Origin of the sequence: Pseudomonas citronellolis (genome assembly GCF_900112375.1) — a bacterium.
In the GTDB taxonomy this organism is placed as follows: Bacteria; Pseudomonadota; Gammaproteobacteria; order Pseudomonadales; family Pseudomonadaceae; genus Pseudomonas; species Pseudomonas citronellolis.
This window is the reverse complement of record NZ_FOLS01000031.1, coordinates 1-97,201: the sequence shown is the minus strand read 5'-3', so window position 1 is coordinate 97,201 and position 97,201 is coordinate 1. Positions and strand designations below refer to the sequence as shown.

The 97,201-nt window shown below is 68.6% G+C and carries 88 protein-coding genes and 1 pseudogene; 46 read left to right on the top strand and 43 right to left on the bottom strand.

Annotated features, from left to right (window positions below):
* The 5 genes from BM060_RS25310 to BM060_RS25290 all read left to right on the top strand — a co-directional run.
* Positions 1-3,160, top strand: a 3,160-nt coding sequence (locus tag BM060_RS25310; protein ID WP_256257869.1) for a hybrid sensor histidine kinase/response regulator, incomplete at its 5' end; no start/stop codon positions are given.
* On the top strand, positions 3,153-4,190 hold the full coding sequence (locus BM060_RS25305; RefSeq protein WP_074984252.1) for a chemotaxis protein CheB: 1,038 nt from the start codon (positions 3,153-3,155) through the stop codon (positions 4,188-4,190). The genes BM060_RS25310 and BM060_RS25305, both read left to right, overlap by 8 nt.
* Entirely contained in the window at positions 4,187-4,699 is a 513-nt protein-coding gene (locus BM060_RS25300; RefSeq protein ID WP_245322975.1) for a chemotaxis protein CheW, read from the top strand. The genes BM060_RS25305 and BM060_RS25300 overlap by 4 nt, the downstream gene beginning before the upstream one ends.
* A gap of 9 nt (positions 4,700-4,708) precedes the next feature.
* Positions 4,709-5,500 carry an AraC family transcriptional regulator gene (locus tag BM060_RS25295; RefSeq protein ID WP_074984246.1) on the top strand — a complete coding sequence of 264 codons (792 nt, stop codon included), beginning with the start codon at positions 4,709-4,711 and terminating at the stop codon, positions 5,498-5,500.
* Positions 5,501-5,579: 79 nt separating this feature from the next.
* Complete coding sequence (locus tag BM060_RS25290; protein WP_043269477.1) at positions 5,580-6,191, top strand: LysE family translocator; 612 nt, start codon at positions 5,580-5,582, stop codon at positions 6,189-6,191.
* A 286-nt stretch (positions 6,192-6,477) separates the two neighbouring features.
* Here BM060_RS25290 and BM060_RS25285 read toward each other — a convergent pair whose 3' ends face one another.
* Together BM060_RS25285 and BM060_RS25280 are read right to left on the bottom strand one after the other, a co-directional pair.
* Positions 6,478-7,197, bottom strand: coding sequence for a 16S rRNA (uracil(1498)-N(3))-methyltransferase (locus BM060_RS25285; protein WP_074984243.1), 720 nt, complete (start codon positions 7,195-7,197; stop codon positions 6,478-6,480).
* Positions 7,198-7,307: 110 nt separating this feature from the next.
* Positions 7,308-8,711 carry an adenosylmethionine--8-amino-7-oxononanoate transaminase gene (locus BM060_RS25280; protein WP_074984240.1) on the bottom strand — a complete coding sequence of 468 codons (1,404 nt, stop codon included), beginning with the start codon at positions 8,709-8,711 and terminating at the stop codon, positions 7,308-7,310.
* 154 nt (positions 8,712-8,865) lie between these two features.
* Between BM060_RS25280 and BM060_RS25275 the strand changes: the two genes are divergently transcribed.
* The 3 genes from BM060_RS25275 to BM060_RS25265 all read left to right on the top strand — a co-directional run bounded on the left by BM060_RS25275 (position 8,866) and on the right by BM060_RS25265 (position 11,746).
* Complete coding sequence (locus tag BM060_RS25275; RefSeq protein WP_074984238.1) at positions 8,866-10,350, top strand: flavin monoamine oxidase family protein; 1,485 nt, start codon at positions 8,866-8,868, stop codon at positions 10,348-10,350.
* 237 nt (positions 10,351-10,587) lie between these two features.
* On the top strand, positions 10,588-11,142 hold the full coding sequence (locus tag BM060_RS25270; protein ID WP_009615275.1) for a cytochrome b: 555 nt from the start codon (positions 10,588-10,590) through the stop codon (positions 11,140-11,142).
* 28 nt (positions 11,143-11,170) lie between these two features.
* Positions 11,171-11,746, top strand: coding sequence for a YceI family protein (locus BM060_RS25265; protein WP_074984255.1), 576 nt, complete (start codon positions 11,171-11,173; stop codon positions 11,744-11,746).
* A gap of 42 nt (positions 11,747-11,788) precedes the next feature.
* Here BM060_RS25265 and BM060_RS25260 read toward each other — a convergent pair whose 3' ends face one another.
* Positions 11,789-12,235, bottom strand: coding sequence for a MarR family transcriptional regulator (locus BM060_RS25260; RefSeq protein ID WP_074984235.1), 447 nt, complete (start codon positions 12,233-12,235; stop codon positions 11,789-11,791).
* Positions 12,236-12,500: 265 nt separating this feature from the next.
* Here BM060_RS25260 and mexA point away from each other — a divergent pair, with 265 nt between their 5' ends.
* The 3 genes from mexA to BM060_RS25245 are packed head-to-tail and all read left to right on the top strand — an operon-like array spanning position 12,501 to position 18,258.
* On the top strand, positions 12,501-13,649 hold the full coding sequence (mexA, locus tag BM060_RS25255) for a multidrug efflux RND transporter periplasmic adaptor subunit MexA (RefSeq protein ID WP_074984233.1): 1,149 nt from the start codon (positions 12,501-12,503) through the stop codon (positions 13,647-13,649).
* Positions 13,650-13,664: 15 nt separating this feature from the next.
* Positions 13,665-16,808, top strand: coding sequence for an efflux RND transporter permease subunit (locus tag BM060_RS25250; RefSeq protein WP_074984230.1), 3,144 nt, complete (start codon positions 13,665-13,667; stop codon positions 16,806-16,808).
* Between the two features lies 1 nt (position 16,809).
* On the top strand, positions 16,810-18,258 hold the full coding sequence (locus BM060_RS25245; protein WP_074984228.1) for an AdeC/AdeK/OprM family multidrug efflux complex outer membrane factor: 1,449 nt from the start codon (positions 16,810-16,812) through the stop codon (positions 18,256-18,258).
* A 540-nt stretch (positions 18,259-18,798) separates the two neighbouring features.
* On the opposite strand, the gene BM060_RS25240 is transcribed toward BM060_RS25245, so the two are convergent.
* The 13 genes and pseudogenes from BM060_RS25240 to ubiE form a co-directional block, all read right to left on the bottom strand.
* Entirely contained in the window at positions 18,799-19,227 is a 429-nt protein-coding gene (locus BM060_RS25240; RefSeq protein ID WP_074984225.1) for a UPF0158 family protein, read from the bottom strand.
* 68 nt (positions 19,228-19,295) lie between these two features.
* Positions 19,296-20,870, bottom strand: coding sequence for a methyl-accepting chemotaxis protein (locus BM060_RS25235; protein WP_074984222.1), 1,575 nt, complete (start codon positions 20,868-20,870; stop codon positions 19,296-19,298).
* Positions 20,871-21,089: 219 nt separating this feature from the next.
* A complete protein-coding gene (locus tag BM060_RS33775) occupies positions 21,090-21,953 on the bottom strand; it encodes a methyl-accepting chemotaxis protein (RefSeq protein WP_371857773.1) in 864 nt (287 codons plus the stop codon).
* A pseudogene (locus BM060_RS33770) lies at positions 21,945-22,841 on the bottom strand (methyl-accepting chemotaxis protein); the annotation flags it as partial. The gene BM060_RS33775 and the pseudogene BM060_RS33770, both read right to left, overlap by 9 nt.
* 320 nt (positions 22,842-23,161) lie before the next feature.
* Positions 23,162-23,869 (bottom strand): 16S rRNA (uracil(1498)-N(3))-methyltransferase, encoded by a 708-nt coding sequence (locus BM060_RS25225; RefSeq protein ID WP_074984218.1) that lies wholly within the window; start codon positions 23,867-23,869, stop codon positions 23,162-23,164.
* Positions 23,866-24,666 (bottom strand): twin-arginine translocase subunit TatC, encoded by an 801-nt coding sequence (tatC, locus tag BM060_RS25220; RefSeq protein WP_074984215.1) that lies wholly within the window; start codon positions 24,664-24,666, stop codon positions 23,866-23,868. The genes BM060_RS25225 and tatC overlap by 4 nt, the downstream gene beginning before the upstream one ends.
* Positions 24,663-25,118 (bottom strand): Sec-independent protein translocase protein TatB, encoded by a 456-nt coding sequence (tatB, locus tag BM060_RS25215; RefSeq protein ID WP_043269458.1) that lies wholly within the window; start codon positions 25,116-25,118, stop codon positions 24,663-24,665. The genes tatC and tatB overlap by 4 nt, the downstream gene beginning before the upstream one ends.
* A 13-nt stretch (positions 25,119-25,131) precedes the next feature.
* The gene (locus BM060_RS25210; RefSeq protein ID WP_043319122.1) at positions 25,132-25,377 is read right to left on the bottom strand and encodes a twin-arginine translocase TatA/TatE family subunit; all 246 of its coding nucleotides are present in this window, start codon (positions 25,375-25,377) and stop codon (positions 25,132-25,134) included.
* Positions 25,378-25,402: 25 nt separating this feature from the next.
* Complete coding sequence (locus BM060_RS25205; protein WP_009615404.1) at positions 25,403-25,741, bottom strand: phosphoribosyl-ATP diphosphatase; 339 nt, start codon at positions 25,739-25,741, stop codon at positions 25,403-25,405.
* The gene (hisI, locus tag BM060_RS25200) at positions 25,734-26,138 is read right to left on the bottom strand and encodes a phosphoribosyl-AMP cyclohydrolase (protein WP_009615405.1); all 405 of its coding nucleotides are present in this window, start codon (positions 26,136-26,138) and stop codon (positions 25,734-25,736) included. The genes BM060_RS25205 and hisI overlap by 8 nt, the downstream gene beginning before the upstream one ends.
* A gap of 82 nt (positions 26,139-26,220) precedes the next feature.
* Positions 26,221-27,819, bottom strand: coding sequence for a ubiquinone biosynthesis regulatory protein kinase UbiB (gene ubiB, locus BM060_RS25195; RefSeq protein WP_074984212.1), 1,599 nt, complete (start codon positions 27,817-27,819; stop codon positions 26,221-26,223).
* A complete protein-coding gene (locus tag BM060_RS25190; protein ID WP_074984209.1) occupies positions 27,816-28,439 on the bottom strand; it encodes a ubiquinone biosynthesis accessory factor UbiJ in 624 nt (207 codons plus the stop codon). The genes ubiB and BM060_RS25190 overlap by 4 nt, the downstream gene beginning before the upstream one ends.
* Before the next feature lies 1 nt (position 28,440).
* Entirely contained in the window at positions 28,441-29,223 is a 783-nt protein-coding gene (gene ubiE / locus BM060_RS25185; protein WP_043269451.1) for a bifunctional demethylmenaquinone methyltransferase/2-methoxy-6-polyprenyl-1,4-benzoquinol methylase UbiE, read from the bottom strand.
* Positions 29,224-29,353: 130 nt separating this feature from the next.
* Here ubiE and BM060_RS25180 point away from each other — a divergent pair, with 130 nt between their 5' ends.
* The 3 genes from BM060_RS25180 (at position 29,354) to BM060_RS25170 (ending at position 31,258) form a co-directional block, all read left to right on the top strand.
* Entirely contained in the window at positions 29,354-29,629 is a 276-nt protein-coding gene (locus tag BM060_RS25180; protein WP_074984207.1) for a polyhydroxyalkanoic acid system family protein, read from the top strand.
* 299 nt (positions 29,630-29,928) lie between these two features.
* Positions 29,929-30,351, top strand: a complete 423-nt coding sequence (locus tag BM060_RS25175; RefSeq protein ID WP_074984204.1) for a phasin family protein — start codon at positions 29,929-29,931, stop codon at positions 30,349-30,351.
* 10 nt (positions 30,352-30,361) lie between these two features.
* A complete protein-coding gene (locus BM060_RS25170; RefSeq protein WP_074984201.1) occupies positions 30,362-31,258 on the top strand; it encodes a phasin family protein in 897 nt (298 codons plus the stop codon).
* A 61-nt stretch (positions 31,259-31,319) separates the two neighbouring features.
* On the opposite strand, the gene BM060_RS25165 is transcribed toward BM060_RS25170, so the two are convergent.
* The 10 genes from BM060_RS25165 to BM060_RS25120 all read right to left on the bottom strand — a co-directional run bounded on the left by BM060_RS25165 (position 31,320) and on the right by BM060_RS25120 (position 44,748).
* Positions 31,320-31,934 carry a TetR/AcrR family transcriptional regulator gene (locus BM060_RS25165; protein WP_074984199.1) on the bottom strand — a complete coding sequence of 205 codons (615 nt, stop codon included), beginning with the start codon at positions 31,932-31,934 and terminating at the stop codon, positions 31,320-31,322.
* Between the two features lie 356 nt (positions 31,935-32,290).
* Positions 32,291-33,973 (bottom strand): class II poly(R)-hydroxyalkanoic acid synthase, encoded by a 1,683-nt coding sequence (phaC, locus tag BM060_RS25160; RefSeq protein ID WP_074984197.1) that lies wholly within the window; start codon positions 33,971-33,973, stop codon positions 32,291-32,293.
* 178 nt (positions 33,974-34,151) lie between these two features.
* Complete coding sequence (phaZ, locus tag BM060_RS25155; RefSeq protein ID WP_245322974.1) at positions 34,152-35,162, bottom strand: poly(3-hydroxyalkanoate) depolymerase; 1,011 nt, start codon at positions 35,160-35,162, stop codon at positions 34,152-34,154.
* Complete coding sequence (phaC, locus tag BM060_RS25150) at positions 35,159-36,838, bottom strand: class II poly(R)-hydroxyalkanoic acid synthase (protein ID WP_074984194.1); 1,680 nt, start codon at positions 36,836-36,838, stop codon at positions 35,159-35,161. Before phaC (BM060_RS25150) ends, phaZ begins: the two co-directional genes overlap by 4 nt.
* Before the next feature lie 396 nt (positions 36,839-37,234).
* The gene (locus BM060_RS25145) at positions 37,235-37,606 is read right to left on the bottom strand and encodes a gamma-butyrobetaine hydroxylase family protein (protein ID WP_074984191.1); all 372 of its coding nucleotides are present in this window, start codon (positions 37,604-37,606) and stop codon (positions 37,235-37,237) included.
* Positions 37,607-37,727: 121 nt separating this feature from the next.
* Positions 37,728-39,068 carry an ATP-dependent protease ATPase subunit HslU gene (gene hslU / locus BM060_RS25140; RefSeq protein ID WP_043269440.1) on the bottom strand — a complete coding sequence of 447 codons (1,341 nt, stop codon included), beginning with the start codon at positions 39,066-39,068 and terminating at the stop codon, positions 37,728-37,730.
* A gap of 29 nt (positions 39,069-39,097) precedes the next feature.
* A complete protein-coding gene (gene hslV, locus BM060_RS25135; RefSeq protein WP_024128800.1) occupies positions 39,098-39,634 on the bottom strand; it encodes an ATP-dependent protease subunit HslV in 537 nt (178 codons plus the stop codon).
* Positions 39,635-39,789: 155 nt separating this feature from the next.
* Entirely contained in the window at positions 39,790-40,578 is a 789-nt protein-coding gene (locus BM060_RS25130) for an SPOR domain-containing protein (protein ID WP_074984189.1), read from the bottom strand.
* A gap of 6 nt (positions 40,579-40,584) precedes the next feature.
* Entirely contained in the window at positions 40,585-42,324 is a 1,740-nt protein-coding gene (argS, locus tag BM060_RS25125; protein ID WP_074984186.1) for an arginine--tRNA ligase, read from the bottom strand.
* A gap of 204 nt (positions 42,325-42,528) precedes the next feature.
* Positions 42,529-44,748 (bottom strand): primosomal protein N', encoded by a 2,220-nt coding sequence (locus BM060_RS25120; protein WP_074984183.1) that lies wholly within the window; start codon positions 44,746-44,748, stop codon positions 42,529-42,531.
* Positions 44,749-44,967: 219 nt separating this feature from the next.
* On the opposite strand from BM060_RS25120, the gene rpmE reads away from it, so the two are divergent.
* The 8 genes from rpmE (at position 44,968) to BM060_RS25080 (ending at position 53,228) form a co-directional block, all read left to right on the top strand.
* Positions 44,968-45,183 carry a 50S ribosomal protein L31 gene (gene rpmE, locus BM060_RS25115; protein WP_009615432.1) on the top strand — a complete coding sequence of 72 codons (216 nt, stop codon included), beginning with the start codon at positions 44,968-44,970 and terminating at the stop codon, positions 45,181-45,183.
* A gap of 23 nt (positions 45,184-45,206) precedes the next feature.
* Positions 45,207-46,013: a thermonuclease family protein gene (locus BM060_RS25110; RefSeq protein ID WP_074984180.1), complete on the top strand. Its 807-nt coding sequence runs from the start codon at positions 45,207-45,209 to the stop codon at positions 46,011-46,013.
* Positions 46,010-47,461, top strand: a complete 1,452-nt coding sequence (locus tag BM060_RS25105) for a M48 family metalloprotease (protein WP_074984178.1) — start codon at positions 46,010-46,012, stop codon at positions 47,459-47,461. The genes BM060_RS25110 and BM060_RS25105 overlap by 4 nt, the downstream gene beginning before the upstream one ends.
* A 104-nt stretch (positions 47,462-47,565) precedes the next feature.
* A complete protein-coding gene (locus BM060_RS25100) occupies positions 47,566-48,834 on the top strand; it encodes a malic enzyme-like NAD(P)-binding protein (protein ID WP_074984176.1) in 1,269 nt (422 codons plus the stop codon).
* A 638-nt stretch (positions 48,835-49,472) separates the two neighbouring features.
* On the top strand, positions 49,473-50,819 hold the full coding sequence (locus BM060_RS25095; protein ID WP_074984173.1) for an NfeD family protein: 1,347 nt from the start codon (positions 49,473-49,475) through the stop codon (positions 50,817-50,819).
* Positions 50,816-51,583 (top strand): slipin family protein, encoded by a 768-nt coding sequence (locus tag BM060_RS25090; RefSeq protein ID WP_116425498.1) that lies wholly within the window; start codon positions 50,816-50,818, stop codon positions 51,581-51,583. The genes BM060_RS25095 and BM060_RS25090 overlap by 4 nt, the downstream gene beginning before the upstream one ends.
* A 93-nt stretch (positions 51,584-51,676) precedes the next feature.
* Entirely contained in the window at positions 51,677-52,450 is a 774-nt protein-coding gene (locus tag BM060_RS25085; protein WP_074984169.1) for a phosphatase PAP2 family protein, read from the top strand.
* A 49-nt stretch (positions 52,451-52,499) separates the two neighbouring features.
* A complete protein-coding gene (locus BM060_RS25080) occupies positions 52,500-53,228 on the top strand; it encodes a substrate-binding periplasmic protein (RefSeq protein WP_074984166.1) in 729 nt (242 codons plus the stop codon).
* 7 nt (positions 53,229-53,235) lie between these two features.
* Here BM060_RS25080 and yccS read toward each other — a convergent pair whose 3' ends face one another.
* Positions 53,236-55,431, bottom strand: coding sequence for a YccS family putative transporter (yccS, locus tag BM060_RS25075; RefSeq protein ID WP_074984164.1), 2,196 nt, complete (start codon positions 55,429-55,431; stop codon positions 53,236-53,238).
* A gap of 382 nt (positions 55,432-55,813) precedes the next feature.
* On the bottom strand, positions 55,814-57,190 hold the full coding sequence (dbpA, locus tag BM060_RS25070; RefSeq protein WP_074984162.1) for an ATP-dependent RNA helicase DbpA: 1,377 nt from the start codon (positions 57,188-57,190) through the stop codon (positions 55,814-55,816).
* A 335-nt stretch (positions 57,191-57,525) separates the two neighbouring features.
* Between dbpA and BM060_RS25065 the strand changes: the two genes are divergently transcribed.
* A complete protein-coding gene (locus tag BM060_RS25065) occupies positions 57,526-57,738 on the top strand; it encodes a cold-shock protein (RefSeq protein WP_009615451.1) in 213 nt (70 codons plus the stop codon).
* A gap of 110 nt (positions 57,739-57,848) precedes the next feature.
* On the top strand, positions 57,849-58,343 hold the full coding sequence (rloA3, locus tag BM060_RS25060; RefSeq protein ID WP_061560539.1) for a retropepsin-like aspartic peptidase RloA3: 495 nt from the start codon (positions 57,849-57,851) through the stop codon (positions 58,341-58,343).
* Position 58,344: 1 nt separating this feature from the next.
* Here rloA3 and mdtD read toward each other — a convergent pair whose 3' ends face one another.
* A complete protein-coding gene (gene mdtD, locus BM060_RS25055; protein ID WP_074984159.1) occupies positions 58,345-59,778 on the bottom strand; it encodes a multidrug transporter subunit MdtD in 1,434 nt (477 codons plus the stop codon).
* Positions 59,779-60,041: 263 nt separating this feature from the next.
* Here mdtD and BM060_RS25050 point away from each other — a divergent pair, with 263 nt between their 5' ends.
* Positions 60,042-60,587 (top strand): DUF2780 domain-containing protein, encoded by a 546-nt coding sequence (locus tag BM060_RS25050; RefSeq protein ID WP_074984156.1) that lies wholly within the window; start codon positions 60,042-60,044, stop codon positions 60,585-60,587.
* A 380-nt stretch (positions 60,588-60,967) separates the two neighbouring features.
* Positions 60,968-61,510, top strand: coding sequence for a DUF2780 domain-containing protein (locus BM060_RS25045; protein WP_074984153.1), 543 nt, complete (start codon positions 60,968-60,970; stop codon positions 61,508-61,510).
* A gap of 1 nt (position 61,511) precedes the next feature.
* Here BM060_RS25045 and yihG read toward each other — a convergent pair whose 3' ends face one another.
* Positions 61,512-62,399, bottom strand: coding sequence for a 1-acylglycerol-3-phosphate O-acyltransferase, YihG family (gene yihG / locus BM060_RS25040; protein WP_074984150.1), 888 nt, complete (start codon positions 62,397-62,399; stop codon positions 61,512-61,514).
* 130 nt (positions 62,400-62,529) lie between these two features.
* Here yihG and BM060_RS25035 point away from each other — a divergent pair, with 130 nt between their 5' ends.
* The 6 genes from BM060_RS25035 to BM060_RS25010 all read left to right on the top strand — a co-directional run bounded on the left by BM060_RS25035 (position 62,530) and on the right by BM060_RS25010 (position 68,544).
* The gene (locus BM060_RS25035) at positions 62,530-63,774 is read left to right on the top strand and encodes an HD-GYP domain-containing protein (protein ID WP_074984148.1); all 1,245 of its coding nucleotides are present in this window, start codon (positions 62,530-62,532) and stop codon (positions 63,772-63,774) included.
* Positions 63,775-63,850: 76 nt separating this feature from the next.
* Positions 63,851-64,390, top strand: a complete 540-nt coding sequence (gene rloA2, locus BM060_RS25030) for a retropepsin-like aspartic peptidase RloA2 (RefSeq protein ID WP_074984146.1) — start codon at positions 63,851-63,853, stop codon at positions 64,388-64,390.
* 55 nt (positions 64,391-64,445) lie between these two features.
* On the top strand, positions 64,446-65,129 hold the full coding sequence (creB, locus tag BM060_RS25025; RefSeq protein WP_074984144.1) for a two-component system response regulator CreB: 684 nt from the start codon (positions 64,446-64,448) through the stop codon (positions 65,127-65,129).
* Positions 65,129-66,562 (top strand): two-component system sensor histidine kinase CreC, encoded by a 1,434-nt coding sequence (gene creC, locus BM060_RS25020; RefSeq protein ID WP_074984141.1) that lies wholly within the window; start codon positions 65,129-65,131, stop codon positions 66,560-66,562. The genes creB and creC overlap by 1 nt, the downstream gene beginning before the upstream one ends.
* A 291-nt stretch (positions 66,563-66,853) precedes the next feature.
* On the top strand, positions 66,854-68,230 hold the full coding sequence (gene creD / locus BM060_RS25015) for a cell envelope integrity protein CreD (RefSeq protein WP_074984139.1): 1,377 nt from the start codon (positions 66,854-66,856) through the stop codon (positions 68,228-68,230).
* 11 nt (positions 68,231-68,241) lie between these two features.
* Positions 68,242-68,544 carry a hypothetical protein gene (locus tag BM060_RS25010; protein ID WP_009615462.1) on the top strand — a complete coding sequence of 101 codons (303 nt, stop codon included), beginning with the start codon at positions 68,242-68,244 and terminating at the stop codon, positions 68,542-68,544.
* A 296-nt stretch (positions 68,545-68,840) separates the two neighbouring features.
* On the opposite strand, the gene BM060_RS25005 is transcribed toward BM060_RS25010, so the two are convergent.
* The 6 genes from BM060_RS25005 to BM060_RS24980 all read right to left on the bottom strand — a co-directional run bounded on the left by BM060_RS25005 (position 68,841) and on the right by BM060_RS24980 (position 77,003).
* Positions 68,841-69,464, bottom strand: a complete 624-nt coding sequence (locus BM060_RS25005; RefSeq protein ID WP_074984136.1) for a glutathione S-transferase — start codon at positions 69,462-69,464, stop codon at positions 68,841-68,843.
* Positions 69,465-69,476: 12 nt separating this feature from the next.
* Complete coding sequence (locus tag BM060_RS25000) at positions 69,477-70,433, bottom strand: Vgb family protein (protein WP_074984134.1); 957 nt, start codon at positions 70,431-70,433, stop codon at positions 69,477-69,479.
* 114 nt (positions 70,434-70,547) lie between these two features.
* Positions 70,548-72,956 (bottom strand): TonB-dependent siderophore receptor, encoded by a 2,409-nt coding sequence (locus tag BM060_RS24995; protein ID WP_074984131.1) that lies wholly within the window; start codon positions 72,954-72,956, stop codon positions 70,548-70,550.
* A gap of 222 nt (positions 72,957-73,178) precedes the next feature.
* On the bottom strand, positions 73,179-74,138 hold the full coding sequence (locus BM060_RS24990) for a FecR family protein (RefSeq protein ID WP_074984129.1): 960 nt from the start codon (positions 74,136-74,138) through the stop codon (positions 73,179-73,181).
* Positions 74,135-74,653 carry an RNA polymerase sigma factor gene (locus tag BM060_RS24985; RefSeq protein WP_009615470.1) on the bottom strand — a complete coding sequence of 173 codons (519 nt, stop codon included), beginning with the start codon at positions 74,651-74,653 and terminating at the stop codon, positions 74,135-74,137. The genes BM060_RS24990 and BM060_RS24985 overlap by 4 nt, the downstream gene beginning before the upstream one ends.
* Positions 74,654-74,825: 172 nt before the next feature.
* Entirely contained in the window at positions 74,826-77,003 is a 2,178-nt protein-coding gene (locus tag BM060_RS24980; RefSeq protein ID WP_074984127.1) for a malate synthase G, read from the bottom strand.
* A gap of 292 nt (positions 77,004-77,295) precedes the next feature.
* Between BM060_RS24980 and BM060_RS24975 the strand changes: the two genes are divergently transcribed.
* Positions 77,296-77,754 carry a GNAT family N-acetyltransferase gene (locus BM060_RS24975; protein ID WP_074984124.1) on the top strand — a complete coding sequence of 153 codons (459 nt, stop codon included), beginning with the start codon at positions 77,296-77,298 and terminating at the stop codon, positions 77,752-77,754.
* A gap of 22 nt (positions 77,755-77,776) precedes the next feature.
* Positions 77,777-78,295: a glycine cleavage system transcriptional repressor gene (locus BM060_RS24970; protein WP_043319174.1), complete on the top strand. Its 519-nt coding sequence runs from the start codon at positions 77,777-77,779 to the stop codon at positions 78,293-78,295.
* Between the two features lie 627 nt (positions 78,296-78,922).
* Here the strand turns inward: BM060_RS24970 and rarD are convergent.
* The 7 genes from rarD to BM060_RS24935 form a co-directional block, all read right to left on the bottom strand.
* Positions 78,923-79,807 (bottom strand): EamA family transporter RarD, encoded by an 885-nt coding sequence (gene rarD, locus BM060_RS24965; RefSeq protein WP_074984122.1) that lies wholly within the window; start codon positions 79,805-79,807, stop codon positions 78,923-78,925.
* Between the two features lie 472 nt (positions 79,808-80,279).
* A complete protein-coding gene (locus BM060_RS24960; protein ID WP_074984119.1) occupies positions 80,280-81,254 on the bottom strand; it encodes a serine/threonine protein kinase in 975 nt (324 codons plus the stop codon).
* Positions 81,255-81,479: 225 nt separating this feature from the next.
* Positions 81,480-81,926 carry a substrate-binding domain-containing protein gene (locus BM060_RS24955; RefSeq protein WP_074984117.1) on the bottom strand — a complete coding sequence of 149 codons (447 nt, stop codon included), beginning with the start codon at positions 81,924-81,926 and terminating at the stop codon, positions 81,480-81,482.
* 79 nt (positions 81,927-82,005) lie between these two features.
* Positions 82,006-82,773: a TOBE domain-containing protein gene (locus BM060_RS24950; protein ID WP_074984114.1), complete on the bottom strand. Its 768-nt coding sequence runs from the start codon at positions 82,771-82,773 to the stop codon at positions 82,006-82,008.
* 88 nt (positions 82,774-82,861) lie between these two features.
* Positions 82,862-83,560, bottom strand: a complete 699-nt coding sequence (locus BM060_RS24945) for a ComF family protein (RefSeq protein ID WP_074984111.1) — start codon at positions 83,558-83,560, stop codon at positions 82,862-82,864.
* 52 nt (positions 83,561-83,612) lie between these two features.
* Positions 83,613-83,906, bottom strand: a complete 294-nt coding sequence (locus BM060_RS24940) for a hypothetical protein (protein ID WP_009615487.1) — start codon at positions 83,904-83,906, stop codon at positions 83,613-83,615.
* 56 nt (positions 83,907-83,962) lie between these two features.
* Positions 83,963-84,880, bottom strand: coding sequence for a LysR family transcriptional regulator (locus tag BM060_RS24935; RefSeq protein WP_074984109.1), 918 nt, complete (start codon positions 84,878-84,880; stop codon positions 83,963-83,965).
* 131 nt (positions 84,881-85,011) lie between these two features.
* Between BM060_RS24935 and BM060_RS24930 the strand changes: the two genes are divergently transcribed.
* The 12 genes from BM060_RS24930 (at position 85,012) to BM060_RS24875 (ending at position 96,608) form a co-directional block, all read left to right on the top strand.
* A complete protein-coding gene (locus tag BM060_RS24930) occupies positions 85,012-85,770 on the top strand; it encodes a 5-oxoprolinase subunit PxpA (RefSeq protein ID WP_074984107.1) in 759 nt (252 codons plus the stop codon).
* A gap of 57 nt (positions 85,771-85,827) precedes the next feature.
* A complete protein-coding gene (locus tag BM060_RS24925; RefSeq protein ID WP_074984105.1) occupies positions 85,828-86,076 on the top strand; it encodes an acetyl-CoA carboxylase in 249 nt (82 codons plus the stop codon).
* A gap of 10 nt (positions 86,077-86,086) precedes the next feature.
* Complete coding sequence (locus BM060_RS24920) at positions 86,087-87,451, top strand: acetyl-CoA carboxylase biotin carboxylase subunit (RefSeq protein WP_074984102.1); 1,365 nt, start codon at positions 86,087-86,089, stop codon at positions 87,449-87,451.
* 1 nt (position 87,452) lies between these two features.
* Positions 87,453-88,331: a 5-oxoprolinase subunit B family protein gene (locus BM060_RS24915; protein WP_074984100.1), complete on the top strand. Its 879-nt coding sequence runs from the start codon at positions 87,453-87,455 to the stop codon at positions 88,329-88,331.
* Complete coding sequence (locus BM060_RS24910; protein ID WP_074984097.1) at positions 88,321-89,298, top strand: 5-oxoprolinase subunit C family protein; 978 nt, start codon at positions 88,321-88,323, stop codon at positions 89,296-89,298. Before BM060_RS24915 ends, BM060_RS24910 begins: the two co-directional genes overlap by 11 nt.
* Positions 89,299-89,500: 202 nt before the next feature.
* Complete coding sequence (gene bioB / locus BM060_RS24905) at positions 89,501-90,556, top strand: biotin synthase BioB (RefSeq protein ID WP_074984094.1); 1,056 nt, start codon at positions 89,501-89,503, stop codon at positions 90,554-90,556.
* Between the two features lie 87 nt (positions 90,557-90,643).
* Positions 90,644-91,849, top strand: coding sequence for an 8-amino-7-oxononanoate synthase (gene bioF / locus BM060_RS24900; RefSeq protein WP_074984092.1), 1,206 nt, complete (start codon positions 90,644-90,646; stop codon positions 91,847-91,849).
* Complete coding sequence (locus tag BM060_RS24895; protein ID WP_074984089.1) at positions 91,842-92,567, top strand: alpha/beta fold hydrolase; 726 nt, start codon at positions 91,842-91,844, stop codon at positions 92,565-92,567. Before bioF ends, BM060_RS24895 begins: the two co-directional genes overlap by 8 nt.
* Positions 92,560-93,366, top strand: a complete 807-nt coding sequence (bioC, locus tag BM060_RS24890; RefSeq protein ID WP_074984086.1) for a malonyl-ACP O-methyltransferase BioC — start codon at positions 92,560-92,562, stop codon at positions 93,364-93,366. The genes BM060_RS24895 and bioC overlap by 8 nt, the downstream gene beginning before the upstream one ends.
* Positions 93,367-93,514: 148 nt before the next feature.
* A complete protein-coding gene (bioD, locus tag BM060_RS24885; protein WP_074984085.1) occupies positions 93,515-94,204 on the top strand; it encodes a dethiobiotin synthase in 690 nt (229 codons plus the stop codon).
* A gap of 66 nt (positions 94,205-94,270) precedes the next feature.
* The gene (locus tag BM060_RS24880) at positions 94,271-94,498 is read left to right on the top strand and encodes a hypothetical protein (protein ID WP_009615495.1); all 228 of its coding nucleotides are present in this window, start codon (positions 94,271-94,273) and stop codon (positions 94,496-94,498) included.
* A gap of 304 nt (positions 94,499-94,802) precedes the next feature.
* The gene (locus BM060_RS24875; RefSeq protein WP_074984082.1) at positions 94,803-96,608 is read left to right on the top strand and encodes a phenylacyl-CoA dehydrogenase; all 1,806 of its coding nucleotides are present in this window, start codon (positions 94,803-94,805) and stop codon (positions 96,606-96,608) included.
* Positions 96,609-97,201 lie beyond the last annotated feature (593 nt).

Genomic DNA, 97,201 nt, shown 5'->3' with positions numbered 1-97,201 from the left:
AGCCGAAGCCGAAGCCGAAGCCGAAGCCGAAGCCGAAGCCGAAGCCGAAGCCGAAGCCGAAGCCGAAGCCGAAGCCGAAGCCGAAGCCGAAGCCGCGCCGCTGCCGGACGAGCCGCCGCTGCCGATCGTCGACGAGAGCGAGGCCGAATCCGAGCCTGAGCCCGAGCCGGAGAGCGAAAGCACGGCACCCGAGGCGGTCGATCCGGTGTTGGAAGAGATCGACCTCGCCACCTTCCTCCATGAGGCGGAAAGCGACCCGAGCGCCCAGGCCCTGGAGCAGACCGACGACGTCGAGCCCGCGCCTGCGCCGGCGTTCGAGCCATTGGAAGTGCACGACCAGGAACTGGTGGACATCTTCCTCGAAGAAGGCTTCGACATCCTGGAAAGCGCAGCCGGTGCGCTGCAGCGCTGGATGGGCAACGTCGACAACGGCGTCGAGCTCGAAGCCCTGCAGCGTGACCTGCATACCCTCAAGGGCGGCGCGCGCATGGCCGAGATCCGCCCCATCGGCGACCTCGCCCACGAGCTGGAATACCTCTACGAAGGCCTCTGCGGCGGGCGCCTGCGCGCCAGCGACGGGCTCTTCGCCCTGCTCCAGCGCTGCCACGACCGCCTGGCGGAAATGCTCGAGGCGGTGCAGGGCCGGCAGCCGGTTCCCGAGGGCGAGTCGCTGATCGCGGCGATCCGCGACTTCCGCGCCAACCCCGACGAACAGCTGAGCATGCCCAGCAGCGTCAGCCTGCAGCCGCTGGTGCCGTCGCTGCTGGCCGGCGACGAGCCGGCGGCGGACATCATCGACATCTTCCTGGAAGAGGCCGACGACCTGCTCGAAGGCATGGAGCACGCCCTGGGCCGCTGGGACGCCGATGGCGACCACGGCGCCCTCGACGAGCTGCTGCGCATCCTCCACACCCTCAAGGGCGGTGCGCGGCTGGCCGGGCAGAACGCCCTCGGCGACCTCGCCCACGACCTCGAGGAACACCTCACCGAAGCCCAGCGCCAGGGCGCGCCCTGGCCGGACAGCCTGCTGCTCGACGTGCAGTCCGGCTTCGACGGCCTGCAGAACGAAGTGGACCACCTGCGCCAGCAGGTCGGCGAGGCCGATGCCGCCGCCGAAAGCGCCGCGGCCGTCACGCCGCCGCCCGCCAGCGAGCCGGAGCCGGTCGAGCCGCTGCCGGTCCTGGCCGCCGGCGCCATCATGGCCGTCGCCGAGCCGCAGCGCAGCGAAGCGCCCAAGGTGCTGCCCTTCGTCCAGCGCGCCCAGGAGGCCGCACAGCAGGCCGCCGCGCGGCGCGCCCCGCAGGAACTGGTGAAGGTCCCGGCGCCGCTGCTGGAGAACCTGGTCAACCTGGCCGGTGAAACCTCCATCTTCCGGGGCCGCGTCGAGCAGCAGGTGAGCGACGTCGGCTCCACCCTGACGGAGATGGACGCCACCATCGAGCGGGTGCGCGACCAGTTGCGCCGCCTCGACACCGAGACCCAGGCGCAGATCCTCTCGCGCCACCAGGCCGATGCGGAGCGGGCCGGCTACGAAGACTTCGACCCGCTGGAGATGGACCGCTACTCGCAGCTGCAGCAGCTGTCCCGCGCGCTGTTCGAGTCCGCCTCCGACCTGTTCGACCTCAAGGAAACCCTGGCCGCGAAGAACCGCGACGCCGAGACCCTGTTGCTGCAGCAGGCGCGCGTCAACACCGAGCTGCAGGAAGGCCTGATGCGCACCCGCATGGTGCCCTTCGACCGCCTGGTGCCGCGCCTGCGGCGCATCGTCCGGCAGGTCGCCGGCGAGCTGGGCAAGCAGGTGGAGTTCATCGTCGGCAACGCCGAAGGGGAAATGGACCGTACCGTGCTGGAGCGCATAGTCGCGCCCCTGGAGCACATGCTGCGCAACGCCGTCGACCACGGCATCGAATCCGCCGATGCGCGCCGCGCTGCCGGCAAGCCGGAGGCCGGCAGCATCCGCCTGGAACTGGGCCGCGAGGGCGGCGACATCCTCCTCAGCCTGGCCGACGACGGCGGCGGCATCCGCCTCGACGCGGTGCGCCGCAAGGCTGTCGAACGCGGCCTGATGGCGGCCGACGCCGAGCTTTCCGACCACGAGGTGCTGCAGTTCATCCTCGAGGCCGGCTTCAGCACCGCCGAGAAGCTCACGCAGATTTCCGGGCGCGGCGTCGGCCTGGATGTGGTCAACGCCGAGGTCAAGCAGCTCGGCGGTTCCATGAGCATCCAGTCGGAGCCGGGCAAGGGTACGCGCTTCGCCATCCGCCTGCCCTTCACCGTGTCGGTGAACCGCGCGCTCATGGTGCTTTCCGGCGAGGACCTGTACGCCGTGCCGCTGAACACCATCGAGGGCATCGTCCGCGTTTCGCCCTACGAGCTGGAGGCCCTCTACGAGGAGGGCGGCAGGCAGGGCCATGCGCCGCACTTCGAATACGCCGGGCAGGACTACGAGCTGAAATACCTGGGCGACCTGCTGAACAACGGCCAGCAGCCCAAGCTGGTGGGCCAGTCGCTGCCGCTGCCGGTGATCCTGGTGCGCTCCGCGGAACACGCGGTGGCGGTGCAGGTGGATGCCCTGGCCGGCTCCCGCGAGATCGTGGTGAAGAGCCTGGGCGCGCAGTTCGCCGGGGTCAGCGGCATCTCCGGGGCGACCATCCTCGGCGACGGCCGCGTGGTGGTGATCCTCGACCTGCTGGCGACCATCCGCGCCCGCCTGGCCAGCCTCGCCCTGCACGCCCAGCCGCGCCGCGCGCTGCCCAATGCGCCGCAGGCGGACAGCGAACAGCAGCGCCCGACCCTGGTCATGGTGGTGGACGACTCGGTCACCGTGCGCAAGGTCACCAGCCGCCTGCTGGAGCGCAACGGCATGAACGTGCTGACCGCCAAGGACGGGGTGGATGCCATCGCCCAACTGCAGGAACACAAGCCCGACATCATGCTGCTGGACATCGAGATGCCGCGCATGGACGGCTTCGAGGTGGCCACCCTGGTGCGCCACGACGAACGCCTGAAGGACCTGCCGATCATCATGATCACCTCGCGCACCGGCGAGAAGCACCGCGAGCGGGCCCTGGCCATCGGCGTCAACCGCTACCTGGGCAAGCCCTATCAGGAGTCCGAGCTGCTCGACAGCATCCAGGCGCTGGTGACCGTCCATGCCTGAGCAGAGCGGCGCAAGGATCGCGATCATCGCCGACACCTCGCTGCAGCGCCACGTGCTGCAGCAGGCCCTGGTCGGGCATGGCTACCAGGTGGTGCTCAACGCCGACCCCGGGCGCCTGGACGAGGCCCAGCTGGCCGCCTGCGCGACCGACCTGTGGCTGGTCGACCTGGCCCAGCAGGAAGACACGCCGCTGCTCGACAACCTGCTGGAGCAGGCCCAGGTGCCGGTGCTGTTCGGCGAGGGCCATGCCCCCGAGCGGCTTTCCGAGCACTATCCGCGCTGGGAGCGGCGCCTGGTGGGCAAGCTGCGGCGCCTGGTGGGCGACCCCAGCGCCAGTGTCGGCCAGAGCCTGGAGGCTCTGCTGAGCGAGGCCCAGCGACCGAACCGCATCGCCTTGCCCGACGGCCTGGCGGCCTCGCCGCTGCAGGTGGGCGAGCCGGCGCGCCAGGTCTGGCTGCTGGCTGCGTCCCTGGGCGGCCCGGCGGCGGTCAAGGCGTTCCTCGATGCGCTGCCGGGCGGCCTGCCGCTGGCCTTCCTCTATGCCCAGCACATCGCCCCGTCGTTCGAGCAGAGCCTGCCGCAGGCGGTGGGACGGCATAGCCAGTGGCGCGTCAACCTCGCCCGCGACGCCGACTGGCTGCGCTGCGGCGAAGTGGTGGTGGTGCCGGTGCAGCACGAGCTGGGCTTCGCCGAGGATGGCCGCATGCGCCTGGGCCAGCGGGCCTGGCCGGAACCCTACAGCCCGTCCATCGACCAGATGATGCTCAACCTCGCCCAGCAGTTCGGCAGCCGCTGCGGGGTGATAGTCTTCAGCGGCATGTGCAGCGACGGCAGCGCCGCGGCCGCCTATGTGCGCCGCCAGGGCGCCGAGATCTGGACGCAGCGCGCGGACGGCTGCGCCTGCTCGAGCATGCCCGACAGCCTGCGCGAGGGCGGCTACAGTACCTTCTCGGCCGACCCGCGCGAACTCGCCGCGGCGCTGGTCGAACACCTGGCTGCGCAGTGTGCGGCCACTGGAGTGGAGTCATGAGTGATCTTTCCCTGCCGCAGGAAGCCCCTGTGAACGGCACCCCGGCCAATCTCGGCGACGACGAGGCACCCGCCAGCCTGACCGGGCTGCTGGTGCCCCTGGCCGACCGTACCCTGCTGCTGCCCAACGTGGCCGTGGCCGAACTGATCGCCTACCGCGCGCCCCAGGCGCAGCCGGGCCTGCCGGCCTGGTACCTGGGCCAGGTGGCCTGGCGCGACCTGCGCCTGCCGCTGCTGTCCTTCGAGGCGGCCTCCGGCGGTGCGCCCCAGGTCGGCCCGGGGGCGCGGGTCATCGTCCTCAACGCCCTGGGCGGGCGGCCCCACGTGAAGTTCCTGGCGCTGCTGGCCCAGGGCATTCCGCGTTCGCTGAAGGTCAGCCCCGAGCTGCCCCGCGCCGAGGCCGAACTGGCGCCGCTGGAACTGGCGGCGGTGAGCGTCGGCGACGACCTGGTGCGCATCCCCGACCTGGTGGCGCTGGAGCAGAAGCTCGCCGACGCCGGGCTGATCTGAGCCCCGGCCATGGCGCTGCGTCACGCCTGGCTGGGCGATGGCTGCGAAGTGGCCAGCGCGGCGCTGAGCGGGCATCGTTTCGACAAGCACAGCCATGACGAATTCGTCATCAGCGCCAACCTCTGCGGCAGCGAGGACATCTGGCTGGACGGCCGCAGCTTCCAGGCCAGCGCCGGCGACATCACCCTCTACAACCCGGGGCAGATCCAGGGTGGCGGCGCCGCCGACGGCCAGCCCTGGCGCTTCGTCAGCCTCTACCTGGCGGAAAGCGTGCTGGCCGCGAGCCTGGGCCTGCAGCGCCTGGCCTTCGAGCGGCCGCTGCTGGAGCATCCGCAGCTGGCGGGGGAGCTGGCCCGTGCGGTGGAACTGGCCCTTTCCGGCGACACCTTCCTTCGCGAACGTGGCGAGGAGTGCCTGACCCTGGCGCTGGCCGAACTGGCGCGCCACGCGGGTACCCGGCCGCCGCAGACGGCGGCCTTGGGCCGGCGCCCGGTGGAGTGCCTGCAGGAACTGCTCGCCGCCAACCTCGCCGAACCGCTGAGCCTGGAGGCCATGGCGCAGCAGGTGCAGGTCTCCAGGTTCCACCTGCTGCGGGCCTTCAAGCAGCACACCGGGATGAGCCCGCGGCAGTGGGCCATGCAACTGCGCACCCGGCGGGCCCTGGCGCTGCTGCGGGCGGGCGTCGCCGTGGGCGATGCCGCCCATGCCCTGGGCTTCGCCGACCAGAGCCACCTGACCCGCCACTTCCGCAGCGCCTACGGCATCAGTCCCGGCCGCTACCAGCGCACGCTGCGCGGCTGAAGCGGCGCAATCCGGTTCAAGTTTTTCCGCCATCGTCTGGGGAGAATGGGCGCATTCCTGCTTTCCGGAGTCCCGCCCCATGCTCGCCATCTTCCTTGCCGCCCTGCTGTTCGGCTTCGCCTTCAATATCTCGCCGGGGGCGGTGTTCAGCGAAACCCTGCGCCGTGGCCTGACCGGCGGCTTCCGCCCGGCGCTGCTGGTGCAGTTGGGTTCGTTGATCGGCGATGCGGTCTGGGCCTTGCTCGGGCTGACCGGCCTGGCCCTGCTGCTGGCCCATGAACAAGTGCGCGTGCCGCTGACCCTGGCCTGCGCCGGCTACCTGGCCTGGCTCGGCATCCAGGGCCTGCGCGACGCCTGGCGCCCGCCACTGGACGACCTGGAGGCGGCCACCAGCGCCGGCAACGCCTTCGCCTCCGGGGCGGCCATCTCGCTGTCTAACCCGAAGAACGTGGTCTACTGGGGCGCGCTGGGCAGCGCCCTGGCCGGCATCGTCGAAGGCGCCCCGAGCCAGGCGCAGTCGCTGGTGTTCTTCGCCGGTTTCATGCTCTCGTCGCTGATCTGGTGCTTCCTCTGCGCCGGCCTGGTGGACTGGCTGCGGCGCAACACCTCGCTGTTCTGGCACCGCGTCAGCTACGCCGGCTGCGGCCTGCTGCTGCTCGGCCTGGCCGGCCTGGCTCTGCGCGGGCTTTGAGGGCGCGCGTCTGGCGCGCCAATCGCTACGGCGATGGGTATCGCTTCGCTCAACCCATCCTACGGGGCTTCGAACCCACCTGTAGGAGCGGATTCATCCGCGATCCGGCCGACGGCCGGTTCCGGGATATCGCGGACGGAGTCCGCTCCTACGCTGCGCCAACCGCGGCGTTCCCCTGTAGGAGCGCGCCCTGCGCGCGAACCGCGGGCATGGCCCGCCACGATGGGGCCGGGGAGGCACGGTCGCAGGACCTTGTCCGCGATAGCCGAGGGTTCCGGCGGCTACCTCAGAAATCGCCCCACAGCTGCTGCGCCACGCTCAGCGCCACCACCGGAGCGGTCTCGGTGCGCAGCACCCGCGGGCCCAGGCGGGCGGCGTGGAAGCCGGCGGCCTTGGCCTGTTCCACCTCGGCGTCGCTCAGGCCGCCTTCCGGGCCGATGAGGAAGGCCAGGCTGCCCGGGCGGGCGTGGCTGGCCAGGGGCTCGGCCACCGGGTGCAGCACCAGCTTGAGGTCCGCCTCGGTGGCCTGCAGCCATTCTGCGAGGCTGACGGGGGCGTCTATCTGCGGCAGCACCGAGCGGCCGCATTGCTCACAGGCGCTGATGGCGATCTGGCGCCAGTGGGCGGTGCGCTTGTCGGCGCGTTCGTCCTTCAGGCGCACTTCGCAGCGTTCGCTGACGATCGGGGTGATCCGCGCGGCGCCCAGTTCGGTGGCCTTCTGGATCGCCCAGTCCATGCGCTCGCCGCGCGACAGGCCCTGGCCCAGGTGCAGGCGCAGCGGCGACTCGGCCAGGCCGGCGAAGCTTTCGCGCAGCTCCACGCGCACGTTCTTCTTGCCCACCTCTACCAGCTCGCCGAGGAACTCCTGGCCGGAGCCGTCGAACAACTGCACGGCATCGCCGGCGGCATGCCGCAGCACGCGGCCGATGTAGTGGGCCTGGGCCTCGGGCAACTCGTGCTGGCCGAGGGAGAGGGGGGCGTCGATGAAGAAGCGGGAAAGGCGCATAGGAAACAAAGCCGCTGAAGGCTGGAGGCTGAACGAAGAGCGGCATGGTGCAGCCCGCTTTGCATTTCGTCCAGCCTTCGGCCTCCAGCGCTCTTCTCGGCTCTCAGCCGCTAGCCCGGATCCCGGTGATCCGGATACAACCCGCTGACCGCCACGCTCACCGAGTCCCGGCAGGCAATGTCGATGCCTTCGCTGGCCACCTCGGCGAGGAAGTCGATTTCCTCCGGGGTGATCACGTAGGGCGGCAGGAAGTACACCACGTTGCCCAGCGGGCGCAGCATGGCGCCGCGTTCCAGGGCGTGCTGGTAGACCTTCAGGCCGCGGCGCTCCTGCCAGGGGTAGGCCGCGCGGCTGGTCTTGTCCTGGACCATCTCGATGGCCAGGGCCATGCCGGTCTGGCGGACTTCGGCCACGTGGGGATGGTCGGCCAGGTGCGCGGTAGCCGAGGCCATGCGCGCGGCCAGGGCCTTGTTGGCCTCGATCACGTTGTCCTGCTCGAAGATGTCGAGGGTCGCCAGGGCCGCGGTGCAGGCCAGCGGGTTGCCGGTGTAGGTGTGCGAATGCAGGAAGGCGCGCAGGGTGGCGTAGTCGTCGTAGAAGGCCTGGTAGACGGTGTCGGTGGTCAGCACCGCGGCCATCGGCAGGTAGCCGCCGGTCAGGGCCTTGGACAGCACCAGGAAGTCCGGGGTGATGCCGGCCTGCTCGCAGGCGAACATCGTGCCGGTGCGGCCGAAGCCGACGGCGATCTCGTCGTGGATCAGGTGCACGCCGTAGCGGTCGCAGGCCTCGCGCAGCAGCTTCAGGTACACCGGGTGGTACATGCGCATGCCGCCGGCGCCCTGGATCAGCGGCTCGACGATGACCGCGGCGACTTCCCGGTGATGCTGCTCCAGGGTCCGTTCCATGTGCTCGAACATGGCCCGTGAATGGGCTTCCCAACTCTCGCCCTCGGCGCGCAGGTAGCAGTCCGGGCTGGGCACCTTGAGGGTGTCGAGCAGCAGCGACTTGTAGGTCTCGGTGAACAGCGCCACGTCGCCCACCGACATCGCCGCCACGGTCTCGCCGTGGTAGCTGTTGGTCAGGGTGACGAAACGCTTCTTCGCCGGCTGGCCGCAGTTCTGCCAGTAGTGGTAGCTCATCTTCAGCGCCACCTCGATGCCGGAGGAGCCGTTGTCGGCGTAGAACACCCGCGACAGGCCCTCGGGCGTGAGGCGCACCAGGCGTTCGGACAGCTCGACCACCGGCGCATGGGTGAAGCCGGCGAGGATCACGTGCTCCAGCTGGTCGACCTGGTCCTTGATGCGCTGGTTGATGCGCGGGTTGGCGTGGCCGAAGACGTTCACCCACCAGGAGCTGACCGCGTCCAGGTAGCGCTTGCCCTCGAAGTCCTCCAGCCACACGCCCTTGCCGCGGCGGATGGGGATGACCGGCAGGCGCTCGTGGTCTTTCATCTGGGTGCAGGGGTGCCAGAGCACCTCCAGGTCGCGCTGCATCCACTCGGCGTTCAGGCCCATGGAAGGTCTCCTCTTGAAGTCGTCGGGCAAGCCTATGCAATGGGACATGGACGGACAAGGCGCGCGCCGCGACACACGGCAGAGGGTGGCATCTGGCCGGCCACTGGGCGCTGGCGTATGCTGCGCGCCTTCGCACCATGTTGGGGGATGCACGATGAAGATTCGATGGCTGCGCGCGGCCTCGCTGCTGGCGCTGGCGGCGTTCAGCGCGTTCGCGCTGGGCAAGGACAAACAGCCGACCGCGATCGTGGTCGGCGGCGGGCTGGCCGGCCTCAGCGCCGCCTATGAACTGCAGCAGTCGGGCTGGCAGGTCACCCTGCTGGAGGCCAAGCCGCAGATCGGCGGGCGCTCGGGCCTGGCCACCAGCGAATGGCTGGGCAACGCCAAGGCCCAGCCGACCCTCAACGGCTACCTGGACACCCTCAAGCTGAAAGCGGTGCCGGCGCCGGAATTCGTGCGTACCCCCAGCTACCTGATCGACGGCGTCTACTACAGCTCCGCCGACCTGAAGCAGAAGATGCCCGCCGTGGCCGCCGACCTGGAGCGCTTCGAGAAGTCGCTGAACGATCTCTCGGCGTCCATCGACGACCCGCTCGACCCGCTGGCCAACAAGACCCTGTTCGCCCTCGACCAGCTCAACGTCGCCCGCTGGCTGGACAAGCTGAATCTGTCGCCGACCGCGCGCCTGCTGGTCAACCAGCGCATCCGCTCGCACTATGACGAGCCCTCGCGCCTGTCGCTGCTGTACCTCGCCCAGCAGGGCCGGGTGTACCGCAACGTCGACGACCGCGACCTGCGCGCCGCGCGACTGCCGGGCGGCAGCCAGGTGCTGGCCCAGGCCTTCGTCAAGCAGTTGAAGACCATCAAGACCAACGCCCGCGTCAGCGCCATCGTGCAGGACAAGGACGGCGTCACCGTCAAGGCCGGCACCACCGGCTACAGCGCCGACTACGTGGTGCTCGCCGTGCCGCTGCGCGCCCTGGCCCAGATCCAACTGACCCCGGGGCTCAACGCCAGGCAGCAGGAAGCGCTGAAGAACACCAACTACGGCTGGCGCGACCAGATCCTGCTGAAGTTCAAGCGCCCGGTGTGGGACGACAAGTCGCGCCTGTCCGGCGAGATCTACAGCGACCAGGGCCTGGGCATGATCTGGGTCGAGCCCGCGCTCAAGGGTGGCGCCAACGTGCTGATCAACCTCTCCGGCGACAACGCCCGCGTGCTGCAGGCCTTCGGCGACCGGCAGATGGTCGACCAGGTGCTGATCCGCATGAACAAGTACTACCCGAAGATGCGCGGCGCCTATTCCGGCTATGAAATGCGCCGCTACAGCACCGACGTCAGCACCGGCGGCTCCTACCTGGCCTACGGCCCGGGGCAGATCAGCCGCTTCTGGCGCGCCTGGGAACAGCCGCTGCCGCGCGTCGCCTTCGCCGGCGAGCACACCGACGCGCTCTACCCGGGCACCATCGAGGGCGCCCTGCGCAGCGGCAAGCGCGCCGCCGCGCAACTGCGCGACCTGGCCGACGGCAAGAGCGTCAGCATCCCCGCGCCGGCCAAGGCCAGCGAAGCGCCGGCGGCGCCGGCCGCGGGCGAGGGCAAGAAGAAGGGTGCGTTCTCCTGGTTCACCGACATGTTCTGAGCCGCGGTTCCCGCCACTGCCTGTGAAAAAGGGGCGCCTTCCAGCGCCCCTTTTTCTTTGGCGGTGAATAATTCCCGCGCCCGGGGTGTTATCTCGAAAGAGGCACAGAAGGCTCTGGAATGGTCGTTAGCCAGCGAAGCTATCTTGTGAATCGATGTTTCAAAGCAGTAATTTCCACTTTTATCCGATCGTTTTGCCGCTAGTCTTGATGCTCCGGCTTTATCAGGAAACCTTTCGATGCAATGGCGTAATTCGCCCTCCCGTTACGGTCTGGTCAGTCTCTTCTTGCACTGGGGCAGCGCCCTGGTGGTCTTCGGCCTGTTCGGCCTGGGCCTGTGGATGCGCGAGCTGGACTACTACGACACCTGGTATCACCGCGCCCCGGAAATCCACAAGAGCATCGGCATCCTGCTGGCCATCGCCCTGATCGTGCGCATCGCCTGGCGCTTCCTCAGCCCGCCGCCGCCGGCCCCGGCCAACCATGGCGCGCTGACGCGCAAGGCCAGCAAGCTCGGCCACCTGGCGCTGTACGGGCTGCTGATCGCGGTGATCGTCGCCGGTTACCTGATTTCCACCGCCGAGGGCAAACCCATCAGCGTGTTCGGCTGGTTCGACGTGCCGGCGACCTTGAGCGGGCTGCCCGAGCAGGCCGACACCGCCGGCGCCATCCACCTGTACCTGGCCTGGGCCCTGGTGGTCTTCGCCGTACTGCACGCCCTGGCGGCGCTCAAACACCATTTCCTCGACCGCGATGCGACCCTCACGCGCATGCTCGGCCGTTCCACGGATTGACCCCACCTAGCACCCTATGGAGATCACCATGCTGAAGAAGACCTTCGCCGCCCTGGCCCTGGGTACCGCCCTGTTCAGCGCCGGCCAGGCCATGGCCGCCGACTACAAGATCGACAAGGAAGGCCAGCACGCCTTCATCGAGTTCCGCATCAAGCACCTGGGCTACAGCTGGCTGTACGGCCGCTTCGACGACTTCGACGGCGCCTTCACCTTCGACGAGAAGAACCCGGCCGCCGACAAGGTCAAGGTCACCATCAACACCAACAGCGTGAACACCAACCACGCCGAACGTGACAAGCACCTGCGCAGCGGCGACTTCCTCAACGTCTCGAAGAACCCCACCGCGACCTTCGAGTCCACCGGCGTCAAGGCCGACGGCAAGAACGCCGAGATCACCGGCAACCTGACCCTCAACGGCGTGACCAAGCCGGTCACCCTCAAGGCCGAGCTGATCGGCCAGGGCGACGACCCGTGGGGCGGCTACCGCGCCGGCTTCCTCGGCACCACCACCCTGAAGCTGAAGGACTTCAACATCCAGCGCGACCTCGGCCCGGCTTCCCAGGAAGTCGAGCTGACGCTGTCGGTGGAGGGTGTGCGTCAATAAGACGCGGTTGCAGCGAAACGCCGGCGCAAGCCGGCGTTTTCGTTACTGCGGCAGCTCTTCCTGGGCGTCCAGGCAGCGTTGCAGCAGGTGCGCCATACAGCGCTGCTCCTCGGCATCCAGCGGTGCAAAGAGCCTGTCATGGGTGCATGCGAGAATCGCCTGGGCCTGTGCGTGGACGACCTTGCCGGCCTCGGTGAGGAACAGCTGGAAGCTGCGCTGGTCCCCCGGGTTGCGCTCGCGGCGGACCAGGCCGCGGCTCTCCATCTCGCGGACCTTGCGGGTGATCAGCGCCTTGTCGCGGCACATCTGCCGGCCGACGTCCTGCAGGTTGATGAGGCCCTCGGCCTCGGCGATCAGCTCCAGCAGGCGGATGTCCGGCGGCGCCAGGTCGATGCCCTGGGCGAGCAGGCCCATCTGCAGCTGGTTGCGCAGATGCTCGAAGAGCGCCATCAGGTTCTGTGGCAGGTCGGGATTCACGGGACGGGTCATGGCCTGGACGGGGTAAACGGAATGTAAAGCCGATTGATCGGCCGATTCATTTTCCTTATTTTAGTTGACGCTATCAACTTTATGACAAGCCGCTCACGCCGAACGGGAATCGTCTGAAGCACCCGCCATGGGCTAAAACGTTTCAGTTGGTTACCGACAAGGCTTTCGGTCGTTTACAAACAAACCTGAATGTAAGTATTTTGCCAGCCTTTCCGGCCCGGCTGCCGCCGTGGTGCCGGATGCTTTCGCTTACGAGGACAACGATATGCAACGAACGCCAGCCAAGCGCGCCCTGGTTCCGGCCCTGCTCGTCGCCATGGCTACCCTTGCCGGTTGCGGCAAGAACGAGGCCCCGCAGCAGGCGCAGACCCCCGAGGTCGGTGTGGTGACCCTGCAGGCCCAGACGGTGCCGCTGAGCACCGAGCTGCCCGGCCGCACCACGGCGTTCCGGGTGGCCGAAGTGCGGCCGCAGGTCAACGGCATCATTCTCAAGCGCCTGTTCAAGGAAGGCAGCGACGTCAAGGAAGGCCAGCAGCTGTACCAGATCGACCCGGCCACCTACGAAGCCACCTACCAGAGCGCCAAGGCCAACCTGATGTCCACCCAGCAGCAGGCCGAGCGCTACAAGCTGCTGGTGGCCGACGAGGCGGTGAGCAAGCAGCAGTACGCCGATGCCCAGGCCGCCGCGCTGCAGGCCAAGGCCTCCGTCGACCAGGCGCAGATCAACCTGCGCTACACCAAGGTGCTGTCGCCCATCTCCGGGCGCATCGGCCGTTCGGCGGTGACCGAGGGCGCGCTGGTGACCAACGGCCAGGCCACCGCCATGGCCACCGTGCAGCAGCTCGACCCCATCTACGTCGACGTCACCCAGCCCTCCACCTCGCTGCTGCGCCTGCGCCGCGAGCTGGCCGCCGGCAACCTGCAGAAGGCCGGCGACAACGCGGCCAAGGTCAAGCTGTTCCTCGAGGACGGTTCGGCCTATCCGCTGGAAGGCAAGCTGGAGTTCTCCGAGGTCTCGGTGGACCAGGGCACCGGCTCGGTGACCGTCCGTGCGGTGTTCCCCAACCCCAAGCATGAATTGCTGCCGGGCATGTTCGTGCATGCCGTGCTGCAGGAAGGGGTGAAGGACAAGGCCATCCTCGCGCCCCAGCAGGGCGTGACCCGCGACCTGCGTGGCCAGCCCACCGCCCTGGTGCTGGGCGCCGACGACAAGGTCGAGCTGCGCAACATCAAGACCGACCGCACCGTGGGGGCCTACTGGCTGGTCACCGAGGGCCTGAAGCCCGGCGACCGCCTGATCACCGAAGGCCTGCAGTACGTCCAGCCCGGCGCCAAGGCCAAGGCCGTGCCGGCGAAGAACGTCGCCCCCGCGCCTGAGGCCGGCAAGCCCGCCGCCTCGGACAGCCAGGGTTAACCAAGGGGTTTCGCAATGTCGAAGTTTTTCATTGACCGGCCTATCTTCGCCTGGGTTATAGCCCTGGTGATCATGCTGGCGGGCGGGTTGTCGATCCTCTCGCTGCCGGTGAACCAGTACCCGGCCATCGCCCCGCCGGCGATCGCCATCCAGGTCAGCTACCCGGGCGCTTCCGCGGAAACCGTGCAGGATACGGTGGTCCAGGTGATCGAGCAGCAGATGAACGGTCTCGACCATCTGCGCTACATCTCCTCGGAGAGCAACTCCGACGGCAGCATGACCATCACCGTGACCTTCGATCAGGGCACCAGCCCGGACATCGCCCAGGTCCAGGTGCAGAACAAGCTGCAGCTGGCCACGCCGCTGTTGCCGCAGGAAGTGCAGCAGCAGGGCATCCGCGTGACCAAGGCGGTGAAGAACTTCCTGATGGTCGTCGGCATCGTCTCCGAAGACGGCAGCATGACCAAGGAAGACCTGTCGAACTACATCGTCTCCAACATCCAGGACCCGCTGTCGCGGACCGCGGGCGTGGGCGACTTCCAGGTGTTCGGTTCGCAGTACGCCATGCGCATCTGGCTGGACCCGGCCAAGCTCAACAGCTACCAGCTGACGCCCAACGACATCGTCACCGCGGTGCAGGCGCAGAACGTGCAGATCTCCTCCGGCCAGCTGGGCGGCCTGCCCGCCTTGCCGGGGCAGCAGCTCAACGCGACCATCATCGGCAAGACGCGCCTGCAGACCGCCGAGCAGTTCGGCGACATCCTGCTCAAGGTCAACACCGACGGCTCCCAGGTGCGCCTGAAGGACGTCGCCCGGGTGGCGCTCGGCGGCCAGGACTACAGCATCAACGCGCAGTTCAACGGCAAGCCGGCCTCGGGTATCGCCATCAAGCTGGCCACCGGCGCCAACGCGCTGGACACCGCCAAGGCGATCCGCGCCACCATCGGCCGCCTGCAGGAGTTCATGCCCGAGGGCATGAAGGTGGTCTACCCGTACGACACCACCCCGGTGGTCTCCGCTTCCATCCATGAAGTGGTCAAGACCCTCGGCGAGGCGATCCTCCTCGTGTTCCTGGTGATGTACCTGTTCCTGCAGAACTTCCGTGCCACCCTGATCCCGACCATCGCCGTGCCGGTGGTGCTGCTGGGCACCTTCGGCGTGCTGGCGGCGTTCGGCTTCTCGATCAACACCCTGACCATGTTCGGCATGGTGCTGGCCATCGGCCTCCTGGTGGACGACGCCATCGTGGTGGTGGAGAACGTCGAGCGGGTGATGGCCGATGAAGGCCTGCCGCCCAAGGAAGCGGCGCGCAAGTCCATGGGCCAGATCCAGGGCGCGCTGGTGGGCATCGCCATGGTGCTCTCGGCGGTGTTCCTGCCGATGGCCTTCTTCGGCGGCTCCACCGGGGTGATCTACCGGCAGTTCTCCATCACCATCGTCTCGGCCATGGCCCTGTCGGTGCTGGTGGCGCTGATCCTCACCCCGGCGCTGTGCGCCACCATGCTCAAGCCCATCGAGAAGGGCGACCACGGCGAGCACAAGCGCGGCTTCTTCGGCTGGTTCAACCGCAAGTTCATCGACACCACCCACGGCTACGAGCGTGGCGTGACCTCGATCCTCAAGCACCGCTCGCCGTACCTGCTGCTGTACGTGGTCATCGTCATCGGCATGGCCTGGCTGTTCACCCGCATCCCCACCTCCTTCCTCCCCGACGAGGACCAGGGCGTGCTCTTCGCCCAGGTGCAGACGCCGCCGGGTTCCACCGCCGAGCGCACGCAGAAGGTGGTCGACCACATGCGCGAGTACCTGCTGGACAAGGAAGGCCAGGCGGTCAGCTCGGTGTTCACCGTGACCGGCTTCAACTTCGCCGGCCGCGGCCAGAGCTCGGGCATGGCCTTCATCATGATGAAGCCCTGGGAAGAGCGCCCCGGCTCGGAGAACAGCGTGTTCGCCGTGGCCGAGCGTGCCCAGCACTACTTCTTCAGTATCAAGGATGCGATGGTCTTCGCCTTCGCCCCGCCGGCGGTGCTGGAGCTGGGCAACGCCACCGGTTTCGACATCTACCTGCAGGACCAGGCGGGCGTCGGCCACGAGGCGCTGATGCAGGCGCGCAACCAGTTCCTCCAGCTCGCCGCGCAGAACCTCGTGCTGCAGCGCGTGCGCCCCAACGGCCTGAACGACGAGCCGCAGTACCAACTGCTGATCGACGACGAGAAGGCCAGTGCGCTGGGCGTTTCGCTGGCGGACATCAACAACACCATCTCCATCGCCTGGGGTTCGAAGTACATCAACGACTTCATCGACCGCGGTCGGGTGAAGAAGGTGTACGCCCAGGGCGAGCCCGGTGCGCGCATGAGCCCGGAAGACCTGGCCAAGTGGTACGTGCGCAACAGCAGCGGCGAGATGGTGCCCTTCACCGCCTTCGCCACCGGCAAGTGGGCCTACGGCTCGCCGAAGCTGGCGCGCTACAACGGCGTGCCGGCCATGGAAATCCTCGGTGAGCCGGCCCCGGGCCGCAGTACCGGCGAGGCCATGGCGGCGGTGGAAGAGATCGTCCAGCAACTGCCCAAGGGCGTCGGCTACTCCTGGACCGGCCTGTCCTACGAGGAACGCCTGGCCGGCTCGCAGACCACCTCGCTGTTCGTGCTCTCGGCCATCGTGGTGTTCCTCTGCCTGGCGGCGCTGTACGAGAGCTGGTCGATCCCGTTCTCGGTGATGCTGGTGGTGCCCCTGGGGATCATCGGTGCGCTGCTGGCCACCTCGATGCGCGGGCTGTCCAACGACGTGTTCTTCAAGGTCGGCCTGCTCACCACCATCGGCCTGTCGGCGAAGAACGCCATCCTCATCGTGGAGTTCGCCAAGGAACTGCACGAGCGCGAGGGCAAGCACATCGTCGACGCGGCCATCGAGGCCTGCCGCATGCGTCTGCGCCCGATCGTCATGACCTCGCTGGCGTTCATCCTCGGCGTGGTGCCGCTGGCGATTTCCAGCGGCGCCGGCTCCGGCAGCCAGCACGCCATTGGTACCGGCGTGATCGGCGGCATGGTCACCGCGACCGTGCTGGCGATCTTCTGGGTGCCGTTGTTCTACGTGGTGGTCAGCACCCTGTTCAAGGACAAGGCGTCCAAGGAACAGGCGTCCACCGAGAAGGGGCATTGATATGAGAAAGTCCTTACTCAGCCTGGCCCTGGCGACCGCCGCGCTGTCCGGCTGTTCGCTGATCCCGGACTACCAGCGCCCCGAGGCGCCGGTAGCCCAGGCCTACCCCCAGGGCCCGGCCTATGCCGGCGCCCAGGGCGGCGGCGCGACCGCCGCCGCGGACCTCGACTGGCAGCGCTTCTTCAGCGACCCGCAGTTGCGCCGCCTGGTCGAAGTGGCCCTGGACAACAACCGCGACCTGCGCGTCGCCGCGCTGAACGTCGAGGCCTACCAGGCGCAGTACCGCATCCAGCGTGCCGAGCTGTTCCCAGCGGTGAGCGCCGACGTGAGCGGTTCGCGCCAGCGCCTGCCGGAGCGGGTGTCGACCACCGGCAACGACATGATCAGCAGCCAGTACGGCGCCACCCTGGGCGTCACCGCCTGGGAAGTGGACCTGTTCGGCCGCCTGCGCAGCCTGCGCGATGAGGCCCTCGAGCAATACCTGGCGACCGAAGAGGCGCGCCGCAGCACCCAGACCGCGCTGGTGGCCAACGTCGCCAACGCCTACCTGACGCTGCGCGCCGACCAGGCCCAGCTGCAGTTGACCCGCGACACCCTGGCCACCTACCAGAAGACCTACGACCTGACCAAGCGCAGCAACGAGGTCGGCGTCGCCTCGGCCCTGGACCTGCGCCAGGCGCAGACCTCGGTGGAAAGCGCGCGGGCGACCCTGGCGCAGTACACCCGCCTGGTGGCCCAGGACCAGAACGCCCTGACCCTGCTGCTGGGTTCCGGCGTGCCGGCCGACCTGCCGCAAGGCATGGACCTGGAGCAGCAGGTGCTGGCCCAGGTGCCGGCGGGCCTGCCCTCGGACCTGCTGCAGCGGCGCCCGGACGTGCTGGAAGCCGAGCACCAGCTCAAGGCGGCCAACGCCAACATAGGCGCGGCGCGCGCGGCCTTCTTCCCGAGCATCAGCCTGACCGCCAACGCCGGCAGCCTGAGCCCGGACCTGTCCGGCCTGTTCGACGCGGGTTCCGGCACCTGGCTGTTCAAGCCGTCCATCAGCCTGCCGATCTTCAACGCCGGCAGCCTGAAGGCCAGCCTGGACCTGGCCAAGGTGCAGAAGAACATCTACGTCGCGCAGTACGAGAAGGCCATCCAGACCGCCTTCTCGGAAGTCGCCGACGGCCTGGCCGCACGGGGCACCTACGGCGAGCAGCTGACCGCCCAGCGCGCCCTGGTCAAGGCCAGCGAGGACTACTACCGCCTGGCCGAGAAGCGCTACCGCACCGGCGTGGACAACTACCTGACCCTGCTCGACGCCCAGCGCTCGCTGTTCAGCGCCCAGCAGCAACTGATCACCGACCGCCTGAACCAGCTCACCAGCGAGGTGAACCTGTACAAGGCGCTCGGCGGCGGCTGGCAGGAAAGCACCGCGCAGAAGCAGTCGCAGCCACAGCCCAAGGGCTGAGGCCCTGGCCCACGGAAACGCCGCCCCTCGGGGCGGCGTTTTCGTTTGTGGAGTCCGGCGATTTTCGTAGGAGCGGATTTATCCGCGATTTTCGTGCATGGGATCGGCCCATCGCGGACGGAGTCCGCTCCTACAGGGGGTGGCACGGGTGGGGTCGCGTAGGAGCGGATCTCATCCGCGAATCACGCCGGGACGTCCGGCTATCGCGGACAAGGTCCGCTCCTACGATCGTGCCTCCCGGGAATTGTAGGAGCGGGCCCTGCCCGCGAATCGCGCGCAGGGCGCGCTCCTACAGGGGAATGGCGTGGGTAGGGTTGCGTAGGAGCGGATCTCATCCGCGAATCGCGCCGGGACGTCCGGCCATCGCGGACAAGGTCCGCTCCTACGGGGGAATGGCACGGGTGGGGTTGCGTCGACATCGTAGGATGGGTTGAGCGGAGCGATACCCATCGCCATGGTCCGATGGGTATCGCAAGCTCAACCCATCCTACGAAGAGCGTCCCTGCACGGTTGGCGTACAACCGCGAACGGTTGTACGCCCTACAACGCGGCGCCTTGCCCGGCCGGGCGGATGTCGTGGTCGGCCAGCCAGTCCAGGGCGCATTCGCGCAGGCGTTCAGACTGGTAGTCGTACCAGGCCTGGAGCAGGTCCGGGTAGCCCATGAGCACGTGGCGGAAGGCCTTGAACGGCTTGCGGCCTTCCAGGGCCGAGGCCATGGCGGCATAGGCGTGGGGTTCGCCGACCTCGCGGAGGAAGTCGCGCATCAGTTCCAGGGATTCGCGGCTGCTCAGCGGCTCGATCGGCAGCAGGCGCTCCGGGTCCTGCTCCAGCAGGAGCAGCAGGTCCGGGTCGGGGGAGTCGCTCAGCAGCGGCACCACCTGGCCGCTGCCCAGGTCCAGGTAGTGCTCTATGTCGCTGGTGTCGAGGGCGACGGCGAGTTCGTCGAGGTCGATGGTCAGCGGGCGCATGGTCACTCTCCGGTTGGGCGAGAGCCCAGCCTATCCCATGCGCGGCCTTCCTGTCCGCTGCAATCCTGTTACAGGCGGAAGCGCCCGACCTGGCCCTGCAGGTCGCTGCCCAGGCGCGCCAGTTCGTTGCTCGAGGCGGCGGTCTGCTGGCTGGCGGCGGCCGATTGCTCGGCGATGTCGCGGACCTGGCCGACGCTGCGGCTGATCTCGGCGGCGACGCTGCTCTGCTGTTCGGCGGCGGAGGCGATCTGCAGGTTCATGTCCTGGATCTGTGCCACGCTGCGGGCGATGGCGGCCAGCGCGTCGCCGGCGCGGCGCGTCAGCTCGACCGAGTCGCCGGTCAGCTCGCGGCTGTCGTCCATGCATTGCGCGGCGTCCTCGGCGCCGCGCTGCAGGGCGGCGATCAGCGCCTCGATCTCGGCGGTGGACTGCTGGGTGCGCTGGGCCAGCGCGCGCACTTCGTCGGCGACCACCGCGAAGCCGCGCCCGGCCTCGCCGGCGCGGGCCGCTTCGATGGCGGCGTTGAGGGCCAGCAGGTTGGTCTGCTCAGCCACCGACTTGATCACGTCGAGCACGCTGCCGATCTTCCCGCTGTCGCCGCGCAGGCGCGCCATGGCCTGGGTGGAGCGTTCCACCTCGGCGGCCAGCTGGTCGATGCGGGCGATGGCCTGGCCGACCACCTGCTCGCCGTCGCGGGCCTGGGCGTCGGCCTGGCGGGCGGTGCCGGAGGCCTGCTCGGCGTTGCGCGCCACTTCCTGCACGGTGGCGGCCATTTCCTCGATGGCGCTGGCCACCTGCTCGGTTTCCAGGCGCTGGCTGTCGACGCCGGCGCGGGTCTGCTCGGTGACCGCCGACAGCTCGTCGGCGGCGGTGGCCAACTGACCGACGCTGCCGCCGATGTGGCCGATCAGCTCGCCCAGGCTGTCGCGCATGCGCAGCATGGTGCGTTGCAGCTGGCCCAGCTCGTCGCGGCGCTGCAGGTGCAGGTCGCCGCCCAGGTCGCGGGACAGATCGCCCTGGGCGATGTGTTCGGCCAATTCGAGGGATTCGTGCAGCGGGCGGACGATCTGGCGGTTGATCGCCCACACCGAGAGGGCGCCGAAGAGCAGCGCGAACAGGGCGGTCAGCGCCTGGTGCCATTGCGCCTGGCTGGCCGCCGCGTCGCGCTGCTGCAGCCCTTCTTCGAACAGGGCGCCGCTGGCGCGGAACAGGGCTTCGGCACGGCTGTCGAGGCCGGAGTTGGCCTGGCTGCGCTGTTGTGCGTCGGCGCGCAGCAGGTCGTCGGCGGCCTGGGCGTAGTCGGCAAGGGCCTGGCGCAAGGCGTCGAGACGGGGCCCGGCGAAGCCGTCGCGGGCCAGGCGTTCGCTGCCGGCCTGCAGCTCGCCCAGTACCGAACGCAGGCGCTGGGCCTGCTCCGCGCTGCCTTCGAGCTGGTAGCGCAGGCGCGCCAGTTCCGCCTGGCGGGCGCCGCCGTCGAGCTGGCCGATGTGCGTCAGGCGTTCGCTGTAGGCGCCCTGTTCGTTCAGGCCCTGGATGCCGACGAGCAACACCAGCAGGGTCAGCAGCAGGCAGATGCCGAAGCCCACGGTGAGCTTGAGGCTGACGTTCATGCGGCCGAGCTGAAGGACCAGCCAATCGTACATGTCGAATACTCCAGGCAGACGAGGCCGCGGGACGGGCCCGAAGCCGGAAATGCAGGCTGTTTTGTCGTTCTTCTTGTCGTGCAGGCGAGGGACTTTTTCGGGACGCATCTGTGTGCGTCAAAGCTTATCGGCGATTTTGTCTGAAACTTCAGTGCCAAATTCGTAATTTTTCGTACGTCGGCAAAGGCCCGCCAGGACGGCGGGCCGGAGGGGGAGGGCTCAGAGGCGGAAACGGCCGACCAGGCCCTGCAGCTCGGTGCCCAGGCGCGCCAGCTCGACGCTGGAGGCGGCGGTTTCCTCGCTGGCGGCGGCGGTCTGCTCGGAGATGTCGCGCACGCTGAGCACGCTGCGGTTGATCTCCTCGGCCACCGCGCTCTGTTGCTCGGCGGCGGCGGCGATCTGCTGGTTCATCGACTGGATGCCGGAGACGGTGCGGGTGATGGCCTCCAGCCGCTCGCCGGCGCGGCGCGCCAGTTCCAGGGTGTTGTCGGTGAGTTCGCGGCTGCTCTCCATGCGCTGCACGGCCTGCTGGGTGCCGCTGTGCAGGCCGGCGATCAGTTCCTCGATCTCCTCGGTGGACTGCTGGGTGCGCCGGGCCAGGGCGCGCACCTCGTCGGCGACCACGGCGAAGCCGCGCCCGGCGTCGCCGGCGCGGGCCGCTTCGATGGCGGCGTTGAGGGCCAGCAGGTTGGTCTGCTCGGCCACCGCCTTGATCACGTCGAGCACGCTGCCGATCTTCTCGCTCTCGCGCTTGAGTTGCTGCACCGCCTCGTTGGAGCGGCCGACCTCGCCGGCCAGGCGGTCCATCTGCCCGACCGCCTCGCTGACCGCCTGGGCGCCGGCGCCGGCCTCGCGGTCCGCGGCGCTGGCGGCTTCCGAGGCTTCCTCGGCGTTGCGCGCCACTTCCAGCACGGTGGTGGCCATCTCGGTCATGGCCGTGGCCACCTGGTCGGTCTCGCTCTTCTGGTTGTTCACCCCGGCGCTGGTCTGCTCGGTGACCGCCGAGAGTTCCTCCGCGGCGCTGGCGATCTGGGTGACGCCGTCGTGGATGCGGCCGATCAGCTCGCGCAGCGACTGGCTCATGCGCTGCATGCTGGCCTGCAACTGACCCAGCTCGTCGCGGCGCTCGACGCGCAGTTCCTGGCTGAGGTCGCCGTCGGCGATGCGCGCGGCGGCGGCCAGCGACTGGCGCAGCGGCAGGACGATCTGCCGGGTGATCAGCCAGGCCGCCAGCACGCCCAGCACCAGGACCAGCAGCGAGGCCAGGGCCAGCAGTTGCCTGGCCTGGCTGGCGTCTTCATCGCGCTTGGCCGTCTGGCCGTCGCTCAGTTCGGCGCTGAGTTTCTCGATCAGCAGGCCGCTGTCGCGCATCTGGTTGCGCGCCTGCTGGCTGTTGTTGACTTCGTTGCGGTAGCGGTCCAGCGCCTTGCGGTAGTCGCGCAGGGCGTTCACCACGGCCTGGTAGTTGGCCTGCTGCTCCGGCACGGCGGCCTGGGCGTGCTGTTCCACGGTGGCGGTGACCTGCTCCAGGGCGCTGATCGCGCCCTGTTCGAGGCTGGGGTCTTCGTTGGCGGTGTAGCTGAGCACCTGGAAGCGGGCGTCCATCAGCTGGCGGCCCAGCTCGGAGACGTCGGCGATGGCCTTGAGGGAGTCGACGCTGCCGCTCTCCACCAGGTGCTGCTCCACCAGTTCCAGCCCCTGGGTGACCACCGAAGCCTTGCGGATCAGTGTCTTGCGCGCGCTGTCGCGGCTGTCGAAGGACTTGTGCAGGCCTTTGAACAGGGTGCGGTACTGGCTGGTGAGCTGGCGTTGCCGCTCGACCTTCTCCAGGTCCGAGGAGGCGACGAGCAACTGGCCGACGCGCTGTTGCTGCTGGTCCAGCTCGTTGATGCTCTGTTCCACCAGCTTGGCGTCTTCCGCGGTGCGGCTGGACTGGTATTTCAGGCGGGTGGTGCGCAGGTCCTTGGTCATGGCGAGCAGCTTGGAGATTTCGCCGATCTTGTCGCCCCGGGATATCAGGCTGTTCAGGTTGAGCGCGCCGGTCAGCGCGATGAGCAGGGTGAGCAGCAGCACCAGGCCGAAGCCGATGGCGAGTTTCCAGTTGACCGTGAGATTGCTGAACCAGCGGGACATGAACGCGGCGCTCCAGGGGACGATGGGGCTGCGGCTGCCGCGGGGGCGGCCGCCGATTGACCAATGCCTGTCATATCGGCGAGGCGACACGAATCTGAAATTTCTTTAGTAAATTTCTGACCGAAGAGCCCCGTTGGGGACTGCCGCGGCGCCGCGGGTCAGAACAGTCGGGCCAGCAGGGCGGTGACCGCGGTTTCCACGCGCAGGATGCGCTCGCCCAGTTGCACCGGGGCCAGCCCGGCCTCGCGCAGTTTCTCGACCTCGTAGGGAATCCAGCCGCCCTCGGGGCCGATGGCCAGTGTCACGGCCTGCTCGACCGCGCGCGGGCAGTCCGGCCAGGGCCCGGGGTGGCCGATCAGCCCCAGGCTGCCGGCGGCCAGAGCCGGTAGGCGGTCTTCGACGAAGGGCTTGAAGCGCTTTTCGATGGTCACTTCCGGCAGCACGGTGTCGCGGGCCTGCTCCAGGCCCAGGACCAGCTGTTCGCGGATGGCCGCGGGTTCCAGGAAGGGCGTCTGCCAGAAGCTCTTCTCCACCCGGTAGCTGTTCAGCAGCACCAGGCGCGGCACGCCCATGGCGGCCACGGTCTGCAGCACGCGGCGGAGCATCTTCGGCCGCGGCAGGGCCAGCAGCAGGGTCAGCGGCAGCTTGGCCGGCGGCGCCTGGGTGAAGCTCACCTGCAGCTCCGCCTCGTCGCGGGAAAGGCTCAGCAGGCGGCCTTCGCCCATCAGCCCGCCCAGGCGGCCGACGCGCAGGCTGTCGCCGCTTTCGGCGCGGTGCACTTCGTGCAGGTGGGTGAGGCGGCGGTCGCGCAGCAATACGCGGTCCGCCGCGACGAAGTCGGCGTCGTCGAGCAGCAGCAGGTTCACGGGCGCGTCGCTGGCGGCTGGTCGCCTTTCTCTTCGGGTTGCGCATCCTCGTCGCGGTTGCGCTTGCGGATCAATCGACTGAACAGCACCCCGGCCTCGAACAGCATCCACATGGGCACGGCCAGCAGCGTCTGCGACATCGGGTCCGGCGGGGTGAGGACCATGCCGACCACGAAGCAGCCGATGATGACGTAGGGGCGGATCTTCTTCAGGTAGGCCACGTCGACCACCCCGATCCACACCAGCAGCACCGTAGCCACGGGGATTTCGAAGGCCACGCCGAAGGCGAACAGCAGGGTGAGGAAGTCCAGGTAGCTGTTGATGTCGGTCATCGGCGTCACCCCTTCCGGGGCCTGGCCGAGGAAGAAGTGGAACATCAACGGGAACACCAGGAAGTAGGCGAAGGCCATGCCGGTGTAGAACAGCACCACGCTGGAGGCCAGCAGCGGCAGGGCCACGCGCTTCTCGTGCTTGTACAGGCCGGGGGCGATGAAGCCCCAGATCTGCGCCAGGATCACCGGCATGGCCAGCAGCACGGCGACGATCATGGTCAGCTTCAGCGGCGCGAGGAACGCCGACGCCGGGTCGATGGCGATCATGGTCGCGCCTTCCGGGAGGAAGCGGCGCAGCGGCGCGGAGGCCAGGGCGTAGATCTTCTGCGAGAAGTACAGCAGGCCGATGAAGATCACGAAGATCGCCACCACGCAACGCAGCAGGCGCGTGCGCAGCTCGGTCAGGTGCGAGACCAGCGGCATTTCCTGGTCGTTTTCGGGCTGTTCGGGTTTTTCGTCGCTCATGGGGTACGCGGCGTCTCGGACGGAGGGGCGGCGGCCGGCGCGGCCGGGGCCTCGGGCGCTGCTGGCGCGGCGGGTGCCTCGGGTGCGGCCGGGATACCGACGCCGGGCATGTTGGCCAGGCGGCTGTTCGGTGCGATGGTCGGCGGCGCAGGCGGCGCCGTGGGCTCGGCCTGCGCGGCGCTATCGGCCGGCGGCTGCTGGCCGGTGAGCGGCGCCATCAGCTTCTGCGCTTCACGCTCCATCTGCAGGATGTGCTCGTTGTGCAGCTGCCGGCGGATCTCGTCGGCGCCCAACTCGCGCTCCACTTCCTGCTTGATGGCGTTGAAGCTGCGTTTCAGCCGGCCGATCCACAGGCCCGCGGTGCGCGCGGCGCCGGGCAGGCGCTCGGGGCCGAGCACCAGCAGGGCGACCAGGCCCACCAGCAGCAGTTCGCTGAAGCTGATTCCGAACATGGCGTTCTTCCCATCAGTCCTTGCGCTGCGGCTCTTCGACCTTCTGCGCCTGGGCGTCGATGGTGTGCGGCTGGTTCAGCGGCGGGTTGGCCGGCGGCTGCTGCTGGGGCTTCTCCTCCTCTTCGGTGTTCATCGCCTTGCGGAAGCCCTTGACCGCCTCGCCGACGTCCGAGCCCAGGGTCTTCAGGCGCTTGGTGCCGAACACCAGCACCACCACGATCAGGATGACGACCCAGTGTTTCCAGTCAAAGATGCCCATCTTGTTCTCCTCGAAGTAATCGGGTTCAGGCCGACGGCTGGCGCGCGGCTTTCTCGTCGTGGCCGGAGAGGCCGAAACGGCGCTCCAGTTCGTCCAGCACCGCCTGGGGATGCTGGCCGAGGGCGGCGAGCATGACCAGGGAATGGAACCAGAGGTCGGCGGTTTCGTAGATCAGGTCCGTGCAGTCGCCGCTCTGCGCGGCGTCCTTGGCGGCGAGGATGGTTTCCACCGATTCCTCTCCGACCTTTTCCAGGATCTTGTTCAGTCCCTTGTGGTACAGGCTGGCCACGTAGGAGCTTTCGGGGGCGGCGTTCTTGCGCCCCTCCAGCACCTCGGCCAGGCGCGCGAGGGTGTTGTCACTCATGGCTGTGCCCCGGCTTGTCGTAGATGGCGTGCGGGTCCTTGAGCACCGCGTCGACGACCTTCCAGCCGCCGTCCTGGTAGACCCGGTAGAAGCAGCTTTCGCGTCCGGTGTGGCAGGCGATGCCGCCGACCTGCTCGACCATCAGGATGACGACGTCGGCGTCGCAGTCCAGGCGCAGTTCGTGCAGCTTCTGCACGTGGCCGGATTCCTCGCCCTTGCGCCAGAGCTTGCCGCGCGAGCGCGACCAGTAGATGGCGCGGCCCTCGGCGGCGGTCAGGGCCAGGGATTCGCGGTTCATCCAGGCCATCATCAGCACGCGGCCCGTCTTGTGGTCCTGGGCGATCGCCGGCACCAGGCCGTCGGCGTTCCAGTGAATTTCGTCCAGCCAGTCTTTCATCTTCGCTTCCGTACAGCGGGCGTTCTCACGCCCCGCGGCAGTTTCATCAACGACCAAGTGTGCCAGCAGTGGCGACGACTGGCTATCGGCGCAGAATCAGATACAGACCACCGGCCAGCATGGCCCAGGCCGGCCAGGCCTCGATACTGTGGGTGGCCAGGCCGATCTGGGTGGCGCCGGCCACCAGCACTGCGCCGATCAGTCGCGGCACCCAGGCGCCGGCCAGGGGCTGGGCGCCGGTCGCTTGCGGCTCCTGGGGCTGCGCCAGGCGCTCCAGGGTGTCGCGGGTCATCTGCGCCAGGTGCGGCAGCTGCTCGACGTGCTGCTGGGCGTTGCGCAGCAGCTGGGCTGGGCTCATGCGCTCGCGCATCCAGCGTTCCAGGTAGGGCTGGGCGGTGCTCCACAGGTCCAGCTCGGGGTAGAGCTGGCGGCCCAGGCCCTCGATGTTCAGCAGGGTCTTCTGCAGCAGCACCAGTTGCGGCTGCACTTCCATGTTGAAGCGCCGCGCGGTCTGGAACAGGCGCAGCAGCACCTGGCCGAAGGAGATGTCCTTGAGCGGCTTCTCGAAGATCGGCTCGCACACCGTGCGGATCGCCGCCTCGAAGTCGTTGACGCGGGTTTCCGCCGGCACCCAGCCGGAGTCGATGTGCAACTGGGCGACCTTGCGGTAGTCGCGCTTGAAGAAGGCGATCAGGTTGCGCGCCAGGTAGTCCTGGTCCTCGTCGGTGAGGCTGCCGACGATACCGCAGTCCACCGCGATGTACTGCGGGCTCCAGGGCGTGCGGGTGCTGACGAAGATGTTGCCCGGGTGCATGTCGGCGTGGAAGAAGCTGTCGCGGAACACCTGGGTGAAGAAGATTTCCACGCCACGCTCGGCCAGGGCCTTGAAGTCGGTACGCTGGTCGCGCAGGGTGCCCAGGTCGGTGACCGGGATGCCGTAGATGCGCTCCATCACCAGCACCTTGGGCCGGCACCAGTCCCAGTACACCTGGGGCACGTAGAGCAGCGGCGAACCGTCGAAGTTGCGCCGCAGCTGGCTGGAGTTGGCCGCCTCGCGCAGCAGGTCGAGTTCGTCGTAGATGGTCTTCTCGTAGTCGCTGACCACCTCCACCGGGTGCAGGCGGCGGGCGTCGGCGGAGACGCGCTCGGCCAGGCGGGCGAGGATGAACAGCCAGGACATGTCGGCGCGGATCACGGGCTTGAGGCCCGGGCGGATCACCTTGACCACCACTTCCTCGCCGCTTTTCAGCTGTGCGGCATGCACCTGGGCCACCGAGGCCGAGGCCAGCGGCTCGCGCTCGAAGCGGGCGAAGACCTGCTCGACCTTCGCCCCCAGCTGCTCCTCGATCAGCGCCACCGAGGCTTCCGGCGGGAACGGCGGGACCTTGTCCTGCAGGCGCGCCAGCTCATTGGCGATGTCGTCGGGCAGCAGGTCGCGGCGGGTGGAGAGGATCTGCCCGAACTTGATGAAGATCGGCCCCAGGCCTTCCAGGGCCAGGCGGATGCGCTCGCCGCGGCTCAGCTCCAGCTTGCGCCGCGGCAGCCAGCGCCAGGGCAGCAGGCCGCCGAGCAGGCGCAGGTACCAGGGCAGCATCGGCAGTTCGAGAATGAGATCGTCGAGGCGGTAGCGGATCACCACGCTCTGGATGCGCAGCAGGCGGCGGAAGGCGAGCAGCTTCATGCGTCGGGTTTCAGCTTCTTGGACAGGCGCGCCAGGCGCGCGTCGAGGCGATCGAGGGCGATCTTCAACTGGTCGAGTTCGGCGAAGCGCGCTTCGGCCTCGTTGCGCCCGACCAGGGTGCGGCTTTCCTCGGCGAGGTAGTCGGCCAGGCTCAGGCGCAGGCTTTCCAGGCTGTCGCCGGCCCAGCGCGCGCCGCCGCGCAGGCGGCTGCCGAGCAGTTGCGCGGGCAGCGGGCCGAGCCAGCGCTGCACTTCGTATTCCCAGTCCAGCTCCAGGCTCTGGAGGATGTCGGCCAGCTCCAGGAGCAGGGCGCTATCGCCGCCCATTTCCACTTCCGGGCTGTGCAGCACGCTGGTCTTGTCGGCGGCCAGGGCCAGCTGCAGCAGGCGCCCGGCCGGGGCGCGCAGGGTGCAGTCGACCGCGGTCTCGTGGTGCGCGGCCAGGTGCAGGCCATCGGCGTCGGGGAGGATGAACAGGCGCAGCGGCGGCGCCTGGCAGTCCACTTCCAGGACCCGCCCGGCGAGCCGGGCGAGACGCTGCAGGGCCACGCCGTCCAGGCGCAGCACGCGGTTCACGCCGGCTTCGGCGCTGGCCAGCAGCGCCTGGGTCAGGAGCGCCATTTCAGGGCTTGATGCCGCGGTGCAGGGCGACCACGCCGCCGGTCATGTTGTGGTAGGTGACGCGGTCGAAACCGGCCTCGACCATCATCGACTTCAGGGTTTCCTGGTCCGGGTGCATGCGGATCGACTCGGCCAGGTAGCGGTAGCTCTCGGCGTCGTTGGTGACCAGCTTGCCCATCAGCGGCAGCAGGGTGAAGGAGTAGGCGTCGTAGGCCTTGGACAGCAGGCTGCTGGTGGGCTTGGAGAATTCCAGCACCAGCAGGCGCCCGCCCGGCTTGAGCACCCGCAGCATGGAGCGGATGGCCGCGTCCTTGTGGGTGACGTTGCGCAGGCCGAAGGCGATGCTCACGCAGTCGAAGTGGTTGTCCGGGAAGGGCAGCTTCTCGGCATCGGCCTGGACGAAGCTGACGTTGCCGGCCACGCCGCTGTCCAGCAGCTTGTCGCGGCCGACCTTGAGCATGGAGGCGTTGATGTCCGCCAGCACCACCTCGCCGGTGGGGCCGACCAGGCGCGAGAACTGGCGGGTCAGGTCGCCGGTGCCGCCGGCGATGTCGAGCACGCGGTTGCCGGCGCGCACGCCGGACAGCTCGATGGTGAAGCGCTTCCACAGGCGGTGGATGCCACCGGACATCAGGTCGTTCATCAGGTCGTACTTGGCGGCGACCGAATGGAACACCTCGGCGACCTTCTCGGCCTTCTCGCTCTCGCGCACGGTCTTGTAGCCGAAGTGCGTGGTGGGGTCGGCGGGGCCCTGGTCCCCGGCGGGTTTGCGCGGCTCGCTCATGGCGTTTCTACCCTGGAAGTCAGTGGCGGGCATTCTAACAGGATGTGGGAAAAACGCCGCCCCGGGGCGCGGGGTGCGGCGAAACGTCGTGCGGCGTATCATCCACCGGTCTGTCATTCCGGAGTCGCCCATGTCCCGCATCCACGTCGAACGTCCCCATTGCCTCGGCCGCGAAGCCGCCCGCGAGAAGGCCCAGAAGCTGGCCGAGAAGCTCGCCCGCGAGCATGGCGTGAGCTACGAGTGGCAGGGTGACGTGCTGGCCTTCAAGCGCAGCGGCGTGGACGGACGCATCGAGGTGGGCGAGGACCGCGTGGCGGTGGAGGTCAAGCTGGGCCTGCTGCTGTCGGCCATGGGCGGGATGCTCAAGGGCGAGATCGAGCGCGCGCTGGACAAGGCGCTGGCCTGACCGGGCCGCACCCGCACTTTGTAGGAGCGAGCTTGCTCGCGAACCCTCGCCCGCGCCGAAAATCGCAGACGTCACTCCCGCGAACGCGGGAGCCCAGAGCCTCTGGTTCCCCGCGTTCGCGGGGATGACGGGTTTGAAATGGGAACCGAAGGGTTCGCGAGCAAGCTCGCTCCTACGAAAAGCGGTTCGGCAGGTCTACCGGCTGGTATGTGTTTTCTAATTTTCCCCGATACCTTGCACTCAAGCTCGCAACGCTGCGGGCCTCTACGGACCCCCGAGAACAGTGTGAGGAAACCATCATGGCCAAGGTCGCCAGCAAGAAGAAAGTCGAGAAAGCCGTCAGCGAGTCGTCCCTGATCACCGACGTCAAGCACTACGCCCGCCAGATCTGGCTGGCCGGCCTGGGCGCCTATGCGCGCGTCGGCGCCGAAGGCACCGAGTACTTCAAGTCGCTGGTGAAGGAAGGCGAAGGCCTGGAAACCAAGGGCCGCCAGCTGGTGACCGAGCAGGTCGAATCGGCCAACGACAGCGTCAAGAGCAGCGTCTCGCTGGTGAAGGACAAGTTCGAGGTGCAGCTGGACAAGGTCGAGAAGGCTTTCGACAGCCGCGTGGCCTCCGCGCTGAACCGCATGGGCATTCCGTCGCGGCAGGATGTCGAGGCGCTCTCTGCTAAGCTTGATGAGCTGAGCGCGGTGCTCGAGCGTGTCGCGAAAACTCATTGAGGAGAGCGGGATGGCTGGCAAGAAAACTACCGATAAAAAAGAGTCCAGTTGGGTCGGCGAGATCGAGAAATACTCGCGGCAAATCTGGTTGGCTGGTCTGGGGGCCTACTCGAAGGTCAGCAAGGACGGCAGCAAGCTGTTCGAGACCCTGGTCAAGGATGGCGAAAAGGCCGAGAAGCAGGCCCGGACCGAAGTCGATAAATCCGTCGGCGCGGTGAAGTCCACCGCCCGTTCGGCGCGTTCCAAGGTCGACGAGGTGAAGGACCGCGCCCTGGGCAAGTGGGGTGAGCTGGAAGAGGCGTTCGACAAGCGCCTGAACAGCGCCATCTCGCGCCTGGGCGTGCCGAGCCGCAACGAGGTGAAGGACCTGCATGCGAAGGTCGAGACCCTGACCAAGCAGATCGAGAAACTCACCGGCGTCAGCGTCAAGTCGGTGGCCAAGCCCGCCGCCAAGGCCGCTGCGAAACCTGCGGCCAAGGCTGCAGCGAAGCCCGCCGCCAAGCCGGCCGCCAAGACCGCGGCGGCCAAGCCCGTTGCCAAGGCTGCTGCGAAACCGGCTGCGAAGCCGGCGGCCAAACCGGCTGCGGCCAAGGCAGCGGCGAAGCCTGCAGCCAAGCCGGCCGCCAAGCCTGCTGCTGCGAAGGCCGCGGCGAAACCGGCTGCGAAGCCGGCCGCCAAACCGGCTGCCACCAAGCCTGCGGCGAAACCGGCTGCTGCGAAACCGGCTGCCAAGCCGGCTGCGGCGAAGAAGCCGGCGGTGAAGAAGCCCGCAGCGCCCAAGGCGGCCAAGCCTGCTGCAGCGGCCACGCCGGCCGCGGCTCCGGCTCCGGCGGCCACCCCGGCGCCGGCTGCGGCAGCTCCGGTCGCTCCGGTAGCGGCTCCGGCCACGCCGCCGACCCAGGCCTGACGCGTTACCCGTGGTACCCGACGCCCGGCCTCGTGCCGGGCGTCTTCATTTCGGCTGCGCCTCAGGCGTTCAGGTAGCGCTGCGCCAGGCGCTCGGCTGTGAGCCGCGAGTCGCCGCGCAGGTGCGGCGCCACCAGCATCATCACCTGGTAGACCACCAGGCGTATCTCGCCTTCGCGGCCGAGGATGCGCTGGTAGTCCAGGGAGAACAGCAGGGTCAGGGTGATCTGCTCCACCAGTTGGCCGAGGGCGTCGGTGTCGCTGGTCAGCTCGCCGTCGGCCTTGAGCCGGGCGAGCAGGGCGGCCAGGGTGCGCTTGAGCGCGTTGAGCCAGCTGCGCATGCCGCGGGCCAGCTTGGGCAGGCGCCCGGCCAGGTTGGAGAGGTCCTGGAAGAGGAAGCGGTAGTGCGCCAGGCGCTCGACGATCAGGTGCAGGAACAGCCAGTAGTCCTCGGCCCCCAGGCGCGCGTCGGCGGGCGGGTCGAGCAGCGGCTGCAGCTCTTCCTCGAAGCGGGCGAACAGGGCCAGCACCAGCGGCTCCTTGCCGTGGAAGTGGTAATACAGGTTGCCGGGGCTGATGCCCAGCTCGGTGGCGATCTCCAGGGTGGAGACGTTGGGTTCGCCCTGCTCGTTGAACAACAGCAGGGCGCATTCGAGGATGCGGTCGCGGGTTTTCATCCGTGTGCTGGTTCTGGCCTCGGGAGGTTCGACGATAGCCGGGGCGGGGCGCGCCGGCCAGTCCCTCGAAAGCGTGAGGGGGTGGGTTTTTCGTGGGAGATCCGGCTATCGCGGACAGAGTCCGCTCCTATCGTACGGGCGGGTACGGCTTCTCGTAGGAGCGAGCTTGCTCGCGAACACACTCCGCTGCGGGGCTCGTTCGCGAGCAAGCTCGCTCCTACGAAGAGCATCCCGGCTGCACCGAAGTGCCTTTCGTAGGATGGGTTGAGCTTGCGAAACCCATGCGGTCACGGCGATGGGTATCGCTTCGCTCCACCCATCCTACGGGGTGTCGTATCAGGACGCACAACGGCTGTTCACCGCTCGTGCACGTAAGTCCCCGGCGCCGCTTCCATCGGCGGGTGCTCGGCGTTGCCCAGTTCGAAGCTCACCGGCCGGCGTTCGCCCGAGCGTTCCTGGATCCACGCCAGCCACACCGGCCACCAGCTGCCTTCCTGGCGCTGGGTGTCGTAGTACCAGGCGCGCGGGTCGGAGGCGAGCTTGCCGTTCTCGAAGTAGCAGGCCTTGGGGTTGCCCGGCGGGTTGAGGATGCTCTGGATGTGCCCGCTGTTGGACAGCATGAAGCGGCTGTCGCCACCCAGCAGCAGGGCCGAGCGGTAGACCGCGTCCCAGGGGGTGATGTGGTCGGTGATGCCGGCGACGTGGAAGTTGTCCACCGCCACCTTCTTCAGGTCGATGGGCGTGCCGCAGATTTCCATGGCGCCGGGGCGGGCCAGCGGGTTGTGCTTGAAGAAGTCGAGGAAATCGCCGTGCAGCGCCGCCGGCAGGCGGGTGTTGTCGTTGTTCCAGTAGAGGATGTCGAAGGCCGGCGGCAGCTTGCCCAGCAGGTAGTTGTTGACCCAGTAGTTCCACACCAGGTCGTTGGGGCGCATCCAGGCGAACACCTTGGCCATGTCCTTGCCCTCCAGCACGCCGTGCTGGTAGGAGCGGCGCTTGGTGCTTTCCAGCGTCTGCTCGTCGGCGAACAGCGCCGCCGGAGTCTCCACCTGGCTGTCCAGCAGGCTCACCAGGTAGGTGGCGCTGCTGATTTTGCGCAGTTGCCGGCGCGCCTGCAGGTGGCCCTGCAGCGCGGCGATGGTCAGGCCGCCGGAGCAGGCGCCCATCAGGTTGACGCTGCGGCTGCCGCTGATCGAGCGGACCACCTCGATGGCTTCGTCCAGGGCCTTCACGTAGGTCGACAGGCCCCACTCGCGGTGGCGCGCATCGGGGTTGCGCCAGCTGACCATGAACAGCTGCAGGTTGTTCTTCAGGGCGTACTGGACGAAGCTCTTTTCCGGGCTCAGGTCGAAGATGTAGTACTTGTTGATCTGCGGCGGGACGATCAGCAGCGGCTTGGCGTGCAGGTGCTCGCCCAGGGGCTTGTACTGGATGAGTTCGAGCATCTCGCTGCGGAACACCACGGCGCCCGGGGTGGTGGCCAGGTTGCGGCCGACCTCGAAGGCGTGCTTGTTGACCTGGCTGGGCATGCCGCCGTTGTGCAGCAGGTCGTCGAGCAGGTGGCGGCCGCCCTTGAGCAGGCTCTGCCCGCCGGTGTTGAACAGCTCCTTCACCGCCAGCGGGTTGATCAGGCTGTTGGTCGGCGCCATGGCGTCGGCGAACAGCGACAGCAGGAAGCGCGCGCGGGCGCGGTCGTCACCGTCCAGGTCGCTCTCGTCGATCCACGCCAGCAGTTGCTGCTGCCAGGCCAGGTAGGCCTGCAGGGTGCGCCGGTAGAAGGGGTTGAGGCGCCAGGACGGGTCCTGGAAGCGGGCGTCCTGGGGGTTGGGCTGCAACGGCGAGTCACCCAGCAGCACGTGGCCCATCTGCTTGCCGAAGGCCGCCAGGTGGCGGGCGCTGTGCAGCGGCCGGCGCACGCCCTGGACGGCGAGCTGGCGCAGGGTGGACAGCATGTCCTTGCCGCGCAGGCCGACCATGGCGCTCTGGGCGTTCATGAAGTCGGCGGGGGCCGGCAGCCTGCCGGTGCTGGAGTTCTCTCGCATGTGCAGCTCTCCCTGGGAAAAGAACCGTCGTCAGTCGGGCGCAGCAAGGCCCGTACCAGAATCGGCGCAGGTGCATTCCTGACGCACGCAAGGGCTGAAGCATAGGCACGAATCGGCGCGCCTGCCGGTCACCGACGATGAACGTGCACTGTTACGAGGCGATGATCGAGGCCGGGGGTCAGCCGGCCTTGGGGGCGAACGGGCGCGGGTGCATGACCGCGCGCTGCCGTTCCTCGGCGAGGAACTTCATGATGATCGGCGCCACCGTCTCGGCGCGGGTCACCAGGAACAGGTGGCCGTCGTCGATCACGTGCAGCTCCGCGTTGGGGATGCGCCAGGCCAGCAGGCGCATGTTCACCAGCGGGATGATCGGGTCGTCGTCGCCGGCCAGCACCAGGGTCGGCTGCTGGATGCGGTGCAGCCAGTGGATGCTGGTCCAGCCCAGGCCGGCGAACAGCTGCCAGTAGTAGCCCAGCTTGCCCGAGGAGCGCACCTTGGCGGCGAAGGCCATGGCTAGCCGGGGATCGCGGCGGAAGGCCCCGCCGTAGATGTCCGGGGCGATGTGCGCGCCATAGGACGGCTGGATGTAGCGCCGCGGGCTGGCCATGCGCCAGAGCACCTTGGGCTTGCCCGGGACCATCACCGCCCCGGCGGCGGTGGCCGCCAGGATCAGCTTCTTGCAGCGCTCGGGGTAGTCGTGGGCGAACTGCTGGGCCAGGGCCCCGCCCCAGGACACGCCGATGGCGGTGACCTGCCCGTAGTCGAGGTAATCGAGCATGCGCGCGGCCAGCTTGGCCAGGCCGGGGAAGCGGTAGGGCGTGCTCGGCGTGGACGAGCCGCCGACGCCGGGCACGTCGAAGGCGATCACCTCCAGGTCCGGGTCCAGCGCGGCGACGAAGGGGAACACCAGCTCCAGGTTGGCGCCGATGCCGTTGAAGATCAGCAGCGGCGTCATGTGCCCCTTGCCCGGGCGCACGGCGGTGCGGATGGTCTGCCCGTCGAGGTCGATGGTGCGGAACACGAAGGGCTGCGGAGCGAGCACGCGCGCCCGCGTCTCGGCCGGCTGCTGCGGCTCGGCCGCCTTGGCGGCGGGGCGCGCCTTGCGCTGGCGCGTGGCCTGCGGCGCCGGCTCGGGCTGGGCCGGCGCGTCCTGCTGCTCGGTGGCGTCGGGTAGGTTTTCTGTCTTCATCGTTCGTGTACGTAGGTGCCGGGGGATGCTTCGCCAGCCGGGTGGGCCTTGTTGCCCAGGGCGGTCGGCGCCTTTTTCAGCTTGCCCGCGCGCTCGGCCAGCCACTGTTGCCAGTGCAGCCACCAGGAGTCGGCGTGCTTGCTCGAGTTTTCCTGCCAGGTCTTCGGATCGACGGACAGGTCCGGGCCGGTCATGAAGCGGGCCTTGGGGTTGCCTGGCGGGTTGAGGATGCTCTGGATGTGCCCGCTGTTGGAAAGGATGAACTCGCACTTGCCGCCGAGCAGGCGCGCCGAGCGGTAGCAGGCTTCCCAGGGGGTGATGTGGTCGCTGAGGCCGGCCACGCAGTAGAAGTCGCAGGTGACCTGCCTGAGGTCGATGGGCGTGCCGCCCACTTCCAGGGCGCCGGGGCGCGTCAGCGGGTTGCTCTTGAACATCTCCACCAGCTCGCCGTGCAGCGCGGCCGGCAGGCGCGTGGTGTCGTTGTTCCAGAACAGGATGTCGAAGGCCGGCGGCTCGTTGCCCAGCAGGTAGTTGTTGACCCAGTAGTTCCAGATCAGGTCGTTGGGGCGCATCCAGGCGAACACCTTGGCCATGTCCTTGCCCTCCAGCACGCCGGACTGGTAGGAGCGGCGCTTGGCGGCCTCGAGGGTCTTCTCGTCGGCGAACAGGGCGACGGTGGTGTCCAGCTCGAAGTCCAGCACGCTGACCATCTGGGTGAAGGCGTGCACCTTCTCCTCGCCCAGGGCCGCGTAGTGGCCGAGCAGGGTGACGGTGGTGATGCCGCCGGAGCAGGCGCCGAGCATGTTCAGGTCCTTGCTGCCGGTGATGGCCAGGACCACGTCGATGGCTTCCTTGAGCGCCTCGATGTAGGTGGTCAGGCCCCATTCGCGCTGGGCCTTGGTCGGGTTGCGCCAGCTGACGATGAAGGTCTGCACCTGGTTGCGCAGGCTGAAGCGCGCCAGGCTCTTCTCCGGCGACAGGTCGAAGACGTAGAACTTGTTGATCTGCGGCGGCACCACCAGCAGCGGGCGTTCATGCACGCTCTCGGTGATCGGCCGGTACTGGATCAGCTCCAGCACGTCGTTGCGGAACACCACCGCGCCCTCGGTCAGGGCCAGGTTCTTGCCCACCTCGAAGGCGTCCATGTTGACCTGGCTGGGCATGCCGCCGTTGTTCACCAGGTCCTTGGCCAGGTGGCTCAGGCCGTCGAGCAGGCTCTTGCCGCCGGTCTCGAAGAAGCGTTTGACCGCGGCCGGGTTGCTCAGGGTGTTGGTCGGCGCCATGGCTTCGGTCATGAGGTTGATGACGAACTGGCCGCGGTTGATGTCCTGGGGCGACAGGTCGCTGTTGCCGATCCACTGATGCAGCTCCTTGCGCCAGGCCAGGTAGGTCTGCAGGTAGCGGCGGTACAGCGGGTTCTGGCTCCAGGCCGGGTCGTTGAAGCGGCGGTCGTCGTCGGCCGGGCGCAGCTCCGAGGTACCGAGCAGGACATTCTTCAGCTCCAGGCCGAAATGGCCGACGTGCTTGACGCTGTGGAAGGGCTGCCGGAGAGCCTGCAGCAGCACCATGCGGGCAGTGGACAACAAATCCTTGCCGCGAATGCCTATCACCGGGTTGAGGTTCAGGGTGTTTTCCGCGGCTTGCTGGGGCAGATCGTTGTTCTTCTTTTCGGTCATCGGCGACGCTCCATTGTCCTGAGACGAATACTGGCGGGGCTGCACCTAGGTGACGGGCCAAGTACTGCTCGGGTTAGCGGAACGTGGAGCAGGCTCCACGCATGTCAACACTTGGCGGCATCGCTGGGGTCCTGGGCCCGCGTCTGCAACGGCGTTGCACTGACTTGGTTACCCGAGATTCCCCCGCCGCGCAAGCTGGTGCAGCGTGGTTCCCTGCGCCCGAGTATGTCGCGAAAGATTAGAAAACGCGCCCTAGAGCGCTCGCTCGTCCGCAGCTCGAATACAGGAAACACGCGGTTTCCAGTGTGCAGGGCGAATGTTGCAAATGACGTGCCCTGATCGGGGGCAGGAGGATGGCGAGGCGCCGGCGCCGGGTAAACCGGCGCAAAGGTGGGTTCAGAGCATCAGCCGGACCACCGACTCGTCGGGGTCGCGGGACTTGCCGGCGGCGGCCAGCTCGGCGAGGTATTCGGCCCACAGCTGGTCCTTGCGGGTGCACAACTGGTAGAGGTAGTCCCAGCTGTACAGGCCGCTGTCGTGGCCGTCGTCGAAGGTCAGCTTGAGCGCGTACTGCCCGGCCGGCTCCAGGCCGACCAGGGCGACGTTCAGCTTGCCGACCTGCAGCACCGGGTTGCCATGGCCCTGCACCTCGGCCGAGGGCGAATGCACGCGCAGAAACTCGGCGGAGAGGTCGTAGGACTGCTCGCCGTACTTCAGCGTGAGGGTGCGCGAGGCCTTGTGCAGCTGGATGGCAGAGGGAATGTGCATGGGGGCTCCCGCATAGAGGCTTGGAGGCTGGAGGCTGGAGGCTAGGAGCGTACGGCACCGTCGCCGGGACAAAGCTTTTCGCTCTTGCCTATAGCCTTCAGCCTATAGCCTCTAGCGGCTGTTAGAGAATATACCGCGACAGGTCCTCGTCCTGGGCCAGCTCGCCCAGGTGGCCGTTGACGTAGGCGGCGTCGATCACGATCGGCTTGTCGCTGTGCTCGCTGGCCAGGTCCGCGGCGTCGAAGGAGACTTCCTCCAGCAGGCGTTCCAGCAGCGTGTGCAGGCGGCGGGCGCCGATGTTCTCGGTCTTCTCGTTGACCTGCCAGGCGATCTCCGCCAGGCGCTGGATGCCGTCGTCGGCGAAGGCGATGTCCAGGCCCTCGGTCTTGAGCAGCGCGGTGTACTGCTCGGTGAGCGAGGCGTGCGGCTCGCGCAGGATGCGCTTGAAGTCGTCCGGGCTCAGGGCCTTGAGCTCGACGCGGATCGGCAGGCGGCCCTGCAGCTCCGGCACCAGGTCGCTGGGCTTGGACAGGTGGAAGGCGCCCGAGGCGATGAACAGGATGTGGTCGGTCTTGACCATGCCCAGCTTGGTGTTGACGGTGCAGCCCTCGATCAGCGGCAGCAGGTCGCGCTGTACGCCCTCGCGGGAGACGTCGGCGCCGCCGACGTTGCCGCGCTTGGCGATCTTGTCGATCTCGTCGATGAAGACGATGCCGTTCTGCTCCACGGCTTCCAGGGCGCGGGCCTTTAGGTCCTCTTCGTTGACCAGGCGCTGGGCCTCCTCGTCGCGGATCAGCTTCATGGCCTCGGCGACCTTCAGCTTGCGCGTCTTGCGCTTGCCCTTGCCCATGTTGGAGAACAGGTTCTGCAACTGGTTGGTCATCTCCTCCATGCCGGGCGGCGCCATGATTTCCACGCCGGCCGGGACGTCGGCCACCTCGATGTCGATCTCCTTGTCGTCCAGCTGGCCCTCGCGCAGGCGCTTGCGGAACAGCTGGCGGGTGTTGGAGTCCTCACGGGCCGGCTCGTCGCCGAAGCCGCCGGTGCGCGCCGGCGGCAGCAGGGCGTCGAGGATGCGTTCCTCGGCGGCGTCCTCGGCGCGGTACTTGACCTTCTGCACTTCCTGCTCGCGGAGCATCTTGATCGCGGCGTCGGCCAGGTCGCGGATGATCGACTCGACGTCACGGCCGACGTAGCCCACCTCGGTGAACTTGGTCGCTTCCACCTTGATGAACGGGGCGTTGGCCAGCTTGGCCAGGCGCCGGGCGATCTCGGTCTTGCCGACGCCGGTGGGGCCGATCATCAGGATGTTCTTCGGCGTCACCTCGGCGCGCAGCTCGGCCGGCAGCTGCATGCGCCGCCAGCGGTTGCGCAGGGCGATGGCCACGGCGCGCTTGGCGTCGTCCTGGCCGATGATGTGGCGGTTGAGTTCGTGGACGATCTCGCGGGGAGTCATGGACATTTGTTCGGCTACTCCGGAGCGACAGGGCCTCAGACGGCGCTGTCGAGCTCCTCGATGGTGAGGTTCTGGTTGGTGAACACGCAAATGGAGCCGGCGATGTTCAGCGCCGTTTCGGCGATCTCGCGGGCGGACATGGCGTCATCGGCCTTCTGCAGCAGGGCCATGGCCGCGGCCTGGGCGAAGCCGCCGCCGGAGCCCATGGCGATCAGGCCGTGTTCGGGTTCGACCACGTCGCCGTTGCCGGTGATGATCAGCGAGGCGTCCTTGTTGGCCACCGCCAGCATGGCTTCCAGGCGGCTCAGGGAGCGGTCGGTGCGCCAGTCCTTGGCCAGCTCGACGGCGGCGCGGACCAGGTGCCCCTGGTGCTTTTCAAGCTGCTGTTCGAAGCGCTCGAAGAGGGTGAAGGCGTCGGCGGTGGCGCCGGCGAAACCGGCCAGCACCTGACCGTGGTAGAGGCGGCGGACCTTCTTCGCGTTGCCTTTCATGACGGTGTTGCCAAGGGAAACCTGGCCGTCGCCGCCCATGACGACTTTGCCGTTGCGGCGGACAGAAACGATAGTGGTCAAGGGGGAGTTCTCCACACAGCGGGGCATTGGTGCCCGAATGCGGAGTCATATGGGGATGAAGGACGCGGCCTTCAAGGCAGGGCGACGGACGTGCCTTGAAGGCGGCGTCCGACGGACGCCGCGCGAACCCGCCCAAGGCGGGCCCGCGCGGGGCTTCAGCGGGTCTGGCGCTGCTGTAACAGCAGGTTGCTGAAGCCGTTGGCCGACAGTTGTTTCTGCGCCGCGGAAACCTGCGAGCGGTCGCTGAACGGGCCGACCATCACCCGGTACCAGGTCTCGTCGCGCACCGCGCCGGATTCCACCCGCGCGCTCTGGCCGAGGAGGATCACCTGGGCGCGCACACGGTCGGCGTCGGCCTGCTTGCGGAACGAACCGGCCTGCAGGAAGAACTGGGTGGCGGCCACCGCCGGCGGGGCGATCGGCTTGCTCGCCGGGGCCGTGGCCGGCGGCGTGGCCTTGGCCTGGGCGGCCGGCTGCTGCGCCGTTGCCGGTTGCGGCGGCGTGGCCGGCTTGACCACCGCCGGCGGCGGCGGGGTCTGGCCGTTGAGCGCGGCCTGGGCGCGGGCGGCGTCGATCTTCGCCGCTTCCTCCGGGGTGCTGACCACCGTCGGCGTCTGCGGCTTCTCCGGCACGGCTTCCGGCGGCACCACCACTTCCGAGCCCGGCAGCAGGGTGTAGAAGTCGTACTTGGGCTTCACTGCGATGGCCGCCGGCGGCTGCGCCGGCGTGGCCGGCTTGGCGCCCTGGGCGATGCCCGGCTTCTGCTGCTCGGGCTTCTCCCGGCGCACGTCGTTGCGGCCCGGTTCCAGCTTCGTCAGGAACATGATGAAGCCGCCGATGGCAAGGCCTGCGACCAGCCACACCCAGCCGGGGACCGAGGTCTTCTTGGCCGGGGCCTGGTAGCGGCTGGCGCCGCGCTTGGGAGCGGGTTTCTTCTTGGCCATGGAGGGTTACATGCGTTCCAGGGTTTCCAGGCCCAGCAGTTCCAGGCCCTGCTTGAGGGTGCGGCCCGTCAGTGCGGCCAGTTTCAGGCGGCTTTCCTGCTGCTCCGGGGTCTGCGCGGCGAGGATCGGGCAGTGCTCGTAGAAGCTGGAGAACAGCCCGGCCAGTTCGTACAGGTAGGCGCAGAGGATGTGCGGCACGCCCTTGAGCGCGACATTGTTGAGCAGGTCGCCGAACTGCGCCAGCTGGGCGGCCAGGGCCTGCTCCTGCGGGGCTTCCAGGACGATCTTGCCGCCGACCTCGTCATAGCCCTTGCCCAGCTTGCGGAAGATGCTGGCCACGCGGGTGTAGGCGTAGAGCAGGTAGGGCGCGGTGTTGCCCTCGAAGCTGAGCATCTGCTCGAAGTTGAAGCTGTAGTCGCTGGTGCGGTGCTTCGACAGGTCGGCGTACTTCACCGCGCCGATGCCCACGGCATGGGCGATGTGGCGCAGTTCGTCCTCGCCCAGCTCGGGGTTCTTGGCCTTCACCAGGGTGTAGGCGCGTTCCTCGGCCTCGTCGAGCAGGTCGATCAGCTTCACGGTGCCGCCGTCGCGGGTCTTGAACGGCTTGCCGTCGGCGCCGTTCATGGTGCCGAAGCCCATGTGCTCCAGGTCCATGCCGGCCGGGACGAAGCCGGCGCGGCGCGCCACCTCGAACACCTGCTGGAAGTGCAGGGCCTGGCGCTGGTCGACGAAGTACAGCACGCGGTCGCAGTGCAGCACCTTGTTGCGGTAGCGCATCGCCGCCAGGTCGGTGGTGGCGTACAGGTAGCCGCCGCCGGCCTTCTGCACGATCACCGGCAGCGGGTTGCCCTCGGCGTTCTTGAACTCGTCGAGGAACACGCACAGGGCGCCGTCGTCCTCTGTCAGCAGGCCCTTGGCCTTGAGTTCGTCGACCACGTTGGCGAGGTCGTCGTTGTAGGCGCTCTCGCCCTTGACGTCGGCCATGGTCAGCTTCACGCCCAGCTGGTCGTAGACTTTCTGGCAGTGCGACAGGGAGATTTCGTTGAAGCGCGTCCACAGGCGCAGGCACTCGGCGTCGCCGGCCTGCAGCTTGACCACCAGCTCGCGGGCGCGGTCGGCGAACTCGGCGGACTCGTCGAAGCGCTTCTTGGCGGCGCGGTAGAAGACTTCCAGGTCGTGCAGCTCGGCCTGGGCGTCCACCGGCTGCTCTTCCAGGTAGGCCAGCAGCATGCCGAACTGGGTGCCCCAGTCGCCCACGTGGTTCTGGCGGATCACGGTGTCGCCGAGGAACTCCAGCACCCGGGCCACGGCGTCGCCGATGATGGTCGAGCGAAGGTGGCCGACGTGCATCTCCTTGGCCAGGTTCGGCGAGGACAGGTCCACGGCCACGCGCTGCGCCGGGCTGGCCTTGCGCACGCCCAGGTGGTCGTCGCCCAGGGCGGCGTCGAGGCTGGCGGCCAGCCAGGCCTGGTCCTGGAAGAAGTTGAGGAAGCCGGGGCCGGCGATCTCCACCTTGGCCACCTGCGGGTTGGCCGGCAGCGCGGCGACCAGCTTGGTGGCCAGGTCGCGCGGCTTCATGCCGGCGGGCTTGGCCAGCATCATGGCGATGTTGCTGGCGTAGTCGCCGTGGCTGCGGTCCTTGGTGGTCTCGACCTGGATGTCCGGGCTCAGCCCGGCCGGCAGGGTACCGTCCTCGACGAGGCTGGCGAGGGCGTGCTGGATCAGCTGGCGGATGGTGTCTTTCATGGCGTTTCTCCGTGCTCGCGCGCGACTCGGGGCGCTCGACCGCATATCTGGCTCAGAACCGCGCATTATCGGCGCCCGGAGGGCGCAGCGGCAAGTTTAAAGCTGCAAGCTACAAGCAAAAGCCCGATCGAGCCTTGACTTGCCCCAGGCACATCGCGGCTTTTGCTTTTTGCAGCCTGTCGCTTGCAGCTTGCAGCCGCTCTTCTAGAACAGATCGATCGGATCGACGTCCAGCGACCAGCGCACCTGGCGCCCGCCGGGCATGCTTTCGAGGATCGGCAGCCAGCACGACAGCAGGCGGTGCAGCGGCACGCGGGCGCTGCTCATCAGCAGCAGCTGGGCGCGGAAGCGGCCGGCGCGGCGTTCCATGGGCGCCGGCACCGGGCCGAGCAGCTCGACGTCGCTGCCCAGTTGCGCCTGCAGGCGCTCGGCTTCGGCGCAGGCTTCTTCGAGGAAGCCTTCGGCCTGGCCCGGCTTGTGCGCCTCGGCGCGCAGCAGGGCCAGGTGGCAGAACGGCGGCAGGCCGGCGGCGCGGCGCTCGGCCAGGGCCTGGTCGGCGAAGGCGAAGTAGCCCTGCTCGGTGAGTTGCACCAGCAGCGGGTGGTCGGCCAGGTGCGTCTGGATCAGCACCCGGCCGGGCTCCTCGGCGCGCCCGGCGCGGCCGGCGACCTGGACGATCTGCTGGGCCATGCGTTCGCTGGCGCGGAAGTCGGCGGAGAACAGCCCGCCGTCGGCGTCGAGGATGGCCACCAGGGTGACGCGCGGGAAGTGGTGACCCTTGGCGAGCATCTGGGTGCCGACCAGGATGCACGGCTCGCCCTTGTTGATGGTGGCGAACAGGTCGCGCATGGCGTGCTTGCGCGAGGTGCTGTCGCGGTCGATGCGCAGCACCGGGTAGTCGGGGAAGAGGATGCGCAGGCGCTCCTCGGCGCGTTCGGTGCCGGCGCCGACCGGGCGCAGGTCCAGTTGGCCGCACTTGGGGCACTGGCGCGGTGGGCGCTCGCGGTGGTCGCAGTGATGGCAGCGCAGCTCGCCGGAGCCCTGGTGCAGCGTCATGCGCGCATCGCAGCGCGGGCACTGGCTGATCCAGCCGCAGTCGTGGCACAGCAGGGTCGGGGCGAAGCCGCGGCGGTTCAGGTACACCAGCACTTGCTGGCCGGCGCCGAGGGTTTCGCCGATGGCGCGCTGCAGCGGCATCGACAGGCCGGCGTCCAGCGGCAGGCTCTTCACGTCCAGGCGCTGGAACTTCGGCGCCTGGGCGCCGCCGGCGCGCTGCGTCAGGCGCAGCAGGCCATAGCGGCCGCTGGCGGCGTTGTGCAGGCTTTCCAGCGAGGGCGTGGCCGAGCCGAGCAGGATCGGCACCTTCTCCAGGCGCGCGCGCACCAGGGCCAGGTCGCGGGCGTGGTAGCGCAGGCCTTCCTGCTGTTTATAGGAGGCGTCGTGCTCCTCGTCGATGATGATCAGCCCGGGGTTCTTCAGCGGGGTGAACAGCGCCGAGCGGGTGCCGATGACGATGTCGGCCTCGCCGTCGCGGGCGGCCAGCCAGGCGTCCAGGCGCTCGCGGTCGGTCAGCGCCGAGTGCAGCAGGGCGATGCGCGCGTTGAAGCGGCGCTCGAAGCGGCTCAGCGTCTGCGGGCCGAGGTTGATCTCCGGGATCAGCACCAGCGCCTGCTTGCCGGCCTCCAGCACCTGGTGGATCAGCTGCAGGTAGACCTCGGTCTTGCCGCTGCCGGTGACGCCGGCCAGCAGGTAGCTGTGGAAGGCGCCGAAGCCAGCGCGCACCGCTTCGCAGGCGGCGCGCTGCTCAGCGTTGAGCGGCAGCTCGGCCTGGGCCAGCCAGCCGCCGTGGTGTTCCGCCGGCACGTGGCGGCGGCTCTCCAGCGTGGCCAGGCCCTTTTCCACCAGCAGGTCGAGGCTGTCCTTGTTGATGTCCAGCTGGCTCAGCAGCTCGTGGAGCACGCCGTGGGGGTGCTGCTGCAGCGTCTGCAGGGCCTGGCGCTGGCGCGGCGCACGGGCCAGGCGCGGGTCGTCCAGGCGCGCGCCGGGGACGGCCAGCCAGAAGCGCTGCACCCGCGCCTCGGCCGGCTCGCCCTGGCGCAGCAGGTTGGGCAGCGCCCAGGACAGGGTGTCGCCGAGGCTGTGCTGGTAGTACTGCGCGGTCCAGCGGCACAGCTCCAGCAGGTGCGCCGGCATCGGCGGCTCGCGGTCGAGCACGGCCAGCGCCGGGCGCAGCTTGTCCTCGGGCACTTCCGAGGTGTCCGCCAGCTCCACCAGCACGCCGACGATCTCGCGGCGGCCGAAGGGCACGCGCAGGCGCACGCCGGGCTGCAGGCGGCTGGGGTCGAGCCCGCGCGGCGGCAGGTAGTCGAACAGGCGGCGCAGCGGCGAGGGCAGGGCGAGGCGCAGGATGCTGGGTCGGGGCACGCTGTGGGCTTTCCGGGGCGTCGTGAGGCGGCGATCTTAGCACGGGCCGCGGCGACGGTCGGTCGGCGCCCCGACTTGCGCTGGCGGAAGTCTCTGGTATGATCCACGCCCTTAATTTGCGTGCGGTGCCCGGTAAAGATCCCGCCCGCGGTCCTCGAAGGCCGTGGCTCGGCTTCTGCCAGAGACTGGGTGGCGGCACACCAACCAGAGGAAGACATCATGAAACCGGAAATCCATCCCGCGTACGAAGAAATCGAAGCCACCTGCAGCTGCGGCAACGTGATCAAGACCCGTTCGACCCTGTGCAAAGGCATCCACCTGGACGTCTGCTCCGAGTGCCACCCGTTCTACACCGGCAAGCAGAAAGTCGTGGACACCGGCGGCCGTATCGATCGCTTCAACCAGCGTTTCGCCATGTTCGGCGGCAAGAAGTAAGAGCGATTTCCGGAAAAGCCCTGATGGCCTTTCCCGATCTGCTGAAAAAGGCGCCCCTGCGGGGCGCCTTTTTTGTGCTCGCGATTTGCCTGGGCGCACCGGCCCTGGCGGCGTCCTGCCCGGCGCCCAGCGGCGCCGGCACGGTGCGCGTGGCGCGGGTGGTGGATGGCGACACCCTGAAGCTGGCCGATGGCCGCAACGTGCGCCTGATCGGCGTCAACGCCCCGGAACTGGCCCACGGCGGGCGCAGCACCGAGCCCTTCGCCGAGGCCGCGCGGCAACGCCTGCAGGCGCTGGTGGCGGCCAACGACGGCGAATTAGGGTTGCAGCTCGGACGCCAGGCCAAGGACCATTACGGCCGCACCCTGGCGCACCTGTACGACCGCCAGGGGCGCAACATCGAGGCGCAACTGCTGGCCGAGGGCCTGGGCTACCTGGTGGCGGTGGCGCCCAACACCGAGCTGACCGCCTGCCAGCAGGCTGCCGAGCGCGAGGCGCGCAAGGCCGGCCGTGGCCTGTGGAAACGCCCACCGGTGCAGGACGCGCAAAGCCTGCGCCAGAGCGGCTTCGCCATCGTCCGCGGGCGCGTCGCCCAGGTGCAGCGCAACCGCGGTGGCCTGTGGCTGGAGATGGACGGTTCGCTGGTACTGCGGATCGAGCCTAAGCTGTTGAAAGCGTTCGATAAGCGCACGCTGGAGGCGCTGCCCGGGCGCACCCTGGAAGCGCGCGGCTGGGTGATCGACCGCTCCGCGCGCGGCGCCGTGAAACCGGGGCAGGCACGCTGGATGCTGCCCATCACCGACCCGGCCATGCTGGAGCTGCTGCCATGACCAAGACAAGGATGCTGTTGCTCACCTGCCTGTTCGCCCTGAGCGGCGTGCTGGGCGGCTGCGCGGTCAACCCCGCCACCGGCGAGACCGACTTCGTCACCATGAGCGAGCAGGACGAGCTGGCCCTCGGCCGCCAGGCCAGCCAGGAGGCGGCCAAGCAGTACCCGCGCTACGCCGACGAGAAGCTCCAGGCCTACGTGCAGCAGGTGGGCGAGCGCGTCGCCCGGGTCGGCGACCGGCCCACCCTGCAGTACCGCTTCACCGTGGTCGACAGCCCCGACATCAATGCCTTCGCCCTGCCCGGCGGCTACATCTACATCCACCGCGGGCTGATGGCCTACCTCAATTCCGAAGCTGAGCTGGCCGCGGTGCTGGGCCACGAGATCGGCCACGTCACCGCCCGCCACAGCGTGCGCCAGCAGAGCCAGGCCAGCGCCTGGAACGTGCTCGGCGCGGCCGTGGCCATCGGCACCGGGGTCAGCGCCGCCGGCGACCTCACCAACGTCCTCGGCACCGCCGTGGTGCGCGGCTACGGCCGCGACATGGAGCTGCAGGCCGACGGCCTGGGCGCCAAGTACCTGGCCCGCGCCGGCTATGACCCCAAGGCGATGATCCAGGTGGTGCGGGTGCTGAAGAACCAGGAGGACTACGCCCGCCAGGTCGCCCAGGCCAAGGGCGAGGCGGTGCAGCCGGTGGGGTATCACGGCTTGTTCGACACCCACCCGGACAACGACCGGCGCCTGCAGGAGGTGCTGGGCCCGGCCCAGGCCCTGGCCGGCGGCCAGCAGGAGGTCGGCCGCGACCGCTACCTGAAGGCCATCGACGGCATGCCCTTCGGCGATTCCGCCGAGTCCGGCATCCGCCGCGGGCAAAGCTTCTACCACGGCGAGCTGGGCTTCACCCTCAGCTATCCCAGGGGCTGGGGCATGCTCAACCAGCCCACCGCGCTGATCGGCTACCCCGAGGACCAGCAGGCCTACATCGGCATGAAGCTGGTGCCGCGCGACGGCCAGCTGAGCCCGCTGGAATACCTGCGCAAGGGCGCCGGCGGCCGCCTGGCCGACGAGCAGGAACTGAACCAGGCCGGCCTGAAGGGCGCCGCCGCGGTGATCCCCGGTTCGCCCGCGCGGCGCGTGGCGGTGATCTACAAGGACCAGGGCGCCTACCTGTTCGTGGGTGTGGTCAAAGGCCGCGCCTCGCTGGAAAGCCGCGACGCCGAGTTCCTCTCGGTGATCCGCAGTTTCCGCCCGCTGCGCGCCGACGAACGGAAACTGGCCGAGCCGCGGCGCCTGCAACTGGTCCAGGCGAAGGCCGGGCAAAGCCTGGAACAGCTGGCAAAGGGCGGAAACGAGCCGGAATCTGACGCGATTTCTCGTATACGATTGCTCAATGATTTGTATCCAACTGGTCAGCCAAAACCCGGGGAATGGTTGAAAATCGTGCGTTAGCAGCATTGACACCGCAGCCCTGAAGCTATCTTGGCAGGCGCTTTCTTCCCGCGTATGCTCGGTCGCCCGTCTGTCCAACAAGCAATAAAGCGGAAGTGCCAAAAATGTCTGATCTCAAGACCGCTGCCCTCGAATATCACGCGCAACCCCGCCCCGGGAAACTCAGCGTCGAGCTGACCAAGCCGACCGTCACCGCCCGCGACCTGTCGCTGGCCTACAGCCCGGGCGTGGCCGAGCCGGTCCGCGAGATCGCCCGTGACGCCGAACTGGCCTACAAGTACACCGGCAAGGGCAACCTGGTCGCGGTGATCTCCGACGGCACCGCCATCCTCGGCCTGGGCAACCTCGGCCCGCTGGCCTCCAAGCCGGTCATGGAAGGCAAGGGCGTGCTGTTCAAGCGCTTCGCCGGCATCGACGTGTTCGACATCGAGGTCGACGCCGAGAGCCCGCAGGCCTTCATCGACACCGTCAAGCGCATCTCCATCACCTTCGGCGGCATCAACCTGGAAGACATCAAGGCGCCGGAGTGCTTCGAGATCGAGCGCGCGCTGATCGAGCAGTGCGACATCCCGGTATTCCACGATGACCAGCACGGCACCGCCATCGTCACCGCCGCCGGCATGCTCAACGCCCTGGAAATCGCCGGCAAGAACCTGGAAAGCGCGAAGATCGTCTGCCTGGGCGCCGGCGCCGCCGCCATCTCCTGCATGAAGCTGCTGGTGAGCATGGGCGCCAAGGTCGAGAACATCTACATGATCGACCGCCAGGGCGTGATCCACGCCGGCCGCACCGACCTGAACCAGTACAAGGCGGTGTTCGCCACCGAGACCGACAAGCGCACCCTGGCCGACGCCCTGGAAGGCGCCGACGTGTTCGTCGGCCTGTCCGGCGCCAACCTGCTCAGCGCCGACGACCTCAAGCGCATGGCGCCGAACCCGATCGTCTTCGCCTGCTCCAACCCGGACCCGGAGATCAAGCCGGAACTGGCCCACGCCACCCGCAACGACGTGATCATGGCCACCGGTCGTTCGGACTACCCGAACCAGGTGAACAACGTGCTCGGCTTCCCCTTCATCTTCCGCGGTGCCCTGGACGTGCGCGCCACCCGCATCAACGAAGAGATGAAGATCGCCGCCGCCCTGGCCCTGCGCAACCTGGCCAAGGAGCCGGTGCCCAAGGACGTGTGCGAGGCCTACGGCGTGTCGTCCCTGGAGTTCGGCCGCGAGTACATCATCCCGAAACCCATGGACAAGCGCCTGATCACCGTGGTCTCCGATGCCGTGGCCAAGGCCGCCATCGAGAGCGGCGTGGCTACCCTGCCGTATCCGAAGCACTATCCGCTGCAGTCGGTGGAAGACGTGTTCAAGGGCTGACCGGGCCGCTCTCTTCGGCTTGAGGCCGAAGGCAAAAGCGCCGTTTCTTCCGTGAGGGGGGAACGGCGTTTTCGTTTGTATGTCGGCGCGGGGCGAATGAATCGCGGACGGAGTCCGCTCCTACATCCGGGCGAGCATGGCTTTCCGTAGGAGCGAGCTTGCTCGCGAACAGACTCCGCTGCGGGGGCTCATTCGCGAGCAAGCTCGCTCCTACGAAGAGCGCCTCGGCGCAGCCTGCGAGACAGGTGCTCCTCCGCATCCCTCACCCCAGCCCTCTCCCAGAGGGAGAGGGGGCTAGTCCGTGCCGAGAGAAGGCTTGGTTTCAGCCGGTAGTCCCTGTGCTAGCCGGCTAACGCCGAAACATCAGCGCACTCCGAACGGTCCCCTCTCCCTTCAGGGCGGGGCGCGCAGCCGAGGGTTAGGGAGAGGGAGCGGAGCCAAGCCAGGGCAGCGGAATCGCCGGGGAGTTCCATTCGCGAGCAAGCTCGCTCCTACGAGAATCCGGCTAGGAGTTCTCCCGCAAAACACCCTGCAACACCCCTCCACGGGCATCCCAGGGCAGAGGACTATGCTGTAGAAAGGCGCCGCCCCTTCATTCGCCTGCGGCGCCGCTTCGGTCCTGGCCGGGGAGGCGTGCCATGCTCACGCTGATTCGCCGCTGCGCTTTGCTCCTGCTGCTGTTCGCGGCCGGGGCGCTGGCGGCCTCGCCGGCGGTGGTGCTGACGGTGGACGGGGCCATCGGCCCGGCGACTTCCGACTACGTGGTGCGCGGCCTGCAGCGTGCCGTGGACGAGGGCGCGCCTCTGGTGGTGCTGCGCATGGACACCCCCGGCGGGCTGGACAGCGCCATGCGCGACATCGTCAAGGCGATCCTCACCAGCCCCATCCCCGTGGTCGGCTATGTCGCTCCCGGCGGCGCGCGGGCGGCCAGCGCCGGCACCTACATCCTCTATGCCTGCCACCTTGCCGCCATGGCCCCGGGCACCAACCTTGGCGCCGCCACCCCGGTGCAGATCGGCGCGCCCGGCGCCCCGGAAAAGCCGCAGGGCAAGGACGGCAAGCCAGCCGTCAGCGAGGAGGACACCCTCAAGCGCAAGCAGGTCAACGACGCGGCGGCCTACATCCGCGGCCTGGCGCAGCTGCGCGGGCGCAACGCCGAGTGGGCCGAGCGCGCGGTGCGCGAGGCGGTCAGCCTGTCCGCCGAAGAAGCCGTGAAGCAGAAGGTCGTCGACCTGCAGGCCGGCAACCTCGACCAGTTGCTGCGCGCCATCGATGGGCGCAAGGTGCAGGTGGCTGGACAGGCGCTGAGCATCCACAGCGCCGGCCTCGCCTGGGTCGAGCGCCAGCCCGACTGGCGCACCCGCCTGCTGGCGGTGATCACCGACCCCAGCGTGGCGCTGCTGTTGCTGATGATCGGCGTGTACGGGCTGATCTTCGAATTCGCCAACCCTGGCCTTGCGCTGCCCGGCGTGCTCGGCGGCATCTGCCTGCTGCTCGGGCTCTACGCCATGCAGCTGCTGCCGGTGAACTATGCGGGGGTGGCGTTGATCGTCCTCGGCCTGGCCTTCATGGCCGCCGAGGCCTTCGTGCCCAGCTACGGCAGCCTGGGCATCGGCGGCATCGCCGCCTTCGTGATCGGCGGGCTGATCCTGCTGGACACCGACGCGCCGGGCTTCGGCATTCCCCTGGGGCTGATCGTCGGCGTGGCCACGGTCAGCGCGCTGTTCATCGCCGGGGTGCTGGGCGTGGCCATGAAGAGCCGGCAGCGCCAGGTGGTCAGCGGCGCGGCCGGCCTGGTGGGCAGCCTGGCGACCGTGGACGCGGTGGCCGACGGGGATGCCCACGCCGGCTGGGTACAACTGCAGGGCGAACAGTGGCAGGTCCGCTGCGCCCGGACCCTGCGCGCCGGCCAGCGGGTCAAGGTGCTGGCGCGCGACGGCCTGCGCCTGGAGGTGGCGGCCGACGACGAATCGGGAGGTGACTGATGGGTATTCCCTTCGGACTGCTGGTGGCGCTGGTCCTGCTGCTGATGCTGGTGGTCAGCGCCCTGCGCATCCTGCGCGAATACGAACGCGGGGTGGTGTTCCAGCTCGGCCGCTTCTGGAAGGTCAAGGGCCCCGGCCTCGTGCTGGTGATCCCGGTAGTGCAGCAGATGGTCCGCGTCGACCTGCGCACCGTGGTGCTCGACGTGCCGCCGCAGGACGTGATCTCCCGCGACAACGTCTCGGTGAAGGTCAACGCGGTGGTGTACTTCCGCGTGCTCGACCCGCAGAAGGCCATCATCCAGGTGGAGAACTTCCTCGCCGCCACCAGCCAGCTGGCCCAGACCACGCTGCGCGCGGTGCTCGGCAAGCACGAGCTGGACGAGATGCTGGCCGAGCGCGAGCGCCTGAACCTGGACATCCAGAAGGTGCTGGACGCGCAGACCGACGCCTGGGGCATCAAGGTGGCCAACGTCGAGATCAAGCACGTCGACCTCAACGAGTCCATGGTCCGCGCCATCGCCCGCCAGGCCGAGGCCGAGCGCGAGCGGCGGGCCAAGGTGATCCATGCCGAGGGCGAGCTGCAGGCCTCGGAGAAGCTGATGCAGGCCGCGCAGATGCTCTCCCGCGAGCCTGGCGCCATGCAGCTGCGCTACATGCAGACGCTGGGCAGCATCGCCGGCGACAAGAACTCCACCATCGTCTTCCCCATGCCCATCGACCTGCTCAAGGGGCTGCTCGAAACAAATGGACAGACTAAGAAGTGACTGACGGCAGGTCGGATGGGACTGAGGCGTCTACCCTGTAGGTTTTCTGAAAATTCCTTACCGTCCCCTTGCGGACGGACTACGGGGGAAACCATGAGCTACCGCACCCTGGCGGCCCTGACCCTATTGTCATCCGCCCTTTTCGCCGGCTGCGCCGGCTCCCCGCAGATGAGCTGGTCGCGCGTCGGCGACTCCGCCCAGCGCGCCGTGCTCGACCCCGGCACCTGGGCGCCGGTGGCCGGCGCGGCGGTGATCGCCGCCGGCAACTGGGACCACAAGTGGCAGAAGTCCGCGGCCAACCACGAATGGCTGTTCGGCGGCGACGCCAACTCCGCCGCCGACCACATGCTCAACGCCAGCACCGCGCTGAGCGTGGTCACCGGCCTGGTGGCTGCGCCCAGGGGCAGCGAGGGCGAGGAGAAGTGGGCCTGGCGTGGGCGCAACCTGGCGCTGCTGGCCACCGACCGCTACGCGGTGACCGGCCTGGTGGAGGAGTGGAAGGAGGTGTCCGGGCGCGACCGCCCCGACGGCATTCCCGACGACTCCTTCCCCTCCAAGCACACGGCCGTGACCGCCGTGCACAACAGCTTCACCCGGCGCAACCTGGACTACATCGACATGGACCCGACCCTGCGCTTCACCACCAAGGCCGGGCTCTACACGGTGGACGGGCTGACCGCGCTGGCGCGGGTGGAAGGCTCCAAGCACTACCCAACCGATACCTTGGTGGGCATGGCGGTGGGCAACCTCGCTGCCAACTTCACCTACAATCTGTTCCTTGAGGGATCGCCAGACAGCGCCTATTCCTTCGGTGTTCTGCCCGAAGCCGGTGGGGGAATGAGCCTGCGCGCGGCGATGCTTTTCTGAGTCCGCCCGCTTGCCGGTAGCGGGGCGCGGGCCTCAAGCAAGGAGAGCCATGCTGCTGCGTGCCCTGCTGATCGCCCTGGTCCTGCCGTTCTGCGCCCAGGCCGAGGAGCCGCTGAACCTGGTCGCCGACCGCTGGCCGCCCTACGCCGACGCGCAGATGCCCGGCCGCGGCCTGGCGGTGCATTTCGTCAGCACCGCGCTGACCCGCGCCGGCTACGCCATCCACTACGCCCAGGTGCCCTGGCCGCGCGCCCTGCACGGGGTGCGCAACGGCGAGTACGACGTGCTGGTGGATTCCTGGTACAGCGCCGAGCGCGAGACCTTCGGGCAGTACTCCGAGCCCTACCTGGTGAACCGCCTGCGCTTCCTCAAGCGCAAGGGCTCGCCCATCGTCTTCGAGCGCCTGGCCGACCTCTACCCCTTCCGCATCGCTGTAGTCCGCGGCTACAGCTACACCCCCGAGTTCAACGAGGACAACCGGCTGCACAAGGTGCCGGTGCTGTCCTTCCCCAATGCCGCGATGATGGTGGTCGCCGGCCGCGTCGAGCTGACCCTGGAGGACGAGTGGACGGCCCGCTACATCCTCGAACACGACCTGAAGGACGAGCGCCACAAGCTGGAGTTCCTGCCCCAGCCGCTGGCGGAGAACCCGCTGTACATCCTGGTCAGCCGCGCCAACCCGCGCCACGCGCAGATAATCGAAGACTTCAACCGCGAGCTGCGGCTGATGCGCGAGGACGGTAGCTACGACGCCTTCATGGACCTGCGCGGGCCCTGAGCCGGGTTCAGGCGGCGGCTTCCTGCTCGGCGCCGATTTCCTTCTTCAGCAGGTGCGCGGCCAGGCTGCGCAGCGGCACCAGCTCGCGGCAGATCAGCGCCAGTTGCGTCTGCACCAGGCGCTGCGGGTCCTCCAGCTCCTCCGGCACCTGTTCCAGGCGCTTGGCCAGGTCTTCCTCGGCATCGCTGTGGATGGCCACCGGCTTGCGCTGGGCGAGGCTGGCGGCGATGTCGTCGAGGCTGGCGGTGAGCTGTGCGGCGGCTTCGTCGATCAGCGCGTTGGCCGGCGACTCCGGCAGGCGGTCGCGGTGCGCGCCCAGGGCCGAGAGGTAGCTGAGCAGGGTGTGCGAGAGCACCAGGAAGCGGAAGCCCAGCTCGGCGTCCTTGCGGAAGTGGCCGGGCTCCAGAAGCATGTTCGACAGCGTGGTGGAGAGCGTCGCGTCGGCGTTGTGGGCGTTGCGCCGGGCGGTGCGGTAGATGAGGTCGTCGCGCTTGCCGCTGGCGTACTGCTGCATGATCTCGCGCAGGTAGCGGGCGTTGCAGGCCAGGGTGCTGCCGACCAGGCTGTGCAGGCGCCGGCCCTGCCAGTCGGGGAGGATGAGGAACACCGCCAGGCCGGCGATGAAGGCGCCGAGCAGGGTGTCGAACAGGCGCGGCAGGATCAGCCCGTAGCCGTTGCCCACCTGGTTGAAGCACAGCAGCACCAGCAGGGTGATGGCCGCGGTGGCCAGGGTGTAGCGGGTGCTGCGGGTGGCGAAGAAGGCCACCCCGGCGACCACCGCCAGCAGCGATTGCACCAGCGGGTTGGGGAACAGGTCGATCAGCGCCCAACCGGCCACCAGACCGACGAGGGTGCCGAGGATGCGTTGCACCAGGCGGATGCGCGTGGCGCCGTAGTTGGGCTGGCAGACGAACACCGTGGTCAGCAGGATCCAGTAGCCCTGGGTCGGGTGGATCAGGTGCAGCACGCCGTAGCCGGCGGTCAGCGTCAGGCCCAGGCGCAGGGCGTGGCGGAACAGCAGCGAGGTGGGCGTGAGCTGCTGGCGGATGCGCTCGAAGGCATCGCGCAGCGAGCGCGGCGAGCGGTCCAGCAGGGTGCTGTCCTGCTCCTCGGCGAGGGCGTCGGGGTTGCTCGCGCCGCTGAGCTTCTGGTCGAGGGTGGCGAGGTTGCCGGCCAGGGCGCCGAGGGAGCGCAGCAGCGCGCGCCAGGCCGGGTTGCCCTGCTGGCGCAGGTATTCCAGCGAGGCCTGCAGGTCGGCGAGGGCCTGCTCGCTGTCGTTGTAGTCGAAGCGCTGGCGCAGGCGGATGGCCCGCGACAACGCCCGGCAGGCCTTGCCCTGCTGGTTGAGCAGGCGCTGGCAGCGGAACAGCACGTCGCTGTGGAAGAAGGCCTCGGCCAGGCGGTTGTAGGGGTAGTGCGAGGAGCTGGCGCGCTCGTGGACGTCCTGGGCGATGAAGTACAGCTTCAGGTAGCGCCTCAGCTTGGGCCCCGGGCGGCCATGGCTGAGGCGGCTGAGGATGGTTTCCTTGGCCTGGTTGAGCGTCACCACCAGCTTGCCGTTCTGCCGCGCCAGGGCCAGACGCCGGCCCTCGACGTCGAGCTGGCGCAGCGGCTCGAACAGCGTCGACTTGATCTTCAGGTACTCGCCCAGCTCGAAGTAGGCGCGGGCCAGCACCTGCTGCACCGGCTGGTTGGCGAAGAGCGCGTTCCACAACACCGAGAGCGCGCCATACCAGGCCGCGCCGGCCACCAGCAGCAGCGGTTCCTGCCACAGGTTGCCGGGCGCGCCGCCGCGCTGGTCGACGCCGATCATGGTGTAGATGGACAGGATCAGCGTGGCCGAGGCGATGGCCGCATAGCGCTCGCCCAGCGCGCCCAGCAGCGTCATGCCGAAGGCCGACAGGGCCAGGCCGGCGACGAACAGCCAGGGGTAGGGGAACAGCAGCTCCACCGCCAGCGCGGCGATGAGGAAGCACACCAGCGTCACCAGCAGCGCCTTCAGGCGGCCCAGCCAGTGGTCGTCGGTCTCGGCCAGGGCGCTGGCGATGATGCCGAGGAACAGCGGGATCACCAGCTCGGTGCGGCCCAGCAGCAGGCACGCGGCCATGGCCCCGGCCAGGGCGATGAACACCCGCAGGCTGTAGGCGAACTTGTCCAGCGCCCACAGGCGCCGCAGGGTCTCGAACAAGGGGGAGGAAAGCATGCGCGTCGGGGACTTCCGAGGTGTCTCTGCGCTGAGACTAGCGGATCGCCTGGCGCACGGCTATTGGTTGCGGGGGGAAGGTTTTCGTAGGAGCGAGCTTGCTCGCGAAAGGTTCTTGCCCTGAAGAGCGCCCTCTCCCTAACCCTCGGCTGCGCGCCCCGCCCTGAAGGGAGAGGGGACCGTTGGGCAGAGTTGGGTGTTCTGGAGTTAGCCGGTAAGCACGGTGATGTTCGGCTGAAACCATTCCTCCTCTCGGCACGGACAAGCCCCCTCTCCCTTCAGGGAGAGGGTTGGGGAGAGGGGACGGCGGTGACCTCATGCACTGTTATGACCAGGAAACTCCGTTCGCGAGCAAGCTCGCTCCTACGAAGAGCCCCGCGCGTCAGAGGATGCGCACCTTGAACGAACGCCCCTTGATCCTGCCTTCCTGCAGGCGCCTGAGCGCCGCCTTGGCCTGGTCGCGCTGCACCGCCACGTAGGCCTGGAAGTCGAAGATGGCGATCTTGCCCACCGCACTGCCGGGCAGGCCGGCGTCGCCGGTGAGGGCGCCGAGGATGTCGCCGGGGCGCAGCTTGTCCTTGCGCCCGCCGGCGATGTTCAGGGTGGTCATCGGCGGCAGCAGCGGCGCCGGGTTGGCGCGCAGGAAGTCGATGCGCTCCCAGTTCAGCGGCTTGCCCTGCAGGTCCTCGATGGCCTGGGCGCGGGAGGCTTCGGCCGGGGCCACCAGGGACAGCGCCAGGCCCTTCTCGCCGGCGCGGCCGCTGCGGCCGATGCGGTGCACGTGGACCTGGGCGTCGCGGCTCAGCTCGACGTTGATCACCGCCTCCAGGCCCTCGATGTCCAGGCCGCGGGCGGCCACGTCGGTGGCCACCAGCACGCTGCAGCTGCGGTTGGCGAACATCGCCAGCACCTGGTCGCGCTCGCGCTGCTCCAGGTCGCCGTGCAGGGCCAGGGCGGAAATCTTCTGCGCGTCCAGCGCCTGGGCCAGCTCCACGCACTGCTGGCGGGTGTGGCAGAAGGCTACGGCGGACTGCGGGCGGAAGTGCTGCAACAGGCGCACCACGGCGTCCATGCGCTGGCGCGGCTCGATTTCGTAGAAGTGCTGTTCGATCTGGCTGTCGTCGTGCAGCGCCTCCACTTCCACGCGCTCGGGCTGGCGCAGGAACTTCGCCGCCAGCTGCTCGATGCCGGCCGGGTAGGTGGCCGAGAACAGCAGGCTCTGCCGGCGCGCCGGGAGCTGGCCGATGATGTCGGCGATGCTGTCGTAGAAGCCCATGTCGAGCATGCGGTCGGCCTCGTCCAGCACCAGGGTGTTCAGCCCGTCGAGCACCAGGGAGCCGCGGCGCAGGTGCTCCTGTACCCGCCCCGGGGTGCCGACCACCACGTGGGCGCCGTGCTCCAGCGAGCCGATCTGCGGGCCGAAGGGCACGCCGCCGCAGAGGGTGAGCACCTTGATGTTGTCGGCGGCGCGGGCTAGGCGGCGGATCTCCTTGGCCACCTGGTCGGCCAGCTCGCGGGTCGGGCACAGCACCAGCGCCTGGCAGCCGAAGTAGCGCGGGTTCAGCGGGCTGAGCAGGCCGATGCCGAAGGCCGCGGTCTTGCCGCTGCCGGTCTTGGCCTGGGCGATCAGGTCGCGGCCCTTGAGGATGACCGGCAGGCTGGCGGCCTGGATTGGCGTCATCTCTTTGTAACCGAGGGCTTCGAGGTTGGCGAGCAGGTCGGCGGAGAGGGGCAGGCTGGAGAAGGCGGTGGAGGTCACGAAGAAAAAACCCGACAGGCGTGTGGGCGCGCAGTGTAGCAGCACAGGCCCCGCCGGGCCCTGGAAAAACCGGTAAAACCCGCGAATCCACTGGCTTTGCCCGCCACCCGTCTGAAACGGACGGACGGTCGAATAGTGTATTTTTATACAGATTCGCTTTCCGCAGGTTTTTGTCGTAGAGTGCCTGCACTGTGTTTGCATGGGTCGCCGTCGATCGTGACCTGATGCGGTCGGTTATTCCACCCCGTCCTGCTCGACTCCTTGTAACTCCTTGCAACTCAGTTCCTGCCACTCTTTTGTGGCTATTTCTACATCTACGTTCCAAGGAGAACACCATGTCGAATCGTCAGAACGGCACCGTCAAATGGTTCAACGAGACCAAAGGCTACGGCTTCATCACCCCTGAGAGCGGCCCGGACGTCTTCGTTCACTTCCGCGCCATCGAAGGCCACGGCTTCAAGACTCTGGCCGAAGGCCAGAAGGTCAGCTTCGAAGTCGTGCAAGGCCAGAAAGGCATGCAAGCCGAGCGCGTTCAGGTAATCAACTAAGATTCCCTGGCGTCGCCGAAAACCCCGGATGGAAACATCCGGGGTTTTTTGTTGCCTGATTGGCGTAGGCCATCTGTACTGCCATTGCCCCCGACTCCGGAGCCCGATCCATGAAACCGCGCCTCGCCGGCCTGTTGCTGGCCTTCATCTGCCCCACGCTGTTCGCCGCGCAGCCGGCCACCTGGGGTTGGGTCGAGCAGGCCAGGCTGATGCCGGAGAACGCGTTGCTCAAGGTGCGCCTGGACACCGGCGTGCAGACCTCGGTGATGGACGCGCGCAACCTGGTGAAGATCCGCAAGAACGAGCAGCGCTGGGTGCAGTACGACATCCTGGTCAAGGATGCGGCGACCGGCCAGGTGCAGCGCCTGCCCTTCGAGCGGCCCGTCGAGCGCACCCTCAAGGTCCGCGGCGCCAACGGCATCGAGCATCGCCCGGTGGTGAGCATGGACCTGTGCCTGGGCGACAAGGTCTACCGCGAGCAGTTCGCCCTGGCCGACCGCGAGGGCAGCGACTACCCGGTGCTGCTGGGCCGCCGCAGCCTGGAGCACCTGGGCGCCGTGGACGTGTCGAAGACGCTGACCACGCCGCCCACCTGCAAGCCCTGACTCAGTGCCCGTCGTCGGGCTCCAGGCGCCGTGGCGCCTGGGCCGAGCGGCCGTCGTCGCGGGCCAGCTGGAAGAAGATCGCCGCCGCCGCCATCGACATCAGCCCGACGCTCAGGTAGGTGGCGTGGAAGGCGCCCAGCACGTCGCCGGCGTTGACCTCCACGTCGCTCTTGAAGCCGCCCAGCAGCGCCGCCGCGCAGGCCACGCCGAGGCCGATGGACAGCTGCATCACCACCGACAGCAGGCTGTTGCCGGCGCTGGCGTTGTCGTCGCGCAGGTCGATCAGCGTCAGGGTATTCATCGCCGTGAACTGCAGCGAGTTGACCCCGCCCAGCAGGCCCAGGTGGATCAGCAGCCAGAGGTAGGGCGTGTCCTGGTCGATCAGCCCCAGGCCGGCGATCAGCGAGCCCAGCAGCAGGGTGTTGCCCACCAGCAGGCGGCGGTAGCCGAACAGGTCGAGGATGCCCTTGGCCAGCGGCTTGACCACCATGGCCATGGCCGCCAGCGGGATCATGGTCATGCCCGCCTTGGCCGGCGCGAAGCCCAGGCCCACCTGCAGCAGCAGCGGCGTGAGGAAGGGCAGGGCGCCGCTGCCCAGGCGGGCGAACAGGTTGCCCAGCACGCCGACGGCGAAGGTGCGCGTCTTGAACAGGCTGGGCGGGAACAGCGGCGCCTCGACGTTGAGGGCGCGCAGCCAGTAGGCGGCCAGCAGTACCAGGCCGCCGATCAGCAGCATCACCACCCGTACGTGGGGCATGTGCAGTTCGCCCAGGCCTTCCAGGGCAATGGTGATCAGCACCATGGCGCCGCCGAAGAGCAGGAAGCCGGGGCCGTCGAAGCGGCTGATCGCGGCGCCGCGCAGGTCGGGCATGAGGCGGATGGCGAAGACGATGCCGAGCAGGCCCACCGGGATGTTGATGAGGAAGATCCAGTGCCAGCTGGCGTATTCCACCAGCCAGCCGCCGAGGGTCGGGCCGGTCAGCGGGCCGAGCAGGCCCGGGATGGTGACGAAGCTGAGCACCCGCACCAGGTCGCTGCGCGGGTACACGCGCAGGATCACCAGGCGCCCCACCGGCATCATCAGCGCGCCGCCCAGGCCCTGCACCACGCGGGTGATGACCAGCACCCCGAGGCTCGGCGAGAGCGCGCAGAACAGCGAGCCGAGGCTGAACAGGAAGATCGCGAAGATGAATACCCGGCGCGTGCCGAAGCGGTCGGCGATCCAGCCGGAGGCGGGGATCAGCAGCGCCACCGTGAGCAGGTACGAGATGACCACCGCCTGCATGCGCAGCGGGTCCTCGTTCAGCGAACGGGCCATGCTCGGCAGCGCGGTGTTGAGGATGGTGCCGTCCAGCGCCTGCATGAAGAAGGCGACGGCCACCAGCCAGGGAAGGATACGGGCGATGCGCGGGGTGAGGATGAAGGGCTCGCTCATGATGGGTCCTTGTTCGGCTCCCGCAAGCATAGGCGGGGAGGGCGGTGCTGCGCGAGGGGCGCGCCAGAGCCGTTGCGCTGGCGCGGCGGTGCGCCTGTGCTGGACCTGAAGGGGCTTTCGAGGGGATCGGCAGGCATTCGCCGCGGCCCGGGCGCAGGCGCTGCAAGTTCGCGCCGAGGTGGCGGAACAATGGCACCCGCCGCCAGTCCAATCTGCGTCCCGCGCACCTTCGGCGCCGGACGCCACTGCATCAGGAGATGTCGATGACCGTCAGATTCCGTGTCACCTGCGCCGCCGCGGCGCTGCTCGCCGCCAGTTCCGCCTTCGCCTTCAACCTGGGGGACGCCGCCAAGGCAGTGTCCGGCGTGGCCGAGGGCGGCAACCCGGCCCAGGTGGCCTCCACCCCGCAGACCAGCGGCCTGCTCGGCGCCCTCACCGGGCAGCTGGGCGTCAGCGACGAGCAAGCCATCGGCGGCACCGGCGCGCTGCTCGGCCTGGCCAAGAACAAACTCAGCGGCACCGACTACACCCAACTGGTGAAGGCCGTGCCGGGCCTGGACAAGCTCAGCGGCGCCAACGCCCTGGGCGGCCTCGGCGGCAGCCTGGGCAACCTCGGCGGCGCCGGCGCCAAGGGCCTGCTGGGCAACGTCGACAGCATGGGCGATGTGAACAGCGCCTTCAGTACTCTGGGCATGGACCAGGGCATGACCGGCAAGTTCGCCAGCGTGCTGCTGGACTACTTCGGCAAGCAGGGCGTGAGCAGCGACCTGCTGGGCAGCCTGGGTGGCCTGTGGGGCGTGGGCGGCTGACGCCCGACTACAGTCCACCGAGAGGTATGGCGTTCCATTGTAGGAGCGGACCTTGTCCGCGATAGCCGGACATCCCGGCGCGATTCGCGGTACGGGTACCCCTTCACACCATTCCCTTTGTAGGAGCGCGCCCTGCGCGCGAATCGCGGGCAGGGCCCGCTCCTACAGGTGGACGTATTGTAGGAGCGAGCTTGCTCGCGAACAGATTCCGCCGCGGGGCTCATTCGCGAGCAAGAACTAGGCGTCCCCCTCGCTCCTACGAAAGCACTTCGGCGCGTTCTGCAAACAACGTAAGGGCGCTCGGAACGAAGGACGCGGCCGTCAGTCGAATCCGTTGACCGCCCATGCCGAGGCGGGACCTGCCTGTCGCGGAGCCTCCGATGATCGCCCGAGCCCTTCCCCTCCTCGCCGCCTGCGCCTGGCTGGTGGCCTTCCCGGCCGCCGCCGAGACCTTCGAGGAAATCCCCAGCGCCGAGTCCGGTGCCGCGGCGACGGCCGCCAACGGCCTGGTGGAGACCCTCGGCCAGCGCCTGAACATCAGCGACGAACAAGCCATCGGTGGCGCCGGCGCTTTGATCGGCCTGGCCATGAACCGCCTGGACGACAGCCAGGGCACGCAGTTGCAGAAGAGCCTGCCGGGGCTGGACCAGCTGTCCTCGGGCAACCTCGGCGGCGGCATCGGCGCCCTGCTGGGCGGCGCCGGGCAGTTGCTCGGCGGCATCCAGAACCTGCAGGACGTCGACCAGGTGTTCAACGTGCTGGGCATGAGCGAAGGCATGGTCGACCGGTTTGCCAGCGTGATGCTCGATTACCTGGTCAAGCAGGGCCTGAACAGCCAGTTGCTGGGCACCCTCGGCAAGCTCTGGGAGAGCGCCCCGCTGCCTTCCACCCCGGCCACCACGGTGGCAGGCAAGGCGATCTAGCTTAGAACTCGGCGCGCAGCGCGTCGATGCGCGCGTCCTTCTCTTCCCACAGGCGTGACACCCAGGCCTGCACGTACTGGCGGAATTCCGCGTCGTTCTCGTAGTCACCCTGCCACAGCGCGGGGTCGATCCCGTGGGTGCGGATGTCGACGATCACCCGCGGCACTTTGCCGCTGAGCAGGTCCCAGAAGCCCGGCTTGGGCCCCTTGGGGTAGACCACGGTGACGTCGAGCATGGCGTCCAGCTGCTCGCCCAGGGCGGCCAGCACGAAGGCCACGCCGCCGGCCTTGGGCTTGAGCAGGTTCTGGTAGGGCGACTGCTGCTGAGCCTGCTTGGCCGGGGTGAAGCGGGTGCCTTCCAGGTAGTTCACCACCGTCACCGGCATGCCCTTGAACTTCTCGCAAGCGGCCTTGGTGATCTCCAGGTCCTTGCCCTTGAGCTGCGGGTTCTTCTCCAGGAAGGCCTTGGAGTAGCGCTTCATGAAGGGGTAGTCCAGGGCCCAGAAGGCCAGGCCGAGGAAGGGCACCCAGATCAGCTCCTTCTTCAGGAAGAACTTGAAGTAGGGCGTCTTGCGATTGAAGGCCTGGACCAGGGCCGGGATGTCGACCCAGGACTGGTGGTTGCTCACCACCAGGTAGGAGGTGTCGCGGCGCAGCTGGTCGCCGCCGCGGATGTCCCAGACGGTGGGCGTCATCAGGGCGAAGATGGCCTTGTCGATCTCCGCCCAGGTCTCGGCGATCCACATCACCCCGTTGGAGCAGGCGTCCTTCAGCGCCTTGCCCGGCAGCACCAGCTTGAGCAGGGCGATCAGCAGCATCGGGCCGATCAGGATCAGGGTGTTGAGCAGCAACAGGAGGCTGGTGACGATTCCGGTCAGCGTGGCCCACATGGCGGTGCGATTCCTTGTTCCGGTTGGCGCGGCCATGATACGCAGGCGGCGCGGCCAGCCCAAGCCACCCCCTCCCGCGACGTGCGCCGGCGCACTATGCTCTGGGAACCTGCCCCGATGATTGCCTGCCATGCCTGACTCCTTCTATGTGCGCCTGCCGGTCAAGGACGTGACCCTCGGTATGTACGTCCACGAACTGTGCGGCTCCTGGATGGAGCACCCGTTCTGGCGCCGGCGCTTTTTGCTGGAAGACCCCGAGGACCTCAAGCGCCTGCGCGAGAGCGGCGTGCACGAAGTGCTGATCGACCCGGCCAAGGGCCTCGCGCCCCGCCCCGCGCTGACACCCGGCGAGCCCGCCGCACCGCCGCCGGCCTCGCCCGAGGAGGCGCCGGAGAAGCCCTGGCGCGCCATGGAAGACGAACTGCGCGCGGCGCACCGGCTGTGCGTACAGTCCAAGCGCGCGGTCATGGCGATGTTCCAGGACGCGCGCATGGGCAAGGCGGTGAATGGCGAGCACGCCCAGGAACTGGTGGAGGAAATCGCCGCCTCGGTGCAGCGCCATCCCAATGCGCTGATCAGCCTGGTGCGGCTGAAGAACGCCGACGAATACACCTACCTGCACTCGGTGGCGGTGTGCGCGCTGATGATCGCCCTGGCGCGCCAGCTCGGCCTGGACGAGGCGCTGGTGCGCGAGGCGGGCGCGGCCGGGCTGCTGCACGACATCGGCAAGATGCACGTGCCCATGGAGCTGCTGAACAAGCCGGGGCGCCTGGACGAGCAGGAGTTCGCCCGGGTCCGCGAGCACCCGCAGCGCGGCCTGGACATCCTCATCCAGGGCCGCCAGGTCGGCGCCCTGGTGCTGGACGTGTGCCTGCACCACCACGAGAAGCTCGACGGCAGCGGCTACCCGCACCACCTGGCCGGCGAGCAGATCAGCCTGTTCGCGCGCATGGGCGCGGTCTGCGACATCTACGACGCCATCACCTCCGACCGCCCCTACAAGGCCGGCTGGGACCCCGCCGAGTCGATCCGGCGCATGGGCCAGTGGTGCGGCACGCACCTGGACGAGCAGGTGTTCCGCGCCTTCGTCAAATGCCTGGGCATCTACCCGGTGGGCTCGCTGGTGCGCCTGGAGAGCGAGCGCCTGGCGGTGGTGCTGGAGCAGCATCCCGAGGCGTTGCTCACCCCGGTGCTCAAGGTGTTCTATTCGATCCGCACGCGCGCGGCGATTCCCCAGCAGGTGCTCGACCTGGCCACGCTCAAGGGCCGCGAGCGCATCGTCGGCCGCGAGTCGCCGGCGCAGTGGGGCTTCCGCAACCTGGAAACGCTGTGGAGCGGCCTGGACCGCCGCCGCGGCTCGCTGTTCGACGCCTGACAGCGGCCGCTGGCGAACCCCGGGCTGGCGTGGTAGTCCTATGCGCCATGCATCCCGAACTGCCCTGGAGATTCCCGTGAAACCCGTTCTCGCCCTGCTTTCGCTGCTCGTCCTGCCCGGCCTGGCTCTCGCCGCCGAGCCCAAGCTCTACGGGCGCTACGAATGGGTCGGCCTGCCCGAGCTGAGCCAGACGCTGCAGGCCAAGATGGACACCGGCGCCTACACTTCGTCGCTGTCGGCCAAGGACATCCAGCTGTTCCAGCGCGACGGCGACGAGTGGGTGCGCTTCCGCCTGGCCACCAAGGACGGCGGCGACTCGCAGTACGAGCACAAGCTGGCGCGCATCTCCAAGATCAAGAACCGCGCCGACGGCCGCGAGGAAGACGACGAGGAGGAGAACCCGGTGGCCCTCAGCGAGCGCCCGGTGATCCTGCTGCCGGTGTGCCTGGGCGGCGACCAGCAGGTGATCGAGGTCAACCTGGTCGACCGCAGCCACTTCAACTACCCCTTCCTGATGGGCGCCAAGGGCCTGCGCAAGTTCCACGTGGCGGTGGATGCCAGCGAGCGCTTCGCCGCCGGCAAGCCCAACTGCTCGGGCAGCCGCGAAGCCGATTGACGGGACGCGGGCCTTGCGGCTTGATGGAAGGCCCGCCACACCGCGCACGGAAGCCATGCCGCACATCCTCATCGTCGAAGACGAAGCCGCCATCGCCGACACCTTGCTCTACGCCCTGCAGGCCGAAGGCTTCGCCACCACCTGGCTGAGCCTGGCCGGCGAGGCCCTGCAGCGCCTGCGCGAGGAGGCCTTCGACCTGGTCGTCCTCGACGTCGGCCTGCCCGACATCAGCGGCTTCGAGGCCTGCCGCCAGCTGCGCCGCTTCTCCGAGGTGCCGGTGATCTTCCTCACCGCCCGCGACGCCGAGATCGACCGCGTGGTGGGCCTGGAGATCGGCGCCGACGACTACGTGGTCAAGCCCTTCAGCCCGCGCGAGCTGGCCGCGCGGGTCAAGGCCATCCTCCGTCGCGGGCCGCACCGCGCCAGCGCCGAGGCGGCCCCGGCCGGGCCCTTCCGGGTGGACGAGGAGCGCTGCCTGATCCACTACCGCGGCCAGGCGCTGAACCTCACCCTCCACGAATTCCGCCTGCTCCAGGCGCTGCTGGCGCGCCCGGGCCGGGTGTTCAGCCGCGAGCTGCTGCTGCAGGCCCTGGGCGTGGCGGCCCAGGCCGGCTACGAGCGCAACATCGACAGCCACATCAAGAGCCTGCGCGCCAAGCTGCGCCAGGTGGCCGCGGACGCCGAACCGATCCAGACGCACCGCGGCCTGGGCTACAGCTACGCGGCGGAGAAGGCCTGATGCCGCTGGGCGTGCGGATCTTCCTGGCGTACTTCCTGTTCGTCGGGCTGACCGGCTACTTCGTGCTGAGCACGGTGATGGAGGAGATCCGCCCCGGGGTGCGCCAGTCCACCGAGGAAACCCTGGTGGACACCGCGAACCTGCTGGCCGAGATCCTGCGCGAGGACCTGAAGAACGGCACCCTGGTCCACAGCCAGTTGCCGGAACTGCTCAAGGCCTATGGCGCGCGCAGCCCGCAGGCGGACATCTGGGGCGTGCGCAAGAACGCGGTGAACCACCGCATCTACGTCACCGACGCCCGCGGCATCGTCCTGCTGGATTCGGCGGGCGAGGCGGTGGGCCAGGACTACTCGCGCTGGAACGACGTCTACCTGACCTTGCAGGGCAAGTACGGCGCGCGCTCCAGCCGCGAATCGGCGGACGACCCGGACTCCTCGGTGATGTACGTGGCGGCGCCGATCAAGGATGGCGAGAAGATCATCGGCGTGGTCTCCGTCTCCAAGCCCAACCGCACCCTGCAGCCCTACATCGAGCGTTCGCAACGGCGCCTGGCCTGGCTCGGCGGCGGCCTGATCGTGCTCGGCCTGCTGGTTGGCGGGCTGCTCTCCTGGTGGCTGAGCGGCGCCCTGCGCAAGCTTACCCGCTACGCCCAGGCGGTCAGCGAGGGCCGCCGCGCCGAACTGCCGCGCTACCGCGGCGGCGAGATGGCGCAACTGGCCGAGGCGGTGGAGCGCATGCGCGTACAACTGGAGGGCAAGGCCTACGTCGAGCGCTACGTGCACACCCTGACCCACGAGCTGAAGAGCCCGCTGGCGGCCATTCGTGGCGCCGCCGAACTGTTGGAAGGCGAGATGCCGGCGGAGCAGCGCAGGCGCTTCGTCGACAACATTGCCGGCGAGAGCCAGCGTTTGCAGCAACTGGTGGAGCGCCTGCTGAACCTGGCCCAGGTGGAGCAGCGGCAGGGGCTTGAGGATAGCGAGCCGGTGTCGCTGCGTGAGTTGGTGGCGGAGCTGTTGCAGGCCAACCTGGCGCGGCTGGCAGGTTTGCGGGTGGAGAACGCGGTGCCGGCGGAGGCAGTGGTGACGGGGGAGCGTTTCCTGTTGCGCCAGGCGTTGGGCAACCTGTTGGACAATGCGCTGGATTTCACGCCGGTTGGTGGGGTGATTCGCTTCGGTGCGCTGCGCGAGGATGGGCGCTGGCGGCTGGGGGTGTTCAACGAGGGACCGGTGATTCCGGGCTATGCGCTGGAGCGGCTGACGGAGCGGTTCTACTCCTTGCCGCGGCCGGGGACGGGGCGCAAGAGCACGGGGCTGGGGTTGAACTTCGTTGCCGAGGTGGCGGGGTTGCATGGTGGAAGGTTGGGCGTGGGGAATGTCGAGGGTGGGGTGGAGGCTTGGCTGGAGTTGCCGGGGGCTGACAAGGGAAGAGCCTGAGAGCCCCTCTCCCCAGCCCTCTCCCTGAAGGGAGAGGGGGCTTGTCCGTGCCGAGAGGAGGAATGGTTTCAGCCGGAAACCTTCGGTGTTGCCGGCTAACTCCAAAATACCCAAGCACTCCGAACGGTCCCCTCTCCCTTCAGGGAGAGGGTTAGGGAGAGGGAAAGGCGCCACCCACCACACCAAAGCCAGCCCCCACACAATCCCCACAATCTCCCCATCCCCCCACCACAAATCCCCCACAGTACCGACCCAGACTCTCCACCACCCCAATCCCCCCGGAGAGTCCCCATGAACCGACCCCTGCTCCTCAAGCTCGGCGCCATCGCCGTGCTCATGCTCCTGCTACTGGTCCCCCTGCTGATGATCGACGGCCTGGTCGGTGAGCGGCAGGCCTACCGTGACGGCGTGCTGCAGGACATCGCCCGCAGCTCCGCCTACGCCCAGCGCCTGCGTGGGCCGCTGCTGGTGGTGCCCTACGTGCGCCAGGTGCTGGAGTGGGAGCGCGACGAACGCAGCGGCACCCGCGTGCAGGTGCAGCGGGAGAAGCGCGGGCGCCTGTACTTCCTGCCGGAGACCTTCCTGGTCGATGGCCAGATGACCACCGAGCTGCGCCACCGCGGCATCTACGAGGCGCGCCTGTTCCACCTGGAAAGCCGCGTCAGCGGCAGCTTCGTGGTGCCGGCGCACTACGGCGTGGGCGACGACCTGGCCAGCTACCGCTTCGAGCAGCCGTTCCTGGCGGTGGGCATCAGCGACGTGCGCGGCATCCAGAACGCCCTCAAGCTGAGCCTCGACGGCCGCACCCTGGACTTCGCCCCCGGCAGCCGCTCGCAGCGCCTGGGCGAGGGCGTGCACGCGCCGCTGCCGCTGGAGGCCAGCGCCGCCGAACAGCGCTTCGACTACGCCTTCGAACTGGCCCTGCTGGGCAGCTCGCGGCTGGACATCACCCCGGTGGGCCGCGACAGCCAGGTCAGCCTCAAGGCCGACTGGCCGCACCCCAGCTTCGGCGGCGAGTTCCTGCCGGTGGAGCGCAGCATCGGCGCCGACGGCTTCAGCGCGCGCTGGCGCACCAGCTTCTTCGCCAGCAGCATGGAAGAGGCGCTGCAGAACTGCTTCGCCGGCAAGGGCTGCGACACTTTCGACTCGCGTGGCTTCGGCGTCAGCCTGGTGGACCCGGTGGACCAGTACCTCAAGGCCGACCGCGCACTGAAGTACGCCCTGCTGTTCATCGGCCTGACCTTCGCCGGCTTCTTCCTCTTCGAGGTGCTCAAGGGCCTGGCCCTGCACCCGGTGCAGTACGCCCTGGTCGGCCTGGCCCTGGCGCTGTTCTACCTGCTGCTGCTGTCGCTGGCCGAGCACGTCGGCTTCGAGCGCGCCTACCTGGCTTCCGCCGGCGCCTGCGTGGCGCTGATCGGCTTCTACCTGTGCACGGTGCTGCGCAGCGTGGTGCGTGGCTGTGCCTTCGGCGCCGGACTGGGCGCGCTCTACGCCATGCTCTACGGCCTGTTGCGGGCCGAGGACTATGCGCTGCTGATGGGCTCGCTGCTGCTGTTCGCGGTGCTCGCCGGGGTGATGGCGCTGACCCGCCGGCTGGACTGGTACGGCGTCGGCCGGCGCGCGGACGAGCCGAGCTTCTCCCTGGACGAAGTGAGCCACGAAGGCTGAAGGAGGCCGCCATGCACCTGCTGACGCGTTTCACCCTGTGCCTGGCCGGCGGCCTGCTGCTGAGCGTGATGGCCCTGCCGCTGCTGATGTTCGTCGGCCACTTCGAGCTGATCGCCTGGCTCGCCGCCAGCGGCAAGCCGCTGGCCTGGCTGGCCCTGCACCTGCCGCCGGCGGATTTCTGGGATGGCCTCACCGGCGCCCGGGACGCGGCGAACAACCCCCACGTGCGCTCCTTCCTGGAACTATGCGCGGGCTTCGCCCAGCTCGGCCTGCTGCTGGCGCTGCCGCTGTACTACTGGGGCGCGCGGCGATGAGCGCCTGGCGCGGGTTGCGCGAGGAGCGCCGGGCCGGGCGGCGCTTGGCGCGGCAGATCGCGGTGCTGGTGCTGCGGGCGCGCGGGGAAGGGTTCGCGAGCAAGCTCGCTCCTACAAATGCCCCTTCCCGCCTGTCATCCAGTCACGGAATGGGGCGCCGCTCTTCGTAGGAGCGAGCTTGCTCGCGAACGGCGGCATGCGCATCGGGCGCCGACGTTTGGCCATGGCGCTCGGGGCGACGGCGTATAACCGCGAACGGTTATACGCCCTACGGTTAACGCGCCAGCGCCGGGCTGTCAGGCCGGCTGCGTGGCTTGCAGGGACGGGCGCTGGGCGGCCTCGGCGTACCAGGCCGCGAGCTTCGGGTACTGTTCGCGCCAGGCCCAGTCCGGGCGGCGGAAGTCGAGGTAGCCCAGGGCGCAGGCCAGGCCGATGGCGGCGATGTCGAAGCGCTCGTTCAGCGCTGAGAAGGCCTCGCCCTCGAAGTGCGCGAGTGCGCGTTCGATCTTCTGCTGCTGACCTTGCAGCCAGCCGTCCCAGCGCTTCTCCTCGGGGCGCACGAAGGTTTCGTAGCGGCTGATCACGGCGGCGTCCATGATGGCGTCGGCCAGCGCGGCGAGGGTCAGGCGCTGCCAGCGCTGCGGGCCTTCGCGGGGGATCAGCGGTGCGCCGGCGTGCTGCTGGTCGAGGTACTCGACTATCACCCGGCTGTCGTACAGGGCCTGGCCGTCGGCCAGGCGCAGGCAGGGGATCTTGCCCGCCGGGTTGCAGGCGTTGACGCCGCTGTCCGGGCTCACCGGGCTGAGGTTGGCCGCCTGCAGGCGCACCTTGTCGAGCTGGCCGGTCTCGTGCAGCAGCACCATGACCTTGCGCACGAAGGGCGAGGCGGGGGCGTGGAACAGGGTGAGGGTGGGGCTCATGGTATCTCCTGATTACTCGCGGATGACCAGCAGGCGGTCGCTGCCGGCGTCGGCGCCCCAGACCTCGCCGGGGCGGCCGCTGAGCTGGCTGACGCGGGCCTCGGTCTGGTCGCTGGGGTAGGCGGTGAATTTCTCGCTCTGCGGGTCGAAGCGCAGCACGGCGTCGCCGCCCAGGTCGCTGAGCCATACGCGGTCCATGGCATCGACGTAGAGCGCGCCGGGTTGCGGGTGGTCGCCCGGCAGGCGCCAGCTCTTCCACTTGCCGTCGCTGGGGTCGAAGCGGCCGAGCCGGCCGCTGCCGGCCTCGCTCACCCACAGCCGGCCGATGGAGTCGGCGCCCAGTTGCTGCGGCCGGCCGCCCTGTTGGGGCAGCGGGAAGCGGGTGACGGCCTGGCCGAGGGGGTCGATGCGGTTGATGCTGTCGTCGTCGGCGGAGGCGTACCAGAGCTGGCCGTCGGGCGTCACAGCCAGGCCCTGGGCGCCCTTGCCGCCGGGCGTGGCCCAGACCTCGAGCTTGCGCGTGGCGGGGTCGATGCGGCCGTAGAAGCCCTTCGCGCCGGTGAACCAGATGTCGTGGTCGTCATCGAACACCAGGCTGTCCAGGCCGGCGTCGGCGGCTTCCTTGGGCAGCGGCACCACCTCGCTGCCGAGGCGGTCCGGGTCGACGCGGACCAGGGCGTTGAGGCCGCTGTCGGCGATCCAGGCCTCGCCATCCGGGCCGGCCAGCACGGCGCGCGGCACCGAGCCCTTGCCCAGGCTGACCTGCTCGTCCTGGCCGCTTTGCGGGTCGAAGCGGCCCAGCGAGCCGTTGCCCTCGGCGACGTACCACAGCCGGCCATCGTCGAGCATGGCCACGGCCTGGGGCGTGGCGCCCTTGGTCAGGGGGTAGTACTGCGGGTCGGCGGCGTGGGCGGCGCAGCTCAGCAGCAGGCCGAGCAGGGTGGGCAGGAGTCGCGGGCTTTGCGGCATTGGGGTGCTCCCGGGCGTGGCCGTTGGAAGGCGCACTGTAGCGCGCCACGCGCCGGGAGGCGAACGGCGCGCGGGGAACGCGCCGTGTGGGGTGGCCGCCGTGGCGGCCGGAGGTCAGAACTTGTAGTCGAGGCTGGCGACCACGTTGCGGCGGTCGCCGTAGTAGCAGTAGAAGCCGTCGCAGGTGGAGATGTATTCCTTGTCGAATACGTTGTTCGCGTTCACCGCCACGCTCAGCCCTTTCAGGCTGTTGTCCAGGCGGCCGAGGTCGTAGCGCACCGCGGCGTCGTACAGGGTGTAGGAGCCGGTATGGCCGTCCGACTTGTCGCGCACGTAGGCCATGCTGCCGATGGCGATGTTGTCGGTCTCGCCCACGTAGCGGGTGCCGAAGCCGATGCCGAAGCCGTCGAGCAGGCCTTCGTGCCAGGTGTAGTCGGCCCACAGCGAGGCCTGGTTCTCCGGCGTCAGCGGCAGCGGACGATTCTTGTCCAGCGGGTCGGCGACCTTGGTCATCTTGCTGTTGGAGTAGGTGTAGGCGGCGGTCACCTTGAGGTTGTCGGTGACGTTGCCGACGGCTTCCAGTTCGAGGCCGCGCACCTGCGCCTCGCCCACCGGGTTGCTGCGGCCCAGGGAGTCGGAGAGCACGATGTTCTGCCGCTTCAGGTCGTAGACGGCGGCGCTGAGCAGCAGGTCGCGGCCGGGCGGCTGGTACTTGATGCCCAGTTCGTACTGCTTGCCGGTGCTCGGTTCGAAGGCCATGCCGTTGTTGCCGCCGGCCTCGGTCTGGAACGACTCGGCGTAGGAGATGTAGGGCGCCAGGCCGTTGTCGAACACGTAGCTGAGCGCCGCGTTGCCGCTGAACTGGCTGTCGCGGCGGGTGTCGGTGGCGCCGCCGGCGTTGTAGAACTTCGAGCCGGTGTGGGCCCAGTCATGGCGGCCGCCGAGGGTCAGGCGCCAGTTGTCCAGGGACATCTGGTCCTGGGCGTAGAGGCCGGTGTCGCGCATCTTCTGGTTGTAGTCGTTGTACGCGGTGTAGCTGACGTTGCTGAAATCCTGGCCGTAGATCGGCTGCTTGATGTTGCTGCTCGGCGCGCTGCCGTACAGCCACTGGTAGTTGGTGTTGGCGCGCTGGTGGTCGAGGCCCAGCAGCAGGGTGTGCTTGACCGGGCCGGTGGCGAAGTCGGCCTGGAAGTTGTTGTCGATGGCGAACTGGCTGATGTCTTCGTTGACCACGTTGGCGCCGCGCGCCACGGTGCCGTCGTCGCTCACCGCGGTGGCCCAGCCGCCGGCGGTGATGCCCTGGAACGACAGGTCGCTCTTGGTGTAGCGCAGGTTCTGGCGGAACTGCCAGACGTCGTTGAAGCGGTGCTCGAAGGCGTAACCCAGGGCGTAGTACGTCTTGTCGTAGAACTCCCAGTCCGGGTCGCCCAGGTTCTCGTGGTACTTCACCTTGCCGGCCGGGGTCGACAGCTTGGTGCCCTGCAGCGGCAGGAACTGGCTGGTGATGCCGGTATCGTCGCGGTTGAACTGCGAGAGGAAGGTCAGGCGGGTGTCTTCGTCGAAGTTCCAGGTCACGCTGGGCGCGATGTTGTAGCGCTTGCTGTCGACGTGCTCGACCTGGGTGTTGCTGTCGCGCACCACGCCGCTGACGCGGTAGAGCATCTTGCCCTGGTCGTCGATCTTGCCGGTGCTGTCGAAGGAAATCTGCTTGTGCTCGTAGCTGCCGACCTGCAGCTGCACTTCATGGCTGCTTTCTTCCTGCGGGCGGCGGCTGACCATGTCCAGCAGGCCGCCGGGCGGGGTCTGGCCGTACAGCGAGGAGGCCGGGCCGCGCAGCAGGGCGACGCGCTCCAGGTCCCAGGTTTCCAGCTTGGGCATGGTGTAGGAGCCCTTGGGCAGGGGCAGGCCGTCGAGGAACTGGGTGGGCTCGAAGCCGCGCACCTTCAGCCATTCGGCGCGGGTGTCGCTGCCGTAGCTGCTGGCGATCACGCCGGGCATGTAGCGCACGGCGTCGTCGAGGTTCTGTACGTTGCGGTCCTGCATCTGCTCGCGGGTGGCCACGGAGATCGACTTGGGCGTCTCGAGGATCGAGCTGTCGGTCTTGGTGCCGGCGCGGGTGCGGGTGGCGAGGTAGCCCACGGCCGGGCCGTCCGGGTCTTCCTGCACGGCGCTCACGGTGGTGGCGCCCATGGCCAGGGTGTCCTTGGGCAGTGGGCGCACGCTGTAGCTGCCGGATGCGTTCTCCACCAGCTCCAGGCCGGTGCCTTCCAGCGCCTGGCGCAGCGCGCCGAGGCCGTCGAAGCGGCCCTGCACGGCATGGGCGCTGCGGCCGTTGGCCAGGGCCGGGTCGATGCTCAGGCTGATGCCGGCTTGCGCGGCGATGCGGTTGAGGGTGCTGGCCAGCGGGGCGGCGGGCAGTTGGTAGTCGCGCGCGACATCGGCGGCGACGGAAGCCAGCGGGCTGGCGAGCAGAATGGCGGCGGCCAGCAGGTGCGGGCGGAAGGCCATGGTGGGGGACGGCATCGGGGATTCACTCCTGGGTGTGAATATGTCTCGTTCGCCTCATTGCCGGACGACAATCGGAAAGTGATAGGGCTGCGCGAAAAAAATTTCGGATGGCGCTACGGCGTATGACGCTCTGGCTTTTCGTAGGAGCGAGCTTGCTCGCGAACAGGCTCCGCAGCGGGGTTCATTCGCGAGCAAGCTCGCTCCTACGAAGAGCGTTTCGCGCGGCCGGCAAGGGGCTCAGCCGCGCGGCACCACCTTCGTCCACCAACCGCCGTGCCGCTCGATGCGCACCGGCAGGCTCGGCGGCAGCGAATCCAGGGCCAGGTCGGTGTCGCGCAGGGAGAAGCTGCCGCTGATGCGCAGGTCGGCCAGCGCCGGGTCCAGGCCCAGGTAGCCGCTGCGGTACTGGCCGAGTTTCTCCAGCAGGTCGGCCAGCCGTATGTTGTCGGCTACCAGCATGCCGTGGGTCCAGGCGTCGGCGGTGGCGCTGTTGGCCTCCAGCGGGCCCAGGCCGTCGGCGCGCAGCAGCACGTGGCGGCCCTGGGGGATGACGGTTTCGTCGCGGCCCCGCTCGGGCTTGGCCGCCACCGCCGACTGCAGCACGCTGAGCAGGGTGCCGTCGGCCTGGCGTTCCACCAGGAAACGGGTGCCCAGGGCGCGCAGGCGGCCATCGCGGGTTTCGACGATGAATGGGCGGCTGTCGCCATGGGCGGTCTGCACTATGATTTCGCCGCTGAGCAGGACGATGCGCCGCTCGCTGGCGTCGAAACGGATGTCCAGGGCGGTGCGGCTGTCGAGCTGCACCAGGGTGTCGTCGGGCAGGCGCAGTTCGCGCAGCTCGCCGGTGCCGGTGACCACGTCGGCCAGGGTGTAGCGCAGCGGCAGGTAGCGGTTGCCCACGCCCAGCGCCAGCACCCCGGCCAGCAGTAGCGACAAACCGGTGCCGGCCAGCCGGCGCAGCTTGCGCCGCGATTCGCCCGGCGCGCGCAGCAAGGCGCTGCGCGCCGCGGGGGCGGCGGCCGCGCCCAGGTTGTGGTCGAGCATGCCCAGTTGGTGCCAGGCGCGGGCGTGTTCGCTGTGAGCGGCATGCCAGTGGGCGAAGGCGGCTTCGTCCTCGGCATGGGCCTCGCCCGAACCCAGGCGCAACTGCCAGGCGATGGCTTCGTCGAGGATGCGGACCGAGACCGGGCCCTTCATGTCGGCTCGCCGTACAGGGCGATGTAGCACTGGCGCAGGCCCTGGGCGATGTACTGGCGCACCCGCGGCACCGACACGCCCAGGCGCTCGGCGATCTCGGCGTGGCCCAGGCCGTCCAGGCGGTTGAGCAGGAAGGCGCTGCGCGCGCGGCTGGACAGCTTGCCCAGCAGGCGGTCGATCTCGCGCAGGTCGGCGAGGATGAGGAACTGGGTTTCCACCGAGGGCTGCTCGGCCTCGGGCAGTTGCAGCAGCTCGTCGAGGTAGGCCTGCTCCAGCGCCTGGCGGCGCCAGTGGTCGACCAGCAGGCCCTTGGCCACAGTCACCAGGAAGGCCCGCGGTTCGCGCAGGCTGGGCAGCTCGCGGCGGCCGAGGATGCGCACGAAGGTGTCCTGGCCGAGGTCCTCGGCGCGCTGCGGGCAGCCGACGCTGCGATTGAGCCAGGCGAGCAGCCAGTCGCGGTGGTCGCGGTAGAGCGCGCCTACGAATTCGCCATTGCCAGTCTGGACTGCCGACACCTTTGCTCCCCCACCCCGATTCGGAATGAACGACAAAACGATAACTATTCGCAAATGATCGCAAAGTGCAACCAGCCTGCGCAATCGGCGCCCGTCGGTTTTCAGGAAAAAGGCGGGCCAGAAACGAAAAAACCGCCCCGAAGGGCGGTTTTTCAGCTCACGCTGGCGCGAATCAGAGGCCGTTCCTGGCCTTGAATTCGCGACGACGGCGGTGCAGCACCGGCTCGGTGTAGCCGTTGGGCTGCTTGGTGCCTTCGACCACCAGTTCCAGCGCGGCCTGGAAGGCCACGTTGTCGTCGAAGTCCGGCGCCATCGGGCGGTACAGCGGGTCGTTGGCGTTTTGCCGGTCGACCACCGCGGCCATGCGCTTGAGGCTCTCGACCACCTGCTCCTCGGTGATCACGCCGTGGCGCAGCCAGTTGGCCAGCAGCTGGCTGGAGATGCGCAGGGTGGCGCGGTCTTCCATCAGGCCGACGTCGTTGATGTCCGGCACCTTGGAGCAGCCGACGCCCTGGTCGATCCAGCGCACCACGTAGCCGAGGATGCCCTGGGCGTTGTTGTCGATCTCGTTCTTGATCTCTTCCGCGCTCCAGTTGGTGTTGGGCGCCAGCGGAATGCTCAGGATGTCGTCGACCGAGGCCGGTGCGCGCTTGGCCAGTTCGGCCTGGCGGGCGAACACGTCGACCTTGTGGTAGTGCAGGGCGTGCAGGGTGGCCGCGGTGGGCGAGGGCACCCAGGCGGTGTTGGCGCCGGCCAGCGGGTGGGCGATCTTCTGCTCGAGCATGGCGGCCATCAGGTCGGGCATGGCCCACATGCCCTTGCCGATCTGCGCCTTGCCCTGCAGGCCGGTGGCCAGGCCGACGTCGACGTTGTTGTTCTCGTAGGCGCCGATCCACTTCTCGCTCTTCATGGCGCCCTTGCGCACCACGGCGCCGGCTTCCATGGAGGTGTGGATTTCGTCACCGGTGCGGTCGAGGAAGCCGGTGTTGATGAACACCACGCGCTCGCGGGCTTCCTTGATGCACGCCTTGAGGTTGATGGTGGTGCGGCGTTCCTCGTCCATGATGCCGACCTTCAGGGTGTTGCGCGGCAGGCCCAGCACGTCTTCGACGCGGCCGAACAGCTCGTTGGTGAAGGCGACTTCTTCCGGACCGTGCATCTTCGGCTTGACGATGTACACGCTGCCGGTGCGGGTGTTCTTGCGGCTGGTGTTGCCGTTGAGGTTGTGCACCGCGATCAGGCTGGTGAACAGGCCGTCCTGGATGCCCTCGGGAACCTCGTTGCCGTTCTTGTCGAGAATGGCGTCGTTGGTCATCAGGTGGCCGACGTTGCGCACGAACAGCAGCGAGCGGCCGTGCAGGCTCAGCTCGGAACCGTCGGCCTTGGTGTAGACGCGGTCCGGGTTCATGGTGCGGGTGAAGGTGGTGCCGCCCTTGCTGACTTCTTCGGCGAGGTCGCCCTTCATCAGGCCCAGCCAGTTGCGGTAGATCACCACCTTGTCGTCGGCGTCGACCGCGGCGACCGAGTCCTCGCAGTCCATGATGGTGGTCAGCGCGGCCTCCATCAGCACGTCCTTCACGCCGGCGGCGTCGGTCTGGCCGATGGGGCTGGCGGGGTCGATCTGGATCTCGAAGTGCAGGCCGTTGTGCTTGAGCAGCACGGCTTGCGGCTTGGCCGCCTCGCCCTGGAAGGCGATGAACTGGGCTGCGTTCTTCAGGCCGCTCTGGCTGCCGTTCTTCAGGGCGACGACCAGCGCGCCGTTGTTCACGCTGTAGGCGGTGGCGTCGACGTGGCTGCCGGATTCCAGCGGCGCGGCTTCGTCGAGGAAGGCGCGGGCGAAGGCGATGACCTTGTCGCCGCGGACCTTGTTGTAGCCCTTGCCCTTCTCGGCGCCGTTCTCTTCGCTGATCGCGTCGGTGCCGTAGAGCGCGTCGTACAGCGAGCCCCAGCGGGCGTTGGAGGCGTTCAGGGCGAAGCGCGCGTTCATCACCGGCACCACCAGCTGCGGGCCGGCCATGTGGGCGATTTCTTCGTCGACGTTCTGGGTGCTGGCCTGGAAGTCTTCGGCTTCGGGCAGCAGGTAGCCGATTTCCTGGAGGAAGGCCTTGTAGGCCGCGGCGTCATGGGCCTGGCCGGCGCGAGCCTGGTGCCAGCCATCGATCTTGGCCTGCAGCTCGTCGCGCTTGGCGAGCAGGGCTTTGTTCTTCGGGGCCAGGTCGTTGACCACGGCCTCCACACCTGCCCAGAACTTGCCGGCGTCTACGCCGGTACCGGGGATGGCTTCGTCGTTGACGAAGTCGAACAGGACTTTGGCGACCTGCAGGCCACCGACTTGAACGCGTTCAGTCATTGCTTGCCTCACTCTGCTCAGGACCAGCTCGGAACCCAGGCAAGACGCCTTGTAGTCCGAGCCGCGGAATACTACATGATGCCGTGGGAAAAATCAGTGGGCTGGCGTCGCGGTTAGACCAAAGAACGCATCTCAGTCACGTAGCAGCAATAATGTTCGCAAAAAACTAGTGGATTGTTCCAGATAAATCTGAAAACAGTACACGATTAATTCGGCGAGGAACCTGCGACGCCCCGTCGCAGCTGGCTCCGCGCCGCAGCCTATACTCAGGCTTCACCCTCGGAGGATCACCATGCCCATCGCCCGCGCCACCCTTGCCGACCTCGACGACCTGGTACCGCTGTTCGCCGGCTACCTGGACTTCTACGAAGTGCCGGCGCCCCCGGCGGACATCCGCGACTTCCTCGGCCAGCGCCTGGAGCGCGGCGAATCAGTGATCTACCTGGCGCGCAGCATCGACGGCGTGGGCCTGGGCTTCGTCCAGTTGTACCCCTTCTTCGCCTCCCTGGCACTACGCTCGGCCTGGCTGCTCAGCGACCTCTACGTGATCCCCGCGGCGCGCCGCGACGGCTATGGCGAGGCGCTGATGAACGCCGCCCGCGCCCACGCCGAGGCCAGCGGCGCCTGCGGCCTGCAGCTGGAAACGGCGAAGGACAACCGCAACGCCCAGGGCCTGTACGAGCGCCTGGGCTACCAGCGTGACGAACGTTTCTACACCTACTGGCTGGACCTGGGCCAGGCCCGGGGCTGACGCATCGACTCTGGAGGCTGCCATGAATCATCTCGTGCTCACCATCATCGCCCAGGACCAGCCGGGGCTGGTGGAACGCATCGCCCAATGCATCGCCGGCCACGGCGGCAACTGGCTGGAGAGCCGCATGTCGCGCATGGCCGGGCAGTTCGCCGGGATCCTGCGGGTGGCGGTGCCGGCCGAAGGCTACGACGAACTGGTGGAAGGCCTGCAGGAACTGGGCGACCACGGCATCCGCGTGCTGCTGGCCGACAGCGGCATCGAGCCCTCCTGCAACTGGAAGCCGATCCACCTCGACCTGGTGGGCAACGACCGCCCGGGCATCGTCCGCGACATCACCCGCCTGCTGGCCGAACACGGCGTCAACCTGGAGCGGCTGACCACCGAGGTGTTGCCGGCGCCCATGAGCGGCGAGCCGCTGTTCCACGCCGACGCGGTGCTGGCGGTGCCGCTGACGTTGCCGCTGGAGCAGTTGCAGCAGCACCTGGAGGACCTGGCCGACGACCTCATGGTGGACCTGAATTTCCACAAGGAGGACTGACGCACAGGTGAAAGGCCTCCGGCCTGTGCATAAGTCTGTTGAGGAAATGTGTGTGAAGCGCTGCGAGGCCCTTCAGGCAGTGCTTTGGAGCGCAACACTCGATTGTGAACAGCCTGCCCGGCGTTGCCCACAGTTGCCGTGGGTTGTCCTGTTGGCGGGCTGTGGATGGATGGCTGTAAGCCACGCAGCACGAGGACTTTGGCGGATCGGTCAGAAAATGATCCGCGCATGGGGCGGGTTGCATGGGTGGCGGTTTATCCACGTCTTTGCACAAAAACCGTGGGTCGCGCTGTGGGCAACTGCTGTATGCCTGGCTACAGGCCGCGCGGACTCTGTGTCTGCGGGAAGTGATCAAAAATGCGCCAGGGCCGTCGCAGCCCTGCACAGAAACCCGGGAAAGCCCTGTGGAAAACCCCTGGGTAGATTGCCAGGGGCCTTTATCGGCGAGCCTTACAGGCGTTTGTACGAGTTCTGAGCAGCCATTCTCGCCGCCGTTGCGGTGCTCTGGTCGTGCGGCGGCGCTGTGGGGTTATCCCCGGCAGCGCTGGATGAAGCTGTGGAAAAGTTTCGGATACCTGGCTGCAGGCCCTGCCCGTCGGGGCCTGCAGCTGGTCGCTCAGGAAATGATCAGGCGCGCCGCAGGCGGTACCAGATGTCCACGCTGTACACCACCAGCGCCAGCCAGATGCAGCCGAAGGCCACCAGGCGGGTGGAGTCCAGGTGTTCGCCGAACAGCAGAACGGCCTGCAGCAGTACCAGGGTCGGCGCGATGTACTGCAGGAAGCCGAGGGTGGCGTAGGGCAGGTGGCGGGCGGCGGCGTTGAAGCACACCAGCGGCACCAGGGTGATGGGGCCGGCGGCGGCCAGCCATAGTGCCTGCGGGGTGGTCCAGAAGGCCAGGTGGGCGCTGGGGCCGTCGGCGAACAGCAGCAGCCAGCCCAGGGCCAGCGGCAGCAGCATCCAGGTTTCCACCACCAGGCCGGGCAGGGCGTCCACCGGCGCCTGCTTGCGGATCAGCCCGTAGAAGCCGAAGGTCAGCGCCAGCACCAGCGACACCCAGGGCAGGCTGCCCAACTGCCAGACCTGCTGGGCCACGCCCAGGGCCGCCAGGCCCACGGCCACCCATTGCAGCGGGCGCAGGCGCTCGCGCAGCACCACCAGGCCGAGCAGAACGTTGATCAGCGGGTTGATGTAGTAGCCCAGGCTGGCTTCGAGCATGTGCCCGTTGTTCACCGCCCAGACGTAGACCAGCCAGTTGCTGGCGATCAGCACCCCGCTGGCGCCGAGCACGGCCAGGCGCCGCGGGTTGTCCAGCAGCTCGCGCCACCAGCCGGGGTGTTTCCACACCAGCAGCAGGGCGGCGCCGAACAGCGCCGACCAGATGGCCCGGTGGGTGATGATTTCCAGGGCGGGGATGCGTTCCAGCAGTTTGAAGTAGACCGGGAAGAGTCCCCAGATGACATAGGCGGTCAGGCCCAGGGCATAGCCCCGGCGGGGATTGGCGGTGGCCATCGGACGTCCTTGCGGCAGAAGAAAAGAGTGGCCGCGCCATTCTAGGGGGCGCGGTCGATGTTGTCTGTGCGTTCAGTTTCCGCCGCCGGGCGGCGCGGGGAATAACCCAGAAAACAACGTAAGCGGGCCCTGCCCGCGATTTCGCGCGCAGGGCGCGCTCCTACAGGGAATGGCATCGGCGCTCGGGCTATCCCCTCACCCCAGCCCTCTCCCGGAGGGAGAGGGAGCTAGTCCGTGCCGGGAGGAGGCCTGGTTTCAGCCGGCGATCCCCGTGCTAGCCGGCTAACGCCGAAACACCCATGTACTCCGAACGGTCCCCTCTCCCTTCGGGAGAGGGTTAGGGTGAGGGGGCCGCAGGCCTGCTCGCTCGATTCCGTGCCCCTATGCGCTCCGTGAGGCACGGCGTTTCTCCCGCACCTGTAGGAGCGGGCCCTGCGCGCGAAATCGCGCGCAGGGCGCACGATGGGATGGCTCAGAACAACCGCAGCGGCTCCTCGTCCAGCGCCGCCAGCTGCTCGCGCAGCACCAGCACCTGCTCGCCCCAGTAGCGCTCGCTGCCGAACCAGGGGAAGCTCGGCGGGAATGCCGGGTCGTCCCAGCGCCGCGCCAGCCAGGCGCTGTAGTGCATCAGGCGCAGGGCGCGCAGGCCCTCGATCAGCGGCAGCTGGCGCGGGTCGAAGTCGTGGAATTCCTGGTAGCCATCGATAAGCTCGGAGAGCTGCAGCAGGCGCTCCTGGCGCTCGCCGGCCAGCATCATCCACAGGTCCTGCACCGCCGGGCCCATGCGGCAGTCGTCGAGGTCGACCATGTGGTAGACCTCGTCGCGGCACAGCAGGTTGCCCGGGTGCAGGTCGCCGTGCAGGCGGATGGAGGTGTAGCGGTTGTCGGCGAACAGGGCGTCCAGGCGCTTGAGCAGGTCGCGGGCCACCGATTCGTAGGCCGGCAGCAGGCTCTTGGGCACGAAGTTGCCTTCCAGCAGGGTGGCCAGGGATTCATGGCCGAAGTTATCCACAGTCAGTTGCTCGCGGTGCTGGAAGGGGCGGATGGCGCTCACCGCGTGCAGACGGCCGAGCAACTGGCCGAGGCGGTACAACTGGTCCAGGTTGCCCGGTTCCGGCGCGCGGCCGCCGCGGCGGGGGAACAGGGCGAAGCGGAAGCCGGCGAACTCGAACAGGCTTTCGCCGTCGCGCACCAGCGGCGCCACCACCGGCACCTCGCATTCGGCCAGCTCGGCGGAGAAGGTGTGTTCCTCGCGGATGGCCGCGTCGCTCCAGCGCCCGGGGCGGTAGAACTTGGCCACCAGCGGCTCGCTGTCCTCGATGCCCACCTGGTAGACGCGGTTCTCGTAGCTGTTGAGCGCCAGCACCCGGGCGTCGCTGAGGTAGCCCAGGCTTTCCACCGCGTCGAGGACCAGGTCGGGCGTGAGGGCGGAGAAGGGATGGGACATGGCGGCGATCCAGGGCAGTGAACAGGCCCCTAGTCTACGCACACCGCCACGGGATTGCTGGCCCCTGCGCCATTACGCCTGGGGGACAAAACGATGGGTATCGCTTCGCTCAACGCCATCCTACGTTGGGGTTCTCCTGCGGGCCCGGCTTCTCGTAGGAGCGAGCTTGCTCGCGAACCGACTCCGCTACGGGGCCCGTTCGCGAGCAAGCTCGCTCCTACGGCGTCAGTTGCCGCAGGCGCTGAACTGGAAGCCGGCCTTTGCCAGCGCCTCGGGATGCGCCTTCAGGTAGCTGAAGAAACGCTCCGCCAACTCGCGCCGCGGGCCTTCCACCAGTACCACGTAATACTGCGCGTGCGGGGCGCAGGCATAGGGCAGCGGCGCTTCGCCGCGGCCCCGGGTGTGCAGCGTCTGCACGCTGCGCGCGCCGTCGTCGGCGAAGAACAGGTCGAAGGCCATGCCCTGGCCGATGTCGCGGGCCAGCTCGGCGCTGTCGCCCTCGATCAGCAGGACCTTGTTGCCGGTCTGCAACTGGTACTGGTCGGCCAGCGCCTCCAGCGCCGCCATCGGCTGGTGGCCGCTGGCTACGCGCAGGACGTCGGGGGTGGCCTGGCCGAGCGACGGCAGCAGGGCGCTGCATGTCAGCAGCAGGGGGATCAGGAAGCGGCGCATGGGCGGGGGGCTCCGGCAGTGGGATGGCCTATTGGAACCCCACGGCCGGCGCCGGCCCTTGACTCAAGGCAGGCTTCACTCAGACCGGCGTGCCGAGGATCACCTGGGCCGGGGAGAATTGCGTGCGCACCCGGCTGCCGGGGACCAGGCGCAGGATGTCGATGCGTTCCTGGTCCACCAGGGCGCAGAGCATCTGCCCGCCGGGCAACTGGATGCGCACTTCGCTGGGGCCGTCGCCGGCCTCGCGGATGTCCTCGACCCGCCCTTCCAGGGCGTTGAGCCCGGCCGGGCATTCGATCTGCGGCAGGTCGACGTAGAGCCAGCCGGCCTTCATCAGCGCGACCACCGGCAGGCCCTCGCGCAGCTCCAGCTTCTCGGTGCTCTCGCGGGTGATGCGCGCCTGGATGCGCGCGCCGCCGGGCAGGTCGACGCCGATCAGGTCGTTCAGGCCCGCCGGCTCGATGCTGCAGACGCGCCCGTGCAATTGGTTGCGCGCGCTGGTGCGCAGCATCAGGCGGCCGATCAGCTCCAGGTCCTCGCCGTCTTCCTCGAGGGTTTCGAGCATGCGCTCGCGCAGCTCCTCCAGGCGCTGGTACAGCGCCAGCAGGCGCTCGCCGGCCGGCGTCAGGCGCGCGCCGCCGCCGCCCTTGCCGCCGACGCTGCGTTCCACCAGCGGGCGCTCGGCCAGGTTGTTCAGCTCGTCCACCGCATCCCAGGCGGTCTTGTAACTCATGCCGGCGGCCTTGGCGGCCTGGGTGATGGAGCCTAGCGCGGCGATCTGCGCGAGCAGGGCGATGCGTTGCGGGCGGCGGGTGACGTGCTGGGTGAGAAGGCTGAGGCTGGTCATCGTTTTCGTTGTTGTGTTCGCGATAGGGCGAGGCTGGTAGCTGCGCAGGCAAAAGGCAAGTGGAATCCGTCGGCTGCCTACGGCGGGGTCAGCCCGGCTTCGGCGTGCGGGCCAGGCAATAGACGTCCACCCGCGCGGCGCCGGCACGCCGCAGCAGCTGCGCCAGGGCCGCGGCGGTGGCGCCAGTGGTCAGTACGTCGTCCACCAGCGCCAGGTGCCGGCCGCGCAGGGCCGCGCCGTCGTCCAGGGCGAAGGCCTGGCGCAGGTTGCGCTTTCGCTCGGCCTTGTCCAGGCCCTGTTGCGCCGGGGTGTCGCGCACCCGGCGCAGCGGCTGGCGCCAGGGCAGGCCGAGGTCCGCGGCCAGGCGTCGGGCCAGCAGCTCGGCCTGGTTGAAGCCGCGCTGACGCTGCCGGCGCGGGGCCAGGGGCACCGGCAGGAGCAGGTCGGGCAGCGGCAACCCCTCGGCGAAGGCGTGGCGCAGGTGGCGCCCCAGCAACTGGCCGAGCAGCCGGCCCAGGGGCCGGTCGGCCTGGTGCTTGAAGCGGGTGATGGCGCCGTCCACCGGGAAGGCGTAGCGCCAGGGCGCCAGCACCTGGTCGAAGGGCGGCGGCCGGCGCAGGCATTCGCCGCAGGTCAGGCCGTGCTCCGGCAGCGGCAGGGCGCAGGTGTTGCAGTGGCCGCCCAACCAGGGCAGGTCGGCGTCGCAGCCGGCGCACAACGCCAGGCCGGTGTCGGCCGGGCCGCCGCAGAACAGGCAGTCCGGACGCGGAACGAGGAGGGCGCGCAGGCGAGCGAAGGTGAGCAGGGTGGCGTCCTCCGGGTGAAGCCCCGGCGGATGCTCAGTGGATCAGCCAGCTCATCACGATCAGGCCGAGCACGGTGAGCAGGATGCCGCCGAAGAAGGAGCGCCGGACGAAGGCGCGGATGCCACTGTAGAGCAGCAACAGGCCGAGGAAGAGTAGGACGAAGCTGAAGATCGACACGTCCATTCCGATGGCCCGGGCCAGGCCGTGGAGGAACTGGTCCATGGCCGCCCAGATGGCGCCCAGCAGGCCGGAAAGGAGGTCGACGACGAAGCGGATCGCCTTGCCGAGGGTCTGGCCGAGCCAGTCGAAAGTGCCTTCTGTTTCCATGTCCGTAGCGGTTCCCGATTGTTCCGTTCATTGGAGTGGCGCAGGGGCCGCCGGGTTCAGCGCCGTGTGCTGCTCAGCTGCGGGGCCAGGAAGGACTGCCGGAAGTATTCGCGGAAGGCCTTCATCGCCGGGGTGAACTCGCGGTCGCGGTGCCAGGCCAGGCCGACGCTCATCGAGGGCACCGCGTCGACCAGGGTGAGCGTCTCGATGCGTTTGCCTTCCAGCGACCAGGGACGGTAGACGAGGTCGGAGAGGATGGCCACGCCGGAGCCGTTGGCGACCATGCTGCGCACCGCCTCCACCGAGCTTGTGCGCAGGATCACCCGCGGCTGCTGGCCGCTGTGCTGCCAGTAGCGCATGGAGGATTCGCCCGCCTCGTCGACGGTCAGCATGATGTACGGCTCGCTGGCCACGTCGGCCAGGCCCACGGCCGTGCGCTCGGCCAGCGGGTGGCGCAGCGGTAGCCAGAGCCGGCGGGTGGAGCTGAACAGCGTCTCCGCGGTTATCTGCGGCTCGGTGAGGTTGCCGGTGAGCACCACGGCCATGTCGTAGCGTCCTTCGAGCAGGCCGCGCTCGATGTCCACCCGTTCCTGCTCGTGCAGGTGCAGGCTCAGGTCCGGGTACCACTGCGCCAGGCGCTGCAGGTGGTGCGGCAGGAAGTAGCCCATCACGGTGTAGCTGGCCGCCACGTTCAGGCTGCCGCTGAGGCGGGTGTCCGGCAGCGGGCTGTTCAGGGCGTCCTCGACGCTGCGCAGGATGGAATAGGCGTGGTTGAGGAAATGCCGGCCGTTGTCGGTGAGGGTCATGCCCTGGGCCGTGCGGGTGAACAGCGCGGCGCCCAGCAGGCTCTCCAGTTCCTGGATGGCGCTGGTCACGGCCGACTGCGAGATGTGCAGGTTCAGCGCCGCCTGGGAAATCTGCCCGACTTCGGCGGTGGCCACGAAATAGCGCACCTGGCGCAGGGTGAAAGCCATGGGGCCGTGCTCCGAGAGGTATCTGTTTTTCAGAATCTACTGTATCGAATAATAAATCTACCCAATGCCACCCCTGCGACTTAAGGTCACCCCAACGACCTTAACAACAACGCATACAGGGGCCTGCGGCGATGCAGACAGTCGATCTCAATTCCGACATGGGCGAGGGCTTCGGCCCCTGGACCATCGGCGATGGCGTGGACGCGGCGATCATGCCGCTGATCAGCAGCGCCAACATCGCCACGGGCTTCCATGCCGGCGACCCGAACATCATGCGCCGCACCGTCGAGCTGGCCCTGGAACATGGCGTGGGCATCGGCGCGCACCCCGGCTTCCGCGACCTGGTCGGCTTCGGCCGGCGGCATGTGAACGCGCCGGCCGCCGAGCTGGTCAACGACATGCTCTACCAGCTCGGCGCGCTGCGTGAATTCGCCCACCTGCAGGGCGCGAGCCTGCAGCACATCAAGCCCCACGGCGCGCTCTACATGCACCTGGCCCGCGACGAGGAGGCGGCCCACGAGTTCGTCGCCACCCTGCAGCGCCTCGACCCGCAGCTGGCGCTGTTCTGCATGGACGGCTCGGCCACCTGGCGCGCTGCCCAGGCGCTGGGCCAGCCGGTGGTGCGCGAGTTCTACGCCGACCGCGACTACGACCGCAGCGGCTCCATCGTCTTCATCCGCCGGGTGCGCGCGCTCGACCCCCAGGAGGTGGCCGCCAAGGTGCTGCGCGCCTGCCAGGAGGGCAGGGTGCGCACGGTGGAGGGCGAGGACATCCCCATCGCCTTCGACTCCATCTGCATCCACAGCGACACCCCCGGCGCCCTGGCGCTGGTCGAGGCCACCCGCGCCGCGCTGCTGGGCGCCGGCATCCGCATCGAGGCGCCGCGCTGAGCGCCAGTCTCCACCACTGCATCTGCCATCCACACATTCGAACAATGAGGAACAGTCATGGCCGAACATCATGTGCAGTCGCCCTTGCCGGGCACCTTCTACCGCAAGCCGAGCCCGGATGCGCCCAACTACGCCGAGGTCGGCCAGCGCGTCGAGCCGGGCAGCGTGATCGGCCTGGTGGAGGTGATGAAGCAGTTCTCCGAGGTGCAGGCCGAATGCGCCGGCACCCTGCGCGCCTTCCTGGTCGAGGATGGCGAACCGATCGAGCCTGGCCAGGACCTGGCGACCATCGACGGCGACGCGTGAGGGACCGACCATGTTGAAGAAACTGCTGGTGGCCAACCGCGGCGAGATCGCCGTGCGCATCATCCGTGCCGCGCGGGCGCTGGGGATTCCCACGGTCGCGGCGTGCAGCGAGGCGGACGCCGACTCCCTGGCCGCGCGCCAGGCCGACGAGGTGCGCATCATCGGTCCGGCCCGCGGCGATCGCAGCTACCTGAATGCCGAGGCGCTGCTGCAGGCGGCGCGGGACAGCGGGGCGGACTCGATCCACCCCGGCTACGGCTTCCTTTCCGAGAACGCCGCGTTCGCCGAGGCGGTGAGCGCCGCCGGGCTGATCTTCGTCGGCCCCGACGCGCAGACCATCCGCCGCATGGGCGACAAGGCCGAGGCGCGGCGCACGGCGATGGCGGCCGGGGTGCCGGTGGTGCCGGGCTCGCCGGGCGAGTTGGAGGACATCGAGGCGGCGCTGCGCTGTGCCGAGGACGTCGGCTACCCGCTGCTGATCAAGGCTTCGGCCGGTGGCGGCGGCCGCGGCATCCGCATCGCCCACGATGCCGAGGAGTTGCGCCGCGAGTTCCCCATCGCCCAGCGCGAGGCCCAGGCGGCCTTCGGCTCCGGCGCGGTGTACCTGGAGCGCTTCATCCGCCAGGCGCGGCACATCGAGGTGCAGATTCTTGGCGATGGCGAGCGGGTGGTGCATCTGTTCGAGCGCGAGTGCTCGCTGCAGCGGCGCCGGCAGAAGGTCTTCGAGGAAGCACCCTCCGCGGCGCTCGACGATGCCCAGCGCGAGGCTCTTTGCACCAGCGCCGTGCGCCTGGCCGAAAGCCTCGGCTACCGTGGCGCCGGTACCCTGGAGTACCTGTTCGATTCCCACAGCGGCGAGTTCTTCTTCATCGAGATGAACACCCGCATCCAGGTCGAGCACCCGGTCAGCGAGATGATCACCGGCGTCGACCTGGTCCAGGCCATGCTGCGCATCGCCGGCGGCGAGCCGCTGGCGCTGCGCCAGGACGACATCCGCCTGAACGGCGCGGCGCTGGAGATGCGCATCAACGCCGAGGACCCTGCGCGCAACTTCTTCCCCTGCCCGGGCGTGGTCGAGAGCCTCGGCTGGCCCCAGGGCGACGGTGTGCGGGTGGATAGCCACCTGTACCCCGGCTACCGTGTGCCGCCTTACTACGACTCGCTGCTGGCGAAGATCATCGTCCACGGCAGGGACCGCGAAGAGGCCTTCGCCCGCGCCGAACGGGCCCTGGAAGAAACCCAACTGAGCGGCATGGCCACCACCCTGTCGCTGCACCGCTGGCTGCTGGCGGACCCGCGCGTGCGCGCCGCGCAGTTCGACACCGGCACCCTGGAAACCTGGCTGGCCGAGCGCGCGGCCGCCCTGGAGGTGTGACATGCACGAGCAGATCCGCTACAGCTTCGGCGGCGATGAGCACCTGTTCGCCGAGGTCGCCGAATCCATGTCGCTGGAAGCCTTCTTCCGCGGCATGGCGGTGACCCGCGCCGTCGAGCGCCAGGCCATCCCCGGCGTGCTGGACGTGTGCCTGGCCAACGCCTCCTTCCAGATTCGCTTCGACCCCGACCAGGTGGCCCCGCAGGCGCTGCTGGAGCAGGTGCGCGAGCTGGAGGCCCATGCCACCACCGAGCGCAGCATCCACACGCGGATCATCGAGATCCCGGTGCTGTACAACGACCCCTGGACCCACGAGACGCTGGTGCGCTTCCGCGACCGCCACCAGGACCCGGCCTCCACCGACCTGGAATACGCCGCGCGGATCAATGGCTACCAGGACGCCCAGGCCTTCATCGAGGCGCACAGCGGCACGCCCTGGTTCGTCTCCATGGTCGGCTTCGTCGCCGGCCTGCCGTTCATGTACCAGATGGTCGAGCGCGAGCGGCAACTGCAGGTGCCCAAGTACCTGCGCCCGCGCACCGACACGCCGAAGCTGACCCTCGGCCACGGCGGCTGCTTCGGCTGCATCTACTCGGTGCGCGGCGCCGGCGGCTACCAGATGTTCGGCGTCACCCCGGCGCCGATCTACGACCCGCAGCAGCGCCTGGGTTACCTGCAGGATTCCATGGTGTTCTTCCGCGCCGGCGACATCGTTCAGTTCCGCCCCATCGACCGCGAGGAATACGACCGCTCCGTGGCCGAGGTGGAGGCGGGCAGCTTCGCGCTGCGCATCCGCCCGGTCGAGTTCGACCTCGACGCTTTCCTCGCCGACCCGCAAGGCTGCAAGCAACGACTGCAGGAGGTGCTCCATGTCGCTTAAGGTGCTCAAGCCCGGCCTCGCCACCTCGGTGCAGGACGCCGGCCGCGAAGGCTACTACCACCTGGGCATCCCGCCCTCCGGCGCGCTCGACCAGTACGCCCTGTGCGCGGCCAACCTGCTGGTGGGCAACCCGGCCACCGCCGCGGCGCTGGAATGCACCCTGCTCGGGCCGCAGCTGGAGTTCCGCCGCGACGCCCTGGTGGCGGTCTGCGGCGCGGCCATGACGCCACGCCTGGACGGCGCCGAGATGCCGCTGGATTGCGCCTTCCGCGTGCGCGCCGGGCAGGTGCTGGGTTTCGACTTCATCAAGGCCGGCGCCCGTGGCTACATCGCCATCGATGGCGGCATCGACGTGCCGGAAGTGCTGGGCAGCCGCTCCACCTACGGCCTGGGCAGCATCGGCGGCTTCGCCGGGCGGCGCCTGCAGGCCGGCGACGAATTGCCCCTGGGCGCTCCCGCCGGAGCCGGCCGCGAGGGCCTGGCGCTGCCGCGCTCGTTGCAGATCGAGGTCGGTGGCGAAGTCAGCCTGCGGGTGGTGCCGGGGCTCTATCACCATCGCCTGACGGCCCGGGCCGCCGAGCAGTTCTTCGCCGACACCTGGACCGTGGGCTCCGAGGCCGACCGCACCGGCTTCCGCTTCAAGGGCGGCACGCCGCTGGATTTCGAGCCGCGCGAGCAGCCGTTCGGCGCCGGCTCCGATCCGTCGAACATCGTCGACGCCTGCTACCCGATCGGCTCCATCCAGGTGCCCGGCGGCCTGGAGCCCATCGTCCTGCACCGCGATGCGGTGTCCGGCGGCGGCTACGCGATGATCGGCACGGTGATCAGCGCCGACCTCGACCGCATGGCCCAGCTGCAGCCCAACCAGAAGGCCCGTTTCGTCGCCATCACCCTGGAAGAGGCGCTGGCGGCGCGGCGTCGCTACAAGCAGCAGGTCGAAAACCTGTACCGCTTCTTCCTTGCCTAGATGAGCGCGGCGGCGCCTGTGCCGGGTGCCGCCTGCGTCGTGGTGCAAGCTGGTCAATTAATAGTCACTTGTCGACTTGTGACTTCAACTTGGTTGACAGCGACCAAGGCTTACATATCATGCCTCCAAAGCCTGAACCGCCACGCCCTGCCGTGGCGGCCGAGAACAACGAGGCGTCAGCCCGCGTCCGAAGGAACTCCCCATGAGTGCAACCGCATCCATCGCCACCCGCCACGACTGGACCCTCGCCGAAGTGAAGGCACTCTTCGAGCAGCCCTTCAACGACCTCCTGTTCCAGGCGCAGACGGTGCACCGCGCGCACTTCGACCCGAACCGCGTGCAGGTCTCGACCCTGCTGTCGATCAAGACCGGCGCCTGCCCGGAAGACTGCAAGTACTGCCCGCAGTCCGGCCACTACAACACCGGCCTGGACAAGCAGAAGCTGATGGAAGTGCAGAAGGTGCTGGAAGCGGCCGCCGAGGCCAAGGCCATCGGCTCCACCCGCTTCTGCATGGGCGCCGCCTGGAAGCACCCCTCGGCCAAGGACATGCCCTACGTGCTGGAAATGGTGAAGGGCGTGAAGAAACTCGGCCTGGAAACCTGCATGACCCTCGGCAAGCTGACCCAGGAGCAGACCCAGGCCCTGGCCGAGGCCGGGCTGGACTACTACAACCACAACCTCGACACCTCGCCGGAGTTCTACGGCAACATCATCACCACCCGCACCTACGGCGAGCGCCTGCAGACCCTGGCCTACGTGCGCGAGGCGGGGATGAAGATCTGCTCCGGCGGCATCCTCGGCATGGGCGAGTCGGTGGCCGACCGCGCCGGCCTGCTGATCCAGCTGGCCAACCTGCCGGAACACCCGGAGTCGGTGCCGATCAACATGCTGGTCAAGGTCAAGGGCACCCCGCTGGCCGAAGAGAAGGACGTCGATCCCTTCGACTTCATCCGCACCCTGGCCGTGGCCCGGATCATGATGCCGAAGTCCCACGTGCGCCTGTCCGCCGGCCGCGAGCAGATGAACGAGCAGATGCAGGCCCTGGCCTTCATGGCCGGCGCCAACTCGATCTTCTATGGCGAGAAGCTGCTGACCACCCGCAACCCGCAGGCCGACAAGGACATGCAACTGTTCGCCCGCCTGGGCATCAAGCCCGAGGAGCGCGAGGAGCACGCCGACGAGGTGCACCAGGCTGCCATCGAGCAGGCCCTGGTCGAGCAGCGCGATTCGCAGCTGTTCTACAACGCCGCATTGTAAAGCCGCTGAAGGCTAGAGGCTGAAGGCTGGACGAGGTCGCTCTTTCGTTTAGCCTTCAGCCTCCAGCCGCTTTTATCGAGGCGCCTCATGTCCTTCGATCTCGCCGCCCGTCTGGCCCAGCGCCAGGCGGACGATCTCTACCGCCAGCGGCCGTTGCTGGAGTCGCCGCAGGGCCCGCTGGTGCGGGTGGACGGCCGGCCGATGCTGGCCTTCTGTTCCAATGACTACCTGGGCCTGGCCAACCATCCCGAGGTGATAGCCGCCTTGCGCACCGGCGCCGAGCGCTGGGGCGTGGGCGGTGGCGCCTCGCACCTGGTCAACGGCCACTGCGGCCCGCACCACGAGCTGGAGCTGGCCCTGGCCGAATTCACCGGGCGGCCGCGGGCGCTGCTGTTCTCCACCGGCTACATGGCTAACCTGGGCGCGGTGACCGCGCTGCTGGGCAAGGGCGATACCGTGCTGGAAGACCGCCTCAACCATGCCTCGCTGCTGGACGCCGGGCTGCTCAGCGGCGCGCGCTTCTCGCGCTACCTGCACAATGACGCGGCCAGCCTGGCGCAGCGCCTGGGCAAGGCCGAGGGCAACACCCTGGTGGTCACCGACGGCGTGTTCAGCATGGACGGCGACCTCGCCGAGCTGCCCGCGCTGTGCGCCGAGGCCAAGCGCTGCGGCGCTTGGGTGATGGTCGATGACGCCCACGGCTTCGGCCCGCTGGGCGCCAACGGCGGCGGCATTGTCGAACACTTCGGCCTGGGCCTGGACGACGTGCCGGTGCTGATCGGCACCCTGGGCAAGGCCTTCGGCACCGCCGGCGCCTTCGTCGCCGGCAGCGAGGAACTGGTGGAGACGCTGATCCAGTTCGCCCGCCCGTACATCTACACCACCAGCCAGCCGCCGGCGCTGGCCTGCGCCACGCTGAAGAGCCTGGAGCTGCTGCGCGCCGAGAGCTGGCGCCGCGAGCACCTGGGCAGGCTGATCGCGCGCTTCCGCCGTGGCGCCGAGGCCATTGGCCTGACGCTGATGGACAGCTTCACGCCGATCCAGCCGATCCTCATCGGCGGCAGCCGCCAGGCCATGGCGCTGTCGGCCGCGCTGCGCGACCACGGCATCCTGGTCGGCGCCATCCGCCCGCCCACCGTGCCGGCCGGCAGCGCGCGGCTGCGCGTGACCTTCAGCGCCAGCCACAGCGAGGAGCAGGTCGACCGCCTGCTCGAAGCCCTGGAGCAGAGCTGGCGCCAGGTCTCCACCAGCCTGCTGGCGGAACTCGACGCCGAGGAGGGCGAGGATGCGTGACCAACTGATACTGCTGCCCGGCTGGGGCCTGGGCAGCGCGCCCTTGGAGCCGCTGTGCGACGCGCTGCTGGAGCTGGCGCCGCACCTGCACGTCCACATCGAGCCGCTGCCGCGCGAGGCCGACCCGGCGCTATGGCTGGACGAACTGGACGACGAGCTGCCCGAAGGCAGCTGGCTGGCCGGCTGGTCCCTGGGCGGCATGCTCGCCGCCGAGCTGGCCGCGCGCCGCGGCGAGGCCTGCCGCGGGCTGATCACCCTGGCCGCCAACGCCAGCTTCCGCCAGCTCGACGACTGGCCGCAGGCCATGCCTAACAGCGTCTTCGAGGACTTCTTCGAAGCCTTCCTGCTGGAGCCGGAACTGACGCGCAAGCGCTTCACCCTGCTGGTCAGCCAGGGCGCCCGCGACGCCCGTACCCTGGCGCGGCAACTGCAGGTGGCGCTGCCGGCGCTGGAGACCGGGGCGCTGAGCGCCGGCCTGCAACTGCTGGGGCGCCTGGACACCCGCGCGGCGCTGGAGCGCTACGACGGCCCGCAACTGCACCTGTTCGCCGGCAACGATGCGCTGGTCCCGGCCGGCGCCGCCGAGGCGTTGCTGGGCTGGTTGCCGGACGTGGAAGTGAGCACCATCGCCGGCGCCAGCCACGGCTTGCCGCTGGAACGCCCGGACGAGGTGGCCGCGGCCATCCTGACTTTCATCCACGAGGGCGACGATGTCTGATCCCCTAGGCGGCGCGCTGCCGGACAAGCGCCAGGTCGCCGCTTCCTTCTCCCGCGCGGCCGCCACCTACGATGCGGTGGCCGAACTGCAGCGCGGCGTCGGCGACAGCCTGCTGGCGCGCCTGCCGGCCGACCTGGCGGTGCGTCGCTGGCTCGACCTGGGTTGTGGCACCGGCCACTTCAGCCGCGCCCTGGCCCGGCGTTTCGGCGAAGCCGAAGGGCTGGCCGTGGATATCGCCGAAGGCATGCTGCGCCACGCACGCGAGCACGGCGGCGCGCAGCACTTCATCGGCGGCGACGCCGAGCGCCTGCCGCTGCGCGGCGAGTGCTGCGACCTGCTGTTCTCCAGCCTGGCCATCCAGTGGTGCGCCGACCTGCCGGCGGTGCTCGGCGAAGCGCGCCGGGTGCTGCGTGAGGGCGGCGTGTTCGCCTTCAGCAGCCTGTGCATCGGCACCCTGGGCGAGCTGCGCGCCAGTTGGCAGGCGGTGGACGGCTTCGTCCACGTCAACCGCTTCCGCGCCTTCGCCGACTACCAGGCGCAGTGCGCGGCCAGCGGGCTGGAAGTGCTGCAGCTGGTCACCGAGGACCGCGTGCTGCACTTCCCCGATCTGCGCAGCCTGACCCACGAACTCAAGGCCCTGGGCGCCCACAACCTCAACCCCGGCCGCCCCGGTGGGCTCACCGGACGGGCGAGGGTGCGGGCGCTGATCGAGGCCTACGAACGCTTCCGCCAGCCCGAGGGGCTGCCGGCGACCTATAGGGTGGTCCACGCCATCCTGCGCAAACCCATCTCTTCGTAGGAGGGGACTCCGGCAAACACGACGCCCGTAGGATGGGTTGAGCGAAGCGATACCCATCACCGCCACCGCATGGGTTTCGCAAGCTCAACCCATCCTACGAAAGCCCCTCGGCGCAGCCGGCACCTATGTATAGCCCTTGAGGAACCCCATGCCACACGCGTTTTTCATCACCGGCACCGACACCGAAATCGGCAAGACCACCATCGCCGCCGGCCTGCTGCACGCCGCGGGCATGGCCGGGATGTCCACCGCCGCCGCCAAGCCGGTGGCCTCCGGCTGCGAGCGCCGCCCCGAGGGCCTGCGCAACGGCGACGCCCTGGCCCTGCTGGGCGAGTGCAGCCTGCCGCTGACCTACGAGGAGGTGAACCCCTTCGCCTTCGAGCCGGCCATTGCCCCGCACCTGGCTGCCCGCGAAGTCGGCGTGGCGCTGAACGTCGACACCCTGGCCGGGCCGGTACGCCACGTGCTGGCGCGCGGCGCCGACTTCACCCTGGTGGAAGGCGCCGGTGGCTGGCGCGTGCCGCTGGCCGGCGAGGAGAGCCTGTCGGACCTGGCCATCCGCCTCGACCTGCCGGTGATCCTGGTGGTGGGTGTGCGCCTGGGCTGCATCAACCATGCGGTGCTCAGCGCCGAGGCCATCCTGCGCGACGGCCTGCCGCTGGCCGGCTGGGTGGCGAACATCGTCGACCCCAGGACCTCGCGCCTGGAAGAGAACCTGGCGACCCTCGCCGAACGCCTGCCGGCGCCCTGCATCGGCCGCGTGCCGCACCTGGCCGAGCCGACGCCGTTCGCCGTGGCCGGGCACCTGGACCTGGGCATTCTCGATCTTCCGGACTGATGGCCTTTGAATATCATCGGCGATCCTGTTTGAATAGGCGGCAGGTTCCAGCGAGGACGTTCGACCATGGAAATCTCCGGTAACGCATTCAGTACCGGTCTGCAGGGGCTGCAACGCGGCCTGCAGCAGGTCGACCGTGCCGCCGCCCAGGTGGCCGCGCAGCCCGTGGCCAAGGACGACATCGCCCGGCCCGTGGTGGACATGGAGATGAGCAAGTACGCCGCCCTGGCGTCCAGCCGCGTCCTGCAGACCGCCGACGAAACCCTCGGGACGCTGATCGACATCAGCGTCTGACGCCTTTCCTGCCTTCAGAATTTACTTTCAGCAACCTCGGGTAGTCGCCTGTCGACGGCCCGCGGCTGGGCTTTACTTATCCCTATCGATACCCGCGAACGCAGCGCTCTGGGCCGTGCCCTCGCGCGTGACCGGGCGGTCGGTTGGCGCGCTTGACAAGGGTAGGGCGTAAACGTATGTTTCAAACGCCTGTTTGAGAGTCGAGGCGCGCGGCGCATCGGCTGGGCGGCCGGGAACGCTCCCGCACAGCGACCGCAAGCATCGGTCGCCCATTAACCAGAACCCTTCGTAGAGGTTTACCGCTATGCCTGATTACAAGGCCCCCTTGCGTGATATCCGTTTCGTTCGCGACGAGCTGCTGGGCTACGAAGCGCACTACCAGAACCTGCCGGGCGCCCAGGACGCCACGCCGGACATGGTCAATGCCATCCTCGAAGAGGGTGCCAAGTTCTGCGAACAGGTGATCGCCCCGCTGAACCGCGTCGGCGACCAGGAAGGCTGCACCTGGAGCCCCGAGGGTGTGAAGACCCCCACCGGCTTCAAGGCGGCCTACGAACAATTCGTCGAAGGCGGCTGGCCGAGCCTGGCCCATGACGTCGAGCACGGCGGCCAGGGCCTGCCGGAATCCCTGGGCATGGCCATCAGCGAGATGGTCGGCCAGGCCAACTGGTCCTGGGGCATGTACCCCGGCCTGTCCCACGGCGCCATGAACACCCTGCACGCCCACGGCACCCCGGAGCAGCAGTCCACCTACCTGACCAAGCTGGTGTCCGGCGAGTGGACCGGCACCATGTGCCTGACCGAGCCGCACTGCGGCACCGACCTGGGTATGCTGCGCACCAAGGCCGAGCCCCAGGCCGACGGCACCTACAAGGTCACCGGCACCAAGATCTTCATCTCCGCCGGCGAACACGACATGGCCGACAACATCGTCCACATCGTGCTGGCCCGCCTGCCCGACGCCCCGCAGGGCACCAAGGGCATCTCGCTGTTCATCGTGCCGAAGTTCCTGCCCAACGCAGAAGGCGGCGTGGGCGAGCGCAACGCTGTGTCCTGTGGCTCCATCGAGCACAAGATGGGCATCCACGGCAACGCCACCTGCGTGATGAACTTCGACGCCGCCACCGGCTTCCTGATCGGCCCGCCGAACAAGGGCCTGAACTGCATGTTCACCTTCATGAACACCGCTCGCCTGGGTACTGCGCTGCAAGGCCTGGCCCACGCCGAGATCGGTTTCCAGGGTGGCATCGCCTACGCCCGCGAGCGTCTGCAGATGCGTTCGCTGACCGGCCCGAAAGCCCCGGAAAAGGCCGCCGACCCGATCATCGTGCACCCGGACGTGCGCCGCATGCTGCTGACCGCCAAGGCTTTCGCCGAAGGCAACCGCGCCATGCTGTACTTCGCCGCCAAGCAGGTCGACATCGTCCAGCGCAGCCAGGACGAAGAGCAGAAGAAAGCCGCTGACGCAATGCTGGCCTTCCTCACCCCGATCGCCAAGGCGTTCATGACCGAAGTCGGCTTCGAAGCGGCCAACCACGGCGTGCAGATCTACGGCGGCCACGGCTTCATCGCCGAGCACGGCATGGAGCAGAACGTCCGCGACAGCCGCATCTCCATGCTGTACGAAGGCACCACCGGCGTTCAGGCGCTGGACCTGCTGGGCCGCAAGGTGCTGATGACCCAGGGCGAGGCGCTCAAGGGCTTCACCAAGATCGTGCACAAGTTCTGCCAGGCCAACGAAGGCAACGAAGCCGTCAAGGAACTCGTCGCGCCGCTGGCCGCGCTGAACAAGGAGTGGGGCGAACTGACCATGAAAGTTGGCATGGCTGCCATGAAGGACCGCGAGGAAGTCGGCGCCGCGTCGGTGGACTACCTGATGTTCTCCGGCTACGCCTGCCTGGCCTACTTCTGGGCCGACATGGCGCGCCTGGCTGCCGAGAAACTGGCCGCCGGCACCAGCGAGGAGGGCTTCTACAAGGCCAAGCTGCAGACCGCGCGTTTCTACTTCCAGCGCATCCTGCCGCGTACCCGCACCCACGTCGCCGCGATGCTGTCCGGCGCCGGCAACCTGATGGACATGGCCGAGGAAGATTTCTCCCTCGGTTACTGATGGCCAGCGGCCGCTTCCGGCGGCCGCTCCGCCTTCCGGCGTAATGCTGTTCAGTTAAGAAAGAATGCCGTTTCTCTGTCTGGGGGAAACGGCATTTTTCATATGGGGTGGGGCTTGGGCTTGGCTTGCGGAGTGTGGTCTTGGCTCCGTGCTCCGATCTCCACCCCGTCATTCCCGCGAACGCGGGAACCCAGTTGCCTTGGCTTGGGTGTTTCTGCGCCGCTCCGAGTTTGCCCAACCTTCTTGTTTCGCCCCCTCGGGCGAGTCCCTTTTGTCAAACGGTGGAAGGCCACCCCCGCAAAAAGGAACCAAAAAGGCTTGCCCCGACATACGGGCCCGACAGAGTCGGGCTACCCTCGCGAACTCCCCCGCCACGGAGGCCCGCCCCGAGGGTACGTCCCTGTAGCCCGCGGGGCTCTCGCGACATCCATGTCGCATGACCTCCTGAGCGCCGGTTTCGCTCGGCCTTCTGAAGGGGCGTTCCGGTGCGTGTGGATGCTTCTCTGGAAGTCCAAAAGCCAGAGCTGAGCCGCTTTGCTCTTCGTAGGAGCGAGCTTGCTCGCGAACCCGCCCGTCACTGGGTTCCCGCGTTC

What these genes read in the sequence shown, in the direction of transcription:
- BM060_RS25305 (WP_074984252.1), top strand. Translation starts at nt 3,153, where the DNA reads ATGCCTGAGCAGAGCGGCGCAAGGATCGCGATCATCGCCGACACCTCG.
- BM060_RS25300 (WP_245322975.1), top strand. Translation starts at nt 4,187, where the DNA reads ATGAGTGATCTTTCCCTGCCGCAGGAAGCCCCTGTGAACGGCACCCCG.
- BM060_RS25295 (WP_074984246.1), top strand. Translation starts at nt 4,709, where the DNA reads ATGGCGCTGCGTCACGCCTGGCTGGGCGATGGCTGCGAAGTGGCCAGC.
- BM060_RS25290 (WP_043269477.1), top strand. Translation starts at nt 5,580, where the DNA reads ATGCTCGCCATCTTCCTTGCCGCCCTGCTGTTCGGCTTCGCCTTCAAT.
- BM060_RS25285 (WP_074984243.1), bottom strand. Translation starts at nt 7,197, where the DNA reads ATGCGCCTTTCCCGCTTCTTCATCGACGCCCCCCTCTCCCTCGGCCAG.
- BM060_RS25280 (WP_074984240.1), bottom strand. Translation starts at nt 8,711, where the DNA reads ATGGGCCTGAACGCCGAGTGGATGCAGCGCGACCTGGAGGTGCTCTGG.
- BM060_RS25275 (WP_074984238.1), top strand. Translation starts at nt 8,866, where the DNA reads ATGAAGATTCGATGGCTGCGCGCGGCCTCGCTGCTGGCGCTGGCGGCG.
- BM060_RS25270 (WP_009615275.1), top strand. Translation starts at nt 10,588, where the DNA reads ATGCAATGGCGTAATTCGCCCTCCCGTTACGGTCTGGTCAGTCTCTTC.
- BM060_RS25265 (WP_074984255.1), top strand. Translation starts at nt 11,171, where the DNA reads ATGCTGAAGAAGACCTTCGCCGCCCTGGCCCTGGGTACCGCCCTGTTC.
- BM060_RS25260 (WP_074984235.1), bottom strand. Translation starts at nt 12,235, where the DNA reads ATGACCCGTCCCGTGAATCCCGACCTGCCACAGAACCTGATGGCGCTC.
- mexA (WP_074984233.1), top strand. Translation starts at nt 12,501, where the DNA reads ATGCAACGAACGCCAGCCAAGCGCGCCCTGGTTCCGGCCCTGCTCGTC.
- BM060_RS25250 (WP_074984230.1), top strand. Translation starts at nt 13,665, where the DNA reads ATGTCGAAGTTTTTCATTGACCGGCCTATCTTCGCCTGGGTTATAGCC.
- BM060_RS25245 (WP_074984228.1), top strand. Translation starts at nt 16,810, where the DNA reads ATGAGAAAGTCCTTACTCAGCCTGGCCCTGGCGACCGCCGCGCTGTCC.
- BM060_RS25240 (WP_074984225.1), bottom strand. Translation starts at nt 19,227, where the DNA reads ATGCGCCCGCTGACCATCGACCTCGACGAACTCGCCGTCGCCCTCGAC.
- BM060_RS25235 (WP_074984222.1), bottom strand. Translation starts at nt 20,870, where the DNA reads ATGTACGATTGGCTGGTCCTTCAGCTCGGCCGCATGAACGTCAGCCTC.
- BM060_RS33775 (WP_371857773.1), bottom strand. Translation starts at nt 21,953, where the DNA reads ATGAGCCAGTCGCTGCGCGAGCTGATCGGCCGCATCCACGACGGCGTC.
- tatC (WP_074984215.1), bottom strand. Translation starts at nt 24,666, where the DNA reads ATGAGCGACGAAAAACCCGAACAGCCCGAAAACGACCAGGAAATGCCG.
- tatB (WP_043269458.1), bottom strand. Translation starts at nt 25,118, where the DNA reads ATGTTCGGAATCAGCTTCAGCGAACTGCTGCTGGTGGGCCTGGTCGCC.
- BM060_RS25210 (WP_043319122.1), bottom strand. Translation starts at nt 25,377, where the DNA reads ATGGGCATCTTTGACTGGAAACACTGGGTCGTCATCCTGATCGTGGTG.
- BM060_RS25205 (WP_009615404.1), bottom strand. Translation starts at nt 25,741, where the DNA reads ATGAGTGACAACACCCTCGCGCGCCTGGCCGAGGTGCTGGAGGGGCGC.
- hisI (WP_009615405.1), bottom strand. Translation starts at nt 26,138, where the DNA reads ATGAAAGACTGGCTGGACGAAATTCACTGGAACGCCGACGGCCTGGTG.
- ubiB (WP_074984212.1), bottom strand. Translation starts at nt 27,819, where the DNA reads ATGAAGCTGCTCGCCTTCCGCCGCCTGCTGCGCATCCAGAGCGTGGTG.
- BM060_RS25190 (WP_074984209.1), bottom strand. Translation starts at nt 28,439, where the DNA reads ATGGCGCTCCTGACCCAGGCGCTGCTGGCCAGCGCCGAAGCCGGCGTG.
- ubiE (WP_043269451.1), bottom strand. Translation starts at nt 29,223, where the DNA reads ATGAGCGAGCCGCGCAAACCCGCCGGGGACCAGGGCCCCGCCGACCCC.
- BM060_RS25180 (WP_074984207.1), top strand. Translation starts at nt 29,354, where the DNA reads ATGTCCCGCATCCACGTCGAACGTCCCCATTGCCTCGGCCGCGAAGCC.
- BM060_RS25175 (WP_074984204.1), top strand. Translation starts at nt 29,929, where the DNA reads ATGGCCAAGGTCGCCAGCAAGAAGAAAGTCGAGAAAGCCGTCAGCGAG.
- BM060_RS25170 (WP_074984201.1), top strand. Translation starts at nt 30,362, where the DNA reads ATGGCTGGCAAGAAAACTACCGATAAAAAAGAGTCCAGTTGGGTCGGC.
- BM060_RS25165 (WP_074984199.1), bottom strand. Translation starts at nt 31,934, where the DNA reads ATGAAAACCCGCGACCGCATCCTCGAATGCGCCCTGCTGTTGTTCAAC.
- phaC (WP_074984197.1), bottom strand. Translation starts at nt 33,973, where the DNA reads ATGCGAGAGAACTCCAGCACCGGCAGGCTGCCGGCCCCCGCCGACTTC.
- phaZ (WP_245322974.1), bottom strand. Translation starts at nt 35,162, where the DNA reads ATGAAGACAGAAAACCTACCCGACGCCACCGAGCAGCAGGACGCGCCG.
- phaC (WP_074984194.1), bottom strand. Translation starts at nt 36,838, where the DNA reads ATGACCGAAAAGAAGAACAACGATCTGCCCCAGCAAGCCGCGGAAAAC.
- BM060_RS25145 (WP_074984191.1), bottom strand. Translation starts at nt 37,606, where the DNA reads ATGCACATTCCCTCTGCCATCCAGCTGCACAAGGCCTCGCGCACCCTC.
- hslU (WP_043269440.1), bottom strand. Translation starts at nt 39,068, where the DNA reads ATGTCCATGACTCCCCGCGAGATCGTCCACGAACTCAACCGCCACATC.
- BM060_RS25130 (WP_074984189.1), bottom strand. Translation starts at nt 40,578, where the DNA reads ATGGCCAAGAAGAAACCCGCTCCCAAGCGCGGCGCCAGCCGCTACCAG.
- argS (WP_074984186.1), bottom strand. Translation starts at nt 42,324, where the DNA reads ATGAAAGACACCATCCGCCAGCTGATCCAGCACGCCCTCGCCAGCCTC.
- rpmE (WP_009615432.1), top strand. Translation starts at nt 44,968, where the DNA reads ATGAAACCGGAAATCCATCCCGCGTACGAAGAAATCGAAGCCACCTGC.
- BM060_RS25110 (WP_074984180.1), top strand. Translation starts at nt 45,207, where the DNA reads ATGGCCTTTCCCGATCTGCTGAAAAAGGCGCCCCTGCGGGGCGCCTTT.
- BM060_RS25105 (WP_074984178.1), top strand. Translation starts at nt 46,010, where the DNA reads ATGACCAAGACAAGGATGCTGTTGCTCACCTGCCTGTTCGCCCTGAGC.
- BM060_RS25100 (WP_074984176.1), top strand. Translation starts at nt 47,566, where the DNA reads ATGTCTGATCTCAAGACCGCTGCCCTCGAATATCACGCGCAACCCCGC.
- BM060_RS25095 (WP_074984173.1), top strand. Translation starts at nt 49,473, where the DNA reads ATGCTCACGCTGATTCGCCGCTGCGCTTTGCTCCTGCTGCTGTTCGCG.
- BM060_RS25085 (WP_074984169.1), top strand. Translation starts at nt 51,677, where the DNA reads ATGAGCTACCGCACCCTGGCGGCCCTGACCCTATTGTCATCCGCCCTT.
- BM060_RS25080 (WP_074984166.1), top strand. Translation starts at nt 52,500, where the DNA reads ATGCTGCTGCGTGCCCTGCTGATCGCCCTGGTCCTGCCGTTCTGCGCC.
- yccS (WP_074984164.1), bottom strand. Translation starts at nt 55,431, where the DNA reads ATGCTTTCCTCCCCCTTGTTCGAGACCCTGCGGCGCCTGTGGGCGCTG.
- BM060_RS25065 (WP_009615451.1), top strand. Translation starts at nt 57,526, where the DNA reads ATGTCGAATCGTCAGAACGGCACCGTCAAATGGTTCAACGAGACCAAA.
- rloA3 (WP_061560539.1), top strand. Translation starts at nt 57,849, where the DNA reads ATGAAACCGCGCCTCGCCGGCCTGTTGCTGGCCTTCATCTGCCCCACG.
- mdtD (WP_074984159.1), bottom strand. Translation starts at nt 59,778, where the DNA reads ATGAGCGAGCCCTTCATCCTCACCCCGCGCATCGCCCGTATCCTTCCC.
- BM060_RS25050 (WP_074984156.1), top strand. Translation starts at nt 60,042, where the DNA reads ATGACCGTCAGATTCCGTGTCACCTGCGCCGCCGCGGCGCTGCTCGCC.
- BM060_RS25045 (WP_074984153.1), top strand. Translation starts at nt 60,968, where the DNA reads ATGATCGCCCGAGCCCTTCCCCTCCTCGCCGCCTGCGCCTGGCTGGTG.
- yihG (WP_074984150.1), bottom strand. Translation starts at nt 62,399, where the DNA reads ATGTGGGCCACGCTGACCGGAATCGTCACCAGCCTCCTGTTGCTGCTC.
- BM060_RS25035 (WP_074984148.1), top strand. Translation starts at nt 62,530, where the DNA reads ATGCCTGACTCCTTCTATGTGCGCCTGCCGGTCAAGGACGTGACCCTC.
- creB (WP_074984144.1), top strand. Translation starts at nt 64,446, where the DNA reads ATGCCGCACATCCTCATCGTCGAAGACGAAGCCGCCATCGCCGACACC.
- creC (WP_074984141.1), top strand. Translation starts at nt 65,129, where the DNA reads ATGCCGCTGGGCGTGCGGATCTTCCTGGCGTACTTCCTGTTCGTCGGG.
- creD (WP_074984139.1), top strand. Translation starts at nt 66,854, where the DNA reads ATGAACCGACCCCTGCTCCTCAAGCTCGGCGCCATCGCCGTGCTCATG.
- BM060_RS25010 (WP_009615462.1), top strand. Translation starts at nt 68,242, where the DNA reads ATGCACCTGCTGACGCGTTTCACCCTGTGCCTGGCCGGCGGCCTGCTG.
- BM060_RS25005 (WP_074984136.1), bottom strand. Translation starts at nt 69,464, where the DNA reads ATGAGCCCCACCCTCACCCTGTTCCACGCCCCCGCCTCGCCCTTCGTG.
- BM060_RS25000 (WP_074984134.1), bottom strand. Translation starts at nt 70,433, where the DNA reads ATGCCGCAAAGCCCGCGACTCCTGCCCACCCTGCTCGGCCTGCTGCTG.
- BM060_RS24995 (WP_074984131.1), bottom strand. Translation starts at nt 72,956, where the DNA reads ATGCCGTCCCCCACCATGGCCTTCCGCCCGCACCTGCTGGCCGCCGCC.
- BM060_RS24990 (WP_074984129.1), bottom strand. Translation starts at nt 74,138, where the DNA reads ATGAAGGGCCCGGTCTCGGTCCGCATCCTCGACGAAGCCATCGCCTGG.
- BM060_RS24980 (WP_074984127.1), bottom strand. Translation starts at nt 77,003, where the DNA reads ATGACTGAACGCGTTCAAGTCGGTGGCCTGCAGGTCGCCAAAGTCCTG.
- BM060_RS24975 (WP_074984124.1), top strand. Translation starts at nt 77,296, where the DNA reads ATGCCCATCGCCCGCGCCACCCTTGCCGACCTCGACGACCTGGTACCG.
- BM060_RS24970 (WP_043319174.1), top strand. Translation starts at nt 77,777, where the DNA reads ATGAATCATCTCGTGCTCACCATCATCGCCCAGGACCAGCCGGGGCTG.
- rarD (WP_074984122.1), bottom strand. Translation starts at nt 79,807, where the DNA reads ATGGCCACCGCCAATCCCCGCCGGGGCTATGCCCTGGGCCTGACCGCC.
- BM060_RS24960 (WP_074984119.1), bottom strand. Translation starts at nt 81,254, where the DNA reads ATGTCCCATCCCTTCTCCGCCCTCACGCCCGACCTGGTCCTCGACGCG.
- BM060_RS24955 (WP_074984117.1), bottom strand. Translation starts at nt 81,926, where the DNA reads ATGCGCCGCTTCCTGATCCCCCTGCTGCTGACATGCAGCGCCCTGCTG.
- BM060_RS24950 (WP_074984114.1), bottom strand. Translation starts at nt 82,773, where the DNA reads ATGACCAGCCTCAGCCTTCTCACCCAGCACGTCACCCGCCGCCCGCAA.
- BM060_RS24940 (WP_009615487.1), bottom strand. Translation starts at nt 83,906, where the DNA reads ATGGAAACAGAAGGCACTTTCGACTGGCTCGGCCAGACCCTCGGCAAG.
- BM060_RS24935 (WP_074984109.1), bottom strand. Translation starts at nt 84,880, where the DNA reads ATGGCTTTCACCCTGCGCCAGGTGCGCTATTTCGTGGCCACCGCCGAA.
- BM060_RS24930 (WP_074984107.1), top strand. Translation starts at nt 85,012, where the DNA reads ATGCAGACAGTCGATCTCAATTCCGACATGGGCGAGGGCTTCGGCCCC.
- BM060_RS24925 (WP_074984105.1), top strand. Translation starts at nt 85,828, where the DNA reads ATGGCCGAACATCATGTGCAGTCGCCCTTGCCGGGCACCTTCTACCGC.
- BM060_RS24920 (WP_074984102.1), top strand. Translation starts at nt 86,087, where the DNA reads ATGTTGAAGAAACTGCTGGTGGCCAACCGCGGCGAGATCGCCGTGCGC.
- BM060_RS24915 (WP_074984100.1), top strand. Translation starts at nt 87,453, where the DNA reads ATGCACGAGCAGATCCGCTACAGCTTCGGCGGCGATGAGCACCTGTTC.
- BM060_RS24910 (WP_074984097.1), top strand. Translation starts at nt 88,321, where the DNA reads ATGTCGCTTAAGGTGCTCAAGCCCGGCCTCGCCACCTCGGTGCAGGAC.
- bioB (WP_074984094.1), top strand. Translation starts at nt 89,501, where the DNA reads ATGAGTGCAACCGCATCCATCGCCACCCGCCACGACTGGACCCTCGCC.
- bioF (WP_074984092.1), top strand. Translation starts at nt 90,644, where the DNA reads ATGTCCTTCGATCTCGCCGCCCGTCTGGCCCAGCGCCAGGCGGACGAT.
- BM060_RS24895 (WP_074984089.1), top strand. Translation starts at nt 91,842, where the DNA reads ATGCGTGACCAACTGATACTGCTGCCCGGCTGGGGCCTGGGCAGCGCG.
- bioC (WP_074984086.1), top strand. Translation starts at nt 92,560, where the DNA reads ATGTCTGATCCCCTAGGCGGCGCGCTGCCGGACAAGCGCCAGGTCGCC.
- bioD (WP_074984085.1), top strand. Translation starts at nt 93,515, where the DNA reads ATGCCACACGCGTTTTTCATCACCGGCACCGACACCGAAATCGGCAAG.
- BM060_RS24880 (WP_009615495.1), top strand. Translation starts at nt 94,271, where the DNA reads ATGGAAATCTCCGGTAACGCATTCAGTACCGGTCTGCAGGGGCTGCAA.
- BM060_RS24875 (WP_074984082.1), top strand. Translation starts at nt 94,803, where the DNA reads ATGCCTGATTACAAGGCCCCCTTGCGTGATATCCGTTTCGTTCGCGAC.